Raw genomic sequence first — 114,260 nt, 5'->3', positions numbered from 1 at the left:
TACGGCCAGGGCCGCTCCCTCCTTGGCCGCGGCGCGGATGGCGGCGGACGTACGGGCCGGAGTGCGGCACACGGCCGCGTACCGCGACACATGGTCCTTGACGGCGACCTTCGGCGCCTCGGGCGCGTAGCCGAGGGCGTCCTCGCAGGTCAGGTCGTCGCCGGTGACGAGGACGACGGGGACGCCGTACTCAGCGACGACATGCGCGTTCAGCAGGCCCTCGCTGGCGCGCACGCCGTCCAGCCAGACACCGGTGAGGGAGTTGGCGAGATAGGTGTGGGCGAGGACGCCTTCGGTGCCGGCGCCGGTGTGGTAGCCGACGAAGGCGATGCCGTCGACGTCGCCGTGCTGCACGCCCTCCACCATGGAGAGGGATTTGTGCTTGCCGGTGAGCATCTCGGCGCGCTCGTCCAGCCGCTCAAGAAGGAGATTGCGCATGGACCAGTGCGCTTCGTTGATGAGCACCTCATCGGCGCCGCCGTCGAAGAATCCCAGCACAGCCGCGTTCACGTCCGAGGTGAACATCGACCGGCACCGCTCCCACTGCGCGGTGCCGGGCAGCACATCGGCCGGCCAGGTCACACCGGTGGCGCCTTCCATGTCGGCGCTGATGAGGATCTTCATGCCTGGACACCGTACGCTCCGCCCGGCACCCCGGCCAGCCCTGTGGACAACCGTCGGTGGTATGGACCTGCGACGTCACCCGTTCCGGCCCACGACCAGCCATTTCGATGGCAGTTCGAGGCGGTCGCCGTCGCCGGTGTGCTCGGTGGTCATCAGGGGCAGATCGCCGGAGGCGAGGACGTCGAGACCGGCGGCGGCGAAGAGTCCGGGGACGGCCGCGTCGTCCATGGCGCCGGGCGTGATCCCGTGCCGTAGCACCGGCCGTAGCTTGGGCGGCGGCCCGTCGGGGCTCTGCGCCAGTCCCCGCAGCAGCCCCCCGGCCGCCTCGCCGAGCTCCACGACGAAGGCCGTTCCGTGCTCTCCCAGCAGCAGGGCCACGGAGTCGGCGAGGGTCTGGCGGTCCCGCGGCTCGCACTGGTGGAGCACACCGCGCATGTAGATGTTGCTGTCGCCCAGCTCTCCGTGGAGCCGGGAGACGGCCGCCGGGTCGACGGCGTCGAGTTCCCGGAACAGCCGTCCGCCGTCGCCCGGCAGGGTGCGGCGGGCCCGCTCGATCGCGGCGGGCGCCAGGTCGACACCGACGACACGGGAGAAGCGCTCGGCGAGGAAACGGGTCTGGGTGCCGTTGCCGCAGCCGAGATCGACCATCGGAAGACCCGGCTCGGCCAGGCGCGGTTCGAAGATCCCCAGATGGAGCCCGGCGGTGAGGGACGGTTCGGCGTCCCAGAAGACCTCGCCCGTCCCGTCGGGCACCTCACGCCAGAAGCTCTCCCAGGCGTCCCTGTACCGACTCGTCACGCTCATGAACACTCCCCAGCCGACAGACCGTCAAGATCGGTCTAGTGCCTACCGGTTGGGCGGACAAGTACCCGGGAGATACCTTCACGTGCCGTTCGAGGCGGATCCTCGCCGCGTGGCCGGCAGCGCCAGCTCGAACCAGACGGTCTTGCCGTCGCCCGCCCGGCTCGCGCCCCACTCCCGGGCGAGCCGGCTGACCACCTTCAGCCCGCGTCCGCCCTCGGCCAGACCGGTGGACGCGAGCAGTGTCGGCAGCGTGTGCCCGCCGTCGGTGACCTCGCACAGCAGCCGGTCGGTGCGGACCAGCCGCAACTCGACCGGGCCCTCAGGCACGGCCGAATGCTGTACGGCGTTGGTGACGACCTCGCTGACCAGCAGTTCCACCGTCTCGGTGAGCGCCCCGAGACCCCACGATCCGAGCTGCGCGCGGGCCAGGCGCCGGGCCCGGCGGACCTCGGCGGGGTCGGAGGCCAGCTCCCAGCGGGCCACGTCGTCGGTGGCGATGCCGGTGAGCCGGGCCATCAGCAGGGCGACGTCGTCCTTGCGGCCGCCGCGGGTGTTCAGGGCGCGGATGATGGTGTCGCAGGCGTCGTCCATGGAGGCGGCCGGGTGCGCGGCCGACTCGCACAGGGTGGCCAGTCCGACGCCGATGTCCTCGCCGCGCACCTCGACCAGGCCGTCGGTGCACATGACGAGCCGGTCGCCGGGCGCCACCGGGATCCGTACGGTCTCGAAGGGCACTCCCCCGACGCCGATGGGCGCGCCGGTGGGCAGGTCGAGCAGTTCGCTGCGACCGTCGGCGGCCCGGACCAGCACCGGGGGCACATGTCCCGCGTTGGCCATGAGGAGTTCGCCGCCGATGGGGTCGTACACGGCGTAGAGGCAGGTGGCGAGGTAGTGCTCGCCGAGCCGCTGGGCGAGATCGTCCAGGCCGCGCAGCAGCTGCGCCGGGGGCAGGTCAAGGGCGGCCATGGTCTGCACGGCGGTCCGCAACTGGCCCATCATCGCCGCCGAGTTGAGGCCGTGGCCCATCACGTCGCCGACGACCAAGGCGGTGCGTGAGCCGGGCAGTTTCACGGAGTCGAACCAGTCGCCGCCGACCCGGCCGAGGAGCGTCCCCGGCAGATAGCGGGTCGCGATGTCGCAGCCCGCCATGCGCGGGGTGATCTGCGGCAGCATCGAGTCCTGGAGCGTCTCGGCGACGTTCTCCTGGTGGGTGTACATCCGGGCGTTGTCGAGGACGAGCCCGGCGCGGGCGGCCAGTTCGGCGCCGGTGACGCGGTCCATGTCGTGGAAGGCGGCGCGGCCGGGGTGGCGCAGCAGGATCATGAAGCCGAGCACGACGTGGCGGGCCTTGAGCGGTACGACCAGCATGGACCGGCCGTTGATCAGGGGCCGGATGTCGCGTTTTTCGAACTGCGCGGCGATGGCGGTGCCCATCTCCTCGCTGATGCGCGGGACGAGGACGGGCTCGCCGGTGGTCATGCAGCGGAAGAACGGCGTGTGTTCGGGGAACGGCATGGATTCGCCGACCGGGACGACATCGTCCCAGCGTCCCGGCGCGTCGACGTGTTCGACGGCGACCCGGTGCCACATGGTCGTGGCGTCCGGCGGCCCGTCCGGGAAGCCCTCGCCGGCGACGACCTGTTCGCGCAGATAGGTGCCGGCGACATCGGTGAAGCGGGGCACGACGGCGGCGCTGACCTCGCGGATGGTCAGGGCGAGGTCGAGGGAGGAGCCGATCCGGCCGGAGACCTCGTTGAGGAACTCGAGCCGCTCGCGTACGGCCGCGTATTCGAGGTCCTGTTCCTGGGTGGGGTCTTCGGCGTGTTCCGGCGCGGCTCTCCCCGCGGTGGCGGGGCGTGCGGCCCGCCGGGGCACGCCCCAGTCGGGGGTGACCGGGACGCGGTCGTGGTGGCTGAACTCCAGGACGGGATAGCCCAGTTCAAGGATCTGGGCGACGATCCGGGTGGATTCACGCACGCTCATGCTCGGCAGGATCTCGGGCAGCCGCCGGGCGAGTTCCTCGGAGCCGGGGAAGTCGGTGTGCAGGGCGAAGCCGGGTGCGATGCGTTCGACGGGCCGTCCGCCGGTGGTGTCCGTGCGGCGGAACTGTCCGGCGTCGGCGGCGAGGACGAGCAGCCGTTCACGGCCGGGGCCGACCAGGGGGTACGCCCACCACAGCACGTCGACCCGGTCGTCGCCGGGGCCGTCGGTGAGGCGGGCGCGGCCCGCGGTGGGGTAGGAGGAGCGCCCGCCGAGGGAGGCGTCGAGGCCGGGGCCGAGGCCGTCGTACGGCCGGCGGGACCCGTCCGCGCGGTGGGGCCCGTCGGTGTCGTACGGCTCCGGGTCGGGGAGCGCGCCGCTGACGGGCAGCAGGTCCATGGCGGGCCGGCCGACCGCGTCATGGCGGTCGGGTCCGAAGAGCCGGCGGGCGCCGGTGGACCAGTGCGAGACCAGGCCCTGTCCGTCGACCACGACGACGGCGAGCGGGATCCGGCCTGCCGCGGGGAGCGGCTGCCGCTGCGGCGGAACTCCACGGTCCATGACGGGCAGGCTCCTTCCGGCCGCAAGGTCCGCGGCATGTGACTCCACGGTAGGGGTTCGCGCCGGTTGTGCGCCGGGCATCAAGGGAATCCCGCCGGCCCGGGCCCGTACGGCGGAAGCGGCACGACAGTGGCACGAAATGTCGCGCTGGGAAGGGTCAGTCCTCGTGGCCCAGTTGGAGGTCGCGTTCGGTGCGTCCGCCGCCCGCGACCTGGAGGACGGTCGCCACCGGCGGGTAGCCCGCGGCGATCACGGTGTATTCGCCGGAGGACAGGTCCACGAAGCGGAAGGTGCCGTCGGGGCCGGTGGTGAGGGTGTCGACGACGTTGCCGGCCGCGTCCAGGAGCGTGATCCGGGCCTCCTCTACTGGCCGTCCGGCGCCGGCCCGTACGGTCCCGCGCAGCATGGCCCCGCCGGCGAGTTCGATGTCCTGCCGGGTCTCGCGGGCGGCGTGGACGGTGACGGCCAGCGCGGTGGGCCGGAAGGCGGGGGCGCTCGCGGCGAGGGTGTACTCCCCGGCGACGAGCTCGGTGAGGACGTAGCCGCCTTCGCGGCCGCTGCGGGCGCTCGCGACGACCTCGCCGCGGACGTCGGTGAGGGTGACGGCTGCGTCGCGTACGGGGCTGCCGTCGGCGGTGGTGACGGTCCCGGTGAGGCGTCCGGCGCCGCCGAGGACGAGGTCGAGTTCGACCGGGCGTTCGCCGACGGTGACGGTGACGGCCTGCGGCTGGTGTCCGCAGGCCGCGGCGATCAGGACGTACGAGCCGGGTCCGGGGACGCTCAGGGCGTACCGCCCGTCCTCGCCGCCGGCGCCGCGTCCGACCTGCTGTCCGCGGCCGTCGATGAGGGTGAGGGCGGCGCGCGGGACGCTGGTGCCCTCGTGGTGCTGGACGGTGCCGCAGACCGGGACGCCCGACCGGGGGCTCTGTGCGCTGCGGGCCGCGGGGACGGTGGCGGCCGGGGCGGTGGGGGCGTTCTGGGACACCAGCGGTTTCTCCTTGAGGAAGAAGGCGAGGAACAGTCCGAGTACGAGCACCGGCACGAGGAAGAGGAAGATGCGCGGCATCGCGTCGGCGTAGGCCTGGATGTATCCGTCGCGCAGGGCAGGCGGCAGTGCGTGCACGGTCTGCGGGGTCAGGGATCGCACATCGGGCAGCGGCGTGCCGCCGGGGAGCCGCTCGGCCGGCGCTTGGACGAGCCGTTCGGCGAGGAGGGTGCCGAAGACGGCGGCTCCGACGCTGCCGCCGATCTGACGGAAGTAGGTGTGGGCGCTGGTGGCGGTGCCGAGGTCGGCGGGGGGTACGGCGTTCTGCACGGCGAGGACGAGGACCGGCATCACGAGGCCGATGCCGACGCCGAGGACGCCCTGCCAGAGCGCGAGGTCGAGGCGGGGGGTGTCGGTGCCGAGGCGGGAGAGCAGCCACATGCCGGCGACGGAGAGGGCGCCGCCGAGCACGGGATAGATCTTGTAGTGGCCGGTGCGGCTGATGAGGTGCCCGGAGATGATCGAGGCGAGGACGATGCCGCCCATCAGGGGCAGCATGAGCAGCCCGGACTCGGTGGCGGTGGCGCCTTCGACCATCTGGAGGTAGGTGGGCAGGTAGCTCGCGGCGCCGAACAGCGCGACCCCGACGACGGCGCCGATCAGGCTGGTGACGTTGAAGACTGCGTCACGGAACAGCCGCAGCGGCACGAGGGGTTCGGGCACCCATGCCTCGACGACGAGGAACAGCAGGGTCGTTCCGGCCGCCCCGGCGGCCAGTCCGAGGATGACGTGGGAGTCCCAGGCGTGGGTGGTGCCGCCCCAGCTGGTCAGCAGGACCAGGCAGGTGGAGGCAGCGGTGAGCAGCAGCGCGCCCAGGACGTCGAACCGGGCGCGGGTGGTGGGCCTGGGGAGTTCGAGGGCGAAGGCGACGACGGCGAAGGTGACCAGGCCGAAGGGGACGTTGACATGGAAGCACCAGCGCCAGGAGACCTGGTCGGTGAAGAAGCCGCCGAGCAGTGGCCCGGCGACCGAGGCGAGGCCGAAGACGGCACCGATCAGCCCCATGAACCGGCCGCGTTGCCGCGCCGGGACGATGTCGGCGACGATCGCCTGGACGCCGATCAGCAGGCCCCCGGCGCCGGCGCCCTGGAGCGCGCGGAAGGCGATGAGCTGGTCCATGGTGCGGGACCAGCCGGCCAGCGCGGAGCCGGCGACGAAGACGACGATGGCGAACTGGAAGACGCCCTTGCGGCCGTGGAGGTCGCCGAGCTTGCCGTAGAGGGGCAGGGTGAGGGTGGCGGCGAGCAGATAGGCGGTGATGGCCCAGGACATCCGGTCCATGCCCTGGAGGTCGCCGACGATCTCCGGCAGGGCGGTGGCGACGATCATCTGCTCCAGCGCGGCGAGGAGCAGCGCGAGCATCAGGGCGAGGAAGACGAGCCGGACGCGGCCCCGGCCGGGCGGAGCGGGGAGGGGGTCCGGGGAGACGGCCCATGAGGGCGTGCCGCTTCCGGGGGCGCCGGTCGGGGGTGCGGGGTCCGTCCGCTCGTCCTTCACCAGGGTGGTCCCGCCCACGTCTTAGCTCCCCTTCGTCGCGCCTGCGCGGGCCCATTTCTCGCATTACGCGACAACTGAGGGCAAGCGGGACAAGGTGCGCCCCAGGCGTGCGGGATCCGGCTTATGCGCCGGTCGGAGCCCCTGCGGCGGGCACCGGTCCGGTGGACAGAACCACCCGAACCGGTGACCTGTGGCGGTGCGTACCGCGGGCTACTTCTCCATCTCGGCGGCGAGGTTGGCGAGCACGCTGTCGTAGATGCGGCCAAGTCCCTTGGGGGCGAAGGTCTTCTCGAAGAAGCCACCGATCCCGCCCGCACCGTTCCAGACGGTGGTGACGACGGCGCGGGAGCGGCCCTCGCCGGCCGGCGTGACGGTCCAGGTGGTGACCATCGAGGAGTTGCGGTCCTTCTCGACGAGCTGCCCGTCGGTGGGCTCGGTGACCTCCAGGAGACAGTCACGGACGCGCTTGCTGGTCGCCTGGAGCTTCCAGTGGACGAGGGTGCCCTCGCCGTCGCCACCCTCGCGCACCTCGTACTCACTGAAGTGCTCCGGGAGCAGCTTCGCGCGGGTGTCCTGATAGTCGGCGAGAGCGTCGAACACCGCCTCCGCGTCCGCCGCGATGATCCGCTCCGTGGTGGCCTCGACCTGCGCCATGCCTGTTCCTCCAGCACTTGTTCCTCAGGGGTGCCCCCAGCCAACCACCCGCGCTGGAGGCGCCCAAATCCGGGTCGGGCCGCCGACTCGCACGATCATGGGAACGTGTGTTCTATTGTACGGGCACTACCGCCACCGAGGAGGCGTCCATGCGCTGGGACCATCTGGCCGAGAACCCCGCAGCGGCCCGGGACACCGCGCTCTTCGGCGCGGACGCCGTGACCACCCGTACCTTCGACACGCCGGAGTTCCGCGGGATCACCTTCCACGAGGTGCGGGCCCGCTCGATCCTCAACCGGGTGCCGGGCGCCTCCCGGATGCCGTTCGAGTGGACGGTCAACCCCTACCGCGGCTGCACCCACGCCTGCGTGTACTGCTTTGCCCGCAAGACCCACAGCTATCTGGACCTCGACACCGGGCTCGGCTTCGATTCCCAGATCGTGGTGAAGATCAACGCGCCGGAGCTGCTGCGCCGTCAGCTCGCCTCCCGCACGTGGCAGGGCGCGCACGTCGCGATGGGCACGAACGTCGACTGCTACCAGCGGGCGGAGGGCCGCTACCGGCTGATGCCGGGCATCCTCGCCGCGCTGCGCGACCACGCGAACCCGTTCTCGATCCTCACCAAGGGGACGCTGATCCTGCGCGATCTGGAGCTGCTGCGGCAGGCGGCGGAGGTGACCGAGGTGGGCATCTCCGTCTCGGTCGGCTTCACCGACCAGGAACTGTGGCGGACGGTCGAGCCCGGCACCCCCTCGCCCGAGCGCCGCCTGGACGTCGTACGGACCCTGACCGACCACGGCATCGGCTGCTCGGTTCTGATGGCACCGGTCATCCCTTTCCTCGGCGACCGGCCCGAACAGCTACGGGCAACGGTCCGCGCGATCGCGGCGGCCGGGGCGTCCTCGGTCACCCCGCTCGTCCTGCATCTGCGCCCCGGCGCCCGTGAGTGGTACATGCAGTGGCTGGGCCGGCACCACCCCGAGCTGGTCGGCCGCTACGAGCGGATGTACGCGGGCGGGGCGTACGCCCCCACCTGGTACCAGCGCCGGATCACCCGTCAGGTGCACGAACTGGCGGCGGAGTACGGCATCGGACCGGCCCGCCGGGGCGCGCCCCGGCGCATCCCGGCCGACGAGGAGAGCGCGCACCCCAGCGCGCAGGCCACCCAGCTCACCCTTCTGTGAGCCGCTTCAGCCTTCTGTGAGCCCCAAGGGCGAGAAGAAGCGGCTCGAACCCGAGGTGGAGCGAGCCCAGCGGGTGGTGGACGAGATCATGACGGCGGCCGGTACACCGAGCGGAGGTCAGTGACATGCCACGGATCAGTGACGCGGACCGGGCCCGCAACGAGGAGGCGATCCGCGCCGCGATGGACCGGCTGCTGCGGGGCGAACCCCCGCCCGGCGGCAAGTGCGACCTCAAGACCCTGGCCGCCGAAGCGGGGGTGACCCGGACCGGCTTCTTCCCCAAGAAGAACCGCGACGGCACCACCCGCCCCGGCCCCTACCAGCACCGCGCGGCGAGGAGTTCGAGCGTCGCCTGAAGGCTTAGCGCGACGCGGGCGAGGCCCCTGACCCCCGGACGTCGCAGATCGAACGGCTCAAGGCCCAGGTCGCCGAACTCAAGGAACGGATCGCGAAACGGGACGAGGCGCTGGCCGAGCTCACCGCGTTCAAGACGCTTGCCGTCTCCCGGCTCACGGCCCGGCACGAGGAGATCCAGCGGCTGAGGCAACAGGCCGCCCAGGACGACAACGTCCCCCGCTGCCTGCAGCGGGACGGCCCTCTACGGGTCGTGCAATTTAGGCCGTCTCGGCCCGGATGCCCGTGCGGACCGCAATCATGGACGAGAACTCGCCGATCACGCAGGACGGGACACTATGGCAACCATCCGGGTCCTCACGCAGCCCACGGGCGGCAACCTGACCCCGGAGATCGTCCGAGCCGATGTGATCACCAGCGTCAGCGGGAACAACGGCAATGCGCTCGCCATCCGGTCGGACACCCAGCCGTGGTGCCCCTCGCATGGGGGATCGACGGCCGCGAAGCCCCAGTCGCTGCCGGCCGGGTTCCACGTCTGCTTCCTGCGATCGCAAGCATTACCCAGCGTCAAGGAGGACAAATGACCACACTTCTCTACTACCCGCTGGCTAAGCCTCCGCTAAAAGTGGTCCACGAAGCCTTGCTGTACTGGGACGGCCTCGCTTCGATGGTGTCGGAGAGACAAGAAACGTACGAACACACGATCACGGGCCCTCTGCGAGATCTCAAGGACCGGGGATTCTACAACCCTATTAGCCTCAAGCGTCATTACCACCTGCTAGCCAATAGGGAAATTCAGGATTTTCCCGGGCTGGTCGATCAGCTACACGCGATCGGTCCGCATAGAGGCCGCCCTGTGTACCTCGACGAGGGTGGGAAAATCGGGTTCGGGCTCGAACAGGGGCTCGTCGCACTCGGTGTAGCCCGACGTAGGCGCTTTCCAGAGCGGCCAAACTTCGGATATCTCGTCATTCCTGAGAAGGCGCTGCTCGTCCTGGCCGGCACCATGGCGCAGGAAGTTGCCCGCTCGACGCAGGACCTCTCCTACACGCCTTACACCGATCAGCAAACTGCTGACGAAGTATCACTGAGGCCAGACTTCCGCAAGGTAACGGCTTGGCGCGTGGAATTGGGTCGCATGCTGCCCATGCCGGCACCGGGCACCCCGACCTCCGAGGTCTTGGATTTTCGAGAAAAATACACCTCCGAGCGAGAGCGTTTGGTCGACGCAACCCAAGCCATGCTCAGCGAGCTCAACCGGCATTGGGAACACCCGGCCGACGTTCTTCAACGCATGCGCAAGGAACTTACCCAGGCGCGAGCCGACTATCAAGAAGCCGTAAAAAGCAGTCGCATGGCGTGGATCACCAGATCCGTCTCAGTCACGGTGGCAATGAGCACCGCAGCAGTCGGAGCCTTGGTTGTGCCAGACCTCGGATGGGTAGCCGGAATCGCCGGAAGCATCGGGTTCAATATCGCCACTCGCGAGATTCGTCCTGCGATCCAGAAAAAGCAAGAGCATCCATTCAGCTACCTCCGGCTCGTCGAGAAAGAACTGTCGTAGCAGCTGCTGCGCTTCCCTCGCGGTAGATCGTGCCGTGAGGGAATAACTGGAGAGCGGGAGTTGCTGAGCCGTCTCGCCACGGAGTTCGTGCGCAAGGTGGCGGCACTCGACGAAGTCACGAGGACTTCCGTGCAGACAGGCGACGGAGGCAGTACCACCACCATGCGCGCCGAACGAGCTGAGCGAGACCGTCGAGCCCGCCTCGGCGGCAGAGCGAGCCACGTATAGTCAGATTCCGGCCCACCGCACGCCATGACCTCCGTCACACCGGAACCCCTGAAAAGGAACAGGATGGTTCACCGAAACGCGACACAGTGCCGAGGCTCGGCCGCCGCGTAAAGCGACACGAAGCGTGGGACACAGTGAGTGCCGCGACACGCTGGGGGCACGTGAGCTGACAGCGACCGGTGATCTCCAGTTCAAAGAACATGGGCGCAGCGGCTGTTGTGGTACCTCCAGAGCGATGGTCACGAGCGGTTCCCTTCGATCGTGTTCCAACGGTGTCCGGCCGTGCTCCATGCGGGAAGAGGGGCGGCCGGGGGGCGACGGGGGACGCCTCCGGGCCGCCGTGCCTCTCACCACAGGACGGGAGTCGTGCCGTCCCGGGCCAGCGGGCAGGGCATGGGGGGCGCCCCACCGCCTGAGATGGAGTGGAGACCGGCGGCGTACGGGTTTCACGGGGGCACCGCGCGCAGCCGGAGTCAGGGGGACAGCTGGGCCCAGCCGCCCGGGTGTGGCGCGGTCCGGCTCATGCGGGTCTCGCCGCGGCCGCCCCCTCTGGGTCGGCGTCCGGCCGCTCGATCCCGACGGGCGGGGCGCTCCCGAGCAGCGCCAGAGCACCCGGCGCGCCCGACGTGGTCCCCGCCGGTCGACGGCCGCGCGTGCCGCGCCCGCACCGCACGGGGCTCGGCTTCCCCGCCCACGCGCTCACGCGAGATCACCCGCCGCACGCCGCTCGTCCAACGTCCTCGCCACCCGCAGAACAACGTGTCGCGGAACCGTCCACGTCCGCGATCCGCCTGGCCACCGCAGCACGTACGCACTCCGCTCGATGTCGGACAGCACCGCCACACGGCCGGACTCATCGAACGTGACCTCATCGCCCACACCAGCGGGGCGCATCTCTCCGGTCACGGCGCCACCTCCACGGGTGTGATCCCATACGCGCCCGCGCACGTCTCGCACGCCCGCAGGCGGACACCAGCCGCACGGAGGAGCGGGACGGGGTACTCGTCGTCAGCGTCGTACGAGCACCAGCAGCAGGACGACCCGCAACGCTGCCAGTGACTCAGCCGCTCCAGCACCAGCGCGGGCGCGTCCACCAGGGCCATCACGATGCACCCCCACGAGCGCGGGCGATCTCCTCGCCGGTCGCCTCCCGCAGGTACTCGGGATCCGCGATCCACGCCGGATCCGCACTGCCCAGCGTCACCACGTACGGGGTGCCGGGGAACGGGTCGCTCAGCCCGCCGTACCGAACGACGCGGCCGACGAGGAGCCCGTCAGCGTCCACGGCCCGCACTATGGAGCCAACCGCCGGACGATTGCCGGGAATCGCGAGACCCCGGCGTGAGATCGAGTCGTACTGCTGCGCGTGCGTGGTCATCTCCGCGCCTCGTGTCCGTAGCCGATATGGAGGGCGGCCCATCCGCCACGGGGAGGGGGGACGGACCGCCGTACGACCAGGTAACGCCTGCTCCCCTTGCGCTGGTTAGCACGATCCCTGGGGCTTCCCACCGAACGCCCTAGGGTGATTTGAACCTCCGTTTACCTGACGGTGCGTGCAAAACCCCCTACCGTGCGGTCATGGGCACCACGCGAAACACGCTCCTTGAGGCGTGGATGGAGGAGCACGGCCACAGCTCCAACACCCTGGCCCGCGCGGTAAACGACGCGATCGGAAACATCACAGGCAAGGTCGGCGGCCTGGACGGCTCGACCGTCCGGGACTGGAAAGCGGGCCGTGTGCGGTGGCCGAAGTCGGCCACTCGCGCGGGGCTGGAGAAGGTCACGGGCCTTCCCGCCACCGCCTTAGGGTTCGTGCCACGGTGCCGGACTCCGTCCAGCCCAGCCCCACCGCAGCAGGAGGACAGCGACATGAAGCGCCGTACCCTCGTCGGCGGCATTGCAGCGGCTGCCGCCGTAGCAGCAGCCGCGCCCGGCACCGCAGCACCCCGCCGTATTGGCATGAGCGACGTCGACCGTCTACAGAAGCGCTTCACTGAGATCATCGCCAGTGACCAGCGCCACGGCGGACAACTCGGGATCGAGCAGCGTGCCGCCGCGCTCGCCGACGAAGCGCTGAACCTCCAGAACGCAGGCAGCGCCAGCCAGCGCGTTCGCAGCAACCTCTACGCCTCCGCAGCCGCGTTCCGCTCCTCGGCGATGTGGGCCGCCATCGACGGCCGCCGTTACGACAACGCCAAGGCGCACATGCGTGAGGCCCAAGCCCTCGCCGAGATGTCCGGCGATCAGGCGATCAAGTTCCGCATCTGGAGTCACGCGGGAACCTTGTACCGACACATGGGCCGCCCCGCAGACGCCCTCGCCGCGAACGACGTCGCCCGCAACCTGCACCTCACACGCCGTGACCCCCTGTTCGCCTGCCTGGGACATGCCCGCCAGGCTGCCACCCTCGGCCTCACCGGCGACACAACGGCCGTACAGCGCACTCTCGGCTGCGCTCAGGACGCACTCGAACGCGCCGATCCGGGTCTCGCTCGACCGGTGTGGATGACTGGAGTCCGTGACGGATCAGAGCTGGAAACGCTCGCTCTCGCCGCGCACCTTCGCCTCGGAAACTTCGAACAGGCCGAAACGCATGCTCACCGGAGCCTGACCTTGCTCCGCCCTCAGATGCGGCGCGACCGCGCCATCAACACCGTCCGGCTCGCCGCCGCCCAACTCGGGCAAGGCGATATCGAACCAGCCATCGCCACGGCGATGAAGGTCCCCTCCGACATCGCTGCCCAACACGCCCGGGTGACACGCATGCTGCAAGAGTTCGGGGCCGCACTGCGCGCCACCGCGCCGGGCAGCTCCGCCGTGCGGACCTGGGCCGAGCACGCCGCCACCTGGAGGACCACCACATGACCACGGCCCCGCCATCGAACCGCGCACATTCACCACCCTCGACACCGTCCGCGGTGATCTCTTCGACGTGGACACCGACGTGCGCGCCCCGCTCCTCCACCTGCCGAACTATGCGGTCACCGCGTTCGGCGAGCGCCTGGACCGACACGGCGGCGAGCCGGGGTTCACGGCCGTCCTCGCCTACGCGGACGGGCACCCGGTCGGCTACGCCTACGGCAACACCATCGAGCACGGTGACCGGTACTGGCAGCGCACCACCCCGGCGCCGACCGAGGAGTACACCGGGCGTCCCGCGCTGGCGCTGAAGGAGATCGGCGTACGCCCCGCGTGGCGCGGCACCGGCGCCTCCCGGCGCATCCATGACGCCCTCCTCGACGCTCGCGACGAGCCATTCGTGACGCTCATGGTCAACCCGGCCGCTGGTGACGGGAAGGTGCACGCCCTCTACCGGTCATGGGGGTACGAGGACATCGGGCAAAGTCAGCCATCACCGGCCTCGCCACTCCTCACCGTGATGATCCGCCCCATTCGCTGACCGGCGCGACCACGGCGGCCCACCGACGAGGAGAGCGCGCACCCCGGCGCGGAGGCCACCCAGCTCACTCTTCTGTGAGCCGCTTCAGCCTTCCGTGAGCCGCTTCAGCGCCCCTTCCGCCGCCCGTCCCAGCCGGGGATGGGCCGCGGCCTCGATCAGCAGCGGGCGGGCGCGCCGGTCGCCGAGGGTGCCGAGGCCCTCCACACAGGCCAGACCGAGGCGCCAGTACGGATCCTCGGGGGCGAGGCGGCGCTCCAGGACGGTCAGCAGCGCCGGCAGGGACTCGGGGGCGCGCAGGGTGGCGAGCAGGCGGACCGGCACCAGCGCGTAGGCGACGCGCAGTTCGTTGGTGGCGAGGGCGGCGGCGGCCCGGGCCGTGCGGGGGTCGCCGAGCCGGGTCAGGGCGTGGGCGGCGGAGACGCAGCGTTCGGGGTCGCGGTGGTTGAGGAGTAGCACGAGCGCCTCGAAGGCGCGCCGGTCCCCGGCGACGCCGAGCCGGAAGGCGGCGATCTCGCGCGCCCACAGGGGCTGGCGCGGGGCGGTGAGGACCTGGGCCAGCCGGTCCTGGTCCCCGGTGGCGACCAGCTGCTCGTACGCCACCGGGTCGTCGGCCGCCTCGTCCCGCAGCCGGTCGGTGAGTGACCTGAACTCCTCGTCCATGACGGTCAGCGTATCGACGCATCCGGGTGATACGTCCGGCGATCCAGATCACATCAGGCCACCGGGCACCAGGGCTGGCGCGCTCGTTACTCGCCGGTTAATCTCAAGTGAGCGGGACACACCCGCAAAACTCCGGGCGGCCTGGTGACGCAGCCGCGCGGGGAGCTTGTCGGTTTGGCATGTGTACGGCGGGACTCCGGGACAGAGTCCGTCGGTTCTTCGCAGGACGGCCCGCGCTCGGCGCGCGTCCTGTTCACCGCGATCCGCACCTCTCTGTGATGCGCCGCACCCCTTGTGATGCGCATCGGCGCGATCTCCACCCTCCGCGCCCGGCCCGCCTATTGGGCGGCCGGTCCGCGCGCTCCTCGCCTTCAGTCGTCACTCACCCTGGAGTCCCGTGATGGACACCCCTCTCTCCACCATCGCCGTCGTCGGTCTGGGCACGATGGGCACCGGTATCGCCGATGTCCTGGCCCGGGCCGGCCGTGAGGTCATCGGCATCGACATCAGCGACGCCGCCGCCCGCCGGGCCGTCGCCGCCCTGGAGGCCTCCACCGCCCGCGCCGTCGCCCGTGAGCGGATCACCGAGGAGGAGCGCAGCGACGTGCTCGCCCGGTTCCGTACCTTCTCCGACCTGCACGCCGCCGCCGACGCCGATCTCGTGATCGAGGTCGTCCCGGAGTCGTACGAGATCAAGCAGCAGGTGTTCGCCGCGCTGGACGGGATCGTCCGCCCCGACGCCATCCTCGCCACCGGCACCAACGCCCTGTCGGTGACCCGGCTGGCCGCCGAGTCGGCCCACCCCGAGCGGGTCATCGGGCTGCACTTCTTCAACCCGGCCCCGGCGATGAAGCTGGTCGAGGTGGTCTCCTCGGTGCTGACCGCGCCGCCGGCCGTCGAGGCGGTCACCCGGCTCGCGCACGAGCTCGGCAAGGAGCCCGTCGCGGTCGGCGACCGGCCCGGATTCGTCGCGGACGGGCTGCTCTTCGGCTACCTCAACCAGGCGGCCGCGATGTACGAGGCGAAGTACGCCTCCCGCGAGGACATCGACGCGGCGATGAAGCTGGGCTGCGGGCTGCCGATGGGGCCGCTGGCCCTGCTCGACCTGGTCGGCATCGACACCGCGCGTACCGTCCTGGAGGCGATGTACGCCGAGTCCGGGGACCGGCTGCACGCCCCGGCGCCCATCCTCAAGCAGCTCAGTGAGGCGGGGCTGACCGGCCGCAAGGCGGGCCGCGGCTTCTACACGTACGAGGCGCCGGGCTCCGCGGCCGTCGTGCGGGACGCGCTGACCCCGCTGGAGTCCGCGGTCGCGGGCGCCGGGCGCGAGGTCCGCTCGGTGGGCGTGGCCGGGTCCGGGACGATGGCCTCGGGGATCGCCGAGGTCTTCGCCAAGGCGGGCTACGACGTCGTCCTCGCGGCCCGTTCGCAGGAGAAGGCCGACACCGCCAAGGCGCGGATCGCCAAGTCCCTGGCCCGCTCGGTCGACAAGGGCCGGATGACCGCCGAGGCCCGGGAGGAGACCCTGGCGCGGATCACCCCGGCCGGTTCGCTGGACGCGTTCGCCGAGGTCGACCTGGCCGTGGAGGCCGTCGCCGAGGACCTGGAGATCAAGCAGCAGCTCTTCGCCACCCTCGACAAGATCTGCAAGCCGGGCGCGGTGCTCGCCACCACGACCTCCTCGCTGCCGGTGGTCGCCTGCGCCCGGGCCACCTCGCGCCCGCAGGACGTCATCGGGATGCACTTCTTCAACCCGGCCCCGGCGATGAAGCTGGTCGAGATCGTCCGTACGGTCCTGACCGCGGACGACGTGCACGCCACGGTCCGCGAGGTCACCACGAAGATCAGGAAGCACCCGGTGGACTGCGGCGACCGCGCCGGCTTCATCGTGAACGCGCTGCTGTTCCCGTACCTCAACAACGCGATCAAGATGGTCCAGGAGCACTACGCCTCGCTGGACGAGATCGACGCGGCGATGAAGCTGGGCGGCGGCTACCCGATGGGTCCGTTCGAGCTCCTCGACGTGGTCGGGCTCGACGTGTCGCTCGCCATCGAGCAGGTGCTGCACCGCGAGTTCCGCGACCCGGGCCTGGCGCCCGCGCCGCTGCTCGAGCACCTGGTGGCCGCGGGCTGCCTGGGCCGCAAGACGGGGCGCGGCTTCCGCGAATATGCCCGCCGCTGATCCCGGGGCGGGGTGGGGCGGGCTGCTCGGTCCTTCAGGCGGCCCGGCCCCGCAGGCGCGCTCTCCTGCACGAATGCAGTACGTTCAGGACATGTCCCAGCCCGCCAAGACACCCCGTGCCACGTCCGCGTCCGACGCCCCGGAATCCGCCGCGAGCACCCGTGCCGCCGCCCAGCGGCTCAAAATGCGCCGCGAACTGGCCGCGGCGGCCATGGAACTGTTCGCGACGAAGGGCTACGAGGCGACGACGGTCGACGAGATCGCCGCCACCGCAGGCGTCGCCCGCCGGACGTTCTTCCGGCACTTCCGGTCGAAGGAAGAGGCGATCTTCCCGGACCACGACGACACGCTGGTGCGGGCGGAGGCGGTGCTCAACGCCGCACCCGCGCACGAGCATCCGCTGGACACGGTCTGCCGGGGCATCAAGGAAGTCATGAAGATGTACGCCGCCTCACCGGCGGTGTCGGTGGAGCGCTACCGGCTGACCCGTGAGGTGCCGACCCTGCGGGAGCGGGAGATCGCCTCGGTGGCCCGCTACGAGCGGCTGTTCACGCGGTATCTGCTGGGCCACTTCGACGAGCGGGACCACCACGACGGCAACGACGACCCGCTGCTCGCGGAGGTGGCCGCGTCCGCGGTGGTCACCGCCCACAACCACGTGCTGCGCCGCTGGCTGCGGGCGGGCGGCCAGGGCGACGTGGAGGCTCAGCTGGACCACGCCTTCGCGATCGTCCGGGACACCTTCGGTACGGGGATAGGCGCCGGGCGGCCGAGCGCGGCGCCGGCCACCACCGCCGTGGACGGGGCGGCGACGGCCTCCGTCGAGGGTGAGGTGCTGGTGGCGGTGGCCCGTACGGACGCGCCGCTGGACGAGGTCATGCGGACGATCCGGCAGGCGCTCAGGAGCGGCTGATCCGCTCCGCGACAGCATGGCGAAGGCCGCCCGGTTCGGGCGGCCTTCGCCGTTTTTGTTCGCCTTTTCTTCGCCCCTTCGATCGATCATCGCTCATCTGTGACCAGCAGATTGCATCTGAGTGAAATTGTTGGCACCCAGTGCCTTGCCAGGTGACACGGCGTGCCATACGTTGAGGGTGTCCGGGCGGTCGGCGCGCAGAGTTCACCTCGCGCGCCGGCTGTCCCCACAAGCTCCTCGGCTTGTGCGCCCGGGCGCCTGCGTCACAGGCAACTTCCGCGCACCACCCCGCGCTGCCAGCTCCACCCCAGCCGAACCGACGGCACACCTCCACAGCAGCATCCCGATGTTCCCCTCGGCGTCCCCCATGGGACGCGATTCACCGGAGGCACCCCGTGAAGGAAATCCTGGACGCGATTCAGTCGCCGGACTCCACGTCCGCGGACTTCGCCGCTCTTCCCCTGCCCGAGTCCTACCGCGCGGTGACCGTGCACAAGGACGAGACCGAGATGTTCGCCGGTCTCGCCACCCGCGACAAGGACCCGCGCAAGTCGCTCCACCTCGACCAGGTCCCGGTCCCGGAGCTCGGCCCGGGCGAGGCCCTGGTGGCCGTGATGGCCTCCTCGGTCAACTACAACTCCGTGTGGACCTCGATCTTCGAGCCGCTGTCCACCTTCGGCTTCCTGGAGCGCTACGGACGCCTCTCCGAGCTCACCAAGCGCCACGACCTGCCGTACCACATCATCGGCTCCGACCTCGCGGGCGTCGTCCTGCGCACCGGCCCGGGCGTCAACTCCTGGAAGCCGGGCGACGAGGTCGTCGCGCACTGCCTCTCCGTCGAGCTGGAGTCCTCGGACGGCCACAACGACACGATGCTCGACCCCGAGCAGCGGATCTGGGGCTTCGAGACCAACTTCGGCGGCCTCGCGGAGATCGCCCTGGTCAAGTCGAACCAGCTGATGCCCAAGCCGGACCACCTCAGCTGGGAGGAGGCGGCGTCGCCCGGCCTGGTCAACTCGACCGCCTACCGCCAGCTGGTCTCCCGCAACGGCGCCGGCATGAAGCAGGGCGACAACGTCCTGATCTGGGGCGCCAGTGGCGGCCTCGGTTCGTACGCCACCCAGTTCGCGCTGGCCGGCGGCGCCAACCCGATCTGTGTCGTCTCCAGCCCCGAGAAGGCCGACATCTGCCGCGCCATGGGCGCCGAGGCGGTCATCGACCGCAACGCCGAGGGCTACAAGTTCTGGAAGGACGAGCACACCCAGGACCCCAAGGAGTGGAAGCGCTTCGGCAAGCGCATCCGCGAGCTGACCGGCGGCGAGGACATCGACATCGTCTTCGAGCACCCCGGCCGCGAGACCTTCGGCGCCTCGGTCTACGTCACCCGCAAGGGCGGCACGATCACCACCTGCGCCTCCACCTCGGGCTACATGCACGAGTACGACAACCGCTACCTGTGGATGTCGCTGAAGCGCATCATCGGCTCGCACTTCGCCAACTACCGTGAGGCCTGGGAGGCCAACCGGCTGATCGCCAAGGGCAAGATCCACCCGACGCTCTCCAAGGTCTACTCCCTGGAGGACACCGGACAGGCCGCCTACGACGTCCACCGCAACCTCCACCAGGGCAAGGTCGGCGTGCTCTGCCTCTCCCCCGAGGAGGGCCTGGGCGTGCGCGACCAGGAGATGCGCGACAAGCACATCGACGCCATCAACCGCTTCCGGAACATCTGAGAGGCGACACACACGTCATGACAGAGCGTCAGAAGGACCGGCCGTGGCTCATGCGGACCTACGCCGGTCACTCGACCGCCGAGGCGTCCAACGAGCTGTACCGGCGCAACCTCGCCAAGGGCCAGACAGGTCTGTCGGTCGCGTTCGACCTGCCGACCCAGACCGGGTACGACCCCGACCACATCCTCGCCCGCGGCGAGGTCGGCCGGGTCGGGGTGCCGGTCTCGCACCTCGGTGACATGCGCCGGCTGTTCCAGGACATCCCCCTGGAACAGATGAACACCTCGATGACCATCAACGCCACGGCGATGTGGCTGCTGGCGCTCTACCAGGTGGTGGCCGAGGAGCAGGGCGCGGACATCTCCAGGCTCCAGGGCACCACCCAGAACGACATCGTGAAGGAGTACCTGTCGCGCGGGACGCACGTCTTCCCGCCCGGCCCGTCGCTGCGGCTGACGACGGACATGATCACCTACACGGTGAACCACATCCCGAAGTGGAACCCGATCAACATCTGCAGCTACCACCTGCAGGAGGCGGGGGCCACTCCGGTCCAGGAGATCTCGTACGCGATGTCCACCGCCATCGCGGTGCTGGACGCGGTCTTCGCCTCCGGCCAGGTCCCCGAGGACCGCAAGGGCGAGGTCGTGGCGCGCATCTCCTTCTTCGTGAACGCGGGCGTCCGCTTCATCGAGGAGATGTGCAAGATGCGCGCCTTCGGCCGTATCTGGGACAAGGTCACCCGGGAGCGGTACGGGATCGAGGACGCCAAGCAGCGCCGGTTCCGCTACGGCGTCCAGGTCAACTCGCTCGGTCTGACCGAGGCCCAGCCCGAGAACAACGTCCAGCGGATCGTCCTTGAGATGCTGGCCGTGACGCTCTCCAAGGACGCACGCGCGCGTGCCGTGCAGCTGCCGGCCTGGAACGAGGCGCTGGGGCTGCCGCGGCCGTGGGACCAGCAGTGGTCGCTGCGCATCCAGCAGGTCCTGGCCCACGAGTCGGACCTGCTGGAGTACGACGACATCTTCGCCGGCTCGCACGTCATCGAGGCGAAGGTGGATGCGCTGGTCACCGAGTGCCTGGCGGAGATCGACCGGATCCAGGAGATGGGCGGCGCGATGGCCGCCGTCGAGTCGGGCTATCTCAAGTCGCAGCTGGTCTCCTCGCACGCCGAGCGGCGCGCCCGGATCGAGGCCGGCGACGAGAAGATCGTCGGCGTCAACATCTTCGAGACGACCGAGGAGAACCCGCTCACCGCGGACCTCGACACGGCGATCATGACCGTCGACCCGGCGAACGAGGCCCGGGTGGTCGCCAAGCTCCACGAGTGGCGGGACAACCGCGACGAGCCGCGCGCCCAGGAGGCCCTGGCGGCGCTGAAGGCGACGGCGGCCGGCGACGGCAACCTCTTCGAGGCGACGCTGGAGTGCGCCCGTGCGGGGGTCACCACCGGCGAGTGGTCCTGGGCGCTGCGGGACGTCTTCGGCGAGTTCCGGGCCCCCACCGGCGTCTCCTCGGCCCCGGTCGCGGTCACGGCCGAGCGGGGCACGCCGCTGGCGCTGGTCCGCGAGAAGGTGTCCCGTACGGCCGACGAGCTCGGCTCCGGGCGGCTGCGGCTCCTGGTGGGCAAGCCGGGCCTGGACGGGCACTCCAACGGCGCCGAGCAGATCGCCGTACGCGCGCGTGACGCCGGATTCGAGGTCGTCTACCAGGGCATCCGGCTCACCCCCGAGCAGATCGTGAGCGCCGCGCTCGCGGAGGACGTGCACTGCGTGGGCCTGTCCATCCTGTCCGGCTCGCACGCGGAGCTGGTGCCGGACGTGCTGAACCGGCTGCGCGAGGCGGGCGCCTCCGACATTCCGGTCATCGTCGGCGGGATCATCCCCAACGCCGACGCCGCAGATCTGAAGCGAGCGGGTGTGGCCGCCGTCTTCACCCCGAAGGACTTCGGGATCACGGAGATCATCGGCCGTATCGTCGACGAGATCCGGAAAGCGAACAAGCTCGACCCTCTGGAGGTCCCCGCATGACCCGCCCGTCGCCCACCACCGCCCTGCCTGACGGCCGCTCCGCGACCGACCCCTCTTCTTTCAACCGGCTCCGGCCGCGCCGCTCCTGCCTCGCCGTCCCCGGCTCCAACCCGCGCTTCCTGGAGAAGGCCCAGGGCCTCGCGGCCGACCAGGTCTTCCTGGACCTGGAGGACGCCTGCGCGCCGCTGGCCAAGCCCGAGGCCCGCCACACCATCGTGAAGTTCCTCAACGAGGGCGACTGGACCGGCAAGACCCGGGTCGTCCGGGTCAACGACTGGACGACCCACTGGACGTACCGTGACGTCGTCACCGTCGTCGAGGGCGCCGGCCAGAACCTCGACTGCATCATGCTGCCGAAGGTCCAGGACGCCCAGCAGATCGTCGCGCTCGACCTGCTGCTCACCCAGATCGAGAAGACGATGGGCTTCGAGGTCGGCAAGATCGGCATCGAGGCGCAGATCGAGAACGCCCAGGGCCTCAACAACGTCAACGCGATCGCGCAGGCCTCCCCGCGCGTCGAGACGATCATCTTCGGCCCGGCCGACTTCATGGCTTCCATCAACATGAAGTCGCTGGTCGTCGGCGAGCAGCCGCCCGGCTACCCGGCGGACGCCTACCACTACATCCTGATGAAGATCCTGATGGCCGCCCGCGCCAACAACCTCCAGGCGATCGACGGCCCCTACCTGCAGATCAAGAACGTCGAGGGCTACAAGGCGGTCGCCCAGCGCGCCGCGGCCCTGGGCTTCGACGGCAAGTGGGTGCTGCACCCGGGCCAGGTCGACGCGGCCAACGAGATCTTCTCGCCGTCGCAGGAGGACTTCGACCACGCCGAGCTGATCCTGGACGCGTACGACTACTACACCTCCGAGGCCGGCGGGAAGAAGGGCTCGGCGATGCTCGGCGACGAGATGATCGACGAGGCGAGCCGCAAGATGGCGCTGGTCATCTCCGGCAAGGGACGCGCCGCCGGTATGCAGCGCACCAGCAAGTTCGAGATCCCGGAGGCCTGATCCGATGCAGTTCGGCCGCACCTACGAAGAGTTCGAAGTCGGCGCCGTCTACAAGCACTGGCCCGGGAAGACGGTCACCGAGTACGACGACCACCTCTTCTGCCTGCTGACGATGAACCACCACCCCCTCCACATGGACGTCAACTATGCGGAGAACACGACGGACTTCGGGAAGAACGTCGTGGTGGGCAACTACATCTACTCGCTGCTGCTCGGCATGTCCGTGCCGGACGTCTCGGGCAAGGCGATCGCCAACCTGGAGATCGAGTCGCTGCGGCACGTGGCGCCGACCTTCCACGGCGACACCATCTACGGCGAGACCACGGTCCTCGACAAGACCCCCTCGAAGTCGAAGAACGACCGCGGCATCGTGTACGTCGAGACCAAGGGCTACAAGCAGGACGGCACGCTGGTGTGCGTCTTCCGCCGCAAGGTGATGGTGCCCACCGAGACGTACATCAAGGAGCGCGGCGGCGAGCAGCCCGGCCGCCCCGAGCTCATCGAGCCCTCCAAGAAGACGGAGAAGTAGCAATGGCCCGACTCGCCCAGACCGCCGGGCTCACGGACGTCCAGCAGGAGATCCTCAAGACCGTCCGGGAGTTCGTCGACAAGGAGATCATCCCGGTCGCGACCGAGCTGGAGCACCGTGACGAGTACCCGCAGCAGATCGTCGACGGGCTCAAGGAGCTCGGCCTCTTCGGTCTGATGATCCCCGAGGAGTACGGCGGTCTGGGTGAGTCGCTGCTCACCTACGCGCTGTGCGTGGAGGAGATCGCGCGTGGCTGGATGTCGGTCTCCGGCATCATCAACACGCACTTCATCGTGGCGTACATGCTGAAGCAGCACGGCACGCAGGAGCAGAAGGACTACTTCCTTCCGCGGATGGCGGCCGGCGAGACGCGTGGCGCGTTCTCGATGTCGGAGCCGGGCCTCGGCTCGGATGTGTCGGCCATCACGTCGAAGGCGGTGAAGGACGGCGACGAGTACGTCCTGAACGGCCAGAAGATGTGGCTGACGAACGGCGGAACGTCAACGCTGGTGGCCGTTCTCGTCCGAAGTGACGAAGGACACCCCGAGGGGACCGCGCCCCACAAGTCGATGACGACCTTCCTCGTCGAGAAGGAGCCGGGCTTCGGAGAGGTCCGTCCGGGCCTCACCATCCCGGGGAAGATCGACAAGATGGGTTACAAGGGTGTCGACACCACCGAGCTCATCATGGACGGACTGCGCATTCCGGCCAATCGGGTGCTCGGCGGCACCACCGGCCGAGGGTTTTACCAAATGATGGACGGCGTCGAGGTCGGCCGCGTCAATGTCGCGGCGCGTGGCTGTGGTGTCGCGCAGCGTGCGTTCGAACTGGGTGTCTCGTATGCCCAGCAGCGTCACACTTTCGGCAAGCCGATCGCCCAGCACCAGGCCATTCAGTTCAAGCTTGCCGAGATGGCTACCAAGGTCGAGGCCGCTCATGCCATGATGGTGAACGCAGCACGCAAAAAGGACTCCGGGGAACGAAACGACCTCGAAGCAGGGATGGCGAAGTACCTCGCCTCCGAATACTGCAAGGAAGTCGTGGAGGACGCGTTCCGTATTCATGGCGGATACGGCTTCTCGAAGGAGTACGAGATCGAGCGCCTCTACCGTGAGGCTCCGATGCTGCTCATCGGTGAAGGTACCGCCGAGATCCAGAAAATGATCATCGGTCGCCGGCTGCTCGAGGAGTACCGCTTCCAGGGTTGATTGTCGCGTTTGAGTCGGTTCGGCCGCGAAGAAGATCACACCCTGGCAGTGTTTGCCGAGGGTTTCCGGCCGACCGACTCGGCTTCTGGCTTGCCCAGTTGCGGCTCGCAACCGATAGCATCGCCGGAAAGCCGCCGTCCCCCGTTGCCAGTGCGGCATCATCCGCTACGAAGGTCATCCATGCCCCACAGCCAAACCTCTGCACCTCGCGACAGCCTCCTCGGCGTACGCATCGCACGCGGAGCATCGCCGTGGCTTCTGCCGACCGTCGCCACGGCGGCGCTGAGCCTGGTGCGTGCGCGCCGGTCGAAGCGTGCCGCGGCCATCGCCGTGCCCACCACCGCGCTGGCGGCGGGCATGCTGTGGTTCTTCCGCGACCCCGAGCGGGAGATCGCTCAGGGCCGGGTCATCTCGCCCGCCGACGGTGTGGTGCAGAGCATCATGCCGTGGAAGGACGGACGCACCCGGGTCGCCATCTTCATGAGCCCGCTCAACGTCCACGTCAACCGCGCGCCGCTGGCCGGCACGGTGACCTCCGTGGAGCACGTCCCGGGCGGGTTCGTCCCGGCGTTCAACAAGGAGAGCGAGAACAACGAGCGCGTTGTCTGGCACTTCGACACCGAGCTCGGTGACATCGAGATGGTGCAGATCGCGGGAGCGGTCGCCCGGCGCATCGTGCCGTACATCCCGCAGGGGACCAAGGTCGAGCAGGGCGAGCGCATCGGTCTGATCCGCTTCGGGTCGCGCGTTGACATCTACCTTCCGGAAGGTGTCGACGTCGCTGTCGAGGTCGGTCAGACCACGACCGCAGGGGTGACTCGCATTGACCGTGATTGATCCTGAGGCTCAGGCCGGCTGGGTCGCCGACGCCGAGGCGGAAGCCGCGGAAGAGGCGGAGGAGATGCCGCTGTCGTTGAGGCTGTCCATAGCGGACGCCCTCACGCTCGGTAACGCCACGTGCGGATTCATGGCGGTGTACTTCACCACCACCGGGATCCTCATCCCCCACCTCACGGGCAGCACCGAGACCGGCATGGCGCGCAACAGCGCCGCCACCGCCGTGATCCTGATGCTGGCCGCGGCGATCTTCGACCTGTTCGACGGCATCGTGGCGCGCAAGCTGCGCTCGTCCCCGATGGGCGCGGAGCTCGACAACCTGTCGGACCTGATCAGCTTCGGTCTGGCCCCGGCCTACTTCGTCCTCGTGTACGGCATGGTCACGCCCGGCGCGCAGCAGAAGGTCTCGGCGGTGGCCGCGATCGTGGTGCTCCTCGCGGTCGTGCTGCGGCTCGCGAGATTCTCGTGCGTGACCATGAAGGACGGCATGTTCCAGGGCATGCCGAGCCCCTTCGGCGCGCTGACCGTGGTCTCGATCGTGCTCCTCGAGCTGCCGTTCATCCCGACGCTCCTCGCGATCATCGGGGTGGCCTGGCTGATGGTGAGCCGGGTCGAGTACCCGAAGCCGCGGGGCATCCTCGCGGTGGCGATGCTCAGCTGGATCGTGGGCGCGATGGGCATGCTGGCGGCGTGGGCGTTCGACGCCCCCGGCGGCCAGATGCTGCTCCAGACCGGCTGCGCGCTCCAGGTGGTCCTGGGCGCGGTGATCCCGCTCTTCGCGACGGCCCGCCGGGTGAACACCTTCCGGGGCAACCGCCGCGAGAACCGCGAGGCGCGGGCGGAGGCCCGGGCGGCGCAGCTGCCGTAAGGCCGACGCATGACATGAGAGGGGCCCGGGTGCGATGCACCCGGGCCCTTCTCGTGCGCTCACGGCGCGGACGTCACGCCAGGAAGTCGCGGGCGATGTTCGCGGCCACCTCTTCGAGAAGCGGGCCGGCGCCCGGGATGGACTTCGCCGGGTCGGGCTCCAGGTCGCTGAGCGGGTAGGCGCGGCGGATGCCGGCCGTCTCCAGGGCCTGCTGCGTCAGGGCGAGGCGGCCGCAGACGGCGACGACGTCGATGCCGGCCTCGCGGGCCGCCGCGGCGACCCCGGCCGGGGCCTTGCCGTGCAGGGTCTGCTCGTCGAGGGAGCCCTCGCCGGTGATGACCAGGGTGGCCCGCGCCAGGGCGGGGGCGAAGCCGAGCACCTCCAGCATCAGTTCGATGCCGGGGCGGAAGCTCGCGTCGAGGCCGACCAGCGCGCCGTACCCGATGCCGCCCGCGCCGCCCGCGCCGGGCGCGACCGCGCACTCGGCGGCCTTGGGCCCGATGGCCTTCTCCAGGACGGTCACGAAGTGGCTCAGGGCGGCGTCCAGGGTGGCCACGTCGTCGGGCGAGGCGCCCTTCTGCGGGCCGTAGACCGCCGGGGCGCCCGTGGGGCCGGTGAGCGGGTTGTCGACGTCGCTGGCGAGGGTCAGGTCGACGTCCTGGAAGCGGGGGTCGAGGCCGGACAGGTCGGCGGTGGCGAGATCGGCCAGGGCCGCGCCGCCGGGGCCGACCGGCTCGCCGGACGCGTCCAGGAAGCGGGCGCCGAGGGCGGCCAGCATACCGGCCCCGCCGTCCGTGGTGGCGCTGCCGCCGACGCCGAAGACGATGGTGCGCGCACCGGCGTCCAGGGCAGCCCGCAGCAGCTCTCCGGAGCCGTACGTCGTCGCCGTGAGCGGCGCGAAGACGCCGGGGGGCAGCAGCTGGAGGCCGGAGGCCTCGGCCATCTCGACGACGGCCGTCTGTCCCCGCAGCGCGTACGCGGCCGTGACCGGCTCGCCGAGCGGTCCGGTGACCCGTACCTCACGGCGTTCGAAACCCGCCGCGACCGCGGCCGCGACCGTGCCGTCGCCGCCGTCCGCGACGGGCAGGGTCTCCACTTCGAGCTCCGGGACGACCCGTCGCAGACCTGCTGTGACCCGCTCCGCGACCTGTACGGCCGTGAGCGAACCCTTGAACTTGTCGGCCGCGACGAGCACGCGTGCGACCTCAGTTACTGCTCCGTCCGTCACCTTGCATCCCTTGCTTTCGAACAGGCAGTCGCGCCGTGCCTGACCCTATCCGCAGCGTCAGACCGCGTGCCACCCCCTCATAAGGCGATATTCCGCCCCATAGGGGGGCCATCGAGCCGGGAAACGATCGATCAAATCTCGTCCCAGGCCACCGCCGCGCGCTCCGGCCGTTCATTCGGTACACCGGAGATATGGGCCCTCACAGGACGGAGCATCTCGTACGGACCCCGACGGCGGACGGCCGGGATCCGGCGGACTGGGTGCCCGAGGAGCGGGAGCCGGACGAGCGGGGGCCGGAGGAGGCGCGCGGGCGGCGGACGGGCCGGGCGGCCGGGCCGGGGCTCGCCGACCGGATCCTGGGCGGCTGGACCGGGCGGATCGCCGGGAACATGCTCGGCAAGCCCGTGGAGCGCGGGGACCACTGGACGCCCGAGCGGATCGACCGCTATCTGCGGCTGACCGGCGCGCTGCCGCTCACCGACTACCTGCCCCCTCCCCCGGTCGAGGCGACCGGCTTCGAGCTGCGGCCGGAGTGGCCGCAGTGCGTGCGGGGACGGATCCACGGCAGCTGCCGGGACGACGACATCGACTATTCGATCCTCGGGCTGCATCTGCTGGAGACGCGCGGCTTCCAGTTCACCACCGAGCAGGTCGGTGAGCTGTGGCTGCTGCGGCTGCCGTATCTGCAGACGTTCACGGCCGAACGGGCCGCCTACCGCAATCTGGCGAACGGGCTGCGCCCGCCGCTCACCGCCACCTACGACAATCCGCACCAGGAGTGGATCGGTGCCCTGATCCGGGCCGACATCTTCGGCTGGACCTCGCCGGGCGATCCGCGCCGGGCCGCCGCGCTCGCCCGCCGGGACGCGACGCTCTCGCACACCGGCAACGGCGTGTACGGGGCGATGTGGGCCGCCGCCCTGATCGCGGCCGCGTTCACCGCGGCGGGGCCCCGGGAGGCGGTCGAGCGGGCGCTTGAGCGGATTCCGGCGAGCAGCAGGCTGGCCCGTACGGTCCGTCACACGGTCGCCCTGCACGAGGCCGGCGTCGCATGGCAGGACGCGCTCGCCGAGCTGGCGTCACAGACGAGTGGCCTCGGCTGGATCCACACGATCCCCAACGCGGCGGTGATCACCGCCGGGCTGCTGTACGGCGAGGGCGACTTCACCCGGACCATCACGCTGACCGTCCGCGGCGGTCTGGACACCGACTCCAACGGGGCGACGGCGGGCTCGGTGGCCGGAGTGCTGTGCGGGGCGTCGGGGATCGGGCCGCAGTGGTCGGAGCCGCTGGAGGACCGGGTGCGCAGCGCGGTGTTCGGCTTCGACGGGGTGCGGATCAGTGAACTGTCAGCGCGCACCCTGCGGTTGGCCTCCGGCTAGGCTGACCGTGTGACCACCACCGATTACGCAACGTACATCGCGAGTCTGCCCCGCGTGCTGGCCGGTGCCGCCGCGCTGTTCCGGGACGCCGAGGGGCGCGTCCTGCTGGTCGAGCCCAACTACCGCGAGGGCTGGACGCTGCCCGGCGGGACGATCGAGTCCGACGAGGGCGAGACGCCGCGTCAGGCGGCCCGCCGGGAGACGGCGGAGGAGATCGGTCTGGACGTGGAGCTGGGCCGGCTGCTCGCGGTCGACTGGGTGCCGGGGCCGGCGCGGCCGCCGATCGCCGCCTATGTGTTCGACGGCGGGGTGCTGTCGGCGGAGCAGTTCGCGGCGATCCGGCTCCAGGCGGAGGAGTTGCTGTCCTGGAAGCTGGTTCCCCGCGACGAGCTCCTCACCTATCTGCCCAAGGCGCTCGGCCACCGCGTCGTCGCGGCCCTGGACGCGGTGACCGCGGGCACGGGCGCGGTGGAGCTGGAGAACGGCCTGCCGCCGCGCTGACGGGCGGGGCCCGGTGGCGTCCCGGCGCGCGGGTAATCCGTTCGCCGGACGCCAGGGGCGGTGCCTACGCTCGCCGTATGACTCTCGTCGCGATCCTCAGCGGGGCCGGGATCTCCACGGACTCCGGCATTCCCGACTACCGCGGGCCGAACGGCCTGTGGCGGCGCGATCCCGAAGCCGAGAAGCTCGTCACGTACGACTACTACATGGCCGACCCGGAGATCCGGCGCCGGGCCTGGCTGATGCGGCGGGACGCCACCACGCTGCGGGCCGAGCCGAACGCCGCGCACCGCGCCGTCGCCGCGCTGGACAAGACGCCCGGGTTCGCGGTGCGGGTGATCACGCAGAACGTGGACGGGCTGCATCAGCTGGCCGGCCTGCCCGACCGCAAGGTCCTCGAACTCCACGGCACCGCACGGGCGGTGGTGTGCACCGGCTGCCATGCCCGGTCCTCGATGGAGGAGGCGCTGGAGCGGGTGCGGGCGGGCGAAGCGGATCCGCTGTGCCGGGCGTGCGGCGGGATCCTGAAGTCGGCGACGGTGATGTTCGGGCAGCGGCTCGATCCGGTGGTGCTCGGCGAGGCGATGGCGATCGCCAAGGCGGCCGAGGTGTTCATCGCGGTGGGGACGAGCCTTCAGGTGCAGCCGGCGGCCTCCCTCGCCGGGATCGCGGCCGAGGGCGGGGCGCGGCTGATCATGGTGAACGCCGAGCCGACGCCGTACGACGAGCTGGCCGCCGAGATCATCCGGGAGCCGATCGGGACGGCGCTCCCGGCTCTCCTTGAGCGCCTCGGCTTCTAGAGGAGGAAGAGGGCCTGCTCGGGGGCGCCGGCCTCGAAGGCGAGCAGGCGCTGCTTGCGGTCGAGGCCGCCGCCGTAGCCGGTGAGGCTGCCGCTCGCGCCGATGACGCGGTGGCAGGGGACGATGATGCCGATCGGGTTCTTGCCGTTGGCGAGGCCGACGGCGCGGGAGGCAGTGGGCTTGCCGAGGGCTTCGGCGAGCTTGCCGTAGGTGCGGGTCTCGCCGTACGGGATGGTGCGCAGCTGCTCCCAGACGGCGCGCTGGAAGTCGGTGCCGTGCAGCCGCAGCGGCAGGTCGAACTCCCGCCGCTCGCCGGCGAAGTAGGCCTCCAGTTGGCTGATCGCCTCGTCGAAGGGACCGGGGTCGGGACTGCCGAAGGTCTCCTCGGCGGGGCGGTGGCGCTGGGCGGTCATGTAGAGGCCGCTGAGCACGCCGTCGGTGGCGACGAGCGTCAGGGGGCCGTAGGGGCTGGTGACGACCGTGTGCTGGCGGGGCATCGCGAGAAGTCCTTACGCGGGCAGGTGGTTGATGGGGTGGCTGTCGGTCGCCCAGAGGTACTGGACCGCGTACGCCCGCCAGGGCCGCCAGGCGGCGGCGCGGGCCGTGAGGGCGGCGGGTGTGGAGGGCAGACCCAGGTCCTTGGCGGCGCGGCGGATGCCGAGGTCGGTGGGGAGGAAGGCGTCCGGGTCGCCGAGGCCGCGCATGGCGATGACCTCGATCGTCCAGGGGCCGAAGCCGGGCAGCTGGGCGAGGCGGGCGCGGGCCTCGCCCCAGTCGCTGTCGACGCCGAGTCCGAGGGTGCCGTCGGCGAGGGCCTGGACGAGGGTGACCAGGGTGGTGCGGCGGCTGCGCGGCAGGGCGAGGGTCTCGGGGTCGAGGGCGGCGAGCGCCCGCGGGGTGGGGAAGAGGTGGGTGAGGCCGCCTTCGGGGTCGTCGACGGGGGTGCCGTGGGCGGTGACGAGGCGGGCAGCGTGGGTGCGGGCGGCGGCGGTGGAGACCTGCTGGCCCAGCACGGCCCGTACGGCGAATTCGGCGGCGTCGACGGTGCGCGGTACGCGCCGGCCGGGCGCCTTGGCGACGAGGGGGGCGAGGAGCGGATCGGCCTGGAGCTGGTCGTCGACGGCGACGGGGTCGGCGTCGAGGTCGAGCAGCCAGCGGCAGCGGCTGATGGCGATGGGCAGGTCGCGGGGGTCGGTGAGGGAGAGGCGGCAGGCGATGTGGTCGGGGGTGGGGGTGAGGGCGACGATGCCGTGGCCGTACGGGAGGGTGAGGGTGCGGCGGTAGGCGCCGCCGCGCCACTCCTCCACCCCGGGGACGGCGGTGGCGGCGAGGTGTCCGAAGAGGTTGTCGGGGTTGAGGGGCGCGCGGTACGGCAGGCGCAGGGTGAGGACGCCGGGGGTCCGCGGGACACCGGCCGGGGCGCGGGTGGCGCGGGCGCGCAGCTCGCCGGGGGCGAGGGCGAAGACCTCCCGGACGGTGTCGTTGAAGGTGCGGATGGAGGCGAACCCGGCGGCGAAGGCGATGTCCGCCATCGGCATCGGCGTGGTTTCGATGAGCAGCCGCGCGGTCTGGGCGCGCTGTGCGCGGGCCAGGGCGAGCGGCCCGGCGCCGAGCTCGGCGAGGAGCTGGCGTTCGATCTGGCGGGTGGAGTAGCCGAGCCGGCCGGCGAGGCCGGGGACGCCCTCGCGGTCGACGACACCGTCCTGGATGAGCCGCATGGCGCGGGCGACGGTGTCGGCGCGGGCGTTCCACTGCGGGGACCCGGGACTCGTGTCGGGGCGGCAGCGTTTGCAGGCCCGGAACCCGGCGCGCTGGCAGGAGGCGGCGCTCGGGTGGAAGACCATGTTCTGGGGCTTGGGGGGTACGACGGGGCAGCTGGGGCGGCAGTAGATGCCCGTGGTCAGGACGGCGGTGAAGAAGACGCCGTCGAAGCGGGCGTCCTTGGACTGGACGGCGCGCACGCAGCTCTCGGTGTCGGTGTGCATGGCGGGATGCATGGGTCCAGCTTGGGGGACGCTCCGCTCGACGGCTGGCGGAAAAGCGACATCACCCTTCGGCTGCCAGGGCTTTTTCGAGGCCCGGAACCGGCCGGTCTCGGGTGCGTCGGCCCAGTCGTCGACCGTCACGGCCGAGGTGTGCCGGTCCCCCGCCGCTGCCCGGCGCAGCGGCTCCGCGGCCGCGGCCGGCAGGAGTTCCGCGTACGCGGGCAGGTCGGCGTCCGCGGCGATGAGCAGCAGGTGTCTGGCGGTCAGCGCGGCCTCGGGGAACGGCTCGTGGGCCGCCAGCGGCGCGAGGGTCGCCGGGGCGAGGCCGAGGACGCAGCCGGCGTGGAGCAGGACCTCACGGACCCGTACGGAGCGGGGGTCCTCGGGCAGCAGGGCCGTGGTGCGCGCCAGGAACCGGGCGACGACCTCGACGGGCTCCGCCGTGTCGATGGCCTCGCCGCCGCGGAAGTAGCGGCCCAGGTACGCCTGCCACCATGCGAGCTGGACCTCGTAAAGGTGCGCGATCGTCGTCTCGTAGGCGTCCTGGGCGAGCAGTCCCTCCTCGGCGAGTGCCTGGAGCGTGGGTGCGAGGTCGCGGTAGACCAGCCGTATCCAGGTGTGCGGGGAGCGCTGGATGCCCCAGCAGTACTCGTGGTGTTCGCTCCAGGTCGAGTTCCTGGTAGACCCTTGACCTTGTCGTCCTGGCAGACGTTGCAGTATCCGCAGAGCGAGTTGCAGCGGAAGGTGATGAAGAAGCGGGCCGACTGCAGGGATCCGGGCGTGACCGCCGCTGTGGGCGCGGTGCCTGCCGCGGGTGCCGCGTCTGCCGTGGTTGTTGTCACGCTGTGTCTCCGTGTCATGTGGTCGGTCCTGAAGGCGGCGTACGGGGCCGGATCAGGGCAAGGGTGTGCCGCGGGCGGCGATCCAGAGCTCGTACCACTCCTCGTGGGTGAGCGCGGGTTCACGGACGGCGGCGTCCCGGCAGGCGTGGATGCGGTCGGGGCGCGCGGTGCCGATCACGGGCGCGATGCCCGCGGGGTGCCGCTGGAGCCACCAGAGGACGATCGTCTCGGGGGTGGTCCCCTTGGCCTCGGCGAGTGTGGCGACCAGCCGGGCGGCCGGGGTGTCCTCGGCGCCGGTGTAGCGGCCCTTGGCGAGGGCGCCCCAGGCCTGCAGGCGGATGCCCTGGGCGGAGCAGTACTCGAGCGTGCCAAGCGGGAAGCCGTTCGCGGCGGCGGGCGTGTTCACCAGGACGCCGGCTTCGACCCAGTCGCGCCGGCTCAGGCTCATCTCGAGCTGGTTGACGGTGAGCGGGTGGCCGAGCCAGGTCTGGAGGTGGGCGATCTGCGCGCCGCTCATGTTGGACACGCCGAAGTGCCGTACCAGTCCCCGGTCGTGGAGCGCGGTGAGCGCCTCGGCGATCTCCTCGGGGCGGGCGAGCGGGTCGGGCCGGTGCAGCAGCAGGACGTCGACGTGGTCCGTGCGCAGCCGGGCGAGGCTCTCCTCTACCCGCTGGACGATGCTCGGGCCGCGCAGGTCGTACCGGCCCGGCCCTTCGCCGTCGGCGAGCCGGATGCCGCACTTGGTCTGCAGGGTGATCCGGTCGCGCAGTCCGGGGGTGCGGGCGAGTACCTCGCCGAAGACCGACTCGGACTTGCCGTGCCGGTAGATGTCGGCGTGGTCGAAGGTGGTGATGCCGGCGGCCAGGGCGGCCTGGACGGCGGCTTCCGCGTGGTCGATGTCCTGGGCGGTGTACGGCTGCCGGTCCCAGCCGCCGCCGAGCCCCATGCAGCCGTAGACGAGGCGGCCGGTGCCGGCCGGCTCCGTGGTTCCTGTCATGCGAGGTCCTCTCCTTCGGCCGGGAGGTCCGCTCTTGCCGATGCGGGGGCCGCGCTTTCGGCCGGCTCGGCGGTGAACGCGGCGGCCGGCAGCTCGGCCAGCGCCAGCACCGGAAGCTGGGTGTTGGCAGCCGGGACGGTGGGCAGCACGGACGCGTCGGCGATCCGGAGGTTGGCGACGCCCCGGACCCAGCCCGTTCCGTCGGCCACGGCGGTCGGATCGTCGGCCGGTCCCATGGCGCAGGTGCCGACGGGGTGCCAGTACGTGCCGAGGCGGGCGCGGAGTTCGCCGTCCGTCAGGTCCCGGCCCCGGGGTCCCGGGACCGGGCCGGCGAGGGCCTTCAGGGCGGGTGCGGCGGCCAGCCGTTCGACGGTCTCCAGCCCCGACCGCAGGACGGCGAGGTCGGCGCCGTCCGGATCGGTGAGGAACGCCGGGTCGATGTCGGGGGCGGCCTCGGGGTCGGCGGAGCTGATCCGGACGCGGCCCCGCGAGGCCGGTTTCATCAGGAAGGCGGAGATCCCGGCCTCGTAGCGGCCCGCCGGCAGCTTCCCGAAGAGCGGCGGGCCGGCGGAGGGCAGGATGTCGCTGAGGCGCGAGGCCAGGACGCAGCCGGCCACTCCCCCGCCGAGGACGACGACGTCGTACCCGGCGGAGGCCGGTGGGCCCGCGGACCGGGCGCCGACGGTCATGTGGCGCTCTCCCACGTGGCCGCGCGGGCGAGGAGTTGGTCGAGGCCGATGGCGTCGGCCCGGGTCGCCGGCACGGTACAGGCGTGGGCGCCGGCCACCGCGCCGAAGAGCCCGCACCGGCGCAGCGGTTCGCCGGTCAGCCGGCCGAAGAGGAAGCCGGCGGCGAAGGCGTCGCCGGCGCCGTTGGAGTCCACCACGGGGCCGGGGGGTGTGACCGGCGGGATGTGGGTGAGCTCGCCGTCCGCGAGCATGAAGGCGCCGTCGGCTCCGGCGGTGGCGACGACGATCTCGGCCCGGCCGCGCTCGACGATCTGCCGCATGGTCCGCTCGTGGTCCGTCAGCGCGGTCGTGGAGACGAAGACGAGGTCGGCCTCGTAGGCGAAGGGCTCGTGGTACGGGTTGTCGCCGTCCCAGTTGTGCAGGTCGGTCGAGAGGGTGACGCCGGCGTCCCGCAACGCGGGGAGGGCGAAGGCGCACGGGTAGGTGATGGAGACATGGGCGTGGCGGCTGGTCGCCGCGAGCGCCCGAACCGTTTCCTCGGGCAGCCGGTCCGCCTCCTGGGAGCGGCTGTCGTCGTACAGGGAGAGCCGTCGCCCGTCGGGTCCGACGAGGTTGACGGCGCGCTTGGTGCCGCCGGGGAGCGGGACCTCGGTGAGCGCGATGCCCCGGTCACGGTGGAATGCCCGCACGAGGTCGCCCGCCTCGTCGGTGCCGATCATGTCGAGGTGGTGGGTGCGCAGGCCGAGGGCGCTGACGCCCAGGACGACGAAGTCGCCGGTCTGTCCGGCGCGGGTCTCGATGCCGGGCCGGATCATGTAGCTGTCGGCGTAGGGGAGCGGCAGCTCGGGGACGTACACGATGGTGTCCACGCCCGCTCCTCCCAGGACGAGGACGTCGGTCTCAGTGCTCACGCTGTTCCTCCCGGAGCTGGGTCCAACTGTGGTCACCAGCAGGGGAGTCAAGCAGTCCGTCCGACCCCCGACAAGATCTTGCAGAGGTTTTCCGCAAGTTATTGCGAGCCTGGGACGCGGGGCTGCCCAGCCCGTCGTACAGCCCGGCCACGACGCGCGGGCCCGCATGCTCCCGGATCTCCTCCAGGGCGAGCGGGCGGCCGCCTCGGCGATCGCCGCGCCGTGCGTCGCGTAGGCCTCGTCGGGCAGCAGGTCGAACCAGCCGTACCGCAGGAGCAGTTCGATGTCGCGTTCGGACCGTCGCCCGTCCCACAGGTCGCTGAAGGCGTCGAGGTGCCGGCGGGCCACCTGCTGCCAGGTGAACTGCCGTGCGGTGGCCATGACGTTGGCCCGGAGCCGGGCGTACTGCTCGGGCTGTTCGCGCAGCCCGTGTGCTGCACAGCCTGCCGGCGGTACTACCCGAGGCCATCGGGGAGGAGTTCCGTCTCGGGCGGCCTCGACTGGCGTTCGTGAACGCATGCGTGGCGGCAACCATCCCCCCACCGCGAGGCCTGCGAGGGTCTCCCGGGCGCTGTCGCTCAACGCCGCGTTCGGCGGCGCCAACGCGGCCCTCGTACTGGGCGCTCCGCACTCCCTTCAACCGGTGTGAGAGCACACGCCAGCTGCGTGAGAGGGTCGGCGGGCGGGCGGCCCCAGTCAGTTCGCCGCCAGGACCCGTTCAAGCGTGGCGTAGCCGGCCGGTTCCCAGGTCGGCTTGCCCCCGGGCAGACCGCGCCTCCCAGCCCGTCCGATCGAGATCAGGTTCAGGGCGCGCAGGACGGCCCAGCCGCGGGCCCGGGCGATGGTGGCGTCGTCGGCCTGCTCATAGGCGTCGAAGAACCGACTCGCCGCGCCGGCGGGCAACAGGATCCAAGCGGCCGAAAGATCGGTCGCTGGATCGCCCGCGCACATTTCGCCGAAGTCGATCACCCCGGCGAGCATCCCGTCCCGGACGACCACGTTCGCCGGATGCAAGTCACCGTGCAGCCAGAGCGGCGCGCCCTGCCAGACCGGCGCCGCGACGGCCTTCTCCCACACTTCCCGCGCGGCGTCCACGTCCGCGTGGCCGGCGATGACCTCGAACCAGCCGTCGGCCCCCTGCACTTCGGCCAGGGGGACGCCGCGCGAGGGGTTGCCCGGGGCGTCGGCCGGCGCCTGGTGATGCAGCGCTCTCAGGAACCCCGCGAGGATCTCGGCCGCCTCGATGCGCGTGATCGGCGCGTGATCGGCCGGCTCGCCCTCGACCCAGCGCGCGATCGTCCACGTGTGCTCGAACAGGCTCGAAGGGTGACCGATACGCACGGGGGTGGGCGTGGGCAGCGGCAGGCGTTCGCCCAGCGACGGCAGCCACCTCTGCTCCGTGTGCAGCAGAGCCGGCGCTCGCTCGGTGCGCGGCAAGCGCACAGCCAGCTCCTCCCCCAGGCGCCACTGCTGGTTGTCCCAGCCTCCGTTGACATCACGCAGCTCAAGGTCCGCGAGATCCGGGTGCTGATCCCGCAGCAGTGCGTGCACCAAGTCCTGCTCGAATGTCAACTCGTCCATTGCTCATCCTTAGATCACTGGCATGCGCAGGCACGCTAGCACCGGTCGAACACCGGGGTGACCGGGATCGTGCCGCATGACCGAAGAGCCAATAGGCACGGCGTCGGCTCAGCCCGAGGATTGGCTCGTATTCCAATGAAGATGTGCGCGGCGTCTCCGGGAGAAAAACATGGACATCGGTTCCCTGCAGCGACTCACCTGGGAAACAAGGTACTGAAGGGTTACAACACCACCGACGTACCGCTGGAGTTCTGCATGCTCCAAGAAAAGGCGGCGGCGGCCTTCACCGCACTGCGAGCCCAGAGCGGAACACGAGGACCGTCCTTCGGTGAAATCGCCGATCGTTACGACCGCTTTCGGCCCAGCGTGCCGACCACGGCTCTGGACTGGCTCCTCCCGGACGGCTGCGAGACGGTGGTCGACCTCGCTGCCGGCACCGGCGCGCTGACCCGGCGCCTGGTGGGCCGTGTGCGGAACGTCTTCGCCGTCGAGCCCGACCCGCGGATGCGCGAGACGCTCGCCCGCACCTGCCTGGAGGCGCTGCTGCTGCCGGGAACCGGCGAGGAGATGCCCCTGCCCGACAGCCGGGCCGACGCGGTGCTGATCTCCATGGCCTGGCACTGGATGGACCCGGACCGCGCCGTCCCGGAGATCGCGCGGGTACTCCGGGGCGGCGGCACGTTCGGCGTCCTGTGGAACCACCGGGACTTGTCCGTCCCGTGGGTCGCCAAGCTCGACCGCTTCACCCGCGCACTGCGGGCCCGCGAGAGCGGCCGGGGTGCCACCCCGCTGGCGCCGAACCGTGACGTCATGGACCCGCCGACCGGGTCGCTGTTCAGCCTGCTCGAAGAACTGCGCCCGACGCGGTCGCCCACCTCGGTGTTCGGCACATCGACATGCCGCTGACGCCGAGCCGCGTCTGGGCGGCGATCAGGGAAGCGGGCGTGGAACGCCGGGCTCGGCGTTGAACGGCGAACGGATCACTGGCGGACAAAAGAGGCGACACCGGTAGGAGGTGTCGCCCCCTGGCGCAGTCATGGGGACTCAGGCGAGAGGGGAGCTCCCACCACCGTGTGCGGGCTTGCCGACGTACTCGGCGAACGCCCTGTAGGCCGGCGCGTCGAAGAGGACGAAGCGGACCTCCTCGACAGCCGTCTGCGTGGCGTGCACCGTTTCCACCGCGATACGGGCGCCGTCGGCCATCGGCCAGCCGTAGATCCCCGTCGAGATCGCCGGGAAGGCCACGGTGCGCGCACCCAGTTCGTCCGCGACCCGGAGCGACTCGCGGTAGCAGGAGGCGAGGAGGTCGGAGCGGTCCTCGACGACGGAGTGGACCGGGCCGACGGTGTGGATCACCCAGCGGGCGTGCAGGCGTCCGGCGGTGGTGGCGACGGCCTGGCCGGTGGGCAGCCCGCGACCGTAGTGGGAGGCGCGGAGCTTGCGGCAGTCCTCGAGGATCGCCGGTCCGCCCCGGCGGTGGATGGCGCCGTCGACGCCTCCACCGCCGAGCAGGGAGGAGTTGGCGGCGTTGACGATGGCGTCGACGTGCTGGTCGGTGATGTCGCCGTGGACCAGGGTGATGACGGGCGGGCTCTGGGTCATGACGTTCCTCCACGCAGATGGCGCCAGACGGCCTTGGCGGCGTTGTGGCCCGACATGCCGTGGACTCCGGGGCCGGGCGGGGTCGCCGAGGAGCAGATGAAGACGGCGGGGTGCGGCGTGCGGTACGGGAAGAGCGAGAGCTTGGGCCGCAGGATCAGCTGGAGGCCGCTGGCGGCGCCGCAGGCGATGTCGCCGCCGATGTAGTTGGCGTTGCGGGCGGCGAGCTCGGGGGGTCCGGCGGTGGCGCGGGCGAGGACGCGGTCGCGGAAGCCGGGGGCGAAGCGCTCGATCTGCCGCTCGATCGCTTCGGTGAGGTCGCCCTCCCAGGAGTTGGGAACGTGGCCGTACGCCCAGAAGACGTGCTTGCCCTCGGGGGCGCGCGAGGGGTCGACGAGGCTGGGCTGGGCGGTGATGAGGAAGGGGGTCCTGGGGGCGGTGCCGTGGTACGCCTGGTCGAGGGCGGCGCCGATCTCGGCGGTGGTGGGGCCGACCTGGACGGTACCGGCGCGGCGGGGTGCTTCGGCGGTCCACGGGACGGGTCCGTCGAGCGCGTAGTCGATCTTGAAGACGCTGGCGCCGTAGCGGTAGCGGTCGTAGGCACCGCCGAAGCCGGCGATCCGGGCCAGCGCGGTCGGCGAGGTGTCGAAGACATAGGCGCGGGCGGGCGGCAGGTCGTCCAGGCGCTTGACCTCGAAGCCGGTGTGGATCACGCCGCCGAGGTCCTGGAGGAGGCCGGCGAGCGCGTCGGAGATGGACTGCGAGCCGCCGCGGGGCATCGGCCAGCCGTTCTCGTGCGCGGCGAGCGCGAAGATCAGGCCGACGGCGCCGGTGGCGAAGCCGTTGAGGGGGGCGATGACATGGGCGACGAGTCCGGCCATGAGGGCGCGGGCCTTGTCGTCCCGGAAGCGGCGCGCCAGCCAGCCGTACGGCGGGAGTCCGTCGATGCCGAAGCGGGCCAGGGTGACGGGGTCGCGAGGCAGCGCGGTGAGCGGCAGGGACATGAAGTCCCGGGCCAGGGTGTCCCACTTGCCGAGGTACGGGGCGACGAGGCGGCGGTACGCCCCGGCGTCGCGGGCGCCGAAGGAGGCGGCGGTCTCGGAGACGGAGCGGGAGAGGACGGCGGCGGTGCCGTCGTCGAAGGGGTGGGCCATCGGCAGGTCGGGGTGGAGCCATTCGAGGCCGTACCGCGCCAGCGGCATGGCCTTGAAGGCGGGCGATCCGATGCCGAGGGGATGGACGGCGGAGCAGGGGTCGTGGCGGAAGCCGGGGAGGGTGAGCTCCTCGGTCCTGGCACCGCCTCCGACGGTGTCCTGGGCCTCGAACACGGCGACGCTGTGGCCCCGCCGGGCGAGTTCGGCCGCGGCCGTGAGTCCGTTGGGTCCCGCCCCCACGACGACGGCATCGAGCATGGACGTCACCTTCGGACTCCTTCGTCAGCCGGTGGCCAGGGTTCCCAGGATATTCCGGCGGGGGCGGGCGGGTGTCGGCGGCCCGGCGTCATCCGGCCACATGCCCGGTCCTACGGGCTGCCGGGCCGTACGCCCCTGTCAGACCGTCAGCAACTCCACGACCCTCCGGGCGGTCGCGGCGTCGCGGGCCGCGGTGAAGGGCAGGGTGTTGCCGCCGATGATGCGGAACGGCTCGTAGGTGGTGGTCAGATGGGCGCCGCCCGCCTCGGTGACCAGGAGGAGGCCGGCCGCGTGGTCCCAGGCGTACTCCCAGGAGAAGGCGACGGCGTCCAGGTCGCCCCGGGCGACGGAGAGGTACTCCAGGCCGGCCGAGCCGCAGGGGCGGGCGCTGACGCCGTCGACGGAGAGCCCGAGCAGGGCGTGCTTCTGCTCGGGCGTGGTGTAGTCGGGGTGGGAGGTGGCGATCCGCAGCGGGGCGCCGGGGGCGGGGGCACCGGCCCGTATCGGCTCGCCGTTGAGCAGCGCGCCGCGGCCCCGGACGGCGACGGCCATCTCCTCCAGGGCGGGCGCGTACGTCCAGGAGGCGAGGACCTCGCCGCGCCGGGCGAGGGCGACGAGGGTGCAGAAGCCGCGCTCGCCGTTGACGAACTGGCGGGTGCCGTCGACGGGGTCGACGATCCAGACGGGGGCCTCGCCGCGCAGCGCGTCGTAGACGGTCGGGTCGGCGTGCACGGCCTCCTCGCCGACGACGACCGAGCCGGGCAGCAGCGTGGTGAGCGAGGCCGTCAGATGCTCCTCGGCCGCCCGGTCGGCGACGGTCACCAGGTCGTGGGGGCCGTTCTTCTCGACGATCTCGTGGGTGGCGAGCTGCCGGTAGCGGGGCATGATCTCGGCGGCGGCCGCCTTGCGGACGGCCTCCTCGACGTCGGACAGGGCGCCGGCGGACAGGTCAAGGATTTCATCGATCATGTGTCCAGCAAAGCACGGGCCGCTGACAATCGGGGTGGTGCGGGGCGTATCGCCCGGTCATCCGCCGTTCAGCGCCCGTTCGCGGAGAAATGCTGGAAATCGGGGGCGGAGCTCCAGCGTCCGCCCCACTGCCAGCCGATCGCCTCGAAGGCGGTGGTGAGGACGTCGCCGGGCAGGATCATGCCGGGGGTGACCCGGCTCCGGTCCAGGAAGGGGACCCCGTCGGGCGGGTGGACGGTGCCGCGGCGGTCGACGTACGGGTTCTCCAGCGGGTTGATGTCGACGGCGTCGCCGTGGGCGTGCTGGGAGAGGCGGGTCGCGTCACCGGTCACCGAACGGCAGTTGAAGGCGGAGGTGTTGTCGGCGGCCATCGAGGCGGGGTCGCTTGCGCCGTACTCGGTGACGGGACGCATCCGGCGGATGGGGAAGCGCGCGGCGAAGGCCTTGCCGAAGACGGTGACGAGAGGCGCGACGACATCCTGATGGACGATCAGTTCACCGCGGCGGACCTCTCGGGCGAAGTCCCAGTGGTTCATCGTGATCCGGCGCAGCCGCTCTGGCGGGACCGGGCAGCCGGGGCGGTAGGAGGCGCCGAGCTCGGCCGCGGTGACCGGTGTGACGACGGCGTCGAGGCGGGCGGCGCGGGCCCCGGCTCCGGCCGGTGGCGGGACAAAGACCAGGACCAGGGCCGCCGCGGCCGCGCGGAGTACGATTTGCACCTTTTCACCCTAGGTGCACGGCACCCCGCCCCGCAGTTCGGACGCGCCACCCAGTCCCCTAATGGGGGCGCCTGGCCGGGAAGCCGTGGACGCGTGCGGCGAGGACCACGATGAGGACCGGGGCCAGCAGGGCGAGGACGCTCCATGCGAAGGAGGCGGCGCCGAAGAGGCCGAGGAGGATGCCGCCGACGACTCCGCCGGCCGCCATGGCCGCGTTCCAGAGGGTGACCAGCATGGCCTGCGCGGCGTCCGCCGAGTCTCCTGCGGCGTCGGCGACGGCGGTCTGGAGCAGCGTGGGGGCGCCGCCCCAGCCCAGGCCCCACAGGGTGACGGCCGCGTACACGAGGGCGGGGCTGTCGGCGAGGGCCGCCAGCAGGGCCGCGGCGAGGGCGAACAGGAGCACGGCGGCGACGGTCAGGGCGCGCAGCCGCCGGTGGATGTGGACGCCGACGATCCAGATGCTGAGCAGGGAGGCGGCGCCGAAGACGAGCAGGACCAGGTCGGTGGAGCCGGCCATGCCGAGCCGGCCGAGGAAGGGCGCGATGTAGGTGTAGAGCAGGGTGTGCGCCAGGACGAAGACGAGGGTGACGGAGAGGACCGGTGCGACCCCGGGGACGGTGAGGGCGCGCAGCATCGGCGGGCGGTGGCCCCGGCGCTGCCCGGGGTGGTCCGGGACGGTGAGGGCGATCCAGCCGATGAGTACGCCGGCGAGGGCAGTCATGAGGGTGAAGGTGACACGCCAGCCCAGCGCGTGGCCGAGGAAGGTGCCGGCCGGGACACCGAGGGAGAGGGCGAGCGGCACACCGGTCATGACGAGGGCGATGGCCTTGCCCTGGAGCGGTACGGGGGCCAGGCGCCGGGCGTAGCCGGCGAGCAGGGCCCAGGCGAGGCCGGCCGCGACTCCGGCGACGAACCGGGCCGCCATGGTGAGGGGGTAGTGGCCGGAGAAGGCGGTCACGGTGTTGGCGACGGCGAACCCGGCCATCGCGGTGAGCAGCAGCCGCTTGCGGCGCACGCCCGCGGTGGCGGCGGTGAGCGGGATCGCGGTGAGGGCGGTACCGAGGGCGTAGATGGTGACCGACTGACCCATGGCGGACTCGCCGACGCCCAGGTCGGCGCTCATCGCGGGCAGTACACCGGCGGGCAGGGTCTCGGTGAGGCTGGTGACGAAGACGGCGGTGGCGAGGGCGAGCAGCGCGGGCAGGGGGAGTCGGGCCTTGGCCGGGGCGGGGGCCTTGCCGGTGGGGGAAACGACCTGTGGAGTCGTGCAGGTGGTCATGGCACGTATGCTCGAACCTTCACATTGATGTGAGGGTCAACGCGACGGGACGTGAGGGCGGTCACATGCGCATCGGGGAGCTGTCGGAGCGGACCGCGACACCACGGCGGCTGCTGCGCTACTACGAGGAGCAGGGGCTGATTCTTCCCGACCGCTGCGGCAACGGCTACCGCAGCTACGACGAGCGGACCGTGGACCGGGTGCTGCAGATCCGGGGGCTGCTCGACGCGGGGCTGCCGACCCGCATCATCAAGCAGATCCTGCCGTGCCTGGACAAGCCGCGGGTCATCCATTTCGAGGACGCCACACCGGAGATGCTCGCCGTGCTGGAGCGGGAGCGGGACCGGATGACCGAGCGCGTCAACTGCCTGATCCGCAACCGGGACGCCATCGCGGAGTACCTCGACACGGTGCGCGCCACCGCGGCCGCAGGCGGGGGCGTCAGCGACTGACGGCGGCGGGGAGCGGCGGTGTCTTCTCGAACCAGCGCAGCTCGTCCTCCAGTTGGGCGGCGAGCGAGATGAGCCGCTCCTCGCCGCCGTAGGGGCCGAGCAGTTGGGCGCCGACCGGCAGGCCGTCGGTGGTGAATCCGGCGGGGACGTTGACGCCGGGCCAGCCGAGGACGTTCCAGGGCCAGGCGTAGGGGCAGGCCGCGGCCATCGTCAGGTCGGTGCGCCAGGCCGGCAGCGCGTCGAAGGTGCCGATGCGGGGCGGCGGGGCCGCCGTGGTCGGGGCGAGCACGATGTCGTACGTGTCGAAGATGGCGCCGATCCGGGCGTGTTGGCGGCCCTCGCGGGCGCGGGCAGCGCGCAGGATCCGGCCGCCGAGGTGGTGGCCGGTGCGGGTGGCGCTGCGCGTGCGGGGGTCGAGCAGGGCGGGCTCGGGGTGGCGGTCGGCGTAGGCGGCGATCCCGGCGGTGGCCCGGGGCAGGAAGCTGAGGCCGATGAGTCCGTAGCGGGGGCGAGCCTCTTCGACGGTGTGGCCGAGGCGGGCGAGCGTCTCGGCCAGGGCGAGCACGGCGGCGCGGATCTGCGGGTGCAGCGGCGTGGGGGTGGCGGTGAACGGCGCCCGCAGGGCGAGCGCGATCCGCAGCCGTCCGGGGTCGCGGCGGGCGGCGGCGCAGGCGTCGAGCGGCTTGGCGGCGGTGCCGTCGGTGGAGCTGACGGCGTCGAGGAGGAGGGCCGCGTCGGCCACGGTCCTGGCGAGGGGTCCGTTGACCGTGAGGCCTTCGAAGCAGTCGGTGTACGGGTGGGTGGAGACCCGGCCGCGCTGCGGTTTGATGCCGACGAGGTGGGTCCAGGCGGCGGGGATACGGATGGAGCCCGCGCCGTCGGAGCCGAGGGCGGCGGGGACGAGCCCGGCCGCGACGGCGGCGGCCGACCCGCCCGAGGATCCGCCGGGGGTGTGCTCCGTCGACCAGGGGTTGCGGGTCGCGCCGAAGGCGGCGCCTTCGGTGAAGGGCCACTGGCCGAGCTCGCAGGAGTTGGTCTTGCCGACGATCACGGCTCCGGCGGCGCGCAGCCGGCGGACGACCTCGCCGTCGGCGGCGACCGGTGGCAGGTCCCCGGCGCAGCCGAAGGCGGTGGGCAGCCCGGCGACGTCGGTGTCGTCCTTGACGGCGACGGGCACACCGAGCAGCGGTGCCTTCTCCCCCGCCGCCAGACGCCGGTCGGCCTCCTCGGCCTCGCGCAGCGCCTCTTCGGTCCGTACCAGCCGGAAGGCGTTGAGGGTGCCCTGGGTGGCCGCGATCCGGTCCAGCGAGGCCTTGACCAGCTCCACGGAGGTGGCATGACCCTCCGTCAGATTCCTTGCGTGCCGCGCCAGTCCGTCATGGGTCGTCGCCATGGCGCGGAGCCTACTGGAGAGTAGGAAGGGTGTCAGCCCCCGGCGCCGTCGGCCTACCGGCGGCTGCGTACGAGCAGGTGGAGGAAGTACGGCGTGCCGATCAGGGCGGTCATGAGACCGGCGCCGAGCTGGGCCGGTGCGATGACGGTCCGGCCCACCAGGTCGGCGGTGCAGACGAGAACGGCGCCCAGGAGCACCGAGACCGGCACCACTCGGGCGTGCTGCCGGCCGACGAGGGCGCGTGCCGCGTGCGGTGCCACGAGCCCCACGAAGGCGATGGTCCCCGCGGCGGCCACGGCGGTCGCGCTGAGCAGGACGCTCAGCACGAGGAAGCCGAGGCGTCCGCGTCCCAGGTCGAGTCCGAGCAGCCGGGGGGTGTCCTCGTCGAGCGAGACGAGGTCGAGTTCGGTACGCCGCATGGCCGCGATGGTCACACCGACCGCGAGGACGACCGCGAGGGGCGCCACGTCGGGCAGCGACCGGCCGTAGGTGGAGCCCGACAGCCAGGTGAGCGCCTTCGTCGCGTTGAACGGGTCGGTGAGGATGATCATCAGGCTGATCAGGGCGGCGGACCCGGTGGCGACGCCGAAACCGACGAGGACGAGCCGGTTCTGCTGGAATCCGCCCCGCGCCGCGAGCCCGAACACGAGGACGGAGCTGGCCGCGGCACCCGTGAGCGCCGCGGCGGCCAGGCTCCACGATCCGGCCGCGGTGGGAAGCGTCGTCACGAGCAGCACGGCACCGACCGCGGCACCTCCGGAGACACCCAGGACGCCTGGTTCCGCGAGGGGGTTGCGGGTCACGGCCTGGACGAGTGTTCCCGCCAGGGCGAGGGCAGCTCCCGCGAGGAGGGCGGCGAGGACGCGCGGCACGCGGGTATCCAGGACGAACGTGACGGTCCGGCCGGCCCGGCCCTGCGCCCAGTTCGCCACGTCACCGAGCAGCAGTTTGCTGTCGCCCAGGAGCACGGCGGCGATCGTGACGCCGACGAGGACGGCCACCAGGGCGGCCGTGGTGGTGAGGAAGACGGTCCGGCTCCTGATGCGCAGCCGTTCGGCCGCGGCCGCTCCGGCGGTGTCCCGGACCCGGGTGGCCATGACGACGAGGAAGACGGCGCCGACCAGCATGGTGATGACTCCGGTCGGCACGGCGACGGCGACGTCGGCCGGCACGACCGTGCGCAGGAGCACGTCGGAGCCGAGGACCAGCGCGGCACCGGCGAGACCGGTGACAGGAAGGCTCGTGCGGGTGCGGGTGAATCCGCGGACCCGGCGGGCCAGGGGACGTACGAGCGCGGGAGCGCACAGGCCGACGAAGCCGATCGGGCCGGCGAGGGTGACGGCCGCCGCGGACATCAGCGCCGCGAACACGACCGCCGTGACGCGGGTGGCGCGGACCGGGACGCCGAGGCCGCGGGCGGCGTCGTCGCCGAGGGCCAGGGCGTCGATCCGGCGGGCGATCAGGAGCAGCCCGACGAGGCCGGCGATGGCGACCGGCGCCATCTGCAGCACGCCGTCGAACCCGTTCTGGGAGATGCTGCCCTGGTTCCACTGGTAGACGCCCTCGGTCTGCTGGGGGAACAGCAGGAGCAGGCCTTCGGTGGCGGCGGTGAGGCCGAGCATGAGTGCGTTGCCGGCGAGCACGAGCCGTACGGTGCCCGTTTGGAGCCCGGACAGGCCGAGGACGACGGCCGCCGCGGCGAGGCCGCCGGCGAACGCGATGCCGGAGGAGGCGAACAGCGGGAGTGAGACGCCGGTGACGGAGGCCAGACCGAGCGCGAAGTAGGAGCCGGCGTTCACCGCGAGGGTGTCCGGTGAGGCGATGACGTTACGGCAGACCGCCTGCAGGGCGGCGCCCGCCATGCCGAGTACGGCTCCGACGAGGAGCCCGGCGGCGGCCCGCGGCAGCCGGGAGGCGATGACGACGGAGGCGTCGGCCGGGTCGGCCTGGCCGGTGAGCGCCTTCCAGACCTCGGATGCGCCGACCGCGGCGGTGCCCTGCGTGATGTCGGCGATCGCGAGGCCCACGACGAGCAGGGACAGGGCGGCCGTCACCGCGGCCGCGCCCGTCCGGGACGTGGCCGCCGACGGACGGGTGACGGGAGTCGTTGCGGTGACGGCCATGGTGCTACTTCGTCAGCGTGGCGACGACGGCGTCGACGTACTTGCCCATCGACTCGGGCCCGCCGAACATCCAGATCCCGTCGGGCAGGCGGTGGACGTTGCCCTTCTTGACGAACGGCAACGAGGTCCACACCTTGTCCTTGGCCAGGACGCCGGTGAAGGGCGTGCTGGCCTTGTCGCCGTCGTTGCCGATGTAGGCGAAGTGCACGTCGCCGAGCTTGGTGAGGCCCTCGACGTCGGTGGTGCCGAGGCCGTAGGCCGGGTCGCCCTTGACCGTCCAGGCGTTCTTCAGGCCGATCTTCTCGTTGACCGCCCCGATGAGCGAACCGCTCGTGAACGGCCGGATCGAGGCCTGGTTGGAGACGACGTAGCCGTCGGCGAAGGCGTACTTCGCGCCGCCGAGACCGGCGGCAGCGAGGGCCTTGCGGCCTTCCTCGACCTTCGCGTCGAACTGCTTCTTGACCTTGCCGGCCTTGTCCGTGGTGCCGGTGGCCTGGGCGATGAGGTCAAGGTTCTTCGTCATCTGCCCGATGGGGTCGGCGGCGTCGGCGGCGCGCACCGCCAGCACGGGGGCCACCTTCCGCAGCTGCTTCACGGCGGCCGGCGGGAGGTCGGTGGTGGCGACGATGAGGTCCGGCGCCAGGGCGGCGATGGTGTCCATGCTCGGCTCGCCGCGCGTGCCGATGTCCTTGGGGTCGTTCTTCAGCGGGACGGCGGTGTCCCAGGTCTTGTAGCCCTTGACGTCGGCGACACCGATGGGGTCGACGCCGAGCGAGATCAGGCTCTCGACGACGTTCCACTCGGTTCCGACGACCTTCTTGGCGGGGCCGTCGAGCTCCACCTTGGCGCCGGAGGCGTCGGTGAGGGTGATGCGCTCGGCGGTCTTCTTCACCTTGTCGTCGGCGGCGGGCTCGGTCGTCCCGCAGGCGGTCATGGTGAGGGCCGCGGCGGTGGCGGCCGCCGCGGTGAGGAGGAGGCGTCTCATGAGGTGGTGCTGAGCCTTTCGCTTCGCATGTGGTGCCGGCCGAGCGCGCGGGTGCGCAGCCGGCCTGTGAGGGGGTCTGTGTCGACCTCGATGCGGATGCCGTACGTGTCGGTCAGGCGCTCGCCGGTCAGTACGTCCTCGGGGAGGCCGTCCGCGACGATCCGTCCCGACTGGAGGAGGACGATCCGGTCGGCGACGGCCGCGGCCTGGTCGAGGTCGTGCAGGACGGCGCCGACGGCGATGCCGTGGTCGTCCGCCAGGTCGCGCATGAGATCGAGGAGTTCGACCTGGTACCGCAGGTCGAGGTAGGTGGTCGGCTCGTCGAGGAGGAGTACGCCGGTTTCCTGGGCGAGGCAGCCGGCGAGCCAGACGCGCTGGAGCTGCCCTCCGGAGAGGTGCTCGGCGCCGCGTTCGGCGAGCTCGGCGACGCCCGTCATCGCCAGCGCGCGGTCGACCGCGGCCCGGCCGCCCGGGTCCGCCTTGCCCCAGCGCCCGCGGTACGGGTAGCGGCCGAACTCGACCACGTCCCGTACGGTCAGTCCGCCGGGCGTGGGGCGCCCTTGCGTCAGCAGGGCGACGCGGCGGGAGAACTCACGGGGGCTCAGAGCGAGGCCGTCGGTGTCGGTGTCGATGACGAGCGTGGCGGTCCTGGGCCGCTGCAGCCGGGCGATCGTCCGCAGGAGTGTCGACTTCCCGCTGCCGTTCGGTCCGACCAGGACCGTCACTTCACCGGGGCGCAGCGTCATCGAGGCGTTGTGGACGACATCGACGCCGTCGTAGGCCACCGTGACGCCCGTCGCCGACAGTTCATGGCCACGGGGGCGCTCGGCCGCGGCTGTCTCTTCACCTGGATGCACGCAGCAGAGGTTAGCCTAGCCTTACTCATGCGGGAAAGGGTGTCCTGCCGGGCGGCCGCAAGAGGAAAATCAGCCACCCTCGCAGTCAGGGCCGCGCGGGTGACGTGGGTCACCTTCACCCCCGCCCACTTCAGCGCCACGGCGAGAGAAGTAAGGTTAGCCTTACCTCAATAGACCTACTGTCCGCGCACCTGCGTCTGGACGTACGGGTCAACCCGTCCCGCATGGAGTCCCGTTGAGCACTCACGCCGCCACCGCCCTGCCCGAGCCCACCCCCGCAGAGCGGGTGCGCTCTGTTCTGGCACGCGCGGTTTCGCTGTCCCTCACCACCGCCGGGCAGGACTACGACCTGATCGGCATGCACTCCGTCAGCGCACGGGGGCGGATCGTGCTCCACCCTCCGGCCGACAGCCCGCTGGCGCAGGAGGCCGCCGAAACGCCGCGGGGCAGCCTGGCCGCCCTGCTGGAGTTCACCGACATCGCCCCCACCGCGGTCCGTGACCGCGTACGGGCCAGGGTGACCGTCTCCGGATGGCTCGCCCCCGCGGCCGGCGGCAGCCTGCGGCTCGACACCGCGCGCGTCTGGCTCCGGACACCGGCGGGCGCGGTGGACGTCGGCCTGGACGAGGTCGCCCTGGCCGAGCCCGACCCCCTCGCCGTCGAGGAGGCCGCCATGCTGACCCACCTCGTCGACGCGCACGAGGAGTTGATGAGCGACCTGGTCGGCCTCGCCGGGGACCGGCTGCCGTACGGCATGGTCCGCGCCCTGCCGTACGCCCTGGACCGTCACGCCATCACCCTGCGCTGTGAGTACGCCGTCGGACACTGCGACGTCCGGCTGCTCTTCCCGGCGCCCGCGCGCGACGCCGCCGAGGCCGGCGAGCGGATCCGGCAGCTCCTCACCGCGCCGCGTGAGTGCCCGCACCGGCATCACACGTCCACCCGCCCCTGACCGCATCGCACCGCTCATCCACTCCAACACCCTCGGGGGAACGACATGGGACACGGCTGGCAGGGCGCCGTCCTCAAGCTCATGCGAGGCAAGGACTTCACCTTCACGGTCCGGCACAACGCGCGGATCTCCGACCGGCTCCACCGCCTGTCCTTCAGCGACGGAGGCATGCTCCGGGCGACGGGCACGCACCCGACCATGTGGGTCCGCCTCTGGTTCGACAACGCGGGCCGGCCCCATCAGCGCGGCTACACCCTGGTCAACCCTGACCCGTCCGCCGGCACGTTCGACATGGACTTCGTCCTTCACGCGGGATGCGCCAGCGACTGGGCCCGCGCCGCCCGGCCCGGCGACACCGTCGAAGCGACCGTGCAGGGCTCGGAGTTCGACGCGCCGGACCCCCTGCCGTCGCGGCTTCTCATGGTGGGCGATCCGGCGTCCCGGCCCGCCATCGACTCGCTCCTGGGCGCGATGCCGCTGACTCCCGCGACCGTATGGTTCGAGACGGCCCATCCCCTGGACGACGACCACCCGCCCCGCCCCGGCTCGGCGCACCACGAGGTCGTCCGGGTGCCACGACAGGACGGTGGAGCCCATCTCGTGGACACGGTGCGGCGCGCACTGCCGGAGCTCCTGGACGACGGCTCCTATCTCTGGATCGCCTGCGACACCACGACCACACGCTCGCTGGCCACCTTCGCCCGCAAACAACTCGCCGTGCCCAAAGAGCGGTTGCACGCTCTCGGCTACTGGCGAGCGACCTGAGAAAGCGGCCCTCATGAACGGAGCAGGGACACAGATGCGTACCGCCGTCGGACAGCCGGCCACCGAGGCCGATCCGCTCGCCGCCGGGGACCAGCCCTGGCGGGAGGAGCTCCAGGGCCGGACGGTCGTCGTCAAGTTCGGCGGCAACGCCATGGTGGACGACACCCTCCAGCAGGCGTTCGCCCAGGACATCGTGGAGCTGTGGCACACCGGCCTGCTGCCGGTCGTGGTGCACGGCGGCGGCCCGCAGATCAGCACGATGCTCGAGCGGCTCGGGCTGGAGAGCCGGTTCGAGGCCGGCCTGCGGGTGACCACCCCGGAGACCATGGACGTCGTGCGGATGGTGCTGACAGGGCGGATCCAGCGAGAGCTGGTCGGCGCGATCAACGCCCATGGGCCCTTCGCCGTGGGCCTGTCGGGCGAGGACGCCCACACGATGACCGCCGTACGGCGCCCGGCCCGGGTGGACGGGCGGCTCGTGGACATCGGCCTCGTGGGCGACATCGTGGCCGTGGACCCGGGTACCGTACGGGCGCTGCTGGACCAGGGACGTATCCCGGTCGTCTCCCCCGTCGCGCGCGGCACGGACGGCCAGGTGTACAACGTCAACGCCGATCTCGCGGCCTCGGCGCTGGCGGTCGCCCTCGGCGCCGACCGGCTGGTGATGCTCACCGATGTCGAGGGGCTGTACGCGGACTGGCCGCGCAGCACGGAGGTGATCGAGCACCTGACCGCCGCCGAGCTCGGGGCGCTGCTTCCGGGGCTGGCGAGCGGGATGCTTCCGAAGATGGAGGGCTGCCTGCGGGCCGTCCGGTCCGGGGTCGGCCGGGCTCATGTCCTCGACGGCCGGGTCCCGCACGCGGTGCTGGACGGCGTCCTCTCGGAGAAGAGCCCGGGAACGACGGTCGTCCCGGACGACGTACCGTCGAACGCCCCCGTCGGTCGGTGACATGCGCGGGCCGCCCGGCCCGCGCGCTCAGAGCGTACGGACGAGGACCCGCGCCCCGCGTCGCGGGTCCAGGGCTCGCGCCCATGCCGGGGGGGCAGTGCTCGCGGGGGCGGGGGCGAAGCCGTACCGCAGGAAGAGACGCCCGCTGCCGGTCGTCGCGGTGAACAGCGCGGCGAGCGACTGGGTCCGCGCCTTGGCCAGGGCGGCACCCAGGAGCCGTGCACCGAGGCCGCTTCCCTGGCGGTGCCGGGCGACGCAGAAGTTGTACAGGACCCCCGTGGGACGCCCGTCGGGGGCCGCGGCCGGGTGCAGGCGCAGCGCGAGGCAGCCTTCGAGGCAGCCGTCGTGCGCCTCGGCCACGAGGAAGTCGGCCGCGTGGGCGGCGTAGAGGCGTAACGGCCGCTCCCGCAGCGCTCCCGAGCGGACGAACGGCTCGGAGACGGCGGCGAGGGCGGCCGCGTCGCCGGGGCGGGCGGGGCGCACATGGAGGGCGGCGGGGGGTGGCGGGGCCGTGATCAAGGCGTTCCTTCCTCGGTTCCACCGTGCGCGAAGGGGCGGCCGGATCGCCGCGACACTCCAGCGGAACAGGTGCAACTAAGGTTAGCCTTACCTAAGTCAATCTCCAAGCTGGGAAGCCTGGTTGTGGGCGTCCGCTCGCTGGGTCACGTCGCTCACGCCGTCTGCCACAACTCCTTCGTGTCACGGCCGTCCACGAGCGTCGTCACCACCTCGATGTCCCCGATCCGGGAGGGATCGACGCGCCGCGGGTCGTCGCCGAGGACCACCACGTCCGCCCGCTTGCCGGGGGCGAGGGTGCCGGCGCTGTCGTCCCAGTGGCACGCGTAGGCGCCGGCGACGGTGTAGGCGCGCAGGGCCTCGTCGACGGTGATGGCCTCGTCGGGGCCGATCAGCCGGCCGGACGTGGACGCCCGCTCGACCATGAACTGGACGGCACGCAGCGGGGAGCCGTCCGTGACGGGCCGGTCGGAGCTGCCGACGAGCGTCACACCGTGGTCGAGGAAGCCCCGGCCGCGGTACATCCACGGGGCTCGCCGCTCCCCCATGACGGTGGCGTAGTCGTCGCCGAAGTAGCGGAGGAAGTTGGGCTGGACGACCGCGCTGACGCCGAGCTGGGCGAAGCGCGCGAGCTGGTCGGGGCGGATGAGCCCGGCATGTTCGACGCGGTGGCGCGCGTCGGGGCGCGGCCGCAGCTTCTGTGCACGTTCCAGGGCGTCCAGGGCGAGGTCCGCGGCCCGGTCGCCGATGGCGTGGACGGCGAGCTGCCACCCCGCGAGGTGCCCGTCCACGACGAGGTCCGTGAGGCGCTCGGGGTCGTCCTGGAGCCGGCCGGTGTGGGTCATGCCCTCGTACGGCTCGGTGAGGGCGGCCGTGCGGGCCATCATGCCGCCGTCGGTGTAGATCTTGAGCGCGCCGATGGACAGCCAGTCGTCGCCGAAGCCCGTACGGAGCCCGAGGTCGAGCCCGCGGGGGATGCCGTCGTGCTCATGGGCGCCGACGGGCCGCAGGGTGTCGCCCCCCGGCATGAGCTGGATCCGCAGCGGCAGACGGCCCTGGTCCCGCAGGAGTTGGTAGGCGCCGAGCTCGACGGGGCTGTGGCCGAGCAGGCCGCTGCCGATACCGGCCTCGGCGCAGGCCGTGATGCCTTCGGCGAGGCAGGCGCGGCCGGCGTGCTCGATCGCGTCGGCGAGCTCCGCTTGCGAGTACGGCAGGCGCAGGCGGCGTACGGCACCCATCGCGGCCTCGACGAGGAGACCGTCGTCGTGGGGGACGCCGTCCGGGAGGAGGTCGAGGACGGCGCTGTTGACCACACAGGCGTGGCCGGAGTCGTGCATGAGGAACAGCCGGCGGCCGTGGCTGACGCGGTCCAGTTCGGCGGCGGTCAGGTGCCGCCCGAGGGCCCGCTGGTCGTAGCCGCCGATGTGCACCCACTCGCCGGGTGCGCGCTTGTGGGAGGCGGCCCGCTCGACGGCGTGGAGGACGTCGTCGACGCTGTGGAGGCCGGCGATGCTCGGGGAGCTCGCCTTCAGGCCCGTCCACGCCAGGTGGACGTGGCTGTCGATGAAACCGGGGAGCACGGTGGCGCCTTGGAGGTCGACGACCTCCCGGGCGGGCAGCGAGGTCACGGCCTCGTCGAGGCCCACGATGCGGCCCTGCCAGATGCCCAGGTCGCGGGCGACCGGGTGGTCCGGGTCCATGGTGAGGATGTTCGCGTTCGTCAGCCTCGTACAGAGCATCATGGCCTGTCCGTCCTTACTGGTTTCGGCGCTAACGGGGTTCGGCCATCGCGGCGCCGGCAACCCGGGCGGAACCGTCGCCGTCCTCCGGATCGTGGCGCCTGGGCGCGGCCGGCACCATCAGGGGCGTGCCGGTCTCGGGGTCGTCGATGATCCGGCAGGGCAGTCCGAACACGTCCTCGACCAGCTCGGCGGTCATGACGGTGGCCGGGTCGCCCACCGCCGCGACCGTGCCGCCCGGCCGCATCACGATGAGGTGGGTGGCGTAGCGGCACGCTTGGTTGAGGTCGTGCAGCACGGCCACGACCGTGTGCCCCTTACGGGCGTGCAACTGGGCACACAGATCAAGCACTTCGACCTGGTGGGCGATGTCGAGGAAGGTGGTGGGCTCGTCCAGGAGCAGGATGGAGGTCTGCTGGGCCAGCACCATGGAGAGCCAGACGCGCTGGCGCTGGCCGCCCGAGAGGTCGTCGACGGGCCGGGCGGCGAGTTCGAGGACGCCGGTCTGGCGCATCGCCTCGACGACGGCGGTCTCGTCCTCGGCGGACCACTGCTTGAGCATCCCCTGGTGCGGGTAGCGGCCCCGGGCCACGAGGTCGCCGACCGTGATGCCGCCGGGCGCCGTCGAGGACTGCGGGAGCAGCCCGAGCCGGCGGGCGACCTCGCGCGAGCGGTACGAGGCGATGGCCGCGCCGTCGAGATACACCTGCCCTTGCTGCGGTTTGAGCATCCGGGCGAGCGCCTTGAGGAGGGTGGACTTTCCGCAGGCGTTCGGCCCGATGATCACGGTGAAGGAGTGGTCGGGGATGTCGACGCCGAGGTGGGTGGCGACGGTCCGCCGGTCGTAGGAGAGCGTCAGGTCCTCGGCGCGCAGCCGGGGCGTCGGCGGGTTCGTTCCAGTCATGCACGGCTCTTTCGCGACTCGGTGATCAGCAGCCAGATGAGGTACAGCCCGCCGACGGTGCCGGTCGCCGTGCCCACCGGGAGCAGCGCCGGGGCGAACAGGCGCTGGGCGGCGAGGTCGCTGGCGGCCAGGAGCAGGGCGCCCATGACGGCGGCGGGCAGCAGCGCCGGGCCGGACGAACGGGTCAGCCGCCGGGCCAGCTGTGGCGCCGCCAGCGCGATGAACCAGATGGGGCCGGTCACCGCCGTGGCGAAGGCGGCGAGAGCGACGCTGATGAGGAGCAGCACCGCGCGCGTGCGCGTCACGTTGACCCCGAGGGCCATGGCGGTGATGTCGCCCATCTCCACCATGGAGAGCCGGCGGGAGAGGTGGAATGCCGGCGGGAGCAGCACGGCGACGGCGAGGAGGATGGCGTTGGCGTGCTGCCAGCCTCTGTTGCCCAGGCTTCCGATCAGCCACGCCTGGGCCTCCAGGGCCTCCTGGAAGGTCGCGCGGGTGATCAGGTAGGAGTTGACGGCGAGCAGCAGCGCGCTCACGCCGATGCCGATGACGATCAGGCGGAAGCCCTGCAGGCCGCGGCCCAGCATGAGCAGGTAGACGGCGGCGGCGGTGGCGAGGCCGCCGATCAGGGCGCCGATCGCGATCTGGGTCATGCTGCCGTGCAGCACGATGATGACGACGAGCGCCCCGACGGCCGAGCCGTTGGTGAAGCCGATGATGTCCGGACTGCCCAGCGCGTTGCCGGTCAGGCTCGTCAGGATGGCGCCGCTGACGGCGAGGGCGGCCCCGACGCAGAGCGCGGTCAGCAGGCGGGGCATGCGCAGGGTGTTGACGATGAAGTCGGCGCCGCCGGAGCCGCTGCCGAAGACGGCGTCGAGGACTTCGCCGACGGTCAGTTCGAAGTCGCCGGTGGTGAGCGTGGTGAGCATGACGGCGACGAGGACGGTGAGCAGGGCGGCCGTGACGGCCACGGCCCGGCCCTGGAGCCGTACGGACAGCGCGCCGCCCCGGGTGCGCAGCACCGTGCCGCTGATGACGCGCGGTCGGTCGGCGGACCCGCGGCCAGGGTCCGGGGAGCTCTTGGTGGTGGAGGCGTCCCTGGCTGTGGAGGCGTCCGCCTCCCGTACGTCGCTCACAGCATGACCAGCTTTCGACGGCGGCACAGCGCGAGGAACACCGGCGCCCCGAGGAACGCGGTGACGATGCCGACCTGGACCTCGCCGGGCGCGCCGAGGACCCGGCCCAGGACGTCGGCCCCGATGAGCAGGACGGGGGCGAGGAGCATCGAGTACGCCAGCACCCACCGCTGGTCGGGGCCGACGACGAACCGGGCGATGTGCGGAACGACGAGCCCGACGAAGGCGATCGGCCCGGCGGCGGCGGTCGCGGCGCCGCACAGCAGCATGACGCCGACGGCTCCCAGAACCCGGGTCCTGGTCACGTTGACCCCCAGGGCCCGGCCCATCTGGTCGCCCAGGGCCAGGGCGTTGAGCGCGGGGGCGAGCGCGAGGGCGATCAGCAGCCCCACGGCGATGAACGGCAGGATCACGTACACGACGTCGAAGTAGCGGCCGGCGAGGGAGCCGACCGTCCAGAACCGGAACTGGTCGAAGGCCTTCGGATTGAGCAGCAGGACCGCCGAGTTGAAGGCGTACAGCACGGCGGTCACCGCCGCGCCGGCGACGACGAGCCGGTCGGGGGTGGCGATGGTGCGGCCCGAGGAACCCAGCGCGTAGACGACCACGGAGGCCAGGGCCGCGCCGAGGAGGGCGAACCATACGTAGCCGAGGACGGAGCCCACGCCGAGGAAGGCGATGGCCACGACGACTCCGGCGGAGGAGCCCAGGCTGATGCCGAGGAGTCCGGGCTCCGCGAGCGGATTGCGGGTCAGGGCCTGCATCAGCGCGCCGGAGAGGCCGAGGGCCATGCCGACGAGAAGGCCGAGCAGCGTTCTGGGGACGCGGTAGTCATGGATGATGATCGAGGTCTCGGACCGGTCGGGATTCCACAGCACGCTCCAGGTGGAGGTGAAGGGGATTCCCCGGGTCCCCACCCATATGCCGAGCAGTCCGACGAGGACGAGGGCGGCCAGCACGGCCAGCAGACCCGCTCCCCGCAGGGCCGTGGTGGCCCGGCCCGGGCGCGTGTCGGCCGCGGCGGCGGCCTGGTCCTGTGCCACCGCCTGGGTTTCGACCGGCAACGACAATTCCCCCTGACGGTGACTCAGGCGTACCGCGAGCGATGTGAGACGCGGAAGAGGCTTGCAACTTAGGCGAGGCTAACCGAACGTGGATAGCCGGTCAACGCACGGTCCCGCAGCGGGAGTAGACGTCGGAACGACCGCCTCCGCGGGCCCTGCGGCGACACCGCGATCACCACACCTGATAAGAGTAGCCTTACCTAACTTTCTCAGATCTCCAGGCGGAGGACCACATGCCAGTTGGAGGACCGACCGGGGGCCACGTCCTCCGCAGAGCGATCAGGGGACAACGCCGACGGGTGGTCTCCGCGTCCCTGCTCGGCATGACCCACCAGGGGTGTGAAGCCCTGGTACCCGTGGTCATCGGCGCCGCCATCGACACGGCGGTGGCCACCGGCTCCTCGCAGGCCCTGCTGACGTGGCTCCTGGTGCTCGGGGCGCTCTTCCTCGTCCTGTCCACCTGCTACCGCACCAGCGCCCGGATCGCCGAGGGCGCGGGCGAACACGCCGCGCACCGGCTCCGGCTGGAACTCGGCGCCCGGGTGCTCGACCCGCGGGGCGGCGCCGACGCCAACAGGCTGCCGGGCGCCCTGACCAGTATCGCCACCAACGACGCCCGCCGCGTGGGCTCGGTGGCCACCGTGCTGGCGTACGGCTGCGCGGCGGTCGCCGCGCTGGTGATCAGCGCCGTCGCACTGCTGAGGATCTCCGTTCCGCTCGGACTGCTCGTCCTGCTCGGCATACCCCCGCTGCTGTGGCTCGGGCACCGCATCAGCCGGCCCCTCGAACGCCGCAGCGAGACCGAGCAGGAGAGCGCCGCCCACGCCTCCGGCGTCGCGGCCGACCTCGTCTCCGGTCTGCGCGTCCTCAAGGGCATGGGCGCCGAGGCGGCGGCCGTCAGCCGCTACCGCACGACCAGTCAGGACTCGCTCGCCGCGGCGCTACGCGCGGCCCGCAGCCGGGCCGGACACGAGGGCGCGGTCCTCGCCCTGACCGGCGTCTTCATCGCGGTCATCGGCATCGTGGGCGCCTGTCTCGCCATGGACGGCACCATCAGCGTCGGTGACCTGGTCGCCGCGGTGGGCCTCGCCCAGTTCCTCCTCGGCCCCTTCCAGCTGCTCGCCTACGTCAACGCGGAGCTCGCCCAGGGCCGCGCCTCCGCACGCCGGATCGCCGAGGTCCTGGCCTCGCCCCCGGCCGTGGAGGGCGGGCAGCAGGAGCCCTCCGGCCCCGGCGCCGGCCACATCCGGCTGCGCGGGCTGACTCTGGGCACCCTGCGCGGAGTCGACCTCGACCTCCGCCCCGGCAGCCTCACCGGCGTCGTCACCCGGGATCCGGCCGCCGCCAACGACCTGCTGCTCGCCCTCGCCAGGGAGGCGGACCCCTCCGACGGCACGGTCGAGCTCGACGGCGTACCGCTCACCGCACTCGACCCCGACGGGCTGCGTCGCTCGGTCCTGGTCGCCCACCACGACGCCGACCTGTTCGAGAGCAGCCTGCTGGAGAACGTACGGGCAGGGGCCGCCGACGCCGCCACGACAGCGGTCGACGACGCCCTGGCCGCCTCGGCGACGGACGAGGTCGCCCGGCTGCTGCCCGACGGCGCGGACACCCTGCTCGCCGAACGCGGCCGGTCCCTCTCCGGTGGACAGCGCCAGCGTGTCGCGCTCGCCCGGGCGCTCGCCGCCGATCGCCCCGTGCTCGTCCTGCACGACCCGACCACCGCCGTGGACACCGTCACCGAGTCCCGGATCGCCGCCCGGCTGCGCGAGGTCCGCCAGGGGCGGACCACGGTCCTCATCACCACCAGCCCGGCCCTCCTCGCGGTGACCGACCGGGTGGTCGTCCTCGACGAGGGAACCGTCACGGCCGACGGCCCCCACGCCGAACTCGTCGCCGCCGACGAGACGTACCGCAGGGCGGTGCTCGCATGACGGCCACGTACGAGGCCCGCACGGGAGTGACAGACACACCGGTCAAGGAAGAGCAGGAAGTGACGGAAGCGGCCATGAGCGGACCCAGCACGGACCACCCGGACCGGGCGCTCCTCCCGACCGCCGGCGGCACGGAGAGCTTCGCGGCGCTCCGCACGATCCTGCGCGGCCACCGGCTCCTGGCCGCGGCCGCCACCACCGTCCTCGTCGCCGGAACCGCGATCGGTCTGCTGACCGCTCCCCTGCTCGGCCACATCGTCGACCTGGTGGTGGAGCGGCGGGGCACCCAGGCCCTGACGCTGCCGCTGGTCCTGCTCGTCGTGGTGGCGCTGGGCCGGGGCGCCGCGGCCGCCCTCGGCAGCTCCCTCGTGGCCCGGCTCGGCGAGACCGTACTCGCCTCCGTACGCGAGCGGTTCATCGAGCGGGCCCTCGGACTGCCCCTGGAACGGGTCGAGGCGGCCGGCTCGGGAGACCTGGTCTCCCGGGTCACCAGCGATGTGTCGATGATCGCCAAATCCGTACGCCAGGCTCTGCCGGAGTTCACCCGCTCCGCGCTCACCATCGTCCTGACCCTGGCCGGACTCGCCGTCCTGGACTGGCGGTTCCTGCTGGCGGCCCTGCTGGCCATGCCCGTTCAGGCGCTGTCCGTGCGCTGGTACCTGCGCCGGGCCGCGCCCGTGTACGCCGAGCACCGCGTCGCCACCGGCGCGCTCCAGCACCAGCTCCTCGACAGCATCGGCGGGGTGCGCACCGTACGCGCCTTCCGGCTGAACGGCACGCACACCGCCCTCCTGAAGGACCGGTCGGCGTCGGCGCGCGACCTGGCGCTGCGCGGCCTGCACATCGTGACCGGGTTCTTCTCCCGGCTGAACCTGGGCGAGTTCATCGGCCTGGCCGCCATGCTCGCCACCGGCTTCTGGCTGGTCGACAACGGTTCGGTGAGCATCGGCACGGCGACGGCCGCCGCGCTGTACTTCCACAGCCTCTTCAACCCGATCAACGCCACGCTGTTCCTCATCGACGACGCCCAGTCGGCGGGCGCGAGCTTCGCCCGCCTGATCGGTGTGTCGAACCTCCCCGCGGAGCGCCTGCCGCGGGGCGGGAGCGCTCCGGTCGACGGCGCGGTGAAGGTGACCGGGCTCAGCCACGCGTACGCCGATGGCCGCCTTGTGCTCTCCGACGTCGACCTGGAGGTGCGCAGCGGGGAACGGGTGGCGCTGGTCGGCGCGAGCGGCGCGGGCAAGACCACGCTGGCCAAGGTCATCGCCGGTGTCCACGAGCCGCGCGGCGGGTCGATCGCGCTGGGCGGGGTCGACGTACGCGAGCTGGGCCCGTCGGGCGTACGGCGCGCGGTGACGCTGATCAGCCAGGAGGTGCACGTCTTCGCCGGCCCGCTGGCCGAGGACCTGCGCCTGGCGCGCCCCGGGGCCACCGACGAGGAACTGCGCGACGCCCTGGCCCATGTCGGCGCCCTGGAGTGGGCGCGGGCCCTGCCCGACGGCCTGGCCACGGTGGTGGGCGAGGGCGGCCACCGGCTGACGGTGACCCAGGCGCAGCACCTCGCCCTGGCCCGCCTGGTCCTCGCCGACCCGCCCATCGCCATCCTGGACGAGGCCACCGCCGACGCGGGCAGCGCGGGCGCGCGTGTGCTGGAGGAGGCCGCTCTGCGGGCTCTTGAGGGACGTACGGGCCTGATGGTCGCCCACCGTCTCCCGCAGGCCGCGACCGCGGACCGCGTCGTCGTCCTGGACGAGGGCCGCATCGTCGAGACCGGCACCCACGCCGAACTCGTCGCGACGGGCGGCCGGTACGCAGCGCTGTGGGCGGCCTGGTCCGACAGCCGCCAGACCACCGGCCACGCGGTGGGGTAGGCGCGAGGCGGGACCGGCCGGTTCACGAGGACCTGGGCGTCGCCGCTCAGGGCAGGGCCGCCCGCGGGGGCGGCCCTGCCATCCGGCCGCACTGCGGGCGGCCTGGTCCGACAGCCGCCAGACCATCCGCCCACGCCGCGCGGTAGAAGCCGGGCGGGACCGGCCCGCATCCGGCTGTCGAGGGGCGACACGGGGAACCGTGTCGCCCCTCGAGCCGCTGGGCGCACGAGGCCCTGGGCGACCTCGGCGACCCGACAGCCGGCGCAGGCAGCAACTCGCCTACCGGCGGCGGACGCCGGCGGACGCCCCGGCCCGGACAACCGGCGCGGGCAGCAACTCGCCTACTGGCGGCGGACGCCCGGCCCGGTCAGCCATGTCGTGGGCACACCGCACGGGATCGGGCGGCCGGTGCGCAGCGCCCCGGGCGCTGCCCGGCACCGGCGGCGCGCCCCGCGCCGCGTCGCCCGCCGCGGCGCTCCTCCAGATCCGCCCGGCCGGGCCGGCTCGCGGGGAAGCCCCGGAACACACGTCGCCGCCCGCGGAGTTCCGCGGGCGGCGACGTCGTACGGCTGCGCGTCAGCCCTGCTGGGCGGCGAGGCTCGCCGGGCGCAGGTCGGTCCAGTGTTCCTCGACGTATGCGAGGCACGCCTCGCGGGTGTCCGGGCCGGCCGCGGGCCGCCAGCCGGGCGGCACGTCGGCGAAGGCTGGCCACAGCGAGTGCTGGTTCTCGTCGTTGACCAGGACCAGGAACGTGCCCTGCGGGTCCTCGAACGGGTTGGCCGTCATGCGTTGTCACTCCTCTGGGACGGTGCGGTGAACAGCTCGGAGAGCGGCTGCTCGGGGTGGGCCACCACGGTGCGCAGCAGCTCCAGGAGTTCGTCGGCGAGCTGCCGCGCCTTGGCGGCGCCGAACAGGTCGGTCGAGTGGATCAGGCCGCAGTGCACAGGGCCCTCGCCGCGCGGCTCGTAGAAGCTGAGGGTCAGCTCCGCCCGTGCCGAGCCGGTCGGTACGGCCTCCAGCGAGCCCACGCCGCCTTCCAGCCGCTCCAGGTCGGCCTGCTCGTGGTGGATCACCATGACCTGCGGTCCCTCGGGAGGAAGGCCGGTGGCTCGGACGACCTCGTCGAAGGGGACCTCCTGCCGGTCCAGGGCGCTGAGCGTGGTCTCCCGGACCCGGGTGAGCAGTTCCGCGAAGGTCGGGTCGCCCGCCGTGTCGGTGCGCAGGACGACCGTGTTGAGGAAGCAGCCGACGAGGTCGGCGAGTTGGTCGTCGGTGCGGCCGGCGACCATCGTGCCGATGGGCAGGTCGGTGCCCGCGCCGTGGGCGGTGAGCAGGGCCGCCAGGGCCGAGTGCAGCGCCATGAACATGCTGGTTCCGGTGGCCCGGGCGAGCCGGTCCACAGCCGCGTGCAGCCCCTCGTCGAGGACGAACCCGACGTGGTCCGCGGGCCGCCGAGCCGTGTCCGGAGCGGCCCGGCGCGGGCCGTCGGCGGGGAGGGCCAGCCGGGCCGGGGCGTCCGCCAGCGTCCGCCGCCAGTAGGCGAGCTGCTGCCCGCCCCGGCTGTCCGGGTCGCCGAGGTCGCCCAGGACCTCGTGTGCCCAGCGGGTGTAGTCGGCGTACGTCACCGGCAGCGGCTCCCAGAGCGGTGCCCGGCCCTCCGTACGGGCCGCGTAGGCCGTGGTGAGGTCGCGGAAGAGCGGGACGACGGACCATTCGTCCACCGCGAGGTAGTGCATGGTCAGCAGGAGGGCCTGGGCGCCGTCCGGGGCGGTGAGCAGGCGGGCCCGCAGCGGCGCCTCGTGCTCCAGGTCGGGTGCCTGGGCGGCGAGTTCGGCGAGGCGGGCGTCCAGGCCCGCGCACTCCTCGACGGCCAGGGCCGGAGCCTGGACCGGCCGCTGGTGCACCGTGCCGTCGCGCTCGGTGAACGCCGTGCGCAGCGGTTCGTGGCGGTTCACGACGTCGGCGAGTGCGGCGGCCAGCGCGTCGGTGTCGAGTCCGCCCGGGGAGCGCAGGACCAGCGCGTGGTCGAAGCCGGGGCCGCGGCGGTACGTCTGCCACTGCCACCGCTGGCCGGGGGCGAGCGGCAGCGGGTCCCCGTGGTCCTCGTGGTCCCCGGCGGGGCGCAGCGCCACGCGGGCGGCCGCCGCCCCGTCGAGCTTGCCGGCGACACCGGCGACGGTCAGCGCGTCGAAGACGTCCCTGATGCTGAGCTCGACCCCGAACTCCGCGCGGATCCGGCCCAGGAGCCGCATGGAGGCCATCGAGTGGCCGCCGAGCGCGAAGAAGTTGTCGTGCACGCCGACGGTGTCCAGCTTGAGGATCTCGCAGAACAGGGCGGCGAGGCGGGCCTGCGTGCCGGTGGCCGGGCGGGCGTCGCCCGTCATGGCCGACCAGTCCGGCGCGGGCAGCGCCTTGCGGTCCAGCTTGCCGTTGGGGGTCAGCGGCAGCGGGCCGTCGAGCGGCACCACGAGCGCCGGGACCATGTACTCGGGCAGCTGCCCGGCGACGTGGGTGCGCAGCTCCTGCGGGTCGAGTTCGCCCGACTCCGGTACGGCGTACCCGATCAGGCGGACGATGTCGCCGTCCCGGTCGGGCAGCACGGCGGCCTGGGCGACGGAGGGGTGCCCGGCGAGCGCCGCCTCGATCTCGCCGAGTTCGATACGGAAGCCGCGGACCTTGACCTGGGTGTCGACGCGGCCGAGGAAGTCGAGGTTGCCGTCGGCGCGCCAGCGGGCGCGGTCACCGGTCCGGTACATCCGGCTGCCGGGCTTCCCGAACGGGTCGGCGACGAACCGTTCCGACGTCAGCCCCGGCCGCCCGAGGTAGCCGCGGGCGAGGCCGCGCCCGGCGACGTACAGCTCGCCGACCACACCGGGCGGGACGGGCCGCAGGTGCTCGTCGAGGACGTAGGCGCGGGTGTTGGGGTCGGGCCGGCCGATCGGCACCCGGCCGAAGGGGGTGCCGCCGTGCTCCCGTGCCGGCCAGAGCGTGGAGTTGACCGTCGCCTCGGTGAGTCCGTAGGCGCAGATCAGGTCGGCCGTGGCGCCGAACCGCTCGAAGAGGTCCGGCGGCACCGTCTCGGTGCCCACCAGGACGGTCGAGCCCTCGGGGAGCTCGCAGCCGGGCGGCAGCGCCGACACCAGCGACGGCGGCAGGATCATGTGGGTGATCCGCTGGTCGGCGAGGAAGTCGGTGAGCGCCGGTCCGGCGACCCGCGCCTCGTCGGTGATGAGGACGAGCCGGCCGCCGTGGCACAGCGCCATCGACAGCTCGAACGCGAAGACGTCGAAGCCGATGGAGGCGAACTGCAGGACCCGGCTGTCGGAGCGCAGTCCCATTCGGTCGACCGCGGTGGCGACCAGGCTGGAGATGCCCTCGTGGGGCACGATCACGCCCTTGGGGCGGCCGGTGGAGCCGGAGGTGTAGATCACGTACGCGGCCTGGTCCAGTGCGGCCGCAGCGCCGTCGACGGGCGCGTCGGACAGCGCGTCCAGGGCGCCGGCCGTCTCCGGGGCGTCGAGCAGGACCACGGGGACGCCCGCGTCGGGGATCTTCCCGGCGACCGGCTCGGTGCCGACCACGAGGGCGGCGTGCGAGTCCTCGATCATGTACGTGAGGCGGTCGGCCGGATGGACCAGGTCGAGCGGCAGGAACGCGGCACCCAGCTTGAGCGCGGCGAGCACCGTGGCGACCATGTCCACGGACCGCGGCACGGCCACGCCGACCACGCTCTCGGCGCCCACGCCGTGCGCGGCGAGCAGCCGGGCGATGCGGTTGGCACGGGCGTCGAGCCGCGCGTACGTCACGGAGCGGGCGCCGTCGACGACGGCGACGGCGTCGGGCCGCTCGGCGAGCCGCTGGGCGAACAGCGCCGGGAACGTCTTCTCCTCGACCTCCCTTGGCGTGCCGTTGAAGCCCTCGACGACCAGCTGCCGCTCGTCGGTGGTGAGGATCTCCGCCTGGGACAGGGGCCGGCCGGGGGCGGCGACGAGGGCCGCGACGAGCAGGCGGAGCCGGTCGCCGAGCCGCTCGGCGGTCTCCTGGTCGAACAGCTCGGTGGCGTACTCCAGCCGGCAGTTCAGCGAGCCGGTGGTGCCGTCGGCCGGGGTGTGCTCGGTGAAGCTGAACACGAGGTCGAACTTGGCCGAGCGGATCGTGAAGGGGACGTACTCGACTCCGAGCCCTGGCAGTTCCAGCTCGTCGCCGCCGCGGGCGTGGTAGCCGACCATCACCTGGAAGAGCGGGTTGCGGGAGAGGGAGCGCGTCGGGTTGAGCTTCTCGACGACGGACTCGAAGGGCACGTCCGCGTGGGAGAAGGCGGCGAGGTCGGTCTCGCGGACCCGGGCGAGCAGTTCGGTGAAGCTGGGGTCACCGCTGAGGTCGGTGCGGAGCACGAGCGTGTTGACGAAGAAGCCGACCAGGTCGTCCAGGGCCTCGTCGCTCCGGCCCGCGATGGGCGAGCCGAGGGGGATGTCGTGACCGGCGCCCATGCGGTGCAGCAGGGCGGCCACGGCCGCGTGCACCACCATGAACATGGAGGCTCCGGTCTCCCGGGCGAGTCGCTTGAGCCCCTCGTGGACCTCGGCGTCGAACGCCAGGTCCAGTTCGGCGCCGGTGAACGCCGGGCGGGCGGGCCTGGGCCGGTCGGTGGGCAGCTCCAGCTCCTCGGGGGCGCCGGCCAGTGCAGTGTGCCAGTACTCCAGCTGCCGGGCCGCCAGGCTCTCCGGGTCCGCCGGGTCGCCGAGCAGCCGCTGCTGCCACAGCGCGTAGTCGGCGTACTGCACGGGCAGCGGCGCCAGGTCGGGGGCCGTGCCGCCGATGCGGGCGGCGTAGGCGGCGGCCAGGTCCCGCAGGAACGGCCGGTCGGACCATTCGTCGGTGGTGATGTGGTGCAGCAGCATCACGATGACATGGTCCTCGGGCGCGAGCTCCACGATCGTGGCCCGCAGCGGGAGTTCGGCGGCGAGGTCGAAGGAGCGGTTGACGGCCGCGTCGACGATGCCGGACAGCTCGTCCTCGGTGGCCCTGACGTGCTCCACCACGGGGCGCGCCTGCTCGGCGGGCAGGACGCGCTGGAACGCCTGGCCGTCGGGCGCGGTGAAGAAGACCGTACGCAACGCCTCATGACGGGCTGTCACATCGGCGAGCGCGGTGCTCCAGGCCTCGATGTCGAGGGTGCCGCGCACCCGCATGACCAGCGGGAAGTTGTACGCGGCCGAGGTGCACTCGATCTGCTGGATGACCCACAGCCGCTGCTGGGCGTGGGACAGCGGCAGCTCCGCGGGCCGTTCCCCGGCGGTGAGTGCGGGGCGGGCGGCGCCCTGGGCGCGGGAGACCCGCTCGGCCAGCTCGGCGACGGTGGGCGCCTCGAACAGGTCCCGGATGGCGAGCTCGGCGTCGAGCGCCGTACGGGCCCGGCTGACGAGGCGGGTGGCCAGCAGCGAGTGGCCGCCGAGGTCGAAGAAGTCGCTGTCGATGCCGACGCTGCCCTCGGGCAGGCCGAGCGCCTCGGCGAAGAGGGCGCACAGCGTCTCCTCGCGCGGGGTGCGCGGCGCACGGCTGGTCCCGGCACCGGCGAGGTCCGGGGCGGGCAGGGCCTTGACGTCGAGCTTGCCGTTGACGGTCAGCGGCAGCGTTCCGACGGTGACGAGCGCGGACGGGACCATGTAGTCGGGCAGTCCGGTCTTCAGGTGGTCGCGCAGGCGCCGCGTCAGCGCCTCGCCCGGCTCGGCGCCCTCCTCCGGTACGACATAGCCGACCAGGCGCTTGGTGCCGGTGCTCTCGTTCACGACGACGGCGGCGTGCGCGACGGCCGGGTGTGCGGACAGGGCCGTGGCGATCTCGCCCAGCTCGATGCGGTAGCCGCGGATCTTCACCTGGTCGTCGGTGCGGCCGAGGAAGTCGAGCAGGCCGTCGGGGCGCTGCCGTACGAGGTCGCCGGTGCGGTACATCCGCTCTCGGGGGGCGCCGAACGGGTCGGCGACGAACCGCTCGGCGGTCAGCGCGGGCCGGTCGTGGTAGCCGCGGGCGAGGCCGGTGCCGGCGATGTACAGCTCGCCGGGGCAGCCGGGCGGGACGGGCCGGAGCATCGTGTCGAGGACGTACGCGCGGGTGTTGCGGATCGGCACGCCGACGGTGGAGGTGGCGCTGTCGGCGGTGGAGCCGCCGAGGGTGTTGATCGTGTACTCGGTCGGCCCGTACAGGTTGTATCCGTACGTGCCGTCGGTGCGGCGCAGCCGGTCCCAGACGGTGTCGGGGACGGCCTCGCCGCCCAGCAGGACCAGCGCGGGACGGTGCTTGTCGGCGGTCTCGTCCTGGTCGAGCAGGCCTTCCTCGATGAGAAGCTGGGCGTAGGTGGGCGTCACGTTGACCACGTCGACGCGGTGGCGGTCGCAGTAGGCGACGAGCGCCTCGGCGTCGCGGCGCAGTTCCTCGTCGCAGACGTGGACCTCATGGCCCTCGACGAGCCAGAGCAGCTCCTCCCAGGACATGTCGAAGGCGAAGGAGACGGTGTGCGCGATGCGCAGCCGCCGACCGCCCGCCGAGGCGATGGCCGGGTCGAAGATCTCCTTCTGGTGGTTGAGCTGCATGTTCGTCAGGCCCCGGTAGGGGGTGACGACGCCCTTGGGCCGGCCGGTCGAGCCGGAGGTGTAGATGACGTACGCGGGGTGCTCCAGGCGGTCCGGTATGTCGTGGGCGAAGGCGGGGCGCTCGGCGTCGGTGATCTCGCCGCCGGGAAGGGCGGCCAGTTCGGCGGCGACGGCCTCGTCGTCCAGGAGGAGTTCGGGCGCGGCGGGCCCGGCGTCCCCGCGCAGGGCGGGGGCGACGGCGGTGGTGGACACCAGGCACAGGGGGCCGGTGTCCTCCACCATGAGCCGCAGCCGGTCGGCGGGGTGGTCGAGGTCCAGCGGCAGGTAGGCGGCGCCGGTCCGCAGGACGGCGAAGAGTGCGGCGACCATGTCGATGGAGCGCGGCAGGGCGAGCGCGACGACCTTCTCCGGCCCGGCGCCCCGGGCGAGCAAGAGCCGGGCGAGCCGGTTGATGTGCGCGTCCAGTTCGGCGTACGTGAGGGCGCGCTCGCCGAAGACCAGCGCCACCGCGTCCGGGGTGCGGACGACCTGGGCCGCGAGCATGTCGGCGACGGTCTCGTTCGGTACCGGCTCGCGGCTGGTCGCCCAGGCGGAGACGAGAGCGGTGCGCTCGTCCGGCAGCAGCAGGTCGACGTCTGCGGTGCGGGCCGAGTCGGGGGCGTGGGCGAGGGCTTCGCCGAGCCGGTCGAGGACGGCCGTGAAACGGGCGAGGATCGTGGTCGCGTGTGTGGCGTCGAACAGGTCCGGCCTGGCCGCGAGGGTGACGCGCAGCCGGGTCTCGGGCGTGACGATCAGCGTGAGCGGGAAGTGCGTGCCGTCCACGTTGGACACGGCGGTGATGCCGTGCCGCTGCCGCAGCTCGGCGGCGCGGTCCTCGCCGTCGGCCGAGCGGAGCACGAAGAGGGTGTCGAAGAGGCGGCGGTGGCCCGTCGCCTGCTGGAGGGTGCCGAGGCCCACGTACTCGTACGGCATGACGGCGGCCCGTTCGGACTGCATCCGCCGCAGCAGGTCGAGCAGGGGCTCGTCGGGGGTGAAGGCGACCCGGGCGGGGATGGTGTTGAGGAACATGCCGATGATGCCGGCGACATCGCGCACGTCGGCGGGCCGTCCGGCGACCGCGGTGCCGAAGGCGACGTCGTCGCGGCCGGTCGTCGCCGAGAGCACCAGCGCCCACGCCGCGTTGAGGACGGTGTTCAGGGTGAGTCCGTGCCGTCGGGCGAGGGCGCGCAGCCGGTCGCTGCTCTCCTGGGTCAGTACGGCGTCGAAGTCGGCCGGGATCACCGGGCCGCTGTCGCGGCCGGACGGCGCGACCAGGGTCGGCTCGTCGTAGCCGGAGAGCGTCCGGCGCCAGGCGTCGAGGGCGGCCTCGCCGTCCTGGTCGTCCAGCCAGGCCAGGTAGTCGCGGTACGAGCCGGGGACCGGCAGTCCGGTCGTGTCGCCGGACCTCTCGTACAGCGTGAACAGCTCTTCCAGGAACAGCCACGCGGACCAGCCGTCCCACAGGATGAGGTGGTGGGTGACGACGAGGCGGTCCCTGCCGTCGCCGAGCCGGATCAGGAGCAGCCGGCACAGCGGGGGCGAGGTCAGGTCGAAGCGCTGCCGCCGGTCGGCGGCGAGCAGTTCCTCGGTCCGCTTCCGCTGCTCGTCGGCGGGCAGGCCGGAGAGGTCCGCCTCGACGAGCGGGATCTCGGCGCCGTCGGCGATGAACTGGACCGGGCGGGGCAGGCCGTCGCCGGCGAAGCCGGCCCGCAGGCTGGTGTTGCGCTCAAGCAGCGCCCGGCAGGCGGCGCGCAGCCGGCCGGCGTCGACGCGGTGGTCGAAGTCCAGGGTCTCCTGGGAGAGATAGACGTCGAGGGCGTCGCCCGCGTCGTAGGTGGCGTGGAAGTACATGCCCTCCTGGAGCGGGGAGAGCGGCCAGATGTCCGCGACGGGGAGTCCGGCGGTGGCTTCGACGCGGGCGGTCTCCTCCGCAGTGAGGTCGAGGCCGCCCAGCGGGCGGGGGGCCTGGGGTTCCTCGGGGGCGGCGGCGGTCAGCTGGTCGAGGAGGGCGCGCAGGGCGGGGTCGACGGCAGCGCCGGACTGGGCCTGCTGGGCCAGTACGGCCTGGAGGGCGGCCGCGGCCTGTCCGGCGTCGGCCGCGGAGACGGTCACCGCGTCCGTGGGCGCGGGCGTCTTGGGCGCGGGCCGCGGTGCGGGCTCGGGTGCGGCGTCCGCCGCGGCGGCGGCGAGCGCCGCCGGGGTCCGGTGTGCGAACACGTCACGCGGGCTGATGGTCAATCCAGTCTCCCGGGCCTTGGTGGCGACGGCGATCGAGGTGAGGCTGTCGCCACCGAGGACGAAGAAGTCGTCGTCGGCGCCGACCCCCTGGACGCCGAGCACCTCGGTGAATATCCGGCACAGGGCGCTCTCCCGCTCGTCGCGGGGCGCGCGCCCGCCGGCCCTGGGGGCGATCTCGGGCGCCGGCAGGGCGTTCTGGTCGAGCTTGCCGCTGGGGGTCAGCGGCAGCTCGTGCAGCGTCACCACGGCGCTGGGCACCATGGCCGCGGGCAGCGCTTCGGCGAGGGCGGCGTGCAGGGCGTCGGTGTCTGGGGCGGCGGCGCCGGGGGCCGGGACGGCGTAGCCGACGAGCGCGGCGTCGCGGACGACGACGGCGGCGCGGGCGACGCCCGGCAGGGCGGCCAGCGCGGCCTCGATCTCGCCGAGTTCGATGCGGTTGCCGCGGATCTTGACCTGGCGGTCGGTACGGCCGAGGTACTCGACGGCACCGTCGGCGCGGCGGCGCACCAGGTCGCCGGTGCGGTACATACGCCTTCCGGGCGCGCCGAACGGGTCGGCGACGAACCGCTCGGCGGTCAGCCCGGGCCGGCCGTGGTACGCCCGTGCCAGCTGGACACCGGCGAGGTACAGCTCGCCGGGGACCCCGTCGGGCACCGGGCGCAGGTACGGGTCGAGCACGTGCAGGCGGGTGTTCCAGACGGGCCGGCCGATGGGGACGGCGAGCTCGGTGCCGCCGTCGTAGGGGTGGTAGGTCACGTCCACGGCCGCCTCGGTGGGGCCGTAGAGGTTGTGCAGGGGGACGGGGCCGTGCGGGGAGCGGGAGGTCAGCTCCCACCAGCGCCGGGCCTCGGCGCCGGTGAGCGCCTCGCCGCTGCAGAACACCCGCCGCAGGCTCGCCGTCCAGTCCGGTGCGCCGGCGGCGCTCTCCATGACCTGGGTGAAGGCGGCCAGCATCGACGGGACGAAGTGCAGCGTCGTGATCCGCCGGGCGTGGATCAGCTCGGCCAGGTAGGCCGGGTCGCGGTGGCCGTCGGGGCGGGCGAGGACGACGGTCGCGCCCTGGTTGAGCGCCCAGAAGAACTCCCACACGGACACGTCGAAGCTGGAGGGCGTCTTCTGGAGCACCCGGTCGTCGGCGGTGAGCCCGTACTCCCCTTGCATCCAGGCGAGCCGGTTGACGATGGCTCGGTGGGTGACGGCGACGCCCTTGGGGCGGCCGGTGGAGCCGGAGGTGTAGATGAGGTAGGCGGGGTGGTCGGGTCCGGCGGGCCGCGCCGGGGTGTCGATGTCCTCCGCTTCCCGGTCGTCCTGATCGACGACGACGTGGTCCAGGTCCGGTACGGCGGGCAGTCGCCCGGCGGCCTCGGCGGTGGTCACGACCGTACGCGCGCCCGAGTCGCCGAGCATGAACGCGACGCGGTCGGCGGGGTAGTCCAAGTCGACGGGCAGGTAGGCGGCGCCCGCCTTCAGGACGCCGAGGAGCGCGACCATCAGCTCGGCCGAGCGGGGCACCGCGACGGCGACGTACCGCTCGGGGCCGGCCCCGCGGGCCCGCAGCCGCCGGGCCAGGGCCTCGGCGCGCCGGTCGAGTTCCGCGTATGTGAGCGTGGTGTCCTCGAAGACGACGGCCGTGGCGTGCGGGGTCCGGGCGGCCTGCGCGGCGAACAGCGAGGCGAGGGTGGCGTCGGGTACGTCGTGGGCGGTGGCGTTCCGCTCGGTGAGGTGCTCGCGCTCCCGGTCGGAGAGCAGGCCGGTGCGGGCGACCGTGCGGTCGGGCTCCGTCACCAGGGTGCGCAGCAGCGCCGTGAACCGGTGGGCGAGCACGGCCGTGGTCACCTGGTCGATGCGGGCGGCGTCGTGCTTGAACCGCAGCAGCAGGCCGTCGCCCGGTTCGACGACGAGCGCGAGGGGGTAGTGCACGGCGTCGGAGACCTCGGCGCCGGTGATACGCAGGGCGCCCGGCTCCTGGCCGGCCGACAGGTCGCCGGTCGGGTAGTTCTCGAACACCACGAGCGTGTCGAAGAGTTCACCGCCGCCCGCGGTCCGCTGGATGTCCGCGAGGCCGAGGTGCTGGTGGTCCAGGAGCGCCGTGTGCTCGTCCTGGACGCGGCGCAGCAGGTCGGTGAGGGTCTCGTCGGGGCGCAGGGTCACCCGCGCGGGGACGGTGTTGATGAACAGGCCCACGGCGGTGTCGAGGCCGGCGACCTCGGTCGTGCGGCCGGAGACGGTGGTGCCGAAGACGACGTCGCCGCTGCCGGTGAGGGCGCCGAGGAGCAGGCCCCAGGCGCCGTGGACGACTGTGCTCAGGGTGAGGCTGTGGGTCCGGGCGTAGGCGGTCAGCTCGGCGGTGAAGTCCTCGGGCAGGCGGGTGTCGACGTGCTCGGGCCTGGGCGGTGTCTGGTCGCCGTCCGTCGCCGGGGAGAGGTCGGGCAGCCGGGTCGGCCCGTCCAGACCGGCCAGGGCCTGCCGCCACGCTTCCCGGGCGGCGTCCTTGTCCCGGGCGGCGAGCCACGCCAGGTACGGCTGGGGGGCTACCGGCTCGGGCAGCGGGTCGCCCCGGTAGACGGCGGCCAGTTCGCGCAGCAGGACGGAGACCGACCAGCCGTCGGCGATGATGTGGTGCAGGGTGAGCAGGAGCCGGTGGCGCAGTCCGTCGCGGATCAGGGTGGCGCGCAGCAGCGGCGGCCGGTCCAGGTCGAACCGCTCGTCGCGGTCGGCACGCAGGAGGTCGTCGATCCCGGTCTCGGCGGTGTCGGCCTGCCGCCAGGGAAGGGTCACGTGGTCGGCGAGGCGTTGGACGACCTCTCCGCCGGGCAGCTGGCGGAAGGAGGCGCAAAGCAGGGGGTGCCGGTCCAGGAGCTGTTGCAGGGCCCGGCGCAGCCGCTCGGGGTCGACGTGGCCGTCCAGGTCGAGGAGTTCCTGCACGACGTAGAGGTCGGCGGCGTGCGCGTCGAACTCCGCGTGGAAGAAGAAGCCTTCCTGGAGCGGTGAGACGGGCAGGGCTTCCGGGTCCAGTTGGACCGGGGCCGCCGCGGCCGGGCCGGCCGTCTCGCCCGCGGCCCGGGCGAGCGCCGCCACCGTACGGAGCCGGAACACCTCGCGCGGGCTGATCGTCAGCCCGGCCTCGCGGGCCCGGTTCACCAGCTGGATGGCGACGATGCTGTCGCCGCCCAGTTCGAAGAAGCTGTCGTGGACACCGACCGACGGCAGTCCGAGAACGTCCGCGAAGAGCGCGGCGAGCCGGGTCTCCGCCGGGGTGGTGGGCGCGTCGGCCCCGCTGATCGCCGTCCACCGGGGCTCGGGCAGGGCGCGGCCGTCGAGCTTTCCGTTGGGGGTCAGCGGCAGCGGCCCGTCGAGTACGACGACGGCGGAGGGCACCATGTGGTCCGGCAGGGTGTCCGCGACCCGGCTCCGGGCGGCCGTCACGGCGGCCTCGGTGTCCGCCCGGTCCCCGACGCCGACCAGGTAGGCCACCAGGCGCTTGACGCCCCGGTGGTCCTCGCGGACGAGGACGGCGGCCTGGGCGATGCCGGGGCAGGCCATGAACGCGCTCTCGATCTCGCCCGGTTCGATCCGGTGGCCGCGGATCTTGACCTGGCCGTCGGCGCGGCCGAGGAATTCGAGGTTGCCGTCCGCTCCCCACCGGACCCGGTCTCCGGTGCGGTACATACGGGTTCCCGGCTCGCCGTACGGGTCGGCGACGAACCGCTCCGAGGTCAGGCCCGGGCGGCCCAGGTAGCCGCGGGCGAGGCCCCGCCCGGCGACGTACAGCTCGCCCTCGGCGCCGACGGGGACGGGACGCAGGGCCGTGTCGAGGACGTAGGCGCGCGTGTTGGGGTCGGGGCGGCCGATGGGGGCGGGGCCCGGCCGGCCGGGCTCGGCGAGCCACAGCGTGGAGTTGACGCTCGCTTCGGTGAGGCCGTAGGCGACGACGACCTGGACCCGCCCGGCCCAGCGGGCGATGAGCTCGCTGGGCACCGCTTCGGTGCCGACGACGAGCACGGAGCCGTCGGGCAGGTCGCATTCCTGCGGCAGCGCGGAGACGAGGGACGGCGGCAGGATCATGTGCGTGGCGCGGTGCCGGGCGATGTACTCGGTCAGGGCGGGCCCGGCGACGCGGCGCTCGGCGGGCACGACGATGATGCGGCCGCCGACGCACAGCGACATGATCAGGTCCCAGACCGTCACGTCGAAGCCCACGGAGGCGAACTGCACGACACGGCTGTCGGCGGTGATGCCGATCCGGTCGGTGGCGGTGGCGATCAGGCTGCCGACGCCGTCGTGGGGGACGACGACGCCCTTGGGGCGGCCCGTCGAGCCGGAGGTGTAGATGACGTACGCCGCCTGGTCCAGGGCGACCGGCACGCCGAGGTCGGTGTCGTCGAGCGCGGCGGCTGTGTCCGCGGTGGCCGGGTCGTCGAGCAGGAGGTGGGTGACGCCCTCGGTCCGCGGGAGGTCGCCCGCGAGCTCCCGGACGGTGATCACGGTCCGCGCCCCGGCGTCGGACAGCATGTAGGCGATCCGGTCCTGGGGGTGGTCGGCGTCCAGCGGCAGGTAGGCGGCGCCCGCCTTCATCACCGCGAGCAGCGCGACGACGAGCTCGGGCGAGCGCGGCAGGGCCACGGCGACGACGTCCTCGGCGCGTACGCCACGGGCGACGAGGAGGCGGGCGAGCCGGTTGGCGGCGGCGTTGAGCTCCCCGTACGTCATCCCCCAGCTACCGCTGGGAGGTGCCCCCACACGCTCCTCGCACACGAGCGCCACGGCGTCGGGTGAGCGGCGCACCTGCGCTTCGAAGGCGGCGGGCCAGGACAGTTCGGGCACCTCGCGCGGTGACACGCCGAACTCACCGAGCAGGCGGGCGCGTTCGGACCTTGAGGTGAGTTCGATGTGGCCGACGGGCCGGTCCGGCTCCTCGATGAAGGCGTGCAGCAGGGCCAGGAAGCGGCGTTCGTGGGCGCGCAGGGCCTCCTCGTCGCAGACGGCCGCGTCCGCGTCGAGGTGCACGACGACACCGCTGCCGCCGTGGATCTCGCCGAAGCTGAAGGCCAGGTCGCTGACGGGTCCGAGCCACTCGGGCCGCAGTTCGGTGTCGAGGTCGGCGAAGCGCAGGTCCTGGGGGCGGGGCAGGATGTTGACGGTGGGGCCGACCAGCTCCGGGACGCCGTCGACGAGTCCGAGGTCCTTGGCCAGGTCCTCGGCGCGGTAGCGGCCGTGCGCGACGGCGTCGGCGACCGCGTCGCGCACCTCGGTGACGAGGGCGGCGCCGGTCGTCCCGGGGCGGACGGTCAGGCGCAGCGGGACGATGTTGGAGACCATGCCGGGGACGGCGGCCGCGACCTCGTCCTGGCGGGCGGCGAGCGGCAGGCCGAGGACGAGGTCCTGTTCTCCGCCGGCCCGGTGGAGGTAGGCGGCGACGGCCGCGATCAGGACGCGGGAGGTCCGGGTGCCGGCCCGGTCGGCGGCGGCGCGGAGCCGGTCGGTGTCCTCGACGGAGAGTTCCACCGAGCGCCGCAGGCGCCGTGCCACGAGCGACGGGGTGCGCTCTACCAGGCGTGCGGGCTCGGTCCGGCCGGCCATGCGCTCCCGCCACCAGGTGCGGTCCGCCGCGTACTGCTCCGAGGCCCGGTACGCGAGGTCCGCCTCCACGAGCCGGGACAGGGACCAGTCCGGGCGTGCGGGGGCCTGCTCGCCCAGGGTGTAGATCTCGCCGGCCCGGCGGGTGACGAGCGCGACGCCCATGCCGTCGAGAACGATGTGGTGGTACCGCTGGTACCACCAGACACGGTCGTCCGCGAGCCGCAGCAGGGCTTGGGCGAAGAGCGGGCCGTGGGCCAGGTCGGCGGGCCGTTCCCGGTCGGCGGCCATCCAGCCGGCGGCGGCCTCCTCGGGGGACGGGGCGCCGCGCAGGTCGACGACCGGCACGTCAAAGGCGACGGGGACGGGTGTCTGGCGCGGTCCGCTCTCCCCCAGTGTGATGCGCACATGCAGGCAGTCGGCTTCCTCGACGGTCTGCCGCACGGCGGCGGCGAGCCGGTCGAGGTCGACGGCGCCGCGCAGGTCCAGGGCGAAGACGATGTTGTAGGCGGAGCTGTCCGGCTCGATCTGCTGGGCCAGCCAGATGCCGGCCTGCCCGCCGGTCATGGGTGTCCCGGGAGCGGATGTCCGGTCCGACTCGACGTCAAACATCGTACGAAATGGCCTTTCCCTGGTGGTACGCGGTGTTGAGCGGTCCGGCGCGGGGCGGACCCGGCGGTGGAGCGGACGCGTGAGGTCTTCGGGGGCCGCGGAGTTCCGTACGACGGCGTGCCGGTCCGGCACGCCGTCGTACGGTGTCGTCCTCCCCCCCGTACCGCCTTGGCGGCGGGTGTTACTTGATGGCCGTCAGCAGCGGCTCGATCTCGTCGATCGCGTAGGGGATCGACAGGACCGTGTTGAAGGAGAACGCCGCGCCGATGTCGGGGTCCTGGTACGGCACGAACAGGTCGCGCTTGTCCTGGTGGACCTTCAGGTTCTTGTAGAGCGGCTCGGCCTTGATCCGGTTGTTGGCGTCGGTGCTGGAGGTGACCCAGACAAGACGGTCGACGTCCAGGACGTTCAGCTTCTCGGCGCTGAGTTCGGCGACGTTCCAGCCCGGCTTGGCCAGCGTGTCGATCTCGGGCTTCAGCTTGAAGCCGAGCTCGGAGAAGAAGATCGACTTGGGGTCGGTCTTGGTGAACGCCGAGTACTTCCCGGCCTCGAAGCTGTCGGCGACGGCGAGGGTCTTCTGGGCGAACTGGGGGTTCTTGTCGCGGGCGGCCTTGAAGCGGGCGTCGATGCCGGCGATCAGCTTCTCGGTCTCGGCGTCCTTGCCCAGGGACTTGCCGATCTGACGGGTCATGACCTGCCAGGAGGCGCCGTAGTCGGGCAGCCCCTTGGGCTGGGCGACGACCTTGGTGAACTTGGAGAGCGTGTCGTACTGCTCCTTCTTCATCCCCGAGTACTGGGCGATCACGAGGTCCGGCTTCAGCGCCGCGATCTTCTCGATGTTGTACTCGTCACGCTCACCGACGATCTGAGGCTTCGTGGAGCCCCACTTGCCCTTGGTCCACGGCCACTTGCCGTACGGCTGCTCCTTGAACCAGTCGACCGCTCCGACCGGCTTCACACCGAGCGCCAGCACGGCGTCCTGATCCGAGAGCCCCAGCGTGACGACCCGCTTCGGCTCCTTGTCGATCGTCGTGCTGCCGTACTTGTGCTCCACCGTCACCGGGAAGGCGGCCGACGACGAGCCGGAGCTGGTCTCACCCGACGACGACTCCTTCTTCTCGCCGCCGCCCCCACAGGCGGCGAGAGTCAGCGCGGCGACTGTGGCGACAGCGACGCGTGGGACTTGTCTGATGAACCGCGTCAGAGCGGGGCGCGTAGAAGTGGACACGGGTGTTCCTTTCACGGGGATTTCACGGTGCGTGCCACGCCTGCCGGCACGACGTCGGTGCCGGGCGGGCCGGGCGAGTGGGGGGCAGGCCAGGGGCCCTGGGGCCGGGAGGCTTTAGCGGACGGAGCCGATGCCGTCGGCGACCGGTCGGGAGGCGCTCTGGTCGCGGCCCAGCCCCCGGTCGATGACCGATTGCAGGATCTCGCCGACCCTGATCGCGGTGTTGGAGAGCAGCGACGACGTGATGCCGTGGGTGTGCTCGGTGCCGCCCTGGAGGTAGATGCCGCAGCGCAGGGCGGGGTCGGTCGTGACGCGGTAGTCCCGTTCGACCCGTAGGCGGCCCTGCGCGTCGCGGCGGCAGCGCTCCCCCAGCTCGCCGAGGAGTCCGAGCGGATCGGCCGGGCTGTAGCCGGTGGCGAGGACGACGACGTCGGCGTCCAGCTCCTTCTCCTCCCCGGTGACCAGGGAGGTGACGCTGGCGCGGACCTTGCCGTCGGTCTCGGTGACGCCGGTGAGCCGCGAGACGTTGAGGAAGCGGAGCCGTTCGGTGCCGAGGACCTTCTCCTGGTACGCCTGGCGGTACAGGTCGTCGATCAGGTCGATGTCCACCACGGAGTAGTTGGTGTTGCCGTGGTAGTCCATCAGCCTGCGCTTGATGTCGTCGGGGGCCGTGAAGTACTCGTCGACGGCGGCCGGATCGAAGATGCGGTTGGCGAAGCTGCTGTCGTCGGCCGGGCTGTAGCCGTACCGCGAGAAGACGGCGCAGACCTCCGCGTCGGGGAAACGGCGGTGCAGGTAGGCCACGTTCTCGGCGGCGCTCTGGCCGGCGCCGACGACGATGAAGCGCTTGGGGTCGGCGCCCCGCAGGCCGTCCACCTTCGCGAGCAGGTCGGAGTTGTGCCAGACCCGGTCCGTCCGCTCCACGCCCTCCGGCATGAGGGGGCGCAGCCCGGTCCCGATGACCAGGTTCCTGGCGCGGTGGACCACCGTCTCGGACCCCGAACGGGCCGTCACATCAAGGTATTCCACCACTCCGTCGCGTACGACGGGCTCGACGGCGATGACCTCGTGGCCGTAGGAGACCATGTCGTCGACCTTCGCCGCCGCCCACTCGAAGTAGTCGTGGAACTCGACGCGGAGCGGGAAGAGGTTCTTGTGGTTGACGAAGTCGATCAGCCGGCCCTTGCTCTGCAGATAGCGCAGGAAGGTGTACTCGCTGGACGGGTTACGGAGCGTCACCAGGTCCTTGAGGAAGGAGACTTGCATCGTCGCGTCGTCGATCAGCATGCCGCGGTGCCAGCCGAAGCCGGACTGGCGCTCGAAGAAGTGGGCTGTGACCGCCTCTTGCCTCCCGACGCGCGTGTTGTGCTCGCTCAGCGCGATCGCCATGGCCACATTGGACGGCCCGAAGCCGATCCCTATGAGGTCATGAATCAAAGGTGCGTCGCCAGGAAGAGCCGGTGACATGTCACTCCCATCGTGCGGGACAGCCGCCTGTCAGGCGTGGAGGAAAGGAAGAGGACGCCGAGCCGCCGTTACCGCCGAGCAGCCGAACTTAGGTAAAGCTAACCTGACCTGCACCGACCTGTCGACCAGACAAAGCGGACATGAGCCAGACCATGAGTTCTGAACTGGCTTGAAATGAGCGCGCATTGCGTTGTTAGGTAAGCCTTGCTTTACTTGGCGCGATCATTCGCTCTTCCGAGGAGGAACCCCCATGCGGGTCGTCATGTTCGGTTACCAGACCTGGGGTCATCGCACCCTGCAAGCACTCCTGGACTCCGAACACGACGTGGTGACGGTCGTGACACACCCCAAGAGCGAGCACGCCTACGAGAAGATCTGGAGCGACTCGGTCGCCGACCTCGCCGAGGAGCACGGCGTCCCCGTCATCATCCGCAACCGGCCTGACGACGAAGAGCTGTTCGACCTCCTGAAGGCGGCCGACCCGGACATCATCGTGGCCAACAACTGGCGCACATGGATCCCGCCGCGCATCTACTCGCTGCCCCGCCACGGCACGCTGAACGTCCATGACTCGCTCCTGCCGAAGTACGCCGGCTTCTCCCCGCTGATCTGGGCGCTCATCAACGGCGAGCAGGAGGTGGGCGTCACGGCCCACATGATGGACGAGGTGCTCGACGCGGGCGACATCGTGGACCAGCGGGCGGTTCCGGTGGGCCCGAAGGACACGGCCACCGACCTGTTCCACAAGACCGTCGACCTCATCGCCCCGGTCACGATCGGCGCACTGGCCCGGATCGCCTCCGGGCAGACCGAGTTCACCAAGCAGGACCGCTCACAGGCCAGCTTCTTCCACAAGCGGTCCGAGGAGGACATCCGGATCAACTGGGACTGGCCGGCCGACGCCCTGGAGCGCCTGGTCCGCGCCCAGTCCGCACCGTACCCGAGCGCCTTCACCTTCCACCGCGGCAAGCGCCTGGAGATCCTGGCCGCCACCGTGTCGGAGGGACGTTACGGAGGCACGCCCGGCCGCATCTTCTACCGTGAGGGCGACGGCGTGGTCGTCGTCGCGGGCGCCGACGCGCGCACCGGCCGCAACCACGGCCTGGCCATCACGCGGGTGCGCACCGAGGACGGCCACGAGCTGCCCGCGGCCGAGTACTTCACCTTCATGGGCGGCTACCTCACCAACCGCGCCTGACCGCCGGGCCGTACGACCGGCATCAGACTCCGGCGTCCCCCAGACGGTCCTGGGGGACGCCGGCCCTTTTTCCGAATGACTAGGTTGGGTTCACCTAACTCGCACGGGAGCGACAGAGAACAGTGGAAGAGTCCGTCATCTCCGGGACCGCGCACGACGCTTCCGGAACGAGGTTCGCGTTATTCGGCATATCGAGCATGCCCACCGACTGGGCGAAGGTGTTCCGGACGCTGGCGAACGCCGATCTGACGATAGACACCGTCATGGGAGGCGGGGCCGCGGGTGTCCCGACCACCACGGAGACTGCGAACGCCCCTGAAGTGAAAGGGAGTTCGGCCGCCACGAAGTCCGGTCCGCCGCCCCTGAGCATGACACCCCCCAGCGTGCTCGACCTCAACGCCTATCTGATGTCCGCGATCGGCAAGGCCGCCCGCCGCCGGCTCAGCGACAGGCTGACCGCGCACAACCTGCGACTCTGGCACCTGACCGCGCTCGCGATGGTGGCCGATCTAGGCCCGCAGATGAAGACCGTCCTCGCCGCGCGCCTGGACATGAACGCCAGCGACCTGGTGAAGATCGTCAACGACCTGGTCAAGACGGGCCACCTCGCCTGCGACCGCGATCCGGAGGACCGGCGCCGGGTCGTCGTACGACTCACCCCGGAGGGCCGGTCCTTCCTGGCCCACCTCAGCGCGGACATCGCATCCACCGACGACGACATCCTGGCGCCCCTGAGCGTGGAGGAACGAGTGACGCTCGCCTCCCTCCTGCGCCGCGTCCACCACCACCTCGAACCGTAGCCGGGAGCGCGTACGACCAGTGGTCACCGGCCCGATGCGGCGGCGGTGAGCCGACGAGCGTCAGCCGATGGCCCGGATGATCTCCGAGCCGTACGCGTCGATCGTCGCCTCGCGGGCGTCGTGCATCGCGTACACCGCGAACTGGTCCACGCCCAGCTCGCGCAGCGCCTGGAGCTTGGCGATGTGCGCGGACGGTGGGCCGAGCAGGCAGAAGCGGTCGACGATCTCGTCGGGGACGAAAGCGGTGGAGGGGTTGTCGGCGCGGCCGTGGTGGCTGTAGTCGTAGCCCTCACGGGCCTTGATGTAGTCGGTGAGGGCCTCGGGGACCAGGCCGGAGTGTTCGCCGTAGCGGGAGACGAGGTCGGCGACGTGGTTGCCGACCATCCCGCCGAACCAGCGGCACTGCTCACGCGCGTGCGCGAGGTCGTCGCCGACATACGCCGGCGCGGCGACGCAGATCGTCACGGCGTCGGGGTCGCGGCCGGCCTCCTCGGCCGCCGTACGCACCGCCCTGACCATCCACTCGGTGAGGAAGGGATCGGCGAGCTGGAGGATGAAGCCGTCGGCCTTCTGCCCGGCGAGGGCCAGCGCCTTCGGCCCGTACGCCGCCATCCACACCGGGAGCTTCCCGTTCTTCACCCACGGGATGCGGATCGGGTTGCCGTCCACGACCGCTTCCCGGCCCTCGGCGAGGTCCCGGATGACGCCGATGGCCTCGCCGAGCCGGGCGAGTGTGTTGGGCTTGCGGCCGGCGACCCGCATCGCGGAGTCGCCGCGGCCGATGCCGCACACGGTGCGGTTGCCGTACATGTCGTTGAGGGTGGCGAAGGTGGAGGCGGTCACCTCCCAGGTGCGGGTACCAGGGTTGGTGACCATCGGGCCGACGGTCAGCTTCGTGGTGTGCTCCAGGATCCGGCTGTAGATGACGAAGGGTTCCTGCCAGAGCACGGCCGAGTCGAACGTCCAGCCGTAGCGGAAGCCGTTGCGTTCCGCGCGCCGCATCAGCCCGACGACCTCGGAGGCCGGAGGGTCGGTCTGCAGGACGAGTCCGAAGTCCACGTCGGGGACCTCCTAGTTCAGGTACTGACAGGTGGAACGGGGGGTGAAGCAGCCGTGACCGGGGCGGCCGGTGAACTGCCGCCGTTCGATGACGGGTTCACCGCGCGACAGGACGGTCTCGACCTGGCCGGTGACCGTCCGGCCCTCGTACGCCGAGTAGTCGACGTTCATGTGGTGCGTGGCGGCGGAGAGGGTCTGGGTGGCGTGCGGGTCGTAGATGACGACGTCGGCGTCCGCGCCGGGCGCGATCGTCCCCTTCTGCGGATACAGGCCGAACATCCGGGCCGGGGTGGCGCAGGCGATCTCGATCCAGCGGCGACGCCCGATGTGGCCGTCGACGACGGCCTGATGGAGTAGGTCCATCCGGTTCTCCACCCCGGGCAGCCCGTTGGGGATCTTGGAGAAGTCGCCGCGGCCCAGCTCCTTCTGGCCCACGAAGCAGAAGGGGCAGTGGTCGGTGGAGACGACCTGGAGGTCGTTGGTGCGCAGGCCCCGCCACAGCGCCGCCTGGTGCTCGCGCGGACGCAGCGGTGTGGAGCACACGTACTTGGCGCCTTCGAAGCCCGGCTCAGCGAGGTTGTCCGTCGACAGGAACAGATACTGCGGGCAGGTCTCGCCGAAGACGGGCAGGCCTTTGTCGCGGGCGGCGGCGAGCTCGGCGACGGCCTCCTCGGCGGAGACGTGGACGACGTAGAGCGGGGCGCCGGCGACCCGGGCGAGCTGGATGGCCCGGTGCGTCGCCTCGGCCTCCAGCAGGACCTTGCGGACCTCGCCGTGGTAGCGGGGGTCGGTCTCACCACGAGCCAGGGCCTGCTCGACGAGGACATCGATGGCGATGCCGTTCTCGGCGTGCATCATGATCAGCCCGCCGTTGACGGCGGAGCGCTGCATGGCCCGCAGGATCTGCCCGTCGTCGCTGTAGAAGACGCCGGGGTAGGCCATGAAGAGCTTGAAGGAGGTGATGCCCTCCTCGACGAGCAGGTCCATCTCCTTGAGCGAGGACTCGTTGACGTCGGAGAGGATCATGTGGAAGCCGTAGTCGACGGCGCACTTGCCGTCCGCCTTCGCGTACCAGGCGTCGAGTCCTTCGCGCACCGAGTGGCCCACGCTCTGCACCGCGAAGTCGACGATGGTGGTGGTGCCGCCCCAGACGGCGGCGATGGTGCCGGTCTCGAAGGTGTCGGAGGCGTAGGTGCCGCCGAAGGGCAGTTCCATGTGGGTGTGGGCGTCGACGCCGCCCGGGATGACGTACTTGTCGGTGGCGTCGATGGTCCGCGCGGCCGTCCAGCTCTCGGCCACGGCGGAGCCGTGGGTGGCGAGCGCGGCGATGCGGCCGTCCTCGATCAGGACGTCGGCGTGGAGTTCGTCGGCGGCGGTGATGACGAGTCCGCCGCGGATGAGGGTACGGGTGGTCATGGGTGACTCCCCTGTCGGATGGGGACTAGACGGCGCGCAGGGCCTCTTCGAGGATCGCGGCGCCCTCCTCCGCCTCGGCGACGGTGAGGGTCAGGGGCGGGGCGATGCGCAGTGCGGTGGTGTGGTGTCCGCCGCCCTTGCCGATGAGGAGCCCGCCTTCGCGGGCGGCCTCCAGGACGGCACCGGCCGCGTCGGGGTCGGGTTCGTCGGTGCCGGGCCGGGTCAGCTCGATGCCGATCATCAGGCCCCGGCCGCGTACTTCCCGTACATGGTCCATGCCTGCGGTGATGGCGCGCAGCCGCTCCATGAGCAGGCCACCGACGCGGCGGGCGTTGCCCTGGAGGTCATGTTCCTGGAGGTACGTGAGGTTGGCGAGGCCGGCCGCCATGGTGACCGGGGAGCCGCCGAAGGTGGAGATCGAGTTCGCGTCCAGGCAGTTCATGATCTCGGCGCCGGCCACGACGCCGCCGATGGACATGCCGTTGCCGATGCCCTTGGCGAAGGTGAGGATGTCGGGCGGGCCGTTCTCGGCGTGTGCCTGCCAGCCCCAGAAGTGGTCGCCGGTGCGGCCCCAGCCGGTCTGCACCTCGTCGGCGATCCACAGGATGCCGTGCCGGTCGAGGACTTCGCGGAAGGCCGCGTAGAGCCCGTCGGGCGGGGAGGTGAAGCCGCCGACGCCCTGGACGGGTTCGGCGATCAGTGCGGCGATGTCGCGGGTGTGGCCGATCAGGTCCTCCAGATCGGCGACGCAGGCGTCGATGAAGCGCTCGTCGGTGTACTGCGCGTAGGGGCCGCGGGTGCGCACGCCGCCGTGGACGTAGAGGGTCTGGAGCGGGGAGAGGCTGGTCGGGGACCAGGCGCGGTTGCCGGTGATGCCGACGGCGGAGAAGGAGCGGCCGTGGTAGCTGTTGCGCATCGCCAGGATCTGGTTGGAGCGGCGGTAGGCGGTGGCCAGGAGCAGGGCGGTGTCGTTGGCCTCGGTGCCGGAGGTGGTGAAGAAGACCCGGGCGTCGGGAATGCCGGAGAGGGCGGCGACGCGTTCGGCGAGCTCGACCATGGGGCGGTTGAGGTAGAGCGTGGAGGAGTGGATGATCCGCCCGGCCTGCTCGGAGACGGCCTTGGTGACCTCGGGCAGGGCGTGGGCGGTCATGGTGGTGAGGATGCCGCCGAAGAAGTCGAGGTACTTCTTGCCGTCGGCGTCCCAGACGTGCCGGCCCTCGCCGTGGGTGATCTCGATGGGGTGGCGGTAGTAGAGGGCGACCCAGTCGGGGATGACGGCGCGGTGGCGCTCGAAGAGGCTGCTCATGGCTGCACCAGCCCGTCGTAGGCGTCGGGCCGTCGGTCGCGGTAGAAGGCCCACTGCTGCCGTACGTCCTCGATCAGCCCGAAGTCGAGGTCGCGGATGAGGAGTTCCTCCTCCTTGTCGGAGGCGACCTCGCCGACGAACTGGCCGCGCGGGTCGACGAAGTAGCTGGTGCCGTAGAAGTCGTTGTCGCCGTACTCCTCCTGGCCGACGCGGTTGATGGCGGCGACGAAGTACTCGTTGGCGACGGCGGCCGCGGGCTGCTCCAGCTGCCAGAGGTAGGCGGACAGGCCCCGTGAGGTGGCGGACGGGTTGTACACCAACTGCGCACCGTTGAGGCCGAGTTGGCGCCACCCTTCGGGGAAGTGCCGGTCGTAGCAGATGTAGACGCCGACCTTGCCGACGGCCGTGTCGAAGACGGGCCAGCCGGCGTTGCCGGGCCTGAAGTAGTACTTCTCCCAGAACCCCTTGACCTGGGGGATGTGGTGCTTGCGGTACTTGCCGAGGTACGTGCCGTCGGCGTCGATGACGGCGGCGGTGTTGTAGTAGAAGCCCGCGCCCTCGATCTCGAAGACGGGGACGACGATCACCATGCCGGTCTCGCGGGCGAGCTCGCGCATCCGGGTCACGGTCGGTCCGTCCGGGACGGGCTCGGCCCAGCGGTACTGCTCGGGCTCCTGGACCTGGCAGAAGTAGGGGGCGTTGAAGACCTCTTGGAAACCGATGACCTTGGCGCCCCGGCGGGCCGCCTCGCGGGCGTGCTCCTCATGTTTGGCGATCATGGATTCGGTGTCGCCGGTCCAGGTCGCCTGGACGAGGGCGGCGCGTACGACGTTGGCCATGAGCTGCTCCTTCGGCACGGCGTCGATGAGCCTCTACGCACGTAGACGCGGGTGCGTAGGAGGAGAACGTAAGCCCCGTCACACCCCGGAGCAAGACCGCCGCCGGGAACCAGCGCAGTCGATCATGTTTCATACCCGAGTGGTCCACATCGGACACGCACCGACAGGTACAGGCACGTCAGCCGCCGACCAGACCCCTGGCGCGCAGGGCGTGGACGAGGTCGCGCTCCCGCGCCGGGGACACCGCGCGGGCGGCGTCGAGCAGTTGCGGTACGAGCCGGTGCGGATCGGCGGCGGCGAGGTGCGCGGCGTCCTCGGCGGACCGCGCCTGGACGACGGCGGTGAGCAGGAGGCGGGCTTCGCGGGAACGGCCGCCGGTGTCCAGACAGAGGGCGGCCGCGGCGATCTCGTCGGGGGGCCTGGCGACCCCCTGGCGCAGCAACTGCCCGCAGTCGTCGGCCCGTCCGGCGGCCGCGAGCGCTCCGGCGGCCGCGGCGAACCGCTCCGGCGGCAGCGAGGACGCCTCCCACAGCAGGGTGGCCCAGTCGGCGCCGAGCCCCGCGCGGTGCAGCTCATTTGCGAGCGGTGCCAGGGTGCCGGGCGGCCGGGCGGCGGCCTCGCACAGCAGGACGTGCGCCTCTCCGCCGCGCCCTTCGGCCCGTAGCCGCCGCAGCGCGTCGACGGTCTGGGCGGCAGCCTCGCGGTCCTCCGGCGAGGGGCGGTCCTCCAGCGTGGGAGGCGCCGGCTCGGGCCGCGCCTCCTCGGCGCCGCCGTACCGCGCCCCGCGCGGCGCGCCCCTGCCGACCGGGACCGCCACCCCCTGCCCGGCGGCGGGCGCCTCACCCTCCTCGATCCCGGCGTACCGGGCGCCCCGGGGGCGGCGAGGAGCGGTGAGACGGCTCCGGCCCCATCGGCCACGCCCCTGGGCACCGGGCCGCGGGCCGTCGGCGCCGGTGGCGGGGCGGTCCGGTCCGGCGAGCTGCTCCCCCGGGCGGGGCGGCGGGCCGCCGGGAGCGGGGTGATCCGCACTGGACGGGGCCCGGTCGGAGGGAGCCAGGTCGAACGCAGCCCGATCCGACGCAGCCTGGCCGGACAGAGCTGGGCCGATGTGCCGGCCCATCGCCGGCTCGGCCGATGAGCGGTCCAGGGCCGTCAGGCGGGAGCGGAGCTCGGCGACGCGGGCGGTGGCGCGGGCCTGGTCGTCGTGGGCCCAGGCGAGGTCATGGGTGAGGCCCGTCGTGTCGGCGTCCCGGACGGCCGCGGCGAGCAGAGCCTCCAGCTCCCCGGCGCGGCGCTCGGCCCGGTCGCGCTCGCCTTCCATCAGCGTGAGCCGCTCCCCCAGCGCGGCACGGCCGCCGGGGCGCCGGTCGTGTACGGCCGCGGCCTCGGCGTGCAGCGCCCGGGCCCGTACCCGCCAGGCGGCCACCTCGCTCTCGTCGCGCAGGCCGGCGAGGTCCTGGAGCAGCGCCTCGACCACGTCCCACGGCAGGATCTCGACGCCGTCGAAGCAGGCCCGCAGACCCTGCGGATCGCGCGCGGCGAACACGCCGTACCAGCCGCTCGCCGGGTCGAGCAGGCCCGCCAGCCCCCGCAACAGCCGTCCGAACTCCTCGATACCTGCCGGGAGTTGATGCTCCGTCATCCTGCCCCTGCCCGCCTGCCTCGCCGAAGCCGTCCACCGTCCCACGCCGTCCCCCGACGCAGGCATTGCACCGCAGGCGTGTTACGCCACGGCTACGGGGAGTTTTCCGGCGCGGCGCGGAGTCAGAACGTCACGGCGATGCCGGTGTGCGGGCGCTTGCCGCGGCGGGCGATCGTCGCGGGGATGTCGACGAGCCAGAACTGCCAGGTGTACTTGCGCAGCAGCAGCCTGCGCAGGGCCCGCATCTCCGAGGCCGCCATGAGCCTCGCGGTGCCCTCAGCACTCGGCGCCCCGGGCGCGGTCCGGCCGCGCGCGTCGCAGGGGGTGACCACGACCCGGGGGTCGTTCCGCAGGCGCTTGACCTTCCAGGAGTCGGAGCGGGTCCAGACGACCAGTTCCTCACCGTCCAGCGCGAACCACACGGGGGTGGCGACGGGCGTGCCGTCCTTGCGGTAGGTGGTGAGACTGACATAGCGGCCGCGCCGCAGTTCCTCGGTCGTCATGGCCGGAGCCTACTCACCGGCTCCGTACGCCTCGCGCGCCCGGGTCACGTCGGGGTGGTGCTCGCGGGCCCAGGCGCAGGCGGTGTCCAGCGGGCCGAGGAGGGAGCGGCCGAGCGGGGTGAGGGTGTAGTCGACGCGGGGCGGATTCTCGCCGTGGTCGGTGCGGACGACGAAGCCGTTGCGCTCCATGGAGCGCAGGGTCTCGGTGAGCACCTTCGGGGTGATCCAGTGCAGCGGGACGCGCAGTTCGGAGAAGCGGCGCGGGGTGCCGTCCTCCAGGCAGCGCAGGACCATGCCGGTCCATTTGTCGCCCACCCGGAAGGGCTGCGCGCTCCCTTCGCAGCCGGGGTCGGCGAACATCGCCGGGCTCAACGGGTCGCTCATGCGTACGACGCTAGTCCAGTACCGTTGAAGTAACCAGGCACCCCCGTCCTACGGTCGCGCCATGAACGACAACACCCACGAGATCAAAGACGTCATCGTCTTCGGCGCGGGCGGACGGGTCGGCCGGGCGGCCGTCGCGGAGGCGGTGGCCCGTGGCCGCCGGGTCACGGCGGTGGTCCGCGACCCCGCGAAGTACCCGGACCTCGGCGGCCCCGGAGTCGACGTCGTGGCGGGCGATGTGACCGACGCCGCGTCCGTGGCCACGCTGGCCGCCGGTCATGGCGCGGCGCTCAACGCGTCCGCGCGGCTCGACATCCCGTCGAGGGAGCATTTCACCGCCGGGGCGCGGGCCTTGACCGAGGGACTGGGGCGGGCGGGCGTACGGCGGCTGGTGACGCTGGGCATCGCGACCACCCTGGAGACGGCACCCGGGGTGCGGCTGATGGACGCGCCCGAATTCCCCGAGGCGTGGCGGGCATTCGCGCAGGGGCATGTGGACGAGTTCGCGCTGCTGTCCACCGCGGGCCCGGAGCTGGACTGGCTGATGGTGGTGCCGCCACTGGATCTGAGCGCGGACGCGGCGCGCACCGGCGGGTACCGGACGGCGGTCGGTACGGTCCTCGACGGGCCGGGGCGAATCGGGCACGCCGATCTCGCGCTCGCGCTCCTCGACGAGCTCGAGCGCCCCCGGCACAGCCGGGTGCAGCTGGCGGTCTCCCTCTAGCTCTTCCTCTAGAGGGGCTGGAGGGACGCCCGTACGACCAGCTCGTCCATGGACAGGCCGAGGACCCCCGCCAACGCCGCGACGGTGAAGAAGGCCGGCGTCGGGGCCCGGCCCGTCTCGATCTTGCGGAGGGTCTCGGCGGACAGTCCGGCGGCCGCGGCGACCTCGACCATGCTGCGGGCGCCGCGCGCCTCGCGGAGCAGGGCGCCGAGGCGCTCGCCGCGTTCGCGCTCTTCGGGGGTGAGGGGGGTACGAACCATGTCCACCATTCTAATACCGGTATAGTAATTGGCATGGTGGAGATCAAAACGAATGAGTCCCTGGAGTTGATGCGGGCCGCAGGCCGGGTCGTCGCCGAGGCGCTGGAAGCGGCACGGAAGGCCGCGGCACCCGGCGTCACCCCGCGCGCGCTGGACACGGCGGCGCGCGAGGTGCTGTCCGCGGCGGGCGCGGGGTCGCCCTTCCTCGGCTACCGCCCGCAGTGGGCGCCGGTGCCGTTCCCCGCCACGGTCTGCGTCTCCGTCAACGACGCGATCGTGCACGGCATCCCGGGCGAGGAGCCGCTGCGCGACGGCGATCTGGTCAGCGTCGACTGCGGCGCCGTACTGAAGGGGTGGGTCGGTGACGCGGCGGTCAGCTTCACGGTGGGCCGGGCGCGGCCCGAGGACACCCGGCTGATCGAGACCGCGGAGGCCGCGCTGGCGGCGGGGATCGCCGCGGCGGTCGTCGGCAACCGGATCGGGGACATCGCGCATGCCGTCGGCCGGGTCTGCCGCGGCGCGGGCTACGGCATCCCGGACGGCTTCGGCGGCCACGGCATCGGCCGCACCATGCACGAGGACCCGGGCGTCCCCAACGAAGGACGCCCGGGCCGGGGCATGGTGCTGCGCCACGGCATGGTGCTCGCGATCGAGCCGATGCTGATCGCGGGCGGCGGCGACGAGCACTACACCGCCCGCGACGGCTGGACGATCCGCACCCTGGACGGCAGCCGCGCGACCCACGCGGAACACACGGTGGCCGTCACCGACGCGGGCCCACGGATCCTGACGTCGCTGTAGCGGCGCGCATGCCCGCCGACCGGCACGGCGGCGGGCAGCGGGCGCGGCCTACTGCCGCCCACCCGCACCACGGATCCGACGTTGTCCTAAGGCCTGCCTGATAATTGATCTTGTGGCAGGTCGAGGTGAGTTGACGGAGGCGGCGTGGGAGTGGATAGAGCCCTTGTTGCCGCAGGTGGATGGGCGTGGTCGGCCGTGGCGTGATCACCGGCAGGTGGTCAATGGTGTGCTGTGGCGGTTGCGGACCGGGGCTCCGTGGCGTGACCTGCCCGAGCGGTATGGGCCGTGGCAGACCGTCTGGTCGTACGCCGCCGCAGACGACCACGGAGTCGTCGAATCCGGGATGAAGAGTGACATGGCGGCTCTTGGTGCTCCTGGTGCTTCTGGTGCGCGGATGGCGGAACACACCAGTCGATACCCCCCCAGGGCGCGCCGCGCACGCCCCGGACGGCCGTGTGTCAGCTCGGGCGCTCGTAGTTGGTCAGGACGCAGCCCTCGACCTGGGCCTTCTCCAGCCGGTAGCCGGCCGGCGCGGTGAAGCCGGTCTCGCAGTTCAGGTAGAGGAACTGGAGCTGGTACAGCCCGCGGCGGATGCTCTCGTTGTTGGTCTCGACGGCGATGTTCGTGCCGACCAGCAGCTTGCTCGCGGTGGCCTTGAGCCGTCCGTCGTCCTTCAGGTCGGCCAGCTGCGCCGCCTTGGCCTTGATCTGGAGGGTCTTCATGTCGGAGACGGTGTCCAGCCAGTTCAGGTTGTGTGCGCGCCGCTCCCCGCCGAGCTCGCCGCAGACGGCCCGCTGCTTGACGCCCCAGGAGCGCGGGCTGCCGTCGACGACCGGCATGTAGTCGATCGACTGGACCGGTTCGTCGGTGACGGTCATCTTCGTGCAGTCGACCGTGTGCGGGCTGACCATCTTCTTCAGCTCGTCGAGGCTGCCCGCGCTCGGCAGCCCCTGGCCCCCGGCGCCCGGCCGGCCCGGCTCCGCGCTGCCCTCGGTGGAGGGGTCGCGGACCGCCCCGCGGTGGGGGCTGCCCTGGCCGTCGGGGCTGTTGACGTAGTCGGTGAGGAAGCACCCCTCGACCAGGGCCTTCTCCTTCTTGAAGCCCTCCGGTACGTAGAGGTCGGGGTTGCAGCTCAGGATGCGCAGGTCGGAGTTGGGCGGGTCGACCAGGGACACGGCGGTGGCGGTCTTGAGCGCGGTCAGCGCGAAGGTCGGGCCCACGACCGTGCGGCTGGCGCGGTCGGTTTCGACGCGGCCCTCGGCGATCAGCTTCGCGGCGTTGTCCTTGGCGGCCTGTTGGAAGGCCTTCATGTCCGGCGTCAGGAAGAGGACGATCTCGCCCCGCGCCTTCTTGTCCGTGCAGACACCGCGTTCCGTGATGCCCCAGTCCCCGGCGCCGATGAACCCGCTGAGCGGCACCCGGCGGTCGTTCGGGTCGGTGCTCAGGTTCTCGCAGGACGTGTACTTCTGTACGTGGGCCTGCGCCCCGGCCAGCGTGGCGGGCGCGGGGCCGGCGGCCGGCGGGGAGGCCTGGCCGGAGGCCGTGGCGGCCGCGGCGGGGCTCTGGGCCGGCGTGCCGTTCTTCTTGGGGTCCTCGCAGGCGGTGGCGAGGGTGGTGAGCGCGGCGAGGGCCGCGGTCGCGGCGGATATCCGCTGGAGGCGCATGGGTGTCTTCCGTCGGCTGGACACGGCACGGGGGGATGGCGTGCCCATGCTAAGGCCTGGTCTGACAATTGATCTTGTGGCAGGTCGAGGTGAGTTGACGGAGGCGGCGTGGGAGTGGATAGAGCCCTTGTTGCCGCAGGTGGATGGGCGTGGTCGGCCGTGGCGTGATCACCGGCAGGTGGTCAATGGTGTGCTGTGGCGGTTGCGGACCGGGGCTCCGTGGCGTGACCTGCCCGAGCGGTATGGGCCGTGGCAGACCGTCTATGAGCGGTTTGCCCGCTGGGAGGCGGACGGCACGTGGGCAAGGCTGTTGGAGCATGTGCAGGTCCGCGACGACACGGAGGGCCGGGTGGAGTGGACCGTCGCCGTCGACTCCACGATCAACCGTGCTCACCAGCACGCCGCCGGCGCACGTAAAAGGGGGCTGCGGACGGGGACGAACTGGAAGATCCGGGCCGCTCGCAGACGCGCCAGGCCCTCGGCCGGTCCCGAGGCGGGCTGACCACCAAGGTCCACCTCGCCGTCGACGGCCGGGGACTGCCGCTGTCCATCGTGCTCACGCCCGGCAACGTCAACGACGCCACCGCATTCGGCCAGGTCCTCGACGGGATCCGCGTTCCGCGAGCCGACACCGGCCGCCCACGCACGAAACCGACCCGAGTCCTGGGCGACAAGGCCTACTCCAGCCGAGCGATCCGGCACCTGCTGCGGCGTCGGGGCATCGCCGTCACGATCCCCGAGCGCCGCGACCAAACAGTCAACCGCCGACGCCGAGGGCGCCTCGGCGGCCGACCGCCCGCCTTTGACAAGGAGCTCTACCGCGACCGCAACGTGGTCGAACGATGCTTCGCACGCCTCAAGCAGTTCCGCGCGATCGCGACGAGATTCGACAAGGTTGCCGACCGCTACCGTGCCGGCGTCGTCCTGGCCTCGCTGATCCTCTGGCTCCGCGAACCAGCCCGTGATCATTTGTCAGACACTGCCTAGCGGCGCTTCACGGCCGCCGCCACAGCCGCGGCCCGGTACGGCCCGGACCCGGCCCCGCCCCGCTATCGCCCGCCCACCGGGTGGACCACCATCGCGGAGCCGCCGCCCCGGCGGGACTTCTCCGCCGCGGCCAGCCAGCGGCCGTCCGGGAGGCGCTGGACGCCCGTCGCCGCGCCGATCTCCGGGTTCTGGCGGAAGGCGTGACCGAGCGCCTCCAGTTCGGCGCGCAGCGGGCTGTTCCACAGCGCCGGTTCGAGCTCGGTCGTGGACTGGTTGCGCTGGCTGGCGCGGGGCGCCGCGATCGCCTCGACCAGGGGCAGGCGCCGGTCGAGGACTCCGGTCAGGGTCTGCAGGACCGTGGTGATGATGGTGGCGCCACCGGGGGAACCGAGCGCCAGGACCGGCCGGTCGTGCGAGTCGAGGACGATCGTCGGCGAGATCGACGAGCGCGGACGCTTCCCCGGTCCCGGCAGGTTCGGGTCGTGGACCGCCGGGTTGGCCGGGGCGAAGGAGAAGTCGGTCAGTTCGTTGTTGAGCAGGAAGCCCCGGCCCGGCACGGTGATGCCGCTGCCGCCCGTCGACTCGATCGTCAGCGTGTAGGCGACGACGTTGCCCCAGCGGTCGGCCGTCGTCAGATGCGTGGTGTTCTCGCCCTCATACGTCGTCGGCGCGGCCGTCCCCTTCGCCGCGCACGGCGCCGGGTCGCGCGGGTCGCCCGGGGCGAGCGGGCTGGTCAGCGCCTTGTCGTCGCGGATCAGGCACTCCCGGCTGTCGGCGAACCGCTGCGAGAGCAGCTCCCGGGCCGGTACGTCCTCGAACGCCGGGTCGCCGACCCAGCGCCCCCGGTCGGCGAACGCGATCCGGCTCGCCTCGATGAAGCGGTGCAGATAGCGGCCCTGCGAGGCGGCCGAAAGGTCCGTGCGTTCAAGGATGTTGAGCGCCTCGCCGACGCTGGTGCCGCCCGAGGAGGAGGGGGCCATGCTGTAGACGTCCAGGCCGCGGTACGACACCTTCGTCGGCGCCTGCCGCTTGGTGCGGTACGTGGCGAGGTCGCGCTCGTCGAGGTCGCCGGCGCGGACGACGCGGGTCGCCCCCGCCCGTACGGGCGGCCTCCGGACCGTGTCGACGATGTCCCGGGCGAGCGGGCCGCGGTAGAGCGCGCCCACTCCGTGCCGGCCCAGCGTGGCGTACGTACGGGCGAGGTCGGGGTTCTTGAACACCGAGCCGACGCGCGGCAGTTCGCCGCCGGGCAGGAAGAGCTCGGAGGTGGCGGGGAAGTCCCGGAAGCGGGCCTCGTTCGCCTGGGTCTGGGCGCGGAAGGTGGCGTCGACGGTGAAGCCGTCCCGGGCGAGCTTCTCGGCCGGCTTCAGCAGCTGCCGCAGCGGGCGGCTGCCCCACGCGTCGAGGGCGCTCTGCCAGGTGGCGGGGGTGCCGGGGGTGCCGACGCCGAGGCCGCTGGTCTGGCCCTCCTCGAAGGGGATCGGCTTGCCGTTCTCCGTGAAGAGGGAGGCGTCGGCCGAGCGCGGGGCGGTCTCGCGGCCGTCGATGGTGTGGACCGTGCGGGTCTTCGCGTCGTAGTGGACGAAGTAGCCGCCTCCGCCGATGCCGGCCGAGTACGGTTCCGTCACGCCGAGCGCGGCCGCCGTGGCGACCGCCGCGTCCACGGCGTTGCCGCCGCGCCGCAGCACCTCGATGCCGGCGGCCGAGGCGTCGGGGTCGACGCTGGCGACCGCCCCGCCGTAGCCGACGGCCACCGGCTCCTTGACGGGCGGTGAGGATGGTTTCCCGGCCGCGGGAGGGGCTGCCGCGCCCACCGACAGAACCGTCGTGGCGGCAGCGAGGACCGAGACAAACCGTGCGGTGGAACGACGCATCCGTACCTCCAGTCGACGACCGTCCGCGCAGCGTAACCGCCGTACGCCGCCCGCGTCATGACCACGCCTCGAACACCGGTCCGCGCCCCCGCTAGCATGCGCGCCCATGAATGAAGACCTGCGCAATCTCGTCCTCGGGGTGCTGGCGACCGGTGTCAGCGCCGCCCTGGGCTGGCTGGCCCGCACGTATCTGTGGCGTCGCGCCCTCCGCCGCAAGCAGGCCTTCTTCGGCCTGCCGGACAGCTCCGAGTGTCTGCTCGTGGTCAACCGCGAGGCCGGATCGTCCGAGGGCGCCGTGCACCGCTACGACGTGTCCGCGTTGCTCGAACTGGCCGCACTCGTCAAGGACTGCGGGGCGCACGCCCGGATCGTGCGGCACGACACCGCGCAGCAGGGCTTCGGGGACCGTACGGAGTTCTGTGTAGGGGGCCCCGGGTCGAATCGGCGTACCGTGGCCCATCTCGCGACCCTGCTGCCGGGTGTCCAGGTGAACGTGGAGGCGGAGCCGGGGCCGGACCGCGGCGCGTTCCTCATCGGGTCCGAGCGCTACCGCATGGAGCCGGGCACCTGCGAGTACGTTCTCCTCGCCCGGCTCACGGCGGGCGAGGGCGGGCGGCCGGTGTTCCTGTTCTGCGGGCAGCGGGCCATCACCAACCAGGCCGCGACCCGCTATCTGGCGCGGCACCACGCACGGCTGACCCGGACGTACAAGAACGGCCCGTTCGTCCTCCTGCTCAAGGTGGTCAACTCGGATGCGTACGGCCCCGATGTGGTCGAGCTGGTCGCCGACGTCACGGCCGAGGCGCGCTCGGCAGCGGACGCACCGGCAGCGACTTGACGCCGTTGATGAAGTTCGAGACCAGCCGCCGTGGCGGGCCCGCGAGTTCGAAGTCCGGCAGCGCCTGCCGTACCTCCTCGTGCAGCACCCGCAGCTGGAGGCGGGCGAAGTGGGCGCCGAGGCAGACGTGCGGGCCGTCCCCGAAGGAGACGTGCGGATTGGGGCTGCGGCCGAGGTCGAGGCGGTAGGGGTCGGCGAAGGCCCGCTCGTCGTAGTTGGCGGAGGCGTGGAAGACGACGACTTTGTCGCCCGCGGCGATCGTCCGGCCGGCCAGCTCGGTGGCGCGGACGGCGGTGCGCCGGAAGGAGAGCACTGGCGGGTGCCAGCGCAGGAGTTCGTCGACCGCGCTCTCCACGGCCACCTCCCCGGCGGCCAGCCGGCGCCGCTCGGCCGGGTGCTCGGCCAGCGCGAGCAGGGAGCCGGGGGCCGCGCTGCGTACGGTGTCGTTGCCCGCGACGGTCAGCAGGAAGAAGAACATCTCCAGTTCGGCATCGGCCAGCGGGGAGGCGGCGAGCGAGGTCATGATGTCGTCGCCGGGGCGGCGGCGTTTGTACGCGGCGAGTTCCTGGGCGTACGCGAACATCTCGGCGAGCATCGCCGGTGAGCGGGGGTTGACCGGGCGGCCCCGCTCGTCGAGGACGGGCGGTTCGTCGGGGTCCTGGTAGGCGATGACCCGCTCGGTCCAGCGCAGCAGCAGACCGCGGTCGCTCGCGGGCACACCCAGCAGGTCGGTGAGGTTGAGCAGCGCGTAGTCGTCGGTGACGGCGGTGACCAGGTCGACGGTGGGTCCGGACTCCCGCGCGCCGCGCAGCAGGACCCGGGCGCGGGCGCGGGCGGTGGCCTCGAAGCGCTCGATCCGGCCGGGGGTGAAGGCGCGGCTGACCAGGCGGCGGAGCCGGCCGTGGTCCGGCGGGTCCTGATTGAGCATCATCCGCCGGATGAAGGGCAGGTCGGCCGGGTCGGGGTCGCGGATCTGGGTGGCGCCGAGGTGGGAGGAGAAGGTGGCGGAGTCCTTGAGGACCCGGACGACGTCGGCGTGCCGGGTGACGGCCCAGAAGCCGGGCCCGGCGGGCCAGCCGAGGACTTCGTACTCCTCCTGCCGGGCCACGGGGTGGTGGTCGCGCAGCTCCCGGAAGGCGTCGTGCGGGAGTCCGGTGGCGTAGCGGCGGGGGTCGTACACGTCGGGGAGACCGGTGGCCGCGGTCATTCAGTACTGCCAGGGGCTCGGCAGGGGCAACGCCGTACGGTCCTCGACGGGGACGGTGTCGGGGGCGTGGGCGCGCAGGGCGGTGAGCAGCTCGGCCGGTTCGACGTCGAAGATCTGGCTCTCGAAGCAGAGGCCGGTGCGGCCCGCGCGGCCGAGGACGGGGGCGAGCCTGCGGTACATGGACGCGGGCCGGCAGGTACGGGGCAAGTGCCGCTCCCCGGGCGCCAGGTCGACGACGACCACGGTGCGTACGGCCGACCCGGTGCGCAGGGCGAGCGCCGCGGCGCCGGTCACGGAGGCCCAGGGCACGGTCCGGGCGGGCCAGGTGGGCAGGCGTACGGTCAGTCCGCCGGGGTCGAGGTCCAGGCGCAAGGGGCGTACGACGTATCCCGCGAAGGTGACGGCGACCGTGGCGAGCGCGACCCCGACCAGGGCCATCAGCGCACCGGCCAGGGTGCCGCCCGGGCCGTCGGCGACGGCGACCGTGGCGACGGCCCAGGCGACGGCGGTCACCACCGCGGCCACGGGCACCAGTTCCACACGGCGACGCAGACGCAGGGTCAGCTGGGTTGTTCCGGTGGTCTTCTCCACACCCAGAGGCTAGGGACGGCGGGGGCGCCGCGCCACTGTCCGACTTGTCACGGAGAAGTGGGGGAAAAACCACCCGGGGCACGCAACCTCGTTCATGCTTTCGCACTCTCTGTTGTCGAGAAAGATCGATTCGGAGGTTGTCCCCTTGAGCCGTATACGCCCGCGCACCTCTTTCCGTACCGCCGCCACGGCCGGTACCGCGCTGCTCGCCCTGGCGCTCACCGCGTGCGGGGGCGGCGACTCGGAGTCCGGCGCGAAGGCCGGTCCAGGCGCGAAGCCGGAGATGAAGATCTCGGTGAGCCCGTCCGGCAAGGGCGCCAAGGCCGGTGAGCCGGTGAAGGTGTCCCTGGCCGAGGGCAGGCTCCAGCAGGTCACGGTGGTGGACTCGCAGGGCGGCAAGCTGGACGGCAAGCTGGCGGCCGACGGCCGCACCTGGACCTCGGCCCGTCCGGCGGCCCCGGGCACCGGCTACACGGTGGAGGCGCGCGACGACAAGGGCGGCACGGCGAAGGCGGACTTCGCGACCGCCGCGGCCGACAAGGTCAACAAGCTGACGCTGGCGCCGGGCAAGAACACCACGGTCGGGATCGCCCAGCCGCTGTCGATCGTCTTCGACCACAAGGTGAAGAACAAGGCCGCGGTGGAGAAGGCGCTCAAGGTCACCACCTCGAACAACACCGAGGGTTCCTGGGGCTGGATGCAGGACTGGTCCGGCAAGGACCGGGTCGACTGGCGGCCCAAGGAGTACTGGAAGTCCGGCACGAAGGTGACGCTGAAGGCGGAGCTGAACGGCATCGACTCGGGTGGCGGCTGGTTCGTCCGCGACTACGTCACCGGTTTCACGGTCGGCAAGAACCAGGTCGTCAAGGTGGATCTGGACAACCACCGGCTGAAGGTGGTGCGGGACGGCCAGGAGATCAAGGACCTGCCGATGTCGGCGGGCACGCCCGGCGGCGAGAAGGCGTCCTGGCGCGGCAAGACCGTGCTGATGTCGAAGGAGGGCACGATCAACATGCGCTCCGAGACGGTGGGTCTGGGCGATGCGTACGACAAGATGGTCGACTCCTCGATGCGGCTGACCTGGTCCGGTATGTACGCGCACGCGGCGCCGTGGAACTCCGCGTACTTCGGCAGCGCCAACAAGTCCTCCGGCTGCATCGGTATGAGCGACGCCAACGCGAAGTGGGTGTACGACACGGTGCAGGTCGGCGACCCGTTCGAGATCACGGGCAACGACGCCAAGGGCACCCAGGCGATCAACAACGGCTACGGCGAGTGGAACGTGTCGTGGGCCGAGTGGCAGGCGAAGAGCGCGCTGAAGTGAGCGGCTCGGTGAGGGGTGTGGCGGGATTCCGCCCTCGAATCGTTACGGGGGCGTAACTTACTGGGGAGTTACCCCCAGTAAGCCCACGAGGTTACCGTCGGGTCACTTTGCAGTGACACGAGTGAGGAGTGACCCGTGGGCAACCCGCGCAAGGCCCTGCGTACCGCGTCGATCGGCGCCGTGTCGGCCACCCTGGTGGCCGGGACGGTACTCGGTCTCGCCCCCGCCGCCACCGCCACCGACGCCTCCGCCGTCCCGGGCGTCCGGTTCGTCGACATCGCCGGGGACGGCGGCACGGTCCTCAAGGCCAACGTCGTCACTCCGGCCGGCGCCGACGGCTCGCGTACGTACCCGGTGATCGTGCTGCCCACCAGCTGGGCCACGCCACAGATCGAGTACCTCGCTCAGGCGAAGAAGCTCGCCGACGCCGGTTATGTGGTGGTCAGCTACAACTCCCGTGGCTTCTGGCAGTCCGGCGGCCATATAGAAGTCGCCGGGCCGCCGGACATAGCCGATGCCTCCAAGGTCATCGACTGGGCGCTGGCCCACACCCCGGCCGACCCGGCCAAGGTCGGCATGGCGGGCCTCTCCTACGGCGCCGGCATCTCCCTGCTCGCCGCCGCCCAGGACAAGCGGATCAAGGCCGTGGTGGCGCTCAGCGGCTGGGCCGACCTCATCGAATCCATCTACAGCGGCCGCACCCAGCACCTCCAGGCCGCCGGGCTGCTCGGCGGCGCGGGTTACCTCACCGGCCGGCCGAGCCCGGAACTCCAGCGGATCCTCGGCGACTTCGTCTCCTCGAACCTCGCCAAGGAGCAGGAGATGATCGAGTGGGGCAAGAAGCGCTCGGTCGTCACCCAGCTGGACCGGCTCAACGCCAACGGCGCCGCGATCATGCTCGGCAACGCCTGGGGCGACACCATCTTCCCGCCCAACCAGTCCGCGTCGTTCTACGAGAAGCTCACCGGCCCCAAGCGGCTGGAGCTCCGCCCGGGCGACCATGCCACCGCCGAGGCCACCGGCCTGCTCGGGCTGCCCAACGACACCTGGACCAGCGCCCACCGCTGGTTCGACCACCACCTCAGGGGCGTGGACAACGGCATCGACCGCGAGCAGCCCGTCCAGCTGAAGTCCCGTTCCACCGGCGGCTACGAGGGCTACCCCGACTGGAAGTCGGTCGGCGCGAACGAGCGGAAGATCGCGCTGGGCGGATCGCAGCGGGTGTGGGCGAACGTCGACTCCGGCGCCAACGGCGGGGTGGTGATGCTCTCCAGCGCTCTCGACCAGTTCCTCAAGCTTCCCCCGGTCGCGTCGATCCCGCTGCTCCCCCGCTCCTTCGCCGCCGTCTGGCAGTCCGAGCGCTCCGACCATGTGCAGCGGGTGCGCGGCACGGCGAAGCTGCACACCACCGTCACCGCCACCAAGGAGAGCGGCACCCTCGTCGCCTACCTCTACGACGTGGGTCCGCTCGGGCTGGGCAAGCTGGTCAGCAACGCGCCGTACACCTTCCACGGCAAGACCCCCGGACAGCCGTTCACCGTGGACCTGGAGCTCTTCTCCACCGCCTACGACGTTCCGGCCGGCCACCGGCTCGCCCTCGTCGTCGACACCGTCGATCCGCTCTACATCGAGCACAACCCGACCGGCGCGCAGCTGACCTTCTCCTCGCCGTCGGCCGACCCGTCGTACGTGTCGGTCCCGCTGCGCGCGGAGTGATCACCGGCTGCTACCGGGCGGGCCAGATTCCCTACGCTGCTGCCTGCCCCCCTGTCGGCTCTGTCGAGGTCAGCGCAAACTATCCATCCCGAAAAGGGACTTCATACCCGACACGCACAAAAGGGGCATAAGCCGTATTTACCGCAAAGGGGTGTTCTCTACTCCGGGTGGGGGCGGGCCGGTGGCCGCCGAGGTCAGTTCTCGGCGGCTTCGGCGTACGTCTGGGACAGCTCCGGAGAACCGGTCGTCGCCCAGTCGAGACCGGCCTCCACCACATTGATCTCCCGCCCGGAGGCGAGCCTCACCACCGGCTGGCCGTCTCCCCGGACGTGCCAGGCCGCGCCCGCGACCGTACGGACCATGACCGTGCCCAGATAGAGGCCCGCGTCGTTGCCGAACCAGGGCAGCTCCTCCTGGTCGTCGCGCCAGCGCGGCGGCAGCTGGTCGATCGCCTCCAACGAGGCCGGGGTGTCGTCCAGTTCGATCCCCGCGTCCTGGACCCTGGCCCGCAGCAGCTCGCACTCGGCGAGCAGCTCCGCCACCCCGTCGGGGTCGCGGTCGAAGGCGGAGACCAGGGAGGGCGCCGCCTTGGGCTCATGACGCCTGCGCCAGGCGTCCAGGAAGGGGATGTTCATCAGCCCAGCGTCGCACCCCGGGCAGCGGCGCACCATAGGGCGCGCCCTCCGGCCTGGCGGCCCGGCCGGTGGTCAGACGTTCAGATCGACGACGACAGGGGCGTGGTCGGAGGCGCCCTTGCCCTTGCGCTCCTCGCGGTCGACGTAGCTGTCCTTGACCGCGTCGGCGAACGGCTTGTTGCCGTACACCAGGTCGATGCGCATGCCCCTGTTCTTGGGGAAGCAGAGCTGGCGGTAGTCCCAGTACGTGAAGGGGGCGTCGTACTTGAGCGGGCGCGGCACCACGTCGCTCAGTCCGAGCTCGCGCAGTCCGGCGAGCGCGGCCCGCTCGGGCGCGGTGACGTGGGTGAGGCCCTCGAAGGCGGCGGCGTCCCAGACGTCGTCGTCGGTCGGCGCGATGTTGAAGTCACCGAGCACGGCGAACGGGCGCTCACCTGCCGCGTCCTCGGCGACCGCGCCCTGGAGCGCCTCCAGCCAGTTCAGCTTGTACGCGTAGTGCTCGTGGGCGACCTCGCGGCCGTTGGGCACGTAGACCGACCAGAGGCGCACGGGGCCGCAGGTGGCGGAGATGGCCCGGGGCTCCTGGACGCCGCCGTACTCGGGGCCGCCGGGGAGGCCGCCCACGACGTCGTCGAGGCCGACGCGGGAGACCAGTGCCACGCCGTTCCACCGGCCGTCGGCGTGGACCGCGGACTCGTAACCCAGCTCACGCAGCTCGTCGGTGGGGAACTGCTCGGCGGTGCACTTGGTCTCCTGGATGCACAGCACGTCCGTGCCGCTGCTCTCCAGCCAGGCGAGCAGCCGGGGCAGCCGGGCGGTGATCGAATTGACGTTCCAGGTGGCGATGCGCATGTCCGCCAGCCTAACGGTGGGGTGTGACAGTCACAGACTCGTCGAGTCGCCGGGGGCCAGCCGGCCGTGGTCGGTGCCGCCCAGCGCGCCGATCTGGTTGTCGTAGATCGGCCGTGCCAGATCGGTGAGCAGGGCGTCGTGGATGTCGATGGCGCGCTTCGGCTTGACCTCGCGGATGTAGTCGATGACCTCGGAGATCTTGTTCCAGGGGGCGTGGACGGGGAGCATCAGCGTGTCCACGGGGTGCTCGGGGACGGTGAGGGCGTCGCCCGGGTGGAAGACCGAGCCGTCGACCAGGAAGCCGATGTTGGTGATCCGGGGGATGTCCGGGTGGATGACGGCGTGCAGTTCGCCGTGGACCTGGACGTCGAACCCGGCGGCGGTGAAGGTGTCGCCGTGGCCGACCGTGTGGACGCGGCCGGGGAAGGCGGCGGAGAGCTTCTCCGCCACGCTCCTCAGCGTCCAGATCTCCGCGCCGGGGTTGGACTCCAGGCCGGCTCGCAGCCGGTCCTCGTTGAAGTGGTCGATGTGCTCGTGCGTGACCAGGAGGGCGTCGGCGCCGACCGCGGCGTCCTGCTCGCTGAAGGTGCCGGGGTCGATGACGAGCGTCCGCCCGTCCTTCTCCAGCCGGATGCACGCGTGCGACTTCTTGGTCAGCTTCATGGAATCCCACCTCACGACGCCGGTACGGGCGTCACCCTACCCTCGCGGCGTGGTCTCCTCCCTGATCACCTGCTGGACCACACGGAAGGCGCTGTTCGCCGCCGGCACCCCGCAGTAGACGGCCGTCTGCATCAGCACCTCCTTGATCTCGGCGGGGGTGAGGCCGTTGCGCAGGGCGGCGCGGGTGTGCAGGGCGAGCTCCTCCAGATGGCCGCCGGCGATCAGGGCGGTGAGGGTGATGCAGCTGCGCGTACGCCGGTCGAGGCCTCCGCGGGTCCACACCTCGCCCCAGGCGTAGCGGGTGATCAGCTCCTGGAAGTCGGCGGCGAACCCGTCGCCGTCGCCGAGGGCGGCGTCGACATGGGCGTCGCCGAGGACTTCGCGGCGCAGCTTGAGCCCGGCGTCGTACGGGTCGGGGCGGCCGCCGGCGGTGTCGCCGGGGGCGGGCTCCGGGGCGGGCGCGAGCTCGGCGACGGGGGCGGCGGGGGCCGAGAGGGCGGGCATCGGCGGGGGCGCGGGGATCGCGGGGAGGGTGTCGACCCAGGCGGTGGTGAAGTGGCGGACCAGCAGGTCCGTGACGGCCGCGGGCTGCTCCACCGGGGCGAGGTGGGAGGCGCCCGGGACGACGGCGAGCGGCGCGTCGGGGATCCCGGCGACCAGGCCGCGGGCCTCGGCGGGGCCGGTGACCTGGTCGTCGGAGCCGACCAGGACGAGGGTGGGAACCCCGATCCGGCCGAGGTCGGCCCGTACGTCGAAGGCGGCCAGGGCCTCGCAGGCGGCGATGTAGCAGCCGGGGTCGGTGGTGCGGACCATCTGCACGGCCCATTCGACGATCGCGGGCTGGGCGGCGGCGAAGCCCGGGGTGAACCACTGCTCGGGGGCCATGCGGGCCATCGGGTCGAGGCCGTTGGTGCGGACGATGACGCCCCGGTGGCGGAACTCGTCGGCGGTGCCGAACCGCGGCGAGGCCGCGATCAGCGCAAGGGAGGCGACCCGGTGCGGGGCCCGCAGGGCGAGGTCGATGCCGATGGCGCCGCCGATGGAGCAGCCCGCGTAGCCGAAGCGCTGGACGCCGAGCTCGTCGAGGGTGGCGAGCAGCCGGTCGGCGAGGTCGGCGACCGAACGGGCGGGGTGGGCGGGGGCGCCGCCGTGGCCGGGCAGGTCGAAGCGGATCACCCGCCAGTGGCGCGCCAGCTCGGGTATCTGCCGGTCCCACATGTGCAGCGTGGTGCCGAGCGAGGGGCCGAGGATGAGGACCGGGGCGTCGTCGGGGCCGTCGCAGCGGTACTGCAGGGTCCTGGGTGCCTGAGGGAGGTCCTGGGCCTGCTGATCCTGGGGCGGCGTCGTCGGGGCCGGGGGCGTCTGCGTCTCACTCACGCGCGCCAGGGTAATGAGCCGACCTGCGGCTTTGCGTCAGGGGGTGGTGGTCGAGACGACGTAGACCCGCGGTGCGGCGGGGTCGGTGAAGTCCACGGTGATGTTCTGTGTGGGCCGTGGATCCTCGCGGTGGATCGTGGTACCGGCCCAGTCCTGGGCGTCCGGGAAGTGCCAGCCGACGACATCGGCGTCCCGGCCGGTGATGGTGACCTCACCGTGTTCGAGCCGGTCGCGGCCGGAGCCGAGGTGCAGGAGGAAGTCGTCGAGGTTGGCGGCGCTGGTGGTGAACTGCACGTAGAGCCGGCTGGACTTCCAGTTGCTGGTCTCGAAGTAGGCGACGCGGCTGGAGCCGGCCGGGATGGGGACCTCGAAGATGCGGCGCTTCATCAGGGAGGGCCAGTAGTCCCGCAGCCCGGTGGCGGAGGACTCGGCCTCCTTGTCGCGGCCGCTGTCGCGGCTCTGTTCGGCGGAGACGACGAGGTAGCCGGCCGGGATGCCGATGAGGAGCACGATCACGATCGCGGTGAGCCAGCGGCGTCCGATCATCCGGCGCCGGCCCTCGGGGGGCTTGCCGGCGGGGTCGGCGTCGGGGGACGTCGTCTGGTGGGGCACGGTCATGGTGTGGGGTCCTGGGTGTTGCCGTCGGTGCTGGTGGTACGGGTCACGCGGGCGGCGCTGCCGTTGCGCAGGGCCTGGGCGTAGCGCTCGTACCGTTCGTGCCGCTCGACCCGGCGGCGGTTGGCGCGGCGGAAGCGGCGCGCGACGAGCCGGGCGAGGTCGGCCGCACCGACCATACCCGCCTCGGGGCCGAGCTCGGCCTTCACGATCCTCGCCTCGGGGCGGTAGCCGCGGCCGGTGAGGTGGCGGCGGAAGGCGTCCCGGGCTGGCCCGATCAGCAGGTCGTCGGCGGCGCTGACGCCGCCGCCGATCACGAAGCAGGAGGGGTCGAGGGCGGCGGCGAGGTTGGCGATGCCGACACCGAGCCACTGGCCGATGTCCTGGAACAGCTCGACGCACATGGCGTCGCCCTCGCGGGCCAGCTCGGTGATGAGCGGGCCGGTGATCTCCGGGACGTTGCCCTTGACCCGCTCGATGATGTTGTACGCGACCGGGGAGTCGGCGGCGGCCAGCTCCCGGGCCTCGCGGACCAGGGCGTTGCCCGAGCTGTACTGCTCCCAGCAGCCGCGGTTGCCGCAGGGGCAGCGGTGTCCGCCGGGGACGACCTGCATATGGCCGAACTCTCCGGCGACGCCGTACTTGCCGCGCTTGACCTGGCCGCCCTCGAGGATCGCGCCGCCGATGCCGGTGCCGAGCGTGATCATGACGAGGTGGTCCTCGCCGCGGCCGGCGCCGAACCGCCACTCCGCCCAGGCGGCGGTGTTGGCGTCGTTGTCGACCATGACGGGGACGGCGAGCCGGGCCTGGAGGGCGTCGCGCAGGGGTTCGTTGCGCCAGGCCAGATGGGGGGCGAACAGGACCGTGGCCCGTTCGGCGTCGACCCAGCCGGCCGCGCCGATGCCGACGGCGTGCACGTCGTGCCGGTCGGAGAGGTCCAGGACGAGTTCGGTGATGGTGTCCTCGACGACCTTGGCGCTCTTGGACTTGTCCGGCGTCTCGGTCTTGATCTTCTCGAGGATGACCCCGTCCGCGTCGACGACTCCGGCCATCACCTTCGTGCCGCCGATGTCGATGCCGACGGTGGGCACCCGGGGGGCGGTGAGATGGGAGCGCCGCTCACGGGTGCCGACGGTCCGCAGGACGGTGGCCCGGGCGGAGCCTCGGTTGTTGAGGTCGCGGTACGTACTCATCGGTTCGATTCTGCCAGGTGGTGCCCGGCGCGGGTCACGACGACGGGGAGCGCTCCAGTTCGTGGCGCAGGTCCTCCAGCTCGCTGCCGCCGGCCATCTGGCGGGTCAGCTCGTCCAGGGTGATGGAGTCCTTGGTGTGGCTGCCGGACATGCTGCCGCGCTTGAGCAGGACGAAGCGGTCACCGACGAGATAGGCGTGGTGGGGGTTGTGGGTGATCAGTACGACGCCGAGTCCCGCGTCGCGGGCGGCGGCCACGTACTTGAGGACCACTCCGGACTGCTTGACGCCGAGCGCGGCGGTCGGCTCGTCGAGGACGAGGACCTTGGCGCCGAAGTGGACGGCGCGGGCGATGGCCACGCACTGGCGTTCACCGCCGGAGAGGGTGCCGATCGGCTGGTCGACGTCGCGCAGGTCGATGCCCATGCGCAGCAGTTCGGCGTGGGTGGTGCGGCGCATCCGGTCGACGTCGAGGCGCTTGAAGGGGCCGGCGCCCCTGGTCGGTTCGGAGCCGAGGAAGAAGTTGCGCCAGACCGGCATCAGGGGGACGACGGCGAGGTCCTGGTAGACCGTGGCGATGCCCCGGTCGAGGGCCTCGCGGGGGTTGGTGAGGGCGGTCTCCTCGCCGTCGATGCGGAAGGTGCCCGCGTCGTGGCCGTGCAGGCCGGCGATGATCTTGATGAGGGTGGACTTGCCGGCGCCGTTGTCGCCGAGGACACAGGTGATCTCCCCCGCGTGGACCTCCAGGGAGACCCCTTCGAGGGCGCGGATGTTGCCGTAGTACTTGCTGACGTCGTCGAGTTCGACGAGGGGGGTCTGTGGGGCGGTCATGCGGTCGCCTCCGCGCGCTTGCGGACCCAGGCGTTGAGCAGGGTCGCCAGAAGGAGCATGGCTCCGAGGAAGAACTTGAACCAGTCCGGGTTCCACTCCGCGTACACGATGCCCTTGCTGGTCATGCCGAAGATGAAGGCGCCGACGGCGGAGCCGATCGCGGAGCCGTAGCCGCCGGTGATCAGGCAGCCGCCGATGACGGCCGCGATGATGTAGATCAGCTCGTTGCCGACGCCCTCGCCGGACTGCACGACGTCGAACGACAAGAGCAGGTGCTGGCCGGAGATCCAGGCGCAGAACGCCACGCCCATGTAGAGGCCGATCTTGGTCTTCACGACGGGGACGCCGACCGCGCGGGCGGCGTCGGAGCCGCCGCCGACCGCGAAGATCCAGTTGCCGAAGCGGGTGCGCAGCAGGATCCAGGTGGCGAGGGCGACCAGGGCGAACCACCACACGATGGTGACCTTGAGGGCGACGCCGCCGAGGACGAGCTCGGAGGCGAAGAGGGACCTGGCGGAGGTGAAGCCCTCCATGTCGGCGATGGTCTTGGTGGAGACCGTGCCGCTGATGAGCTTGGTGAGGCCGAGATTCAGGCCGGTCAGCATCAGGAACGTGCCGAGGGTGATGATGAAGCTCGGCAGTTTGGTGCGGGTCAGCATGAAGCCGTTGAAGAACCCGAAGGCCAGGGTGACCAGGAGCGAGACGCCGACGCCGACCCATACGTTCGCGGTCATCTGGAAGCTGAACATCGACGAGACGAGCGCCGCGCTGGTGACCATCACACCCGCGGAGAGATCGAACTCGCCGCCGATCATCAGCAGGGCGACGGGGACGGCCATGATGCCGATGGTGGAGGCGGCGTAGAGGACCGTGCCGAGGCTGGCGGCGCGCAGGAAGCTGTCGGCGACCAGCGAGAAGAAGAGGAAGACGGCGGCAGCGCCGACGACCGAGCCCAGCTCGGGGCGGCCGAGGAGCCGGCGCAGCGGCGAGGTGTGCAGCAGTCGCTCGTCGGCGGTGTCCTGCACGGGCGGTGCGGTCGTACTCATCGGGTCCCCCGCTCCGCGTACTCCTGGAGCTTCGCCGCGTCCTTGTCGCTGATGATCTGCGGGCCGGTCAGCACGGGCCGGCCGCCGCCGAGGACGTCGGCGTTGTAGCGGTAGAGCCAGAGCAGGTCCACGGCCTCGTAGCCCTGGAGGTAGGGCTGCTGGTCGACGGCGAAGCCGAGCGTGCCGGCGCGCAGGGCTGCGGCGACCTTGGCGTTGAGGTCGAAGGTGTCGATCTCGGCCTTGCTGCCGGCGGTCTTCCTGGCCTGGACGGCGGCGTCCGCGAAGGGCGCGCCGAGGGTGACGACGGCGTCGATGGCCGGGTCGGCCTGGAGCTTGGCCTCGATGGATGCCTTCACGTCGGGCATGTTGGTGCCGTCGACGTAGAGGTTCAGGAGCTCCCCGCCGAAGGTCTTCTTCACCCCGGAGCAGCGCTGCTCGTGGCCGACGTTGCCCTGCTCGTGCAGGACGCACAGCGCCTTCTTGCGACCGCGCTCGTCGAGCTCGTCGCCGACCGCCTCACCGGCGACGGACTCGTCCTGGCCGATGTGGGTGAGCGCCCCGAAGGCCTTGGACTGTTCGGAGCCGGAGTTGACGGTGATCACGGGGATGCCGGCCTTGACGGCCCGGGCGACGGCGGCCTTCATGGCGTCCGGCTTGGCGAGGGTGACGATCAGTCCGTCGACCTTCTTGTCGACGGCCGCGTCGATCAGCTGGGCCTGTTCCTTGGCCTCGTCGCTGTGCGAGTAGAGGAAGTTGATGTTGTCCTTGACGGCGGCCTGCTTGGCGCCGTTCTGGACGATGTCCCAGAAGGTGTCGCCGTCGCCCGAGTGCGTGACCATCGCGAAGGTCCAGCGCGGGGTGTTCACCGCGGCCCGGCCTTCGGCGGCGGCCGCCTTGCGGGCGTCCTCGGCGCGCTTGCCTCCCGTGCTGCTGCATCCCGCGAGAGAGGCGGTGAGCACCGCCGCCAGTACTACGCCGAGCGCACGTACCCCTGTCCGAACCCTTGCCACGACACCGTGCCCTTCTTGCTGTGTTTCTCGGTGCGGCCGGGCACATCAAGCCTGGTCCCGACCGCCCAAGTATCGGTCATGGTCAATGGAGCGTTTTCTATGACGCTGACGCGAGCCCGTCAATAACTTTGTCAGAACATTCTGACGGTCTGACCGAAGACCTACGGTCTGACCAGCAGCTGGAACTCGAACGAGTAGCGCGAGGCGCGGTAGACGTGCGAGCCGAACTCGACGGCGCGCCCGGTGTCGTCGAAGGTGGTGCGCTCCATGGTCAGCAGCGGCGCGCCCTCCCGCTCGGTGAGCAGTTCGGCCTCGGCGGGGGTCGCGGCGCGGGCGCCGACCGTCTGCCGGGCGCTGTGCAGGGTGATGCCCGCGCCGCGCATCAGCCGGTACAGACCGGTGGCCTCCAGGAGCTCGGTGTCCAGGTCGAGCAGGGCGGCCGGGAGGTGGTTGCGCAGCCGGGCCATGGGCTCGTCGTGGGCGCAGCGCAGCCGCTCGACGTACCGCACGTCGCTGCCCTGGGGGATGCCGAGCGCGGCGGCAACCGGCGCGGTGGCCGGTTCGATCCGGTTGGTCAGGACGATCGTGGCGGGCCGCTGGCCGGCCGCCTCCAGGTCGTCGTAGAGGCTGCTGAGCTCCAGGGGGCGTTTGACCTGGCTGTGGACGACCTGGGTGCCGACGCCGCGGCGGCGGACCAGCAGGCCCTTGTCGACCAGGGACTGGATGGCCTGGCGGACGGTGGGGCGGGACAGTCCGAGCCGGTTGGCGAGGTCGATCTCGTTGCCGAGCAAAGTGCCGGGGGTCAGCGCCCCCGTCTCGATGGCCGCCTCCAGCTGCTGGGCGAGCTGGAAGTAGAGCGGGACGGGGCTCGTACGGTCCACACGGAGGGGAAGCGGCTGCGGCTGCTGGGGCACGGGCCGAGCCTAGTCGCCGCGCATGTTGACGGGAAGTCGTGAAGTTCGATTGTCAGGACAAACTCTTGACATGATGACTGCCCGGCACCACCTTGGGGCCATGCGCATCGGACTGATCGGAACGGGACGTATCGGAACTTTCCACGCGGGCGTTCTCAGCCGCCATGAGGCTGTGGAGTCGCTGGTGGTGGCGGACGCGGATACGGCCCGCGCGGTGCGGGTCGCCGAAGCCCTCGGTGTGGAGGTGGCGCCGGGCGTCGACACGCTCTTCGCCGACGGCCTGGACGCCGTGGTCATCACCTCGGCGACCGCGGCGCACGCCGAGCTCATCGCCCGCGCCGCCGGCGCCGGTCTTCCGGCCTTCTGCGAGAAGCCCATCGCCCTCGACCTGCCCGGCACCCTCGGCGCGCTGGCGGCGGTCGAGGCTGCGGGCACGGAGCTCCAGCTCGGTTTCATGCGCCGGTTCGACGCCGGGTACCGGGCCGCCCGTGAGGCCGTACGGTCGGGCCGGCTCGGGCGGCTGCACACCGTCCGCGCCGCCACCTCCGACCCGGCGCCGCCGCCCGCGGCCTATCTGCCTCTGTCCGGCGGCCTGTACCGGGACTGCCTGGTCCATGACTTCGACATCCTGCGCTGGGTGACCGGCCGCGAGGTCACCGAGGTGTACGCGGCCGGCTCGGACGCGGGCCCGGCGATGTTCCGCGAGAGCGGTGACGTGGACACCGCGGCCGTGCTGCTCACCCTCGACGACGGCACGCTCGCCACGGCGACGGCGACCCGCTGCAACGGCGCGGGGTACGACGTACGGATGGAGCTCGCCGGGGAGCGGGACCAGATCGCCGTCGGACTGGACGACCGGACCCCGCTCACCTCGGTCGAGCCGCTCGGCCCCGCCCCCGCCGACAAGCCGTGGCCGGGCTTCCTGGAGCGGTTCGCCCCCGCGTACGAGGCGGAGCTGGACACCTTCGTCCGGCTGGTGCGCGGCGAGGCAGCCAACCCCTGCGACGGGCGCGAGGCCCTTACCGCGCTGCGGATCGCCGAGGCGTGCGAGCGCTCGCGCCGCGACCACCGCCCGGTGCGGGTCGCGGAGGTCGCGGCGGACGGCTCGGCGGGCGGCAAGCCCACCCGCTGACCGCCGGGCGGCAGGTGCCGCGGACGAGCAGTCCGGGCAGCCGGTCGAGCGGGCCCGCGGCCGGGTCCATGCGGACACCTGGCCGGCTGGGCCGTGGCCTTACGCGCTCTCGTCGTCGAGCAGCCCCGCGTCATGGACGAGCAGCGCGATCTGGACACGGTTGTTGAGGCCGAGCTTGGCGAGGATTCGCGAGACATGGGTCTTGACGGTGGGCACGCTCATGTAAAGGGCCGAGGCGATCTCGGCGTTGGACCGGCCCTGGCCGACGGCGACGGCCACCTCCCGCTCCCGCTGGGCGAGTTCGGCGAGCCGGGCGCCGGCGGCGGACCTGCGGGGGTGCTCGGCGGTGTCGGCGACATGGGTCATCAGCTGGCGGGTGACGGCGGGCGACAGGACCGGGTCGCCGGCCGCCACGCGCCGTACGGACGCCACGATCTCGGCCGGCGGGGTGTCCTTGAGGACGAACCCCGCGGCGCCGGCCCGCAGCGCGCGCAGGACCTGCTCGTCGGCGTGGAAGGTGGTGAGCACGACGACGTCCGGGGCGTCGGGCCGGGCCCGCAGCCGTTCGGTGGCGGTCAGTCCGTCGACCCGCGGCATCCGGATGTCCATCAGGACGACGTCGGGGGCGTGAGCGGCGACGAGTTCGGGCACATCGGCGCCGTCGGAGCCCTCGCCGACGATCTCGATGTCCTCGGCGCCCCCGAGCATGAAGGAGAGGCCCGCCCGGACCAGGGGGTCGTCGTCGATGATGAGCAGCCGGATCGTCATGAGGGCCACGGTAGCCAGGCGTGGAGGGCGAACCCGCCGTCGGGGGCGGGCCCGTGGTCCATCCGGCCACCGGCGAGGGTGGCGCGCTCGGTCAGCCCGATCAGGCCCTGGCCGGACCCCGGGACGTGCGGGACCGGGCCGGTGGGCGCGGGGTTGTGGACGTCGACGGTGAGCCCCTCGCCGGGACGGCCGCCGACGGTGACCGTCACCTCGGTGCCGGGGGCGTGTTTACGGGCGTTGGTGAGGCCCTCCTGGGCGATGCGGTAGACCGTGCGGCCGGTGGCGGCGGGGACGGTGGCCGGGTCGCCGATGGTGTTGTCGAGGGTGACGGTCATTCCGGCCTGCCGGGACTCGGCGATCAGGGCGTCGAGGGTGGCGAGGGTCGGCTGCGGCCGGTCGCCCTCGCCCTGGTCGCCGGGGGCGCGGAGCACGCCGATGATCTCGCGGAGGTCCTGGAGGGCCTCGTGGGCGCTGTCGCGGATCACCCCGGCGACGCGGGCGATCTCGGCGGTGGGGGCGTCGGGCCGGAACTCCAGGGCGCCGGCGTGCACGCTGAGGAGGGTGAGCCGGTGGGCGAGGACGTCGTGCATCTCACGGGCGATGGCCTCGCGGGCGGCGCGCTGGGCCTGCTGGGCGCGGAGTTCCGCCTCGGCCTCGGCCCGGCGGGCCCGTTCGCGCAGCGCGACGACGAGCTGGCGCCGGGCGCGTACGAGCATCCCCCAGCCGGTGACCAGCAGGATGAGCAGGACGGCGATGACGACGCCGAGGACGGGGTGGATGGTCGGGTCGGGCCGGACGAAGACCTGGACGACTCCGCTCGCCAGGGCGGCCGAGGTGACGAGGGCGACCTGCTGGAACGGCCGGTGCACGGCGACACCGAAGAGGGCGACGAGCAGGGCGCCGCCGGTCGAGGGGGCGATCGTGTTGGTCACGGAGAGGACCAGGGCGAGACCGACGGGCCAGCGGCGGCGCAGCCACAGGGCGCAGCAGGCGGCGGCCCCGACGAGCTGGTCGGCGAAGGTGATCACGTCCGAGTTGCCGTACTGCTCGCTGGCCTCGACGGAGAGCAGCCCGATGAACGCGGCAAGGACGAAGCCGATGGTGTCGACGATCCAGTCGCGTACGGTCCGGCGCGGCCTGGCCCGGCCGCGTCCGCCGGCCCGGTCCCCCGGCGGCTCGGGGCCGAGGGGGTCCGCCATGGCCGAGGGGAGCAGCCAGGGGTAGTCCGTACGCGTCATGTCGACAAAGTTACGGAGGTGGGGAGCGTCCGGCGGGCTCGTGGCGGCGGGAAGCTACCAAAGTCGTACACCGTCTCCGGGGCCGGATACTTTCGGCCCGGCGCCGCATCCCGAGGCAGGACGCGCGGGCCGGGCGCCGTGGATCACGCTCGGTCCATGAAGAAGATTCTGGAGCTCGTGGGCATGGTGCTGCTGATCGTGGGCGGTGCGGGGGTGCTGCGCGAGCTGACGAACGGCTGGTTCTCGATCTTCGGTTTCACCCGCTTCCTCACCGACCACATCGGCTTTCTGCAGGGCCGTGAGCTGTTCGCGCACATCGTGCTCGCGGTCCTCGGCATCGCCGTGATGATGATCGCCGACCGGTCGTCGAAGGCCTGAGGCGCGGGGGGCGCTAGGCGGCGGCCCGGCGGCCCCAGGTGGTGCCGGCGAGGACGAGCACCGCGCCGAGCAGGCCGACGGCGCCGAGGTGTTCGCCGCCGACGGCGATGCCGACGGCCGCCGCCCACAGCGGTTCCGTGCCGAGCAGCAGGCTGACCCGGGACGGCGAGGTGCGGCGCACGGCCCACATCTGTACGAAGAAGGCGAAGAGCGTGCAGAAGACGGAGAGGAAGAGCAACCCGGCCCACTCACGCGGTCCGAAGCCGACGGCCACCGCCCAGGGTGAGGTGCCGGTGCCGGGGACGGCGGCCAGCAGCGCGAAGACGGCGACCGCGCCGCCGAGCTGGACCGTGGTCAGGGAGAGGGCGTCGGCGCCCTGGACGGCCTTGATCCGGGACATGGCGAGGACGTGCGCCGTACGGGCGACGGCGGCCAGCAGGATCAGCAGGTCGCCGAGCGAGGGGGTGGTGAACCCGCCGCCCTGGGTGAGCAGCACGACTCCGGCGACCGAGAGCGCGGCCGCGGCGAGGAAGGCCCTGGGCGGCCGGACGCCGGTCACCGCGGCCTCCGCCAGCGGTGTGAAGATCATCGTGAGGCTGATGATGAGCCCGGCGTTGGTGGCCGAGGTGTGGACGACGCCGTACGTCTCCAGGAGGAAGATCCCGCTGAGGACGAGCCCGAGCAGTCCGGCCCCGCGCCACTGCGCGGCGCTCAGCGCGCGCAGCCGACGCCAACCGGCCACCACCAGGGCGGGCAGGACCACGGCGAAGCGCAGCACGAGGACGGCGACGACGGTGTGGGTGGTCGTGATGCCCTTGGCGGCCAGATAGCTGGCGCCCCAGACGACCGCGACGAGCAGGACGGGCAGGTCGGTGAGCCAGGCCCGGCGGGGGGCGGGCAGCGGGACGGACGCGGCGATCGAGGACACGGCGGGCCTGCTCCAACGCATGGAAAGAGGTGGAGACTTCAGCGGCTCGCACGGGGACGATCACCGTACCCGCGGCGTGGACGGGGGCGCCAGATGTTTCCCGCCCCGGAGGACTACACGTAGGAGCCGTACGCGGGCCGGCCGGCCAGTTCGTAGGTGTGGATGGCGATGCCGGAGCCGGTGGTCCTGGCGTCGGTGTGCCGGAACGCGGTGGGCTGCGCGCCCTCGGCGAACAGCCGGCGTCCCTTGCCGAGGACGACGGGGAAGACCAGCAGATTGAGCGTGTCGATGAGGTCGTGCGCCATCAGGGACTGGGCGAGGCCGCCGCTGCCGTGCATCTGTACCTCGCCGTCGGTGGTGCGCTCCTTGAGCGCCCAGATCTCCTTGACGAGGTCCCCGCCGAGGATGGTGGTGCCGGCCCAGTCCGCGGAGCTCATGGTGGTGGACGCGACGTATTTGGGCAGGGAGTTGAGCTTGGAGGCGATCGGGTCGGCGGGGTCGGTCATCCTGGGCCAGTAGCTCGCGAAGATCTCGTACGTGCGGCGGCCGAGCAGGAAGGCGGCGGGCCGCGAGAAGACGTCGTCCATGAAGGCGCCGAAGTCGTCGTCCCCGTACGGCACGGTCCAGCCGCCCTGGTCGAACCCGCCGCTTGGGTCCTCGTCCGGGCCGCCGGGTGCCTGGTAGACGCCGTCGAGCGAGAGGAACTGGGTGAGGGTGAGCTTGGCCATGGCAGGTGCCTTTCTCTTCCGGTCCATCGTGTCTCACCAGCTCCGACTCCACCGCTCGGGAAAACTCATCGCCCGCCGATCGCCCGGTGGCCGGGTCGCCGTCCGTTTCCCGCCAGCGCGGGGGGCGCGCGCCGAGTTTCCTTGAACCCGCAACTACTGACGAGGTTTGCGGAGGTTCGGCGATGAACGGCAAGAGTGTGCTGGTCACGGGCGGGAGCCGGGGCATCGGCGCGGCGACGGCGCTGCGGCTGGCCCAGGAGGGCGCGGACGTGACCTTCACGTACGTACGGGACGAGGAGCGGGCCCGCGAGGTCGCCGCGAAGATCGAGTCGACCGGCCGCCGGGCGCTGGCCCTGCGGGCCGACTCGGCCGACGCGGACGAGGCGGCGGGCGCAGTGCGACGGGCCGCGGAGGCCTTCGGGCGGCTGGACGTCCTGGTCAACAACGCGGGCGTCGGGGTCCTGGCCCCGCTGGAGAGCCTGAGCCTGAAGGACGTGGACCGGGCCCTCGCGGTGAATGTCCGGGGCGTCTTCCTGGCGTCCCAGGAGGCGGCCGGACGCATGGAGCGCGGCGGACGGATCATCACCATCGGCTCCTGCATGACGCAGCGCGTCCCGGGGCCCGGCGGCACGCTCTACACGATGAGCAAGTCCGCGCTGACGGGCCTG

94 protein-coding genes and 1 pseudogene (2 of these 95 only partly in view) are annotated in these 114,260 nt (G+C 72.0%); 37 read left to right on the top strand and 58 right to left on the bottom strand.

The annotated features are described in order from the left end of the window. The 5 genes from ACZ7LT_RS13505 to ACZ7LT_RS13485 all read right to left on the bottom strand — a co-directional run. Window positions 1-624, bottom strand: partial view of a M55 family metallopeptidase gene (locus ACZ7LT_RS13505; RefSeq protein WP_471236156.1) — the 5' portion only. The gene continues 210 nt to the left of window position 1, outside the view; the window shows 624 of its 834 coding nt (coding positions 1-624); the start codon lies at window positions 622-624; the stop codon falls past the left edge of the window. Window positions 625-699: 75 nt separating this feature from the next. Then, window positions 700-1,428 (bottom strand): class I SAM-dependent methyltransferase, encoded by a 729-nt coding sequence (locus ACZ7LT_RS13500; protein WP_471236155.1) that lies wholly within the window; start codon window positions 1,426-1,428, stop codon window positions 700-702. A gap of 78 nt (window positions 1,429-1,506) precedes the next feature. After that, window positions 1,507-3,969, bottom strand: a complete 2,463-nt coding sequence (locus ACZ7LT_RS13495) for an ATP-binding SpoIIE family protein phosphatase (protein WP_471236154.1) — start codon at window positions 3,967-3,969, stop codon at window positions 1,507-1,509. Window positions 3,970-4,126: 157 nt separating this feature from the next. Beyond that, window positions 4,127-6,529, bottom strand: coding sequence for an MFS transporter (locus ACZ7LT_RS13490; RefSeq protein ID WP_471236153.1), 2,403 nt, complete (start codon window positions 6,527-6,529; stop codon window positions 4,127-4,129). A 192-nt stretch (window positions 6,530-6,721) separates the two neighbouring features. Next, window positions 6,722-7,165 carry an SRPBCC family protein gene (locus ACZ7LT_RS13485; RefSeq protein ID WP_471236152.1) on the bottom strand — a complete coding sequence of 148 codons (444 nt, stop codon included), beginning with the start codon at window positions 7,163-7,165 and terminating at the stop codon, window positions 6,722-6,724. A 149-nt stretch (window positions 7,166-7,314) separates the two neighbouring features. Between ACZ7LT_RS13485 and ACZ7LT_RS13480 the strand changes: the two genes are divergently transcribed. The 4 genes from ACZ7LT_RS13480 to ACZ7LT_RS13465 all read left to right on the top strand — a co-directional run bounded on the left by ACZ7LT_RS13480 (window position 7,315) and on the right by ACZ7LT_RS13465 (window position 10,267). Beyond that, window positions 7,315-8,349: an Rv2578c family radical SAM protein gene (locus ACZ7LT_RS13480; RefSeq protein ID WP_471236151.1), complete on the top strand. Its 1,035-nt coding sequence runs from the start codon at window positions 7,315-7,317 to the stop codon at window positions 8,347-8,349. A 125-nt stretch (window positions 8,350-8,474) separates the two neighbouring features. Then, window positions 8,475-8,705, top strand: coding sequence for a hypothetical protein (locus ACZ7LT_RS13475; protein WP_471236150.1), 231 nt, complete (start codon window positions 8,475-8,477; stop codon window positions 8,703-8,705). A 336-nt stretch (window positions 8,706-9,041) separates the two neighbouring features. Then, the gene (locus ACZ7LT_RS13470) at window positions 9,042-9,287 is read left to right on the top strand and encodes a hypothetical protein (RefSeq protein WP_471236149.1); all 246 of its coding nucleotides are present in this window, start codon (window positions 9,042-9,044) and stop codon (window positions 9,285-9,287) included. Continuing rightward, window positions 9,284-10,267: a hypothetical protein gene (locus ACZ7LT_RS13465; protein ID WP_471236148.1), complete on the top strand. Its 984-nt coding sequence runs from the start codon at window positions 9,284-9,286 to the stop codon at window positions 10,265-10,267. Before ACZ7LT_RS13470 ends, ACZ7LT_RS13465 begins: the two co-directional genes overlap by 4 nt. A gap of 1,330 nt (window positions 10,268-11,597) precedes the next feature. Here the strand turns inward: ACZ7LT_RS13465 and ACZ7LT_RS13460 are convergent. Further along, complete coding sequence (locus ACZ7LT_RS13460) at window positions 11,598-11,780, bottom strand: hypothetical protein (protein ID WP_471236147.1); 183 nt, start codon at window positions 11,778-11,780, stop codon at window positions 11,598-11,600. 293 nt (window positions 11,781-12,073) lie between these two features. Between ACZ7LT_RS13460 and ACZ7LT_RS13455 the strand changes: the two genes are divergently transcribed. After that, the gene (locus ACZ7LT_RS13455; RefSeq protein ID WP_471236146.1) at window positions 12,074-13,360 is read left to right on the top strand and encodes an XRE family transcriptional regulator; all 1,287 of its coding nucleotides are present in this window, start codon (window positions 12,074-12,076) and stop codon (window positions 13,358-13,360) included. 67 nt (window positions 13,361-13,427) lie between these two features. Then, the gene (locus ACZ7LT_RS13450) at window positions 13,428-13,895 is read left to right on the top strand and encodes a GNAT family N-acetyltransferase (RefSeq protein WP_471236145.1); all 468 of its coding nucleotides are present in this window, start codon (window positions 13,428-13,430) and stop codon (window positions 13,893-13,895) included. An 84-nt stretch (window positions 13,896-13,979) separates the two neighbouring features. Here the strand turns inward: ACZ7LT_RS13450 and ACZ7LT_RS13445 are convergent, their stop codons facing one another. Continuing rightward, complete coding sequence (locus tag ACZ7LT_RS13445) at window positions 13,980-14,555, bottom strand: adenylosuccinate lyase (RefSeq protein ID WP_471236144.1); 576 nt, start codon at window positions 14,553-14,555, stop codon at window positions 13,980-13,982. A 400-nt stretch (window positions 14,556-14,955) separates the two neighbouring features. Here ACZ7LT_RS13445 and ACZ7LT_RS13440 point away from each other — a divergent pair, with 400 nt between their 5' ends. The 9 genes from ACZ7LT_RS13440 to pssA all read left to right on the top strand — a co-directional run bounded on the left by ACZ7LT_RS13440 (window position 14,956) and on the right by pssA (window position 25,868). Next, window positions 14,956-16,737, top strand: a complete 1,782-nt coding sequence (locus ACZ7LT_RS13440) for a 3-hydroxyacyl-CoA dehydrogenase family protein (protein WP_471236143.1) — start codon at window positions 14,956-14,958, stop codon at window positions 16,735-16,737. A 91-nt stretch (window positions 16,738-16,828) separates the two neighbouring features. After that, complete coding sequence (locus ACZ7LT_RS13435) at window positions 16,829-17,650, top strand: TetR family transcriptional regulator (protein ID WP_471236142.1); 822 nt, start codon at window positions 16,829-16,831, stop codon at window positions 17,648-17,650. 395 nt (window positions 17,651-18,045) lie between these two features. Next, a complete protein-coding gene (gene ccrA / locus ACZ7LT_RS13430) occupies window positions 18,046-19,383 on the top strand; it encodes a crotonyl-CoA carboxylase/reductase (RefSeq protein WP_471236141.1) in 1,338 nt (445 codons plus the stop codon). Between the two features lie 17 nt (window positions 19,384-19,400). Beyond that, window positions 19,401-21,413 carry a protein meaA gene (locus ACZ7LT_RS13425; RefSeq protein ID WP_471236140.1) on the top strand — a complete coding sequence of 671 codons (2,013 nt, stop codon included), beginning with the start codon at window positions 19,401-19,403 and terminating at the stop codon, window positions 21,411-21,413. Beyond that, entirely contained in the window at window positions 21,410-22,426 is a 1,017-nt protein-coding gene (locus tag ACZ7LT_RS13420; protein ID WP_471236139.1) for an HpcH/HpaI aldolase/citrate lyase family protein, read from the top strand. The genes ACZ7LT_RS13425 and ACZ7LT_RS13420 overlap by 4 nt, the downstream gene beginning before the upstream one ends. 4 nt (window positions 22,427-22,430) lie before the next feature. Next, window positions 22,431-22,955 carry a MaoC family dehydratase gene (locus ACZ7LT_RS13415; protein ID WP_260226712.1) on the top strand — a complete coding sequence of 175 codons (525 nt, stop codon included), beginning with the start codon at window positions 22,431-22,433 and terminating at the stop codon, window positions 22,953-22,955. Window positions 22,956-22,957: 2 nt separating this feature from the next. Continuing rightward, on the top strand, window positions 22,958-24,163 hold the full coding sequence (locus ACZ7LT_RS13410; protein ID WP_385146712.1) for an acyl-CoA dehydrogenase family protein: 1,206 nt from the start codon (window positions 22,958-22,960) through the stop codon (window positions 24,161-24,163). Window positions 24,164-24,343: 180 nt separating this feature from the next. Next, window positions 24,344-25,000, top strand: a complete 657-nt coding sequence (locus tag ACZ7LT_RS13405; protein WP_471236138.1) for a phosphatidylserine decarboxylase — start codon at window positions 24,344-24,346, stop codon at window positions 24,998-25,000. After that, a complete protein-coding gene (gene pssA / locus ACZ7LT_RS13400) occupies window positions 24,993-25,868 on the top strand; it encodes a CDP-diacylglycerol--serine O-phosphatidyltransferase (RefSeq protein ID WP_471236137.1) in 876 nt (291 codons plus the stop codon). The genes ACZ7LT_RS13405 and pssA overlap by 8 nt, the downstream gene beginning before the upstream one ends. 73 nt (window positions 25,869-25,941) lie before the next feature. Here pssA and ACZ7LT_RS13395 read toward each other — a convergent pair whose 3' ends face one another. After that, window positions 25,942-27,096, bottom strand: a complete 1,155-nt coding sequence (locus ACZ7LT_RS13395; protein ID WP_471236136.1) for a glycerate kinase — start codon at window positions 27,094-27,096, stop codon at window positions 25,942-25,944. 191 nt (window positions 27,097-27,287) lie between these two features. Between ACZ7LT_RS13395 and ACZ7LT_RS13390 the strand changes: the two genes are divergently transcribed. The 3 genes from ACZ7LT_RS13390 to ACZ7LT_RS13380 all read left to right on the top strand — a co-directional run bounded on the left by ACZ7LT_RS13390 (window position 27,288) and on the right by ACZ7LT_RS13380 (window position 29,779). Then, window positions 27,288-28,478 (top strand): ADP-ribosylglycohydrolase family protein, encoded by a 1,191-nt coding sequence (locus tag ACZ7LT_RS13390; protein ID WP_471236135.1) that lies wholly within the window; start codon window positions 27,288-27,290, stop codon window positions 28,476-28,478. Between the two features lie 9 nt (window positions 28,479-28,487). Then, window positions 28,488-28,979, top strand: a complete 492-nt coding sequence (locus tag ACZ7LT_RS13385) for an NUDIX domain-containing protein (protein ID WP_471236134.1) — start codon at window positions 28,488-28,490, stop codon at window positions 28,977-28,979. Between the two features lie 77 nt (window positions 28,980-29,056). Continuing rightward, the gene (locus ACZ7LT_RS13380; protein ID WP_471236133.1) at window positions 29,057-29,779 is read left to right on the top strand and encodes an SIR2 family NAD-dependent protein deacylase; all 723 of its coding nucleotides are present in this window, start codon (window positions 29,057-29,059) and stop codon (window positions 29,777-29,779) included. On the opposite strand, the gene ACZ7LT_RS13375 is transcribed toward ACZ7LT_RS13380, so the two are convergent. From ACZ7LT_RS13375 to ACZ7LT_RS13350, 6 genes are all read right to left on the bottom strand, one after another. Further along, window positions 29,776-30,276, bottom strand: coding sequence for a methylated-DNA--[protein]-cysteine S-methyltransferase (locus ACZ7LT_RS13375; RefSeq protein ID WP_471236132.1), 501 nt, complete (start codon window positions 30,274-30,276; stop codon window positions 29,776-29,778). The genes ACZ7LT_RS13380 and ACZ7LT_RS13375 overlap by 4 nt on opposite strands. 12 nt (window positions 30,277-30,288) lie before the next feature. After that, window positions 30,289-31,764, bottom strand: coding sequence for an AlkA N-terminal domain-containing protein (locus tag ACZ7LT_RS13370; protein ID WP_471236354.1), 1,476 nt, complete (start codon window positions 31,762-31,764; stop codon window positions 30,289-30,291). An 894-nt stretch (window positions 31,765-32,658) separates the two neighbouring features. Next, window positions 32,659-33,603, bottom strand: coding sequence for an aldo/keto reductase (locus tag ACZ7LT_RS13365; protein ID WP_471236131.1), 945 nt, complete (start codon window positions 33,601-33,603; stop codon window positions 32,659-32,661). Further along, window positions 33,600-34,292, bottom strand: a complete 693-nt coding sequence (locus ACZ7LT_RS13360) for a GMC oxidoreductase (RefSeq protein WP_471236130.1) — start codon at window positions 34,290-34,292, stop codon at window positions 33,600-33,602. The genes ACZ7LT_RS13365 and ACZ7LT_RS13360 overlap by 4 nt, the downstream gene beginning before the upstream one ends. Then, complete coding sequence (locus ACZ7LT_RS13355; RefSeq protein ID WP_471236353.1) at window positions 34,289-35,203, bottom strand: adenosine kinase; 915 nt, start codon at window positions 35,201-35,203, stop codon at window positions 34,289-34,291. Before ACZ7LT_RS13355 ends, ACZ7LT_RS13360 begins: the two co-directional genes overlap by 4 nt. A 696-nt stretch (window positions 35,204-35,899) precedes the next feature. Beyond that, complete coding sequence (locus ACZ7LT_RS13350) at window positions 35,900-36,784, bottom strand: aminoglycoside phosphotransferase family protein (RefSeq protein ID WP_471236129.1); 885 nt, start codon at window positions 36,782-36,784, stop codon at window positions 35,900-35,902. Between the two features lie 255 nt (window positions 36,785-37,039). On the opposite strand from ACZ7LT_RS13350, the gene ACZ7LT_RS13345 reads away from it, so the two are divergent. After that, window positions 37,040-37,690, top strand: a complete 651-nt coding sequence (locus ACZ7LT_RS13345; RefSeq protein ID WP_471236128.1) for a class I SAM-dependent methyltransferase — start codon at window positions 37,040-37,042, stop codon at window positions 37,688-37,690. A 138-nt stretch (window positions 37,691-37,828) separates the two neighbouring features. On the opposite strand, the gene ACZ7LT_RS13340 is transcribed toward ACZ7LT_RS13345, so the two are convergent. The 5 genes from ACZ7LT_RS13340 to ACZ7LT_RS13320 all read right to left on the bottom strand — a co-directional run bounded on the left by ACZ7LT_RS13340 (window position 37,829) and on the right by ACZ7LT_RS13320 (window position 42,762). Next, window positions 37,829-38,386 (bottom strand): O-acetyl-ADP-ribose deacetylase, encoded by a 558-nt coding sequence (locus ACZ7LT_RS13340; protein WP_471236127.1) that lies wholly within the window; start codon window positions 38,384-38,386, stop codon window positions 37,829-37,831. Continuing rightward, the gene (locus ACZ7LT_RS13335; protein ID WP_471236126.1) at window positions 38,383-39,804 is read right to left on the bottom strand and encodes a phytoene desaturase family protein; all 1,422 of its coding nucleotides are present in this window, start codon (window positions 39,802-39,804) and stop codon (window positions 38,383-38,385) included. Before ACZ7LT_RS13335 ends, ACZ7LT_RS13340 begins: the two co-directional genes overlap by 4 nt. Before the next feature lie 129 nt (window positions 39,805-39,933). Continuing rightward, complete coding sequence (locus ACZ7LT_RS13330) at window positions 39,934-40,764, bottom strand: inositol monophosphatase family protein (RefSeq protein ID WP_471236125.1); 831 nt, start codon at window positions 40,762-40,764, stop codon at window positions 39,934-39,936. A gap of 68 nt (window positions 40,765-40,832) precedes the next feature. Then, entirely contained in the window at window positions 40,833-41,483 is a 651-nt protein-coding gene (locus ACZ7LT_RS13325; RefSeq protein WP_471236124.1) for a M15 family metallopeptidase, read from the bottom strand. A gap of 58 nt (window positions 41,484-41,541) precedes the next feature. Then, on the bottom strand, window positions 41,542-42,762 hold the full coding sequence (locus tag ACZ7LT_RS13320) for an MFS transporter (RefSeq protein ID WP_471236123.1): 1,221 nt from the start codon (window positions 42,760-42,762) through the stop codon (window positions 41,542-41,544). Between the two features lie 65 nt (window positions 42,763-42,827). Between ACZ7LT_RS13320 and ACZ7LT_RS13315 the strand changes: the two genes are divergently transcribed. Continuing rightward, on the top strand, window positions 42,828-43,214 hold the full coding sequence (locus ACZ7LT_RS13315) for a MerR family transcriptional regulator (protein ID WP_471236122.1): 387 nt from the start codon (window positions 42,828-42,830) through the stop codon (window positions 43,212-43,214). On the opposite strand, the gene ACZ7LT_RS13310 is transcribed toward ACZ7LT_RS13315, so the two are convergent. The 4 genes from ACZ7LT_RS13310 to ACZ7LT_RS13295 are packed head-to-tail and all read right to left on the bottom strand — an operon-like array spanning window position 43,204 to window position 48,572. Continuing rightward, a complete protein-coding gene (locus ACZ7LT_RS13310) occupies window positions 43,204-44,607 on the bottom strand; it encodes an amidase (protein WP_471236121.1) in 1,404 nt (467 codons plus the stop codon). The genes ACZ7LT_RS13315 and ACZ7LT_RS13310 overlap by 11 nt on opposite strands. Window positions 44,608-44,660: 53 nt before the next feature. Further along, on the bottom strand, window positions 44,661-46,730 hold the full coding sequence (locus ACZ7LT_RS13305) for an iron ABC transporter permease (protein WP_471236120.1): 2,070 nt from the start codon (window positions 46,728-46,730) through the stop codon (window positions 44,661-44,663). Between the two features lie 4 nt (window positions 46,731-46,734). Beyond that, window positions 46,735-47,715, bottom strand: a complete 981-nt coding sequence (locus tag ACZ7LT_RS13300; RefSeq protein ID WP_471236119.1) for an iron-siderophore ABC transporter substrate-binding protein — start codon at window positions 47,713-47,715, stop codon at window positions 46,735-46,737. After that, window positions 47,712-48,572 (bottom strand): ABC transporter ATP-binding protein, encoded by an 861-nt coding sequence (locus ACZ7LT_RS13295; protein WP_471236118.1) that lies wholly within the window; start codon window positions 48,570-48,572, stop codon window positions 47,712-47,714. The genes ACZ7LT_RS13300 and ACZ7LT_RS13295 overlap by 4 nt, the downstream gene beginning before the upstream one ends. 235 nt (window positions 48,573-48,807) lie before the next feature. On the opposite strand from ACZ7LT_RS13295, the gene ACZ7LT_RS13290 reads away from it, so the two are divergent. From ACZ7LT_RS13290 to argB, 3 genes are read left to right on the top strand one after another with little or no spacing between them, the layout of a single operon-like run. Continuing rightward, complete coding sequence (locus tag ACZ7LT_RS13290) at window positions 48,808-49,524, top strand: DUF2470 domain-containing protein (RefSeq protein ID WP_471236117.1); 717 nt, start codon at window positions 48,808-48,810, stop codon at window positions 49,522-49,524. A gap of 45 nt (window positions 49,525-49,569) precedes the next feature. Further along, window positions 49,570-50,289, top strand: a complete 720-nt coding sequence (locus ACZ7LT_RS13285; RefSeq protein WP_471236116.1) for a siderophore-interacting protein — start codon at window positions 49,570-49,572, stop codon at window positions 50,287-50,289. 34 nt (window positions 50,290-50,323) lie between these two features. Beyond that, window positions 50,324-51,238, top strand: a complete 915-nt coding sequence (gene argB, locus ACZ7LT_RS13280; protein ID WP_471236115.1) for an acetylglutamate kinase — start codon at window positions 50,324-50,326, stop codon at window positions 51,236-51,238. A gap of 27 nt (window positions 51,239-51,265) precedes the next feature. Here argB and ACZ7LT_RS13275 read toward each other — a convergent pair whose 3' ends face one another. The 5 genes from ACZ7LT_RS13275 to ACZ7LT_RS13255 form a co-directional block, all read right to left on the bottom strand. Beyond that, on the bottom strand, window positions 51,266-51,757 hold the full coding sequence (locus ACZ7LT_RS13275) for a GNAT family N-acetyltransferase (RefSeq protein ID WP_471236114.1): 492 nt from the start codon (window positions 51,755-51,757) through the stop codon (window positions 51,266-51,268). Window positions 51,758-51,909: 152 nt separating this feature from the next. Next, window positions 51,910-53,493: an amidohydrolase gene (locus ACZ7LT_RS13270; protein ID WP_471236352.1), complete on the bottom strand. Its 1,584-nt coding sequence runs from the start codon at window positions 53,491-53,493 to the stop codon at window positions 51,910-51,912. Between the two features lie 31 nt (window positions 53,494-53,524). Continuing rightward, window positions 53,525-54,397 (bottom strand): ABC transporter ATP-binding protein, encoded by an 873-nt coding sequence (locus ACZ7LT_RS13265; protein ID WP_471236113.1) that lies wholly within the window; start codon window positions 54,395-54,397, stop codon window positions 53,525-53,527. After that, the gene (locus tag ACZ7LT_RS13260; protein ID WP_471236112.1) at window positions 54,394-55,533 is read right to left on the bottom strand and encodes a FecCD family ABC transporter permease; all 1,140 of its coding nucleotides are present in this window, start codon (window positions 55,531-55,533) and stop codon (window positions 54,394-54,396) included. The genes ACZ7LT_RS13265 and ACZ7LT_RS13260 overlap by 4 nt, the downstream gene beginning before the upstream one ends. Beyond that, a complete protein-coding gene (locus ACZ7LT_RS13255; protein WP_471236111.1) occupies window positions 55,530-56,597 on the bottom strand; it encodes a FecCD family ABC transporter permease in 1,068 nt (355 codons plus the stop codon). The genes ACZ7LT_RS13260 and ACZ7LT_RS13255 overlap by 4 nt, the downstream gene beginning before the upstream one ends. Before the next feature lie 233 nt (window positions 56,598-56,830). Between ACZ7LT_RS13255 and ACZ7LT_RS13250 the strand changes: the two genes are divergently transcribed. Beyond that, complete coding sequence (locus tag ACZ7LT_RS13250; protein WP_471236110.1) at window positions 56,831-58,531, top strand: ABC transporter ATP-binding protein; 1,701 nt, start codon at window positions 56,831-56,833, stop codon at window positions 58,529-58,531. 74 nt (window positions 58,532-58,605) lie between these two features. Continuing rightward, complete coding sequence (locus ACZ7LT_RS13245) at window positions 58,606-60,402, top strand: ABC transporter ATP-binding protein (protein ID WP_471236109.1); 1,797 nt, start codon at window positions 58,606-58,608, stop codon at window positions 60,400-60,402. 576 nt (window positions 60,403-60,978) lie between these two features. On the opposite strand, the gene ACZ7LT_RS13240 is transcribed toward ACZ7LT_RS13245, so the two are convergent. The 4 genes from ACZ7LT_RS13240 to ACZ7LT_RS13225 form a co-directional block, all read right to left on the bottom strand. Further along, entirely contained in the window at window positions 60,979-61,188 is a 210-nt protein-coding gene (locus ACZ7LT_RS13240) for an MbtH family protein (RefSeq protein ID WP_471236108.1), read from the bottom strand. Continuing rightward, window positions 61,185-75,458 (bottom strand): amino acid adenylation domain-containing protein, encoded by a 14,274-nt coding sequence (locus ACZ7LT_RS13235; RefSeq protein WP_471236107.1) that lies wholly within the window; start codon window positions 75,456-75,458, stop codon window positions 61,185-61,187. The genes ACZ7LT_RS13240 and ACZ7LT_RS13235 overlap by 4 nt, the downstream gene beginning before the upstream one ends. 181 nt (window positions 75,459-75,639) lie before the next feature. Beyond that, complete coding sequence (locus ACZ7LT_RS13230; RefSeq protein WP_471236106.1) at window positions 75,640-76,686, bottom strand: iron-siderophore ABC transporter substrate-binding protein; 1,047 nt, start codon at window positions 76,684-76,686, stop codon at window positions 75,640-75,642. A 114-nt stretch (window positions 76,687-76,800) separates the two neighbouring features. Further along, window positions 76,801-78,153, bottom strand: a complete 1,353-nt coding sequence (locus ACZ7LT_RS13225) for a lysine N(6)-hydroxylase/L-ornithine N(5)-oxygenase family protein (protein ID WP_471236105.1) — start codon at window positions 78,151-78,153, stop codon at window positions 76,801-76,803. Window positions 78,154-78,403: 250 nt separating this feature from the next. Here ACZ7LT_RS13225 and ACZ7LT_RS13220 point away from each other — a divergent pair, with 250 nt between their 5' ends. Together ACZ7LT_RS13220 and ACZ7LT_RS13215 are read left to right on the top strand one after the other, a co-directional pair. Beyond that, window positions 78,404-79,351 carry a methionyl-tRNA formyltransferase gene (locus ACZ7LT_RS13220; protein ID WP_471236104.1) on the top strand — a complete coding sequence of 316 codons (948 nt, stop codon included), beginning with the start codon at window positions 78,404-78,406 and terminating at the stop codon, window positions 79,349-79,351. Between the two features lie 368 nt (window positions 79,352-79,719). After that, window positions 79,720-80,151 (top strand): MarR family winged helix-turn-helix transcriptional regulator, encoded by a 432-nt coding sequence (locus ACZ7LT_RS13215; RefSeq protein WP_471236103.1) that lies wholly within the window; start codon window positions 79,720-79,722, stop codon window positions 80,149-80,151. A gap of 60 nt (window positions 80,152-80,211) precedes the next feature. Here the strand turns inward: ACZ7LT_RS13215 and ACZ7LT_RS13210 are convergent, their stop codons facing one another. The 7 genes from ACZ7LT_RS13210 to ACZ7LT_RS13180 all read right to left on the bottom strand — a co-directional run bounded on the left by ACZ7LT_RS13210 (window position 80,212) and on the right by ACZ7LT_RS13180 (window position 87,300). Continuing rightward, window positions 80,212-81,210: a TIGR03842 family LLM class F420-dependent oxidoreductase gene (locus tag ACZ7LT_RS13210; protein ID WP_471236102.1), complete on the bottom strand. Its 999-nt coding sequence runs from the start codon at window positions 81,208-81,210 to the stop codon at window positions 80,212-80,214. Between the two features lie 12 nt (window positions 81,211-81,222). After that, window positions 81,223-82,626 carry a dihydropyrimidinase gene (hydA, locus tag ACZ7LT_RS13205; RefSeq protein ID WP_471236101.1) on the bottom strand — a complete coding sequence of 468 codons (1,404 nt, stop codon included), beginning with the start codon at window positions 82,624-82,626 and terminating at the stop codon, window positions 81,223-81,225. 25 nt (window positions 82,627-82,651) lie between these two features. Beyond that, the gene (locus ACZ7LT_RS13200; protein WP_471236100.1) at window positions 82,652-83,932 is read right to left on the bottom strand and encodes an aspartate aminotransferase family protein; all 1,281 of its coding nucleotides are present in this window, start codon (window positions 83,930-83,932) and stop codon (window positions 82,652-82,654) included. Then, a complete protein-coding gene (locus ACZ7LT_RS13195; protein WP_471236099.1) occupies window positions 83,929-84,771 on the bottom strand; it encodes a nitrilase-related carbon-nitrogen hydrolase in 843 nt (280 codons plus the stop codon). Before ACZ7LT_RS13195 ends, ACZ7LT_RS13200 begins: the two co-directional genes overlap by 4 nt. 178 nt (window positions 84,772-84,949) lie before the next feature. Continuing rightward, the gene (locus ACZ7LT_RS13190) at window positions 84,950-86,413 is read right to left on the bottom strand and encodes a UL36 very large tegument protein (protein WP_471236098.1); all 1,464 of its coding nucleotides are present in this window, start codon (window positions 86,411-86,413) and stop codon (window positions 84,950-84,952) included. A 122-nt stretch (window positions 86,414-86,535) separates the two neighbouring features. Beyond that, window positions 86,536-86,916, bottom strand: coding sequence for a PPOX class F420-dependent oxidoreductase (locus tag ACZ7LT_RS13185; protein WP_471236097.1), 381 nt, complete (start codon window positions 86,914-86,916; stop codon window positions 86,536-86,538). A gap of 9 nt (window positions 86,917-86,925) precedes the next feature. Then, window positions 86,926-87,300, bottom strand: a complete 375-nt coding sequence (locus tag ACZ7LT_RS13180) for a winged helix-turn-helix transcriptional regulator (protein ID WP_471236096.1) — start codon at window positions 87,298-87,300, stop codon at window positions 86,926-86,928. A gap of 61 nt (window positions 87,301-87,361) precedes the next feature. Between ACZ7LT_RS13180 and ACZ7LT_RS13175 the strand changes: the two genes are divergently transcribed. Next, window positions 87,362-88,024 carry an NAD(P)-dependent oxidoreductase gene (locus ACZ7LT_RS13175; protein ID WP_471236095.1) on the top strand — a complete coding sequence of 221 codons (663 nt, stop codon included), beginning with the start codon at window positions 87,362-87,364 and terminating at the stop codon, window positions 88,022-88,024. Window positions 88,025-88,032: 8 nt separating this feature from the next. Here the strand turns inward: ACZ7LT_RS13175 and ACZ7LT_RS13170 are convergent, their stop codons facing one another. Continuing rightward, window positions 88,033-88,284 (bottom strand): helix-turn-helix domain-containing protein, encoded by a 252-nt coding sequence (locus ACZ7LT_RS13170; protein ID WP_471236094.1) that lies wholly within the window; start codon window positions 88,282-88,284, stop codon window positions 88,033-88,035. A 33-nt stretch (window positions 88,285-88,317) separates the two neighbouring features. On the opposite strand from ACZ7LT_RS13170, the gene map reads away from it, so the two are divergent. Then, window positions 88,318-89,085 (top strand): type I methionyl aminopeptidase, encoded by a 768-nt coding sequence (gene map, locus ACZ7LT_RS13165; protein ID WP_471236093.1) that lies wholly within the window; start codon window positions 88,318-88,320, stop codon window positions 89,083-89,085. Between the two features lie 112 nt (window positions 89,086-89,197). After that, window positions 89,198-89,386, top strand: a pseudogene (locus ACZ7LT_RS13160) (transposase); the annotation flags it as partial. Window positions 89,387-89,543: 157 nt separating this feature from the next. Here the strand turns inward: ACZ7LT_RS13160 and ACZ7LT_RS13155 are convergent. Further along, window positions 89,544-90,749, bottom strand: coding sequence for a hypothetical protein (locus ACZ7LT_RS13155; protein WP_471236092.1), 1,206 nt, complete (start codon window positions 90,747-90,749; stop codon window positions 89,544-89,546). 76 nt (window positions 90,750-90,825) lie between these two features. Here ACZ7LT_RS13155 and ACZ7LT_RS13150 point away from each other — a divergent pair. Next, window positions 90,826-91,736 (top strand): IS5 family transposase gene (locus tag ACZ7LT_RS13150; RefSeq protein ID WP_471236091.1). Its coding sequence is split into 2 segments (ribosomal slippage): window positions 90,826-91,165 and window positions 91,165-91,736, totalling 912 coding nucleotides; the frame shifts between segments, so codons are not numbered across the junction. Window positions 91,737-91,798: 62 nt separating this feature from the next. On the opposite strand, the gene ggt is transcribed toward ACZ7LT_RS13150, so the two are convergent. Then, the gene (gene ggt / locus ACZ7LT_RS13145) at window positions 91,799-93,610 is read right to left on the bottom strand and encodes a gamma-glutamyltransferase (RefSeq protein ID WP_471236090.1); all 1,812 of its coding nucleotides are present in this window, start codon (window positions 93,608-93,610) and stop codon (window positions 91,799-91,801) included. 106 nt (window positions 93,611-93,716) lie between these two features. Between ggt and ACZ7LT_RS13140 the strand changes: the two genes are divergently transcribed. After that, on the top strand, window positions 93,717-94,448 hold the full coding sequence (locus tag ACZ7LT_RS13140) for a hypothetical protein (RefSeq protein ID WP_471236089.1): 732 nt from the start codon (window positions 93,717-93,719) through the stop codon (window positions 94,446-94,448). Here ACZ7LT_RS13140 and ACZ7LT_RS13135 read toward each other — a convergent pair. Together ACZ7LT_RS13135 and ACZ7LT_RS13130 are read right to left on the bottom strand one after the other, a co-directional pair. Beyond that, window positions 94,402-95,655, bottom strand: coding sequence for a cytochrome P450 (locus ACZ7LT_RS13135; protein ID WP_471236088.1), 1,254 nt, complete (start codon window positions 95,653-95,655; stop codon window positions 94,402-94,404). The two genes, ACZ7LT_RS13140 and ACZ7LT_RS13135, sit on opposite strands and share 47 nt — an antisense overlap. After that, window positions 95,656-96,246: a hypothetical protein gene (locus ACZ7LT_RS13130; RefSeq protein WP_471236087.1), complete on the bottom strand. Its 591-nt coding sequence runs from the start codon at window positions 96,244-96,246 to the stop codon at window positions 95,656-95,658. A 145-nt stretch (window positions 96,247-96,391) separates the two neighbouring features. Here ACZ7LT_RS13130 and ACZ7LT_RS13125 point away from each other — a divergent pair, with 145 nt between their 5' ends. After that, the gene (locus ACZ7LT_RS13125; RefSeq protein ID WP_471236086.1) at window positions 96,392-97,570 is read left to right on the top strand and encodes a L,D-transpeptidase; all 1,179 of its coding nucleotides are present in this window, start codon (window positions 96,392-96,394) and stop codon (window positions 97,568-97,570) included. 135 nt (window positions 97,571-97,705) lie between these two features. Beyond that, entirely contained in the window at window positions 97,706-99,286 is a 1,581-nt protein-coding gene (locus ACZ7LT_RS13120; protein ID WP_471236085.1) for an alpha/beta fold hydrolase, read from the top strand. 194 nt (window positions 99,287-99,480) lie between these two features. Here ACZ7LT_RS13120 and ACZ7LT_RS13115 read toward each other — a convergent pair whose 3' ends face one another. The 10 genes from ACZ7LT_RS13115 to ACZ7LT_RS13070 form a co-directional block, all read right to left on the bottom strand. Then, window positions 99,481-99,921 carry a DUF6278 family protein gene (locus ACZ7LT_RS13115; protein WP_471236084.1) on the bottom strand — a complete coding sequence of 147 codons (441 nt, stop codon included), beginning with the start codon at window positions 99,919-99,921 and terminating at the stop codon, window positions 99,481-99,483. 72 nt (window positions 99,922-99,993) lie between these two features. Further along, complete coding sequence (locus ACZ7LT_RS13110) at window positions 99,994-100,773, bottom strand: exodeoxyribonuclease III (RefSeq protein ID WP_471236083.1); 780 nt, start codon at window positions 100,771-100,773, stop codon at window positions 99,994-99,996. A 30-nt stretch (window positions 100,774-100,803) separates the two neighbouring features. Next, window positions 100,804-101,436, bottom strand: a complete 633-nt coding sequence (locus ACZ7LT_RS13105; protein ID WP_471236082.1) for an MBL fold metallo-hydrolase — start codon at window positions 101,434-101,436, stop codon at window positions 100,804-100,806. A gap of 36 nt (window positions 101,437-101,472) precedes the next feature. Beyond that, window positions 101,473-102,813 (bottom strand): bifunctional 3-oxoadipate enol-lactonase/4-carboxymuconolactone decarboxylase PcaDC, encoded by a 1,341-nt coding sequence (gene pcaDC / locus ACZ7LT_RS13100; protein ID WP_471236081.1) that lies wholly within the window; start codon window positions 102,811-102,813, stop codon window positions 101,473-101,475. A 36-nt stretch (window positions 102,814-102,849) separates the two neighbouring features. Next, entirely contained in the window at window positions 102,850-103,431 is a 582-nt protein-coding gene (locus tag ACZ7LT_RS13095) for a hypothetical protein (RefSeq protein WP_471236080.1), read from the bottom strand. Further along, on the bottom strand, window positions 103,428-104,621 hold the full coding sequence (locus ACZ7LT_RS13090) for an ROK family glucokinase (RefSeq protein WP_471236079.1): 1,194 nt from the start codon (window positions 104,619-104,621) through the stop codon (window positions 103,428-103,430). The genes ACZ7LT_RS13095 and ACZ7LT_RS13090 overlap by 4 nt, the downstream gene beginning before the upstream one ends. 34 nt (window positions 104,622-104,655) lie before the next feature. After that, window positions 104,656-105,450, bottom strand: a complete 795-nt coding sequence (locus ACZ7LT_RS13085; RefSeq protein ID WP_471236078.1) for an ATP-binding cassette domain-containing protein — start codon at window positions 105,448-105,450, stop codon at window positions 104,656-104,658. Further along, complete coding sequence (locus ACZ7LT_RS13080; RefSeq protein ID WP_471236077.1) at window positions 105,447-106,496, bottom strand: ABC transporter permease; 1,050 nt, start codon at window positions 106,494-106,496, stop codon at window positions 105,447-105,449. The genes ACZ7LT_RS13085 and ACZ7LT_RS13080 overlap by 4 nt, the downstream gene beginning before the upstream one ends. Continuing rightward, window positions 106,493-107,506 (bottom strand): sugar ABC transporter substrate-binding protein, encoded by a 1,014-nt coding sequence (locus ACZ7LT_RS13075; RefSeq protein ID WP_471236076.1) that lies wholly within the window; start codon window positions 107,504-107,506, stop codon window positions 106,493-106,495. The genes ACZ7LT_RS13080 and ACZ7LT_RS13075 overlap by 4 nt, the downstream gene beginning before the upstream one ends. 161 nt (window positions 107,507-107,667) lie before the next feature. Further along, a complete protein-coding gene (locus ACZ7LT_RS13070) occupies window positions 107,668-108,387 on the bottom strand; it encodes a GntR family transcriptional regulator (RefSeq protein WP_471236351.1) in 720 nt (239 codons plus the stop codon). Between the two features lie 133 nt (window positions 108,388-108,520). Here ACZ7LT_RS13070 and ACZ7LT_RS13065 point away from each other — a divergent pair, with 133 nt between their 5' ends. After that, window positions 108,521-109,552 (top strand): Gfo/Idh/MocA family protein, encoded by a 1,032-nt coding sequence (locus tag ACZ7LT_RS13065; RefSeq protein WP_471236075.1) that lies wholly within the window; start codon window positions 108,521-108,523, stop codon window positions 109,550-109,552. A gap of 99 nt (window positions 109,553-109,651) precedes the next feature. On the opposite strand, the gene ACZ7LT_RS13060 is transcribed toward ACZ7LT_RS13065, so the two are convergent. Both ACZ7LT_RS13060 and ACZ7LT_RS13055 read right to left on the bottom strand, forming a co-directional pair. After that, window positions 109,652-110,320 carry a response regulator gene (locus tag ACZ7LT_RS13060; RefSeq protein WP_471236074.1) on the bottom strand — a complete coding sequence of 223 codons (669 nt, stop codon included), beginning with the start codon at window positions 110,318-110,320 and terminating at the stop codon, window positions 109,652-109,654. Then, window positions 110,317-111,558 carry a sensor histidine kinase gene (locus ACZ7LT_RS13055; protein WP_471236073.1) on the bottom strand — a complete coding sequence of 414 codons (1,242 nt, stop codon included), beginning with the start codon at window positions 111,556-111,558 and terminating at the stop codon, window positions 110,317-110,319. The genes ACZ7LT_RS13060 and ACZ7LT_RS13055 overlap by 4 nt, the downstream gene beginning before the upstream one ends. A gap of 156 nt (window positions 111,559-111,714) precedes the next feature. Between ACZ7LT_RS13055 and ACZ7LT_RS13050 the strand changes: the two genes are divergently transcribed. Beyond that, entirely contained in the window at window positions 111,715-111,936 is a 222-nt protein-coding gene (locus tag ACZ7LT_RS13050) for a hypothetical protein (RefSeq protein ID WP_471236072.1), read from the top strand. Window positions 111,937-111,949: 13 nt separating this feature from the next. Here ACZ7LT_RS13050 and ACZ7LT_RS13045 read toward each other — a convergent pair whose 3' ends face one another. Both ACZ7LT_RS13045 and ACZ7LT_RS13040 read right to left on the bottom strand, forming a co-directional pair. After that, entirely contained in the window at window positions 111,950-112,885 is a 936-nt protein-coding gene (locus ACZ7LT_RS13045; protein ID WP_471236071.1) for a DMT family transporter, read from the bottom strand. A 92-nt stretch (window positions 112,886-112,977) separates the two neighbouring features. After that, window positions 112,978-113,592, bottom strand: a complete 615-nt coding sequence (locus ACZ7LT_RS13040) for a dihydrofolate reductase family protein (RefSeq protein WP_471236070.1) — start codon at window positions 113,590-113,592, stop codon at window positions 112,978-112,980. Window positions 113,593-113,774: 182 nt separating this feature from the next. On the opposite strand from ACZ7LT_RS13040, the gene ACZ7LT_RS13035 reads away from it, so the two are divergent. Next, a protein-coding gene (locus ACZ7LT_RS13035) for an SDR family NAD(P)-dependent oxidoreductase (RefSeq protein WP_471236069.1) crosses the window boundary here: on the top strand, window positions 113,775-114,260 show its 5' portion. The gene runs 246 nt beyond the window's last position; only the first 486 of its 732 coding nucleotides appear in the window; the start codon lies at window positions 113,775-113,777; its stop codon lies off the right edge, out of view.

This window comes from Streptomyces sp. NPDC039465, assembly GCF_055639315.1.
The sequence above is the reverse complement of the archived record's forward strand: the minus strand, read 5'-3'. Positions and strand labels throughout refer to the sequence as shown.

Coding starts and splice junctions, on each gene's coding strand:
- ACZ7LT_RS13500 (WP_471236155.1), bottom strand. CDS start 1,428: ATGAGCGTGACGAGTCGGTACAGGGACGCCTGGGAGAGCTTCTGGCGT.
- ACZ7LT_RS13495 (WP_471236154.1), bottom strand. CDS start 3,969: ATGGACCGTGGAGTTCCGCCGCAGCGGCAGCCGCTCCCCGCGGCAGGC.
- ACZ7LT_RS13485 (WP_471236152.1), bottom strand. CDS start 7,165: ATGGCGCAGGTCGAGGCCACCACGGAGCGGATCATCGCGGCGGACGCG.
- ACZ7LT_RS13480 (WP_471236151.1), top strand. CDS start 7,315: ATGCGCTGGGACCATCTGGCCGAGAACCCCGCAGCGGCCCGGGACACC.
- ACZ7LT_RS13475 (WP_471236150.1), top strand. CDS start 8,475: ATGCCACGGATCAGTGACGCGGACCGGGCCCGCAACGAGGAGGCGATC.
- ACZ7LT_RS13470 (WP_471236149.1), top strand. CDS start 9,042: ATGGCAACCATCCGGGTCCTCACGCAGCCCACGGGCGGCAACCTGACC.
- ACZ7LT_RS13465 (WP_471236148.1), top strand. CDS start 9,284: ATGACCACACTTCTCTACTACCCGCTGGCTAAGCCTCCGCTAAAAGTG.
- ACZ7LT_RS13455 (WP_471236146.1), top strand. CDS start 12,074: ATGGGCACCACGCGAAACACGCTCCTTGAGGCGTGGATGGAGGAGCAC.
- ACZ7LT_RS13445 (WP_471236144.1), bottom strand. CDS start 14,555: ATGGACGAGGAGTTCAGGTCACTCACCGACCGGCTGCGGGACGAGGCG.
- ACZ7LT_RS13440 (WP_471236143.1), top strand. CDS start 14,956: ATGGACACCCCTCTCTCCACCATCGCCGTCGTCGGTCTGGGCACGATG.
- ACZ7LT_RS13435 (WP_471236142.1), top strand. CDS start 16,829: ATGTCCCAGCCCGCCAAGACACCCCGTGCCACGTCCGCGTCCGACGCC.
- ACZ7LT_RS13425 (WP_471236140.1), top strand. CDS start 19,401: ATGACAGAGCGTCAGAAGGACCGGCCGTGGCTCATGCGGACCTACGCC.
- ACZ7LT_RS13420 (WP_471236139.1), top strand. CDS start 21,410: ATGACCCGCCCGTCGCCCACCACCGCCCTGCCTGACGGCCGCTCCGCG.
- ACZ7LT_RS13415 (WP_260226712.1), top strand. CDS start 22,431: ATGCAGTTCGGCCGCACCTACGAAGAGTTCGAAGTCGGCGCCGTCTAC.
- ACZ7LT_RS13410 (WP_385146712.1), top strand. CDS start 22,958: ATGGCCCGACTCGCCCAGACCGCCGGGCTCACGGACGTCCAGCAGGAG.
- ACZ7LT_RS13405 (WP_471236138.1), top strand. CDS start 24,344: ATGCCCCACAGCCAAACCTCTGCACCTCGCGACAGCCTCCTCGGCGTA.
- ACZ7LT_RS13390 (WP_471236135.1), top strand. CDS start 27,288: ATGGGCCCTCACAGGACGGAGCATCTCGTACGGACCCCGACGGCGGAC.
- ACZ7LT_RS13380 (WP_471236133.1), top strand. CDS start 29,057: ATGACTCTCGTCGCGATCCTCAGCGGGGCCGGGATCTCCACGGACTCC.
- ACZ7LT_RS13375 (WP_471236132.1), bottom strand. CDS start 30,276: ATGCCCCGCCAGCACACGGTCGTCACCAGCCCCTACGGCCCCCTGACG.
- ACZ7LT_RS13370 (WP_471236354.1), bottom strand. CDS start 31,764: ATGCACACCGACACCGAGAGCTGCGTGCGCGCCGTCCAGTCCAAGGAC.
- ACZ7LT_RS13365 (WP_471236131.1), bottom strand. CDS start 33,603: ATGACAGGAACCACGGAGCCGGCCGGCACCGGCCGCCTCGTCTACGGC.
- ACZ7LT_RS13360 (WP_471236130.1), bottom strand. CDS start 34,292: ATGACCGTCGGCGCCCGGTCCGCGGGCCCACCGGCCTCCGCCGGGTAC.
- ACZ7LT_RS13350 (WP_471236129.1), bottom strand. CDS start 36,784: ATGGACGAGTTGACATTCGAGCAGGACTTGGTGCACGCACTGCTGCGG.
- ACZ7LT_RS13345 (WP_471236128.1), top strand. CDS start 37,040: ATGCTCCAAGAAAAGGCGGCGGCGGCCTTCACCGCACTGCGAGCCCAG.
- ACZ7LT_RS13340 (WP_471236127.1), bottom strand. CDS start 38,386: ATGACCCAGAGCCCGCCCGTCATCACCCTGGTCCACGGCGACATCACC.
- ACZ7LT_RS13330 (WP_471236125.1), bottom strand. CDS start 40,764: ATGATCGATGAAATCCTTGACCTGTCCGCCGGCGCCCTGTCCGACGTC.
- ACZ7LT_RS13320 (WP_471236123.1), bottom strand. CDS start 42,762: ATGACCACCTGCACGACTCCACAGGTCGTTTCCCCCACCGGCAAGGCC.
- ACZ7LT_RS13315 (WP_471236122.1), top strand. CDS start 42,828: ATGCGCATCGGGGAGCTGTCGGAGCGGACCGCGACACCACGGCGGCTG.
- ACZ7LT_RS13310 (WP_471236121.1), bottom strand. CDS start 44,607: ATGGCGACGACCCATGACGGACTGGCGCGGCACGCAAGGAATCTGACG.
- ACZ7LT_RS13305 (WP_471236120.1), bottom strand. CDS start 46,730: ATGGCCGTCACCGCAACGACTCCCGTCACCCGTCCGTCGGCGGCCACG.
- ACZ7LT_RS13300 (WP_471236119.1), bottom strand. CDS start 47,715: ATGAGACGCCTCCTCCTCACCGCGGCGGCCGCCACCGCCGCGGCCCTC.
- ACZ7LT_RS13285 (WP_471236116.1), top strand. CDS start 49,570: ATGGGACACGGCTGGCAGGGCGCCGTCCTCAAGCTCATGCGAGGCAAG.
- argB (WP_471236115.1), top strand. CDS start 50,324: ATGCGTACCGCCGTCGGACAGCCGGCCACCGAGGCCGATCCGCTCGCC.
- ACZ7LT_RS13270 (WP_471236352.1), bottom strand. CDS start 53,493: ATGCTCTGTACGAGGCTGACGAACGCGAACATCCTCACCATGGACCCG.
- ACZ7LT_RS13265 (WP_471236113.1), bottom strand. CDS start 54,397: ATGACTGGAACGAACCCGCCGACGCCCCGGCTGCGCGCCGAGGACCTG.
- ACZ7LT_RS13250 (WP_471236110.1), top strand. CDS start 56,831: ATGCCAGTTGGAGGACCGACCGGGGGCCACGTCCTCCGCAGAGCGATC.
- ACZ7LT_RS13245 (WP_471236109.1), top strand. CDS start 58,606: ATGAGCGGACCCAGCACGGACCACCCGGACCGGGCGCTCCTCCCGACC.
- ACZ7LT_RS13240 (WP_471236108.1), bottom strand. CDS start 61,188: ATGACGGCCAACCCGTTCGAGGACCCGCAGGGCACGTTCCTGGTCCTG.
- ACZ7LT_RS13235 (WP_471236107.1), bottom strand. CDS start 75,458: ATGTTTGACGTCGAGTCGGACCGGACATCCGCTCCCGGGACACCCATG.
- ACZ7LT_RS13225 (WP_471236105.1), bottom strand. CDS start 78,153: ATGTCACCGGCTCTTCCTGGCGACGCACCTTTGATTCATGACCTCATA.
- ACZ7LT_RS13220 (WP_471236104.1), top strand. CDS start 78,404: ATGCGGGTCGTCATGTTCGGTTACCAGACCTGGGGTCATCGCACCCTG.
- ACZ7LT_RS13215 (WP_471236103.1), top strand. CDS start 79,720: ATGACACCCCCCAGCGTGCTCGACCTCAACGCCTATCTGATGTCCGCG.
- hydA (WP_471236101.1), bottom strand. CDS start 82,626: ATGACCACCCGTACCCTCATCCGCGGCGGACTCGTCATCACCGCCGCC.
- ACZ7LT_RS13200 (WP_471236100.1), bottom strand. CDS start 83,932: ATGAGCAGCCTCTTCGAGCGCCACCGCGCCGTCATCCCCGACTGGGTC.
- ACZ7LT_RS13195 (WP_471236099.1), bottom strand. CDS start 84,771: ATGGCCAACGTCGTACGCGCCGCCCTCGTCCAGGCGACCTGGACCGGC.
- ACZ7LT_RS13190 (WP_471236098.1), bottom strand. CDS start 86,413: ATGACGGAGCATCAACTCCCGGCAGGTATCGAGGAGTTCGGACGGCTG.
- ACZ7LT_RS13185 (WP_471236097.1), bottom strand. CDS start 86,916: ATGACGACCGAGGAACTGCGGCGCGGCCGCTATGTCAGTCTCACCACC.
- ACZ7LT_RS13180 (WP_471236096.1), bottom strand. CDS start 87,300: ATGAGCGACCCGTTGAGCCCGGCGATGTTCGCCGACCCCGGCTGCGAA.
- ACZ7LT_RS13175 (WP_471236095.1), top strand. CDS start 87,362: ATGAACGACAACACCCACGAGATCAAAGACGTCATCGTCTTCGGCGCG.
- ACZ7LT_RS13170 (WP_471236094.1), bottom strand. CDS start 88,284: ATGGTTCGTACCCCCCTCACCCCCGAAGAGCGCGAACGCGGCGAGCGC.
- map (WP_471236093.1), top strand. CDS start 88,318: ATGGTGGAGATCAAAACGAATGAGTCCCTGGAGTTGATGCGGGCCGCA.
- ACZ7LT_RS13155 (WP_471236092.1), bottom strand. CDS start 90,749: ATGCGCCTCCAGCGGATATCCGCCGCGACCGCGGCCCTCGCCGCGCTC.
- ggt (WP_471236090.1), bottom strand. CDS start 93,610: ATGCGTCGTTCCACCGCACGGTTTGTCTCGGTCCTCGCTGCCGCCACG.
- ACZ7LT_RS13140 (WP_471236089.1), top strand. CDS start 93,717: ATGAATGAAGACCTGCGCAATCTCGTCCTCGGGGTGCTGGCGACCGGT.
- ACZ7LT_RS13135 (WP_471236088.1), bottom strand. CDS start 95,655: ATGACCGCGGCCACCGGTCTCCCCGACGTGTACGACCCCCGCCGCTAC.
- ACZ7LT_RS13115 (WP_471236084.1), bottom strand. CDS start 99,921: ATGAACATCCCCTTCCTGGACGCCTGGCGCAGGCGTCATGAGCCCAAG.
- ACZ7LT_RS13110 (WP_471236083.1), bottom strand. CDS start 100,773: ATGCGCATCGCCACCTGGAACGTCAATTCGATCACCGCCCGGCTGCCC.
- ACZ7LT_RS13105 (WP_471236082.1), bottom strand. CDS start 101,436: ATGAAGCTGACCAAGAAGTCGCACGCGTGCATCCGGCTGGAGAAGGAC.
- ACZ7LT_RS13095 (WP_471236080.1), bottom strand. CDS start 103,431: ATGACCGTGCCCCACCAGACGACGTCCCCCGACGCCGACCCCGCCGGC.
- ACZ7LT_RS13090 (WP_471236079.1), bottom strand. CDS start 104,621: ATGAGTACGTACCGCGACCTCAACAACCGAGGCTCCGCCCGGGCCACC.
- ACZ7LT_RS13085 (WP_471236078.1), bottom strand. CDS start 105,450: ATGACCGCCCCACAGACCCCCCTCGTCGAACTCGACGACGTCAGCAAG.
- ACZ7LT_RS13080 (WP_471236077.1), bottom strand. CDS start 106,496: ATGAGTACGACCGCACCGCCCGTGCAGGACACCGCCGACGAGCGACTG.
- ACZ7LT_RS13065 (WP_471236075.1), top strand. CDS start 108,521: ATGCGCATCGGACTGATCGGAACGGGACGTATCGGAACTTTCCACGCG.
- ACZ7LT_RS13060 (WP_471236074.1), bottom strand. CDS start 110,320: ATGACGATCCGGCTGCTCATCATCGACGACGACCCCCTGGTCCGGGCG.
- ACZ7LT_RS13055 (WP_471236073.1), bottom strand. CDS start 111,558: ATGACGCGTACGGACTACCCCTGGCTGCTCCCCTCGGCCATGGCGGAC.
- ACZ7LT_RS13050 (WP_471236072.1), top strand. CDS start 111,715: ATGAAGAAGATTCTGGAGCTCGTGGGCATGGTGCTGCTGATCGTGGGC.
- ACZ7LT_RS13045 (WP_471236071.1), bottom strand. CDS start 112,885: ATGCGTTGGAGCAGGCCCGCCGTGTCCTCGATCGCCGCGTCCGTCCCG.
- ACZ7LT_RS13040 (WP_471236070.1), bottom strand. CDS start 113,592: ATGGCCAAGCTCACCCTCACCCAGTTCCTCTCGCTCGACGGCGTCTAC.